The 114195-nt window shown below is 59.5% G+C and carries 95 protein-coding genes and 9 pseudogenes (2 of these 104 only partly in view); 55 read left to right on the top strand and 49 right to left on the bottom strand.

All coding sequences use genetic code 11. The features are described 5' to 3' along the window. The 3 genes from ACYZT7_RS23080 to ACYZT7_RS23070 all read left to right on the top strand — a co-directional run. A protein-coding gene (locus tag ACYZT7_RS23080; protein WP_462038361.1) for an amino acid adenylation domain-containing protein crosses the window boundary here: on the top strand, positions 1-9163 show its 3' portion. The gene continues 2600 nt to the left of window position 1, outside the view; the window shows 9163 of its 11763 coding nt (coding positions 2601-11763); its start codon lies beyond the left edge, outside the window; its stop codon occupies positions 9161-9163. 169 nt (positions 9164-9332) lie between these two features. Continuing rightward, the gene (locus ACYZT7_RS23075; RefSeq protein ID WP_462038360.1) at positions 9333-10289 is read left to right on the top strand and encodes an alpha/beta hydrolase; all 957 of its coding nucleotides are present in this window, start codon (positions 9333-9335) and stop codon (positions 10287-10289) included. Between the two features lie 602 nt (positions 10290-10891). Continuing rightward, positions 10892-11218: a DUF6124 family protein gene (locus ACYZT7_RS23070; protein WP_462038359.1), complete on the top strand. Its 327-nt coding sequence runs from the start codon at positions 10892-10894 to the stop codon at positions 11216-11218. 155 nt (positions 11219-11373) lie between these two features. Here ACYZT7_RS23070 and ACYZT7_RS23065 read toward each other — a convergent pair whose 3' ends face one another. From ACYZT7_RS23065 to pvdM, 5 genes are all read right to left on the bottom strand, one after another. After that, positions 11374-13851: a TonB-dependent siderophore receptor gene (locus ACYZT7_RS23065; protein ID WP_462038358.1), complete on the bottom strand. Its 2478-nt coding sequence runs from the start codon at positions 13849-13851 to the stop codon at positions 11374-11376. Between the two features lie 169 nt (positions 13852-14020). Continuing rightward, on the bottom strand, positions 14021-15670 hold the full coding sequence (locus ACYZT7_RS23060) for a cyclic peptide export ABC transporter (RefSeq protein WP_462038357.1): 1650 nt from the start codon (positions 15668-15670) through the stop codon (positions 14021-14023). Between the two features lie 218 nt (positions 15671-15888). Beyond that, positions 15889-16752 (bottom strand): dihydropyoverdine dehydrogenase, encoded by an 864-nt coding sequence (gene pvdO / locus ACYZT7_RS23055; RefSeq protein WP_462038356.1) that lies wholly within the window; start codon positions 16750-16752, stop codon positions 15889-15891. Positions 16753-16774: 22 nt separating this feature from the next. Continuing rightward, positions 16775-18055 (bottom strand): pyoverdine-tailoring periplasmic protein PvdN, encoded by a 1281-nt coding sequence (gene pvdN / locus ACYZT7_RS23050; protein WP_462038355.1) that lies wholly within the window; start codon positions 18053-18055, stop codon positions 16775-16777. Between the two features lie 30 nt (positions 18056-18085). Continuing rightward, entirely contained in the window at positions 18086-19435 is a 1350-nt protein-coding gene (pvdM, locus tag ACYZT7_RS23045; protein ID WP_462038354.1) for a pyoverdine-tailoring dipeptidase-like protein PvdM, read from the bottom strand. A 242-nt stretch (positions 19436-19677) separates the two neighbouring features. Here pvdM and pvdP point away from each other — a divergent pair, with 242 nt between their 5' ends. Continuing rightward, positions 19678-21297 (top strand): pyoverdine maturation tyrosinase PvdP, encoded by a 1620-nt coding sequence (gene pvdP, locus ACYZT7_RS23040; protein WP_462038353.1) that lies wholly within the window; start codon positions 19678-19680, stop codon positions 21295-21297. A gap of 133 nt (positions 21298-21430) precedes the next feature. On the opposite strand, the gene ACYZT7_RS23035 is transcribed toward pvdP, so the two are convergent. Genes ACYZT7_RS23035 through ACYZT7_RS23025 form a run of 3 tightly spaced genes read right to left on the bottom strand, consistent with a single transcriptional unit; the run spans position 21431 to position 25979 of the window. After that, positions 21431-22825 carry an efflux transporter outer membrane subunit gene (locus ACYZT7_RS23035; RefSeq protein ID WP_462038352.1) on the bottom strand — a complete coding sequence of 465 codons (1395 nt, stop codon included), beginning with the start codon at positions 22823-22825 and terminating at the stop codon, positions 21431-21433. Between the two features lie 7 nt (positions 22826-22832). Beyond that, the gene (locus tag ACYZT7_RS23030) at positions 22833-24806 is read right to left on the bottom strand and encodes a MacB family efflux pump subunit (RefSeq protein ID WP_462038351.1); all 1974 of its coding nucleotides are present in this window, start codon (positions 24804-24806) and stop codon (positions 22833-22835) included. Beyond that, on the bottom strand, positions 24807-25979 hold the full coding sequence (locus ACYZT7_RS23025; RefSeq protein ID WP_462038350.1) for an efflux RND transporter periplasmic adaptor subunit: 1173 nt from the start codon (positions 25977-25979) through the stop codon (positions 24807-24809). Positions 25980-26269: 290 nt separating this feature from the next. Between ACYZT7_RS23025 and ACYZT7_RS23020 the strand changes: the two genes are divergently transcribed. From ACYZT7_RS23020 to ACYZT7_RS22995, 6 genes are all read left to right on the top strand, one after another. Continuing rightward, positions 26270-26752, top strand: a complete 483-nt coding sequence (locus ACYZT7_RS23020; protein ID WP_056741950.1) for a sigma-70 family RNA polymerase sigma factor — start codon at positions 26270-26272, stop codon at positions 26750-26752. Positions 26753-26900: 148 nt separating this feature from the next. After that, positions 26901-28238 (top strand): lysine N(6)-hydroxylase/L-ornithine N(5)-oxygenase family protein, encoded by a 1338-nt coding sequence (locus ACYZT7_RS23015; RefSeq protein WP_462038349.1) that lies wholly within the window; start codon positions 26901-26903, stop codon positions 28236-28238. A gap of 501 nt (positions 28239-28739) precedes the next feature. Continuing rightward, positions 28740-31442, top strand: a complete 2703-nt coding sequence (gene mgtA / locus ACYZT7_RS23010) for a magnesium-translocating P-type ATPase (protein WP_462038348.1) — start codon at positions 28740-28742, stop codon at positions 31440-31442. A gap of 94 nt (positions 31443-31536) precedes the next feature. After that, positions 31537-31950: a response regulator gene (locus tag ACYZT7_RS23005; RefSeq protein ID WP_462038347.1), complete on the top strand. Its 414-nt coding sequence runs from the start codon at positions 31537-31539 to the stop codon at positions 31948-31950. Positions 31951-32070: 120 nt separating this feature from the next. Further along, positions 32071-32697: a response regulator gene (locus ACYZT7_RS23000; protein WP_462041851.1), complete on the top strand. Its 627-nt coding sequence runs from the start codon at positions 32071-32073 to the stop codon at positions 32695-32697. 12 nt (positions 32698-32709) lie between these two features. Continuing rightward, positions 32710-35928, top strand: a complete 3219-nt coding sequence (locus ACYZT7_RS22995; RefSeq protein WP_462038346.1) for an ATP-binding protein — start codon at positions 32710-32712, stop codon at positions 35926-35928. Positions 35929-35931: 3 nt separating this feature from the next. On the opposite strand, the pseudogene dkgB reads toward ACYZT7_RS22995, so the two are convergent. The 3 genes and pseudogenes from dkgB to ACYZT7_RS22980 form a co-directional block, all read right to left on the bottom strand. Beyond that, positions 35932-36090 (bottom strand): annotated as a pseudogene (dkgB, locus tag ACYZT7_RS22990) (2,5-didehydrogluconate reductase DkgB); the annotation flags it as partial. A 1-nt stretch (position 36091) separates the two neighbouring features. Beyond that, a pseudogene (locus ACYZT7_RS22985) lies at positions 36092-36325 on the bottom strand (PaaI family thioesterase); the annotation flags it as partial. Positions 36326-36429: 104 nt separating this feature from the next. Further along, positions 36430-37338: a LysR substrate-binding domain-containing protein gene (locus ACYZT7_RS22980; RefSeq protein ID WP_462038345.1), complete on the bottom strand. Its 909-nt coding sequence runs from the start codon at positions 37336-37338 to the stop codon at positions 36430-36432. Between the two features lie 104 nt (positions 37339-37442). Between ACYZT7_RS22980 and ACYZT7_RS22975 the strand changes: the two genes are divergently transcribed. Both ACYZT7_RS22975 and ycaC read left to right on the top strand, forming a co-directional pair. Further along, positions 37443-38309, top strand: coding sequence for a pirin family protein (locus tag ACYZT7_RS22975; RefSeq protein ID WP_462038344.1), 867 nt, complete (start codon positions 37443-37445; stop codon positions 38307-38309). Positions 38310-38437: 128 nt separating this feature from the next. Next, positions 38438-39064, top strand: a complete 627-nt coding sequence (gene ycaC, locus ACYZT7_RS22970) for an isochorismate family cysteine hydrolase YcaC (protein ID WP_462038343.1) — start codon at positions 38438-38440, stop codon at positions 39062-39064. Positions 39065-39358: 294 nt separating this feature from the next. On the opposite strand, the gene ACYZT7_RS22965 is transcribed toward ycaC, so the two are convergent. Continuing rightward, positions 39359-39634 carry a hypothetical protein gene (locus ACYZT7_RS22965; RefSeq protein ID WP_462038342.1) on the bottom strand — a complete coding sequence of 92 codons (276 nt, stop codon included), beginning with the start codon at positions 39632-39634 and terminating at the stop codon, positions 39359-39361. A gap of 206 nt (positions 39635-39840) precedes the next feature. Between ACYZT7_RS22965 and ACYZT7_RS22960 the strand changes: the two genes are divergently transcribed. Beyond that, a complete protein-coding gene (locus ACYZT7_RS22960) occupies positions 39841-40281 on the top strand; it encodes a carboxymuconolactone decarboxylase family protein (RefSeq protein WP_462038341.1) in 441 nt (146 codons plus the stop codon). An 11-nt stretch (positions 40282-40292) separates the two neighbouring features. Here ACYZT7_RS22960 and ACYZT7_RS22955 read toward each other — a convergent pair. Both ACYZT7_RS22955 and ACYZT7_RS22950 read right to left on the bottom strand, forming a co-directional pair. After that, positions 40293-40415: pseudogene (locus ACYZT7_RS22955) on the bottom strand (HlyD family secretion protein); the annotation flags it as partial. Positions 40416-40459: 44 nt separating this feature from the next. After that, positions 40460-41224 carry an AraC family transcriptional regulator gene (locus ACYZT7_RS22950; RefSeq protein WP_462038340.1) on the bottom strand — a complete coding sequence of 255 codons (765 nt, stop codon included), beginning with the start codon at positions 41222-41224 and terminating at the stop codon, positions 40460-40462. 100 nt (positions 41225-41324) lie between these two features. On the opposite strand from ACYZT7_RS22950, the gene ACYZT7_RS22945 reads away from it, so the two are divergent. After that, the gene (locus ACYZT7_RS22945; RefSeq protein ID WP_462038339.1) at positions 41325-42467 is read left to right on the top strand and encodes an MFS transporter; all 1143 of its coding nucleotides are present in this window, start codon (positions 41325-41327) and stop codon (positions 42465-42467) included. A gap of 143 nt (positions 42468-42610) precedes the next feature. Here ACYZT7_RS22945 and ACYZT7_RS22940 read toward each other — a convergent pair whose 3' ends face one another. Beyond that, positions 42611-44083, bottom strand: a complete 1473-nt coding sequence (locus ACYZT7_RS22940; RefSeq protein WP_462038338.1) for an aldehyde dehydrogenase family protein — start codon at positions 44081-44083, stop codon at positions 42611-42613. A gap of 204 nt (positions 44084-44287) precedes the next feature. On the opposite strand from ACYZT7_RS22940, the gene ACYZT7_RS22935 reads away from it, so the two are divergent. Further along, the gene (locus ACYZT7_RS22935; RefSeq protein WP_462038337.1) at positions 44288-45016 is read left to right on the top strand and encodes a class II aldolase and adducin N-terminal domain-containing protein; all 729 of its coding nucleotides are present in this window, start codon (positions 44288-44290) and stop codon (positions 45014-45016) included. Positions 45017-45018: 2 nt separating this feature from the next. On the opposite strand, the gene ACYZT7_RS22930 is transcribed toward ACYZT7_RS22935, so the two are convergent. From ACYZT7_RS22930 to ACYZT7_RS22920, 3 genes are all read right to left on the bottom strand, one after another. Continuing rightward, entirely contained in the window at positions 45019-46092 is a 1074-nt protein-coding gene (locus tag ACYZT7_RS22930; protein WP_462038336.1) for a GlxA family transcriptional regulator, read from the bottom strand. Positions 46093-46114: 22 nt separating this feature from the next. Then, positions 46115-47776 carry a choline dehydrogenase gene (locus ACYZT7_RS22925; protein WP_462038335.1) on the bottom strand — a complete coding sequence of 554 codons (1662 nt, stop codon included), beginning with the start codon at positions 47774-47776 and terminating at the stop codon, positions 46115-46117. A 181-nt stretch (positions 47777-47957) separates the two neighbouring features. Then, complete coding sequence (locus ACYZT7_RS22920; protein WP_462038334.1) at positions 47958-49133, bottom strand: aromatic ring-hydroxylating oxygenase subunit alpha; 1176 nt, start codon at positions 49131-49133, stop codon at positions 47958-47960. A 178-nt stretch (positions 49134-49311) separates the two neighbouring features. On the opposite strand from ACYZT7_RS22920, the gene ACYZT7_RS22915 reads away from it, so the two are divergent. Next, positions 49312-50037: a cysteine hydrolase family protein gene (locus ACYZT7_RS22915; protein WP_462038333.1), complete on the top strand. Its 726-nt coding sequence runs from the start codon at positions 49312-49314 to the stop codon at positions 50035-50037. Positions 50038-50045: 8 nt separating this feature from the next. After that, positions 50046-50180, top strand: a pseudogene (locus ACYZT7_RS22910) (helix-turn-helix transcriptional regulator); the annotation flags it as partial. Between the two features lie 109 nt (positions 50181-50289). Here the strand turns inward: ACYZT7_RS22910 and ACYZT7_RS22905 are convergent. Then, a complete protein-coding gene (locus ACYZT7_RS22905; RefSeq protein ID WP_462038332.1) occupies positions 50290-50625 on the bottom strand; it encodes a hypothetical protein in 336 nt (111 codons plus the stop codon). Positions 50626-50709: 84 nt separating this feature from the next. Next, on the bottom strand, positions 50710-51261 hold the full coding sequence (locus ACYZT7_RS22900; protein WP_462038331.1) for a hypothetical protein: 552 nt from the start codon (positions 51259-51261) through the stop codon (positions 50710-50712). A gap of 411 nt (positions 51262-51672) precedes the next feature. Here ACYZT7_RS22900 and srmL point away from each other — a divergent pair, with 411 nt between their 5' ends. Continuing rightward, complete coding sequence (srmL, locus tag ACYZT7_RS22895; RefSeq protein WP_462041850.1) at positions 51673-52821, top strand: PheS-related mystery ligase SrmL; 1149 nt, start codon at positions 51673-51675, stop codon at positions 52819-52821. Between the two features lie 274 nt (positions 52822-53095). Continuing rightward, entirely contained in the window at positions 53096-53785 is a 690-nt protein-coding gene (gene queC / locus ACYZT7_RS22890) for a 7-cyano-7-deazaguanine synthase QueC (RefSeq protein WP_462038330.1), read from the top strand. 52 nt (positions 53786-53837) lie between these two features. Here queC and ACYZT7_RS22885 read toward each other — a convergent pair whose 3' ends face one another. Together ACYZT7_RS22885 and ACYZT7_RS22880 are read right to left on the bottom strand one after the other, a co-directional pair. Further along, the gene (locus ACYZT7_RS22885) at positions 53838-54713 is read right to left on the bottom strand and encodes a queuosine precursor transporter (protein WP_462038329.1); all 876 of its coding nucleotides are present in this window, start codon (positions 54711-54713) and stop codon (positions 53838-53840) included. Next, a complete protein-coding gene (locus ACYZT7_RS22880; RefSeq protein WP_462038328.1) occupies positions 54703-55299 on the bottom strand; it encodes a helix-turn-helix transcriptional regulator in 597 nt (198 codons plus the stop codon). Before ACYZT7_RS22880 ends, ACYZT7_RS22885 begins: the two co-directional genes overlap by 11 nt. A 395-nt stretch (positions 55300-55694) precedes the next feature. Here ACYZT7_RS22880 and ACYZT7_RS22875 point away from each other — a divergent pair, with 395 nt between their 5' ends. From ACYZT7_RS22875 to ACYZT7_RS22855, 5 genes are all read left to right on the top strand, one after another. Further along, the gene (locus tag ACYZT7_RS22875; protein ID WP_462038327.1) at positions 55695-56081 is read left to right on the top strand and encodes a DUF6124 family protein; all 387 of its coding nucleotides are present in this window, start codon (positions 55695-55697) and stop codon (positions 56079-56081) included. Between the two features lie 33 nt (positions 56082-56114). Beyond that, positions 56115-56369: a hypothetical protein gene (locus ACYZT7_RS22870; RefSeq protein ID WP_462038326.1), complete on the top strand. Its 255-nt coding sequence runs from the start codon at positions 56115-56117 to the stop codon at positions 56367-56369. Positions 56370-56522: 153 nt separating this feature from the next. Beyond that, positions 56523-57023 (top strand): sigma-70 family RNA polymerase sigma factor, encoded by a 501-nt coding sequence (locus ACYZT7_RS22865; RefSeq protein ID WP_462038325.1) that lies wholly within the window; start codon positions 56523-56525, stop codon positions 57021-57023. A 40-nt stretch (positions 57024-57063) separates the two neighbouring features. Continuing rightward, positions 57064-58047: a FecR family protein gene (locus ACYZT7_RS22860; protein WP_462038324.1), complete on the top strand. Its 984-nt coding sequence runs from the start codon at positions 57064-57066 to the stop codon at positions 58045-58047. Positions 58048-58144: 97 nt separating this feature from the next. Further along, positions 58145-60568, top strand: a complete 2424-nt coding sequence (locus ACYZT7_RS22855; protein ID WP_462038323.1) for a TonB-dependent siderophore receptor — start codon at positions 58145-58147, stop codon at positions 60566-60568. A gap of 85 nt (positions 60569-60653) precedes the next feature. Here the strand turns inward: ACYZT7_RS22855 and ACYZT7_RS22850 are convergent, their stop codons facing one another. Beyond that, complete coding sequence (locus ACYZT7_RS22850) at positions 60654-61805, bottom strand: MFS transporter (RefSeq protein ID WP_462038322.1); 1152 nt, start codon at positions 61803-61805, stop codon at positions 60654-60656. Between the two features lie 518 nt (positions 61806-62323). On the opposite strand from ACYZT7_RS22850, the gene ACYZT7_RS22845 reads away from it, so the two are divergent. Beyond that, entirely contained in the window at positions 62324-63316 is a 993-nt protein-coding gene (locus ACYZT7_RS22845; protein ID WP_462038321.1) for a diaminopimelate epimerase, read from the top strand. Between the two features lie 114 nt (positions 63317-63430). Here the strand turns inward: ACYZT7_RS22845 and codA are convergent, their stop codons facing one another. The 4 genes from codA to ACYZT7_RS22825 form a co-directional block, all read right to left on the bottom strand. After that, positions 63431-64678 (bottom strand): cytosine deaminase, encoded by a 1248-nt coding sequence (gene codA / locus ACYZT7_RS22840; protein ID WP_462038320.1) that lies wholly within the window; start codon positions 64676-64678, stop codon positions 63431-63433. Between the two features lie 304 nt (positions 64679-64982). Next, positions 64983-65813, bottom strand: coding sequence for an alpha/beta fold hydrolase (locus tag ACYZT7_RS22835; protein WP_462038319.1), 831 nt, complete (start codon positions 65811-65813; stop codon positions 64983-64985). A gap of 84 nt (positions 65814-65897) precedes the next feature. Then, entirely contained in the window at positions 65898-66254 is a 357-nt protein-coding gene (queD, locus tag ACYZT7_RS22830) for a 6-carboxytetrahydropterin synthase QueD (protein ID WP_008152165.1), read from the bottom strand. Positions 66255-66348: 94 nt separating this feature from the next. Continuing rightward, positions 66349-67428 (bottom strand): patatin-like phospholipase family protein, encoded by a 1080-nt coding sequence (locus ACYZT7_RS22825; protein WP_462038318.1) that lies wholly within the window; start codon positions 67426-67428, stop codon positions 66349-66351. Positions 67429-67604: 176 nt separating this feature from the next. On the opposite strand from ACYZT7_RS22825, the gene ACYZT7_RS22820 reads away from it, so the two are divergent. From ACYZT7_RS22820 to ACYZT7_RS22805, 4 genes are read left to right on the top strand one after another with little or no spacing between them, the layout of a single operon-like run. After that, positions 67605-67913, top strand: coding sequence for a PepSY domain-containing protein (locus tag ACYZT7_RS22820; RefSeq protein WP_462038317.1), 309 nt, complete (start codon positions 67605-67607; stop codon positions 67911-67913). Further along, positions 67913-68236, top strand: coding sequence for a PepSY domain-containing protein (locus ACYZT7_RS22815; RefSeq protein ID WP_462038316.1), 324 nt, complete (start codon positions 67913-67915; stop codon positions 68234-68236). The genes ACYZT7_RS22820 and ACYZT7_RS22815 overlap by 1 nt, the downstream gene beginning before the upstream one ends. Before the next feature lie 3 nt (positions 68237-68239). Then, complete coding sequence (locus ACYZT7_RS22810) at positions 68240-68908, top strand: response regulator transcription factor (RefSeq protein ID WP_462038315.1); 669 nt, start codon at positions 68240-68242, stop codon at positions 68906-68908. Further along, on the top strand, positions 68905-70218 hold the full coding sequence (locus tag ACYZT7_RS22805; protein ID WP_462038314.1) for a sensor histidine kinase: 1314 nt from the start codon (positions 68905-68907) through the stop codon (positions 70216-70218). The genes ACYZT7_RS22810 and ACYZT7_RS22805 overlap by 4 nt, the downstream gene beginning before the upstream one ends. 172 nt (positions 70219-70390) lie before the next feature. Here ACYZT7_RS22805 and ACYZT7_RS22800 read toward each other — a convergent pair whose 3' ends face one another. Next, on the bottom strand, positions 70391-71146 hold the full coding sequence (locus ACYZT7_RS22800; RefSeq protein WP_371918049.1) for a methyl-accepting chemotaxis protein: 756 nt from the start codon (positions 71144-71146) through the stop codon (positions 70391-70393). Between the two features lie 102 nt (positions 71147-71248). Further along, positions 71249-71395 (bottom strand): annotated as a pseudogene (locus tag ACYZT7_RS22795) (HAMP domain-containing protein); the annotation flags it as partial. A gap of 1336 nt (positions 71396-72731) precedes the next feature. Between ACYZT7_RS22795 and ACYZT7_RS22790 the strand changes: the two are divergent. The 3 genes and pseudogenes from ACYZT7_RS22790 (at position 72732) to ACYZT7_RS22780 (ending at position 75805) form a co-directional block, all read left to right on the top strand. Beyond that, the gene (locus tag ACYZT7_RS22790) at positions 72732-74048 is read left to right on the top strand and encodes a Na+/H+ antiporter family protein (protein WP_462041849.1); all 1317 of its coding nucleotides are present in this window, start codon (positions 72732-72734) and stop codon (positions 74046-74048) included. A 74-nt stretch (positions 74049-74122) separates the two neighbouring features. Beyond that, positions 74123-74899 (top strand): annotated as a pseudogene (locus ACYZT7_RS22785) (cache domain-containing protein); the annotation flags it as partial. A gap of 84 nt (positions 74900-74983) precedes the next feature. Further along, positions 74984-75805 (top strand): methyl-accepting chemotaxis protein, encoded by an 822-nt coding sequence (locus ACYZT7_RS22780; RefSeq protein WP_462041848.1) that lies wholly within the window; start codon positions 74984-74986, stop codon positions 75803-75805. A 116-nt stretch (positions 75806-75921) separates the two neighbouring features. On the opposite strand, the gene ACYZT7_RS22775 is transcribed toward ACYZT7_RS22780, so the two are convergent. Then, positions 75922-76857 carry a LysR family transcriptional regulator gene (locus ACYZT7_RS22775; protein WP_462038313.1) on the bottom strand — a complete coding sequence of 312 codons (936 nt, stop codon included), beginning with the start codon at positions 76855-76857 and terminating at the stop codon, positions 75922-75924. A 174-nt stretch (positions 76858-77031) separates the two neighbouring features. Between ACYZT7_RS22775 and ACYZT7_RS22770 the strand changes: the two genes are divergently transcribed. The 3 genes from ACYZT7_RS22770 to ACYZT7_RS22760 all read left to right on the top strand — a co-directional run bounded on the left by ACYZT7_RS22770 (position 77032) and on the right by ACYZT7_RS22760 (position 78218). Continuing rightward, the gene (locus tag ACYZT7_RS22770; protein ID WP_462038312.1) at positions 77032-77526 is read left to right on the top strand and encodes a DMT family transporter; all 495 of its coding nucleotides are present in this window, start codon (positions 77032-77034) and stop codon (positions 77524-77526) included. After that, a complete protein-coding gene (locus ACYZT7_RS22765) occupies positions 77526-77981 on the top strand; it encodes a DMT family transporter (protein WP_462038311.1) in 456 nt (151 codons plus the stop codon). Before ACYZT7_RS22770 ends, ACYZT7_RS22765 begins: the two co-directional genes overlap by 1 nt. 72 nt (positions 77982-78053) lie before the next feature. Further along, positions 78054-78218, top strand: a complete 165-nt coding sequence (locus ACYZT7_RS22760; protein WP_449644034.1) for a metallothionein — start codon at positions 78054-78056, stop codon at positions 78216-78218. A gap of 183 nt (positions 78219-78401) precedes the next feature. Here ACYZT7_RS22760 and ACYZT7_RS22755 read toward each other — a convergent pair whose 3' ends face one another. Next, positions 78402-78629 carry a DUF6555 family protein gene (locus tag ACYZT7_RS22755; RefSeq protein WP_008152143.1) on the bottom strand — a complete coding sequence of 76 codons (228 nt, stop codon included), beginning with the start codon at positions 78627-78629 and terminating at the stop codon, positions 78402-78404. 341 nt (positions 78630-78970) lie between these two features. Between ACYZT7_RS22755 and selD the strand changes: the two genes are divergently transcribed. After that, positions 78971-80005 carry a selenide, water dikinase SelD gene (selD, locus tag ACYZT7_RS22750; RefSeq protein WP_462038310.1) on the top strand — a complete coding sequence of 345 codons (1035 nt, stop codon included), beginning with the start codon at positions 78971-78973 and terminating at the stop codon, positions 80003-80005. Further along, the gene (gene mnmH / locus ACYZT7_RS22745; protein WP_462038309.1) at positions 80005-81108 is read left to right on the top strand and encodes a tRNA 2-selenouridine(34) synthase MnmH; all 1104 of its coding nucleotides are present in this window, start codon (positions 80005-80007) and stop codon (positions 81106-81108) included. The genes selD and mnmH overlap by 1 nt, the downstream gene beginning before the upstream one ends. A 144-nt stretch (positions 81109-81252) precedes the next feature. Here the strand turns inward: mnmH and ACYZT7_RS22740 are convergent, their stop codons facing one another. Further along, complete coding sequence (locus tag ACYZT7_RS22740) at positions 81253-81927, bottom strand: histidine phosphatase family protein (protein ID WP_462038308.1); 675 nt, start codon at positions 81925-81927, stop codon at positions 81253-81255. A gap of 370 nt (positions 81928-82297) precedes the next feature. Between ACYZT7_RS22740 and ACYZT7_RS22735 the strand changes: the two genes are divergently transcribed. The 3 genes and pseudogenes from ACYZT7_RS22735 to ACYZT7_RS22725 form a co-directional block, all read left to right on the top strand. Then, entirely contained in the window at positions 82298-83011 is a 714-nt protein-coding gene (locus ACYZT7_RS22735) for a glutathione binding-like protein (RefSeq protein ID WP_462038307.1), read from the top strand. Positions 83012-83029: 18 nt separating this feature from the next. Further along, positions 83030-83872, top strand: coding sequence for a PhzF family phenazine biosynthesis protein (locus ACYZT7_RS22730; RefSeq protein WP_462038306.1), 843 nt, complete (start codon positions 83030-83032; stop codon positions 83870-83872). 28 nt (positions 83873-83900) lie between these two features. After that, positions 83901-84020 (top strand): annotated as a pseudogene (locus ACYZT7_RS22725) (porphobilinogen synthase); the annotation flags it as partial. Here ACYZT7_RS22725 and ACYZT7_RS22720 read toward each other — a convergent pair. Beyond that, the gene (locus ACYZT7_RS22720; RefSeq protein WP_462038305.1) at positions 83995-85533 is read right to left on the bottom strand and encodes an FAD-dependent oxidoreductase; all 1539 of its coding nucleotides are present in this window, start codon (positions 85531-85533) and stop codon (positions 83995-83997) included. The pseudogene ACYZT7_RS22725 and the gene ACYZT7_RS22720 overlap by 26 nt on opposite strands. 158 nt (positions 85534-85691) lie before the next feature. Here ACYZT7_RS22720 and ACYZT7_RS22715 point away from each other — a divergent pair, with 158 nt between their 5' ends. After that, positions 85692-86786, top strand: a complete 1095-nt coding sequence (locus ACYZT7_RS22715; protein WP_462038304.1) for a DUF1615 domain-containing protein — start codon at positions 85692-85694, stop codon at positions 86784-86786. 173 nt (positions 86787-86959) lie between these two features. Here ACYZT7_RS22715 and ACYZT7_RS22710 read toward each other — a convergent pair whose 3' ends face one another. The 3 genes from ACYZT7_RS22710 to ACYZT7_RS22700 form a co-directional block, all read right to left on the bottom strand. Continuing rightward, on the bottom strand, positions 86960-87679 hold the full coding sequence (locus tag ACYZT7_RS22710; RefSeq protein ID WP_462038303.1) for an anti-sigma factor: 720 nt from the start codon (positions 87677-87679) through the stop codon (positions 86960-86962). After that, positions 87676-88197: a sigma-70 family RNA polymerase sigma factor gene (locus ACYZT7_RS22705; protein ID WP_462038302.1), complete on the bottom strand. Its 522-nt coding sequence runs from the start codon at positions 88195-88197 to the stop codon at positions 87676-87678. Before ACYZT7_RS22705 ends, ACYZT7_RS22710 begins: the two co-directional genes overlap by 4 nt. A 97-nt stretch (positions 88198-88294) precedes the next feature. Further along, entirely contained in the window at positions 88295-88816 is a 522-nt protein-coding gene (locus tag ACYZT7_RS22700; RefSeq protein WP_462038301.1) for a DUF3455 domain-containing protein, read from the bottom strand. A gap of 154 nt (positions 88817-88970) precedes the next feature. Here ACYZT7_RS22700 and ACYZT7_RS22695 point away from each other — a divergent pair, with 154 nt between their 5' ends. Next, a complete protein-coding gene (locus tag ACYZT7_RS22695; protein WP_462038300.1) occupies positions 88971-89594 on the top strand; it encodes a glutathione S-transferase N-terminal domain-containing protein in 624 nt (207 codons plus the stop codon). A gap of 12 nt (positions 89595-89606) precedes the next feature. On the opposite strand, the gene ACYZT7_RS22690 is transcribed toward ACYZT7_RS22695, so the two are convergent. Next, a complete protein-coding gene (locus ACYZT7_RS22690; protein WP_462038299.1) occupies positions 89607-90047 on the bottom strand; it encodes a CBS domain-containing protein in 441 nt (146 codons plus the stop codon). 258 nt (positions 90048-90305) lie between these two features. Here ACYZT7_RS22690 and ACYZT7_RS22685 point away from each other — a divergent pair, with 258 nt between their 5' ends. Then, positions 90306-92666, top strand: coding sequence for a DNA polymerase II (locus tag ACYZT7_RS22685; RefSeq protein ID WP_462038298.1), 2361 nt, complete (start codon positions 90306-90308; stop codon positions 92664-92666). On the opposite strand, the gene ACYZT7_RS22680 is transcribed toward ACYZT7_RS22685, so the two are convergent. The 3 genes from ACYZT7_RS22680 to ACYZT7_RS22670 all read right to left on the bottom strand — a co-directional run bounded on the left by ACYZT7_RS22680 (position 92631) and on the right by ACYZT7_RS22670 (position 95213). Next, the gene (locus ACYZT7_RS22680) at positions 92631-93101 is read right to left on the bottom strand and encodes a DUF1810 domain-containing protein (protein ID WP_449644018.1); all 471 of its coding nucleotides are present in this window, start codon (positions 93099-93101) and stop codon (positions 92631-92633) included. The genes ACYZT7_RS22685 and ACYZT7_RS22680 overlap by 36 nt on opposite strands. Before the next feature lie 30 nt (positions 93102-93131). Continuing rightward, positions 93132-93953, bottom strand: a complete 822-nt coding sequence (locus ACYZT7_RS22675; RefSeq protein WP_462038297.1) for an aldo/keto reductase — start codon at positions 93951-93953, stop codon at positions 93132-93134. A gap of 111 nt (positions 93954-94064) precedes the next feature. Further along, complete coding sequence (locus tag ACYZT7_RS22670; RefSeq protein ID WP_462038296.1) at positions 94065-95213, bottom strand: aldose epimerase family protein; 1149 nt, start codon at positions 95211-95213, stop codon at positions 94065-94067. 143 nt (positions 95214-95356) lie between these two features. Between ACYZT7_RS22670 and ACYZT7_RS22665 the strand changes: the two genes are divergently transcribed. The 5 genes and pseudogenes from ACYZT7_RS22665 to ACYZT7_RS22645 all read left to right on the top strand — a co-directional run. Beyond that, a complete protein-coding gene (locus ACYZT7_RS22665; RefSeq protein ID WP_462038295.1) occupies positions 95357-96106 on the top strand; it encodes a hypothetical protein in 750 nt (249 codons plus the stop codon). 99 nt (positions 96107-96205) lie between these two features. After that, the gene (locus ACYZT7_RS22660; RefSeq protein ID WP_462038294.1) at positions 96206-96991 is read left to right on the top strand and encodes a sulfite exporter TauE/SafE family protein; all 786 of its coding nucleotides are present in this window, start codon (positions 96206-96208) and stop codon (positions 96989-96991) included. Positions 96992-97175: 184 nt separating this feature from the next. After that, on the top strand, positions 97176-97775 hold the full coding sequence (locus ACYZT7_RS22655) for a biliverdin-producing heme oxygenase (RefSeq protein WP_462038293.1): 600 nt from the start codon (positions 97176-97178) through the stop codon (positions 97773-97775). After that, positions 97772-98116 (top strand): annotated as a pseudogene (locus ACYZT7_RS22650) (ATP-binding protein); the annotation flags it as partial. The gene ACYZT7_RS22655 and the pseudogene ACYZT7_RS22650, both read left to right, overlap by 4 nt. A 66-nt stretch (positions 98117-98182) precedes the next feature. Then, a pseudogene (locus tag ACYZT7_RS22645) lies at positions 98183-99982 on the top strand (ATP-binding protein); the annotation flags it as partial. Between the two features lie 20 nt (positions 99983-100002). Here ACYZT7_RS22645 and ACYZT7_RS22640 read toward each other — a convergent pair. Continuing rightward, positions 100003-100371, bottom strand: a complete 369-nt coding sequence (locus ACYZT7_RS22640; RefSeq protein ID WP_462038292.1) for a VOC family protein — start codon at positions 100369-100371, stop codon at positions 100003-100005. 180 nt (positions 100372-100551) lie between these two features. Between ACYZT7_RS22640 and ACYZT7_RS22635 the strand changes: the two genes are divergently transcribed. Both ACYZT7_RS22635 and ACYZT7_RS22630 read left to right on the top strand, forming a co-directional pair. Next, positions 100552-101106 (top strand): DUF4174 domain-containing protein, encoded by a 555-nt coding sequence (locus ACYZT7_RS22635; RefSeq protein WP_462038291.1) that lies wholly within the window; start codon positions 100552-100554, stop codon positions 101104-101106. 313 nt (positions 101107-101419) lie between these two features. Then, positions 101420-101788 (top strand): DUF6124 family protein, encoded by a 369-nt coding sequence (locus tag ACYZT7_RS22630; protein WP_462038290.1) that lies wholly within the window; start codon positions 101420-101422, stop codon positions 101786-101788. Positions 101789-101890: 102 nt separating this feature from the next. Here ACYZT7_RS22630 and ampC read toward each other — a convergent pair whose 3' ends face one another. The 3 genes from ampC to ACYZT7_RS22615 all read right to left on the bottom strand — a co-directional run bounded on the left by ampC (position 101891) and on the right by ACYZT7_RS22615 (position 105888). Next, on the bottom strand, positions 101891-103030 hold the full coding sequence (gene ampC, locus ACYZT7_RS22625) for a class C beta-lactamase (protein WP_462038289.1): 1140 nt from the start codon (positions 103028-103030) through the stop codon (positions 101891-101893). Between the two features lie 133 nt (positions 103031-103163). After that, positions 103164-104507, bottom strand: coding sequence for a glucarate dehydratase (gene gudD / locus ACYZT7_RS22620; RefSeq protein ID WP_462038288.1), 1344 nt, complete (start codon positions 104505-104507; stop codon positions 103164-103166). 37 nt (positions 104508-104544) lie between these two features. Next, positions 104545-105888, bottom strand: coding sequence for an MFS transporter (locus tag ACYZT7_RS22615; RefSeq protein ID WP_462038287.1), 1344 nt, complete (start codon positions 105886-105888; stop codon positions 104545-104547). 281 nt (positions 105889-106169) lie between these two features. Here ACYZT7_RS22615 and ACYZT7_RS22610 point away from each other — a divergent pair, with 281 nt between their 5' ends. After that, entirely contained in the window at positions 106170-106883 is a 714-nt protein-coding gene (locus ACYZT7_RS22610) for a FadR/GntR family transcriptional regulator (RefSeq protein ID WP_462038286.1), read from the top strand. A 70-nt stretch (positions 106884-106953) separates the two neighbouring features. Here ACYZT7_RS22610 and ACYZT7_RS22605 read toward each other — a convergent pair whose 3' ends face one another. Further along, complete coding sequence (locus tag ACYZT7_RS22605) at positions 106954-107862, bottom strand: DMT family transporter (RefSeq protein ID WP_462038285.1); 909 nt, start codon at positions 107860-107862, stop codon at positions 106954-106956. Between the two features lie 96 nt (positions 107863-107958). Between ACYZT7_RS22605 and ACYZT7_RS22600 the strand changes: the two genes are divergently transcribed. Continuing rightward, entirely contained in the window at positions 107959-108825 is an 867-nt protein-coding gene (locus tag ACYZT7_RS22600) for a LysR family transcriptional regulator (RefSeq protein ID WP_462038284.1), read from the top strand. A gap of 228 nt (positions 108826-109053) precedes the next feature. Beyond that, positions 109054-110234 (top strand): IS3 family transposase gene (locus tag ACYZT7_RS22595; RefSeq protein ID WP_462037539.1). Its coding sequence is split into 2 segments (ribosomal slippage): positions 109054-109318 and positions 109318-110234, totalling 1182 coding nucleotides; the frame shifts between segments, so codons are not numbered across the junction. A 48-nt stretch (positions 110235-110282) separates the two neighbouring features. On the opposite strand, the gene trhP is transcribed toward ACYZT7_RS22595, so the two are convergent. Further along, positions 110283-111608, bottom strand: a complete 1326-nt coding sequence (gene trhP / locus ACYZT7_RS22590; protein ID WP_462038283.1) for a prephenate-dependent tRNA uridine(34) hydroxylase TrhP — start codon at positions 111606-111608, stop codon at positions 110283-110285. Between the two features lie 175 nt (positions 111609-111783). Here trhP and ACYZT7_RS22585 point away from each other — a divergent pair, with 175 nt between their 5' ends. Continuing rightward, on the top strand, positions 111784-112845 hold the full coding sequence (locus ACYZT7_RS22585; RefSeq protein ID WP_462038282.1) for an AI-2E family transporter: 1062 nt from the start codon (positions 111784-111786) through the stop codon (positions 112843-112845). Here ACYZT7_RS22585 and ACYZT7_RS22580 read toward each other — a convergent pair. The 3 genes from ACYZT7_RS22580 to ACYZT7_RS22570 all read right to left on the bottom strand — a co-directional run bounded on the left by ACYZT7_RS22580 (position 112842) and on the right by ACYZT7_RS22570 (position 113939). Beyond that, positions 112842-113024, bottom strand: a complete 183-nt coding sequence (locus ACYZT7_RS22580) for a hypothetical protein (RefSeq protein WP_449644004.1) — start codon at positions 113022-113024, stop codon at positions 112842-112844. The two genes, ACYZT7_RS22585 and ACYZT7_RS22580, sit on opposite strands and share 4 nt — an antisense overlap. A 100-nt stretch (positions 113025-113124) precedes the next feature. Beyond that, positions 113125-113319: a hypothetical protein gene (locus ACYZT7_RS22575; RefSeq protein ID WP_449644003.1), complete on the bottom strand. Its 195-nt coding sequence runs from the start codon at positions 113317-113319 to the stop codon at positions 113125-113127. A gap of 233 nt (positions 113320-113552) precedes the next feature. After that, positions 113553-113939, bottom strand: coding sequence for a hypothetical protein (locus tag ACYZT7_RS22570; protein ID WP_462038281.1), 387 nt, complete (start codon positions 113937-113939; stop codon positions 113553-113555). Between the two features lie 244 nt (positions 113940-114183). Between ACYZT7_RS22570 and ACYZT7_RS22565 the strand changes: the two genes are divergently transcribed. Further along, positions 114184-114195 carry the start of a shikimate 5-dehydrogenase gene (locus ACYZT7_RS22565; RefSeq protein WP_462038280.1) on the top strand. Its footprint extends 843 nt past the window's final position, so the window shows 12 of its 855 coding nt (coding positions 1-12); its start codon is at positions 114184-114186; its stop codon lies beyond the right edge, outside the window.

Raw genomic sequence — 114195 nt, 5'->3', positions numbered from 1 at the left:
TGGCGCGCTGACTGCGGAACGTTTTGTGGTCGATCCTTTCGGCAGTGGTGAGCGCCTGTACCGCACCGGTGACCTGGCGCGTTATCGCGCTGACGGCGCCATCGACTACTGCGGGCGCATCGACCATCAAGTGAAGATTCGTGGTTTGCGCATCGAACTGGGCGAAATCGAAGCGCGTCTGCAAGAAAATGCGGACGTGCAGGAAGCCGTGGTGCTGGCCCTCGACGGCCCGAGCGGCAAGCAATTGGTCGCTTACATCGTGCCGCAGGATCGCGCCTTGGTCAGCGCCGATGCCGAACAGCAAGGCGCATGGCGTGAAACCCTGAAAAGCCATTTGCTGGCGAGCCTGCCGGATTACATGGTGCCGGCGCAGACGGTGCTGATCAAACAAATGCCGCTGAGTCCGAACGGCAAACTCGACCGCAAACGCCTGCCGGCGCCGACTGCGCAAGTCAGCCAGCGCGCGTTCGAAGCGCCACGCAGCGAACACGAGCAGGTGCTGGCGCAGATCTGGCAGGACGTGTTGGGTGTGGAGCAGGTTGGGCGTCAGGACAACTTCTTCGAACTGGGCGGCGACTCGATCATTTCGATTCAGGTGGTCAGCCGTGCGCGTCGAGCCGGCCTGAGCCTGCAACCGCGCGATCTGTTCCAGCAGCAAACCTTGCAAGCGCTGGCCGCTGTGGTCAAAGAACAAGCGGCACCGAAGGCGCAACAAGGGCCGGTGGACGGTGTGCAAAAACTCACGCCGATCCAGCGCTGGTTCTTCGACGAACCGATTCCGCAACGCGCGCACTGGAACCAGGCGGTGCTGCTGGTGCCGCGTGAAACCCTCGAATTGCCACGCCTGCAAGCGGCGTTGCAACGCTTGCTCAAGCAGCACGATGCCCTGCGTTTGCGCTTCAGTCAGGTCGACGGCCAATGGTCGGCGCGCTATGTCGGGGCCGACAGCGCCGACGTGATCGACATGCTCTGGACCGCCCGCGTGGCCAGCGATGCCTCGCTGGAATCGGTGTGCGACGAAGCGCAGCGCAGCCTTAGCCTGCAAGACGGTCCGCTGCTGCGCGTGGCGTTGATCGCGCAGGCTGATGGCTCGCAGCGGTTGCTGTTGGTGATCCACCACTTGGCGGTGGACGGTGTGTCCTGGCGGGTGTTGCTGGAAGATTTGCAGGCGGCCTATCAAGGGCAGGATCTGCCCCCGAAGACCAGCGCCTTCCAGGCCTGGGCCGACAAACTCGACGCCTATGCCCGTTCCGAAACCGCTGCCGGTGAACTGAACTGGTGGCAGGCGCAACTGAGCGTCGCCAATGATTCGTTGCCAGCCGCCAACGCCCAGGCCAGTCAGGCCGGGCATTTGCGCCAGGGCGTCAGCATCGGTCTGGACCGCGAGCAGACTCGCCAGTTGCTGCAACAGGCGCCGGCGATCTACCGCACGCAAGTCAACGACCTGCTGCTGACCGCACTGGCCCGCACCCTCAGCCGCTGGACCGGCGACGCTTCGGCGCTGGTTCAGCTCGAAGGCCATGGCCGCGAAGAGCTGTTCGACGACATCGATCTGACCCGCACCGTCGGGTGGTTCTCCAGCCTGTTCCCGGTGCGCCTGACGCCCACCTCCGACCTCTCGGGTTCGATCAAGGCGATCAAGCAGCAACTGCGCGAAATCCCCGGGAAAGGCTTGGGCTACGGCCTGTTGCGTTACATGGGCGATGCCGCGACCCAAGCGGCGCTGGCCGAGTTGCCTCAAGCGCGCGTGACGTTCAACTACCTTGGGCAGTTCGACCAGAGCTTCGCCGAGGACGCATTGTTCACACCGGCCAAGGAATCCAGCGGTGCCGCGCAATCGGCTGACGCGCCGTTGCCGAACTGGCTGTCGGTGGATGGCCAGGTGTATGGCGGTGAACTGAAACTCGACTGGACCTTCAGCCGCGAATGCTTTGACTTGCGCGAGATCGAAACGCTGGCGGCGGATTTTCGCGGTGAATTGCTGGCGCTGATTGCCCATTGCCTGAGCGATGGCGCGGGCGGCGTGACCCCGGCGGACTTCCCGTTGGCGCGCCTGACCCAGGCGCAGCTCGACGGTCTGCCGGTGCCGCCGGCGCAGATCGAAGATGTGTATCCGTTGTCGCCGATGCAGGCGGGGCTGTTGTTCCACAGCTTGTACGAATCGGAGTCCGGCGCGTACGTGAACCAGCTCAGCGTCGAAGCCTGCGGGCTTGATGCCGAACGGCTGGGTCGCGCTTGGCAAGCGGTGCTCGACACCCATCCAATCCTGCGCAGCAGCTTCCACTTCCCCGACGGCTTCGAAGCGCCTGTGCAACTGGTGCATCGTCATCTGCAATTGCCGCTGACCTGCCTCGACTGGCGCGCCCGCATCGATCAGGCCGACGCGCTGGCACAACTGATCGATAGTGAACGCCTGCAACTCGATTCGACCCAGGCGCCGTTGATGCGTTTGACCCTGGTGCGTCTGGACAATGAGCGTCAGCAACTGATCTACACCCACCATCACCTGTTGCTCGATGGCTGGAGTAATTCGCTGCTGTTGAGCGAAGTTTTGCAGCGCTATGCCGGGCAGGAAGTGCAGGCACCGACCGGGCGTTTCGCCGATTACATCGGCTGGCTGCAACGTCAGGATGCGCACGCCGACGAGATCTTCTGGCGCGAGCAACTGGCGACCCTCGACAACCCGACCCTGCTGGCGCAGAGCCTGGCGTATGTCGATTTCAAACAGCAGGCGACGGCGGCGTTCGCCGATCATCGCCAGACCTTCGATGTCGCCACGAGCAAACGTTTCAGCGAGTTTGCCCGTCAGCAGAAAGTCACCCTCAACACCTTGGTCCAAGGTGCCTGGGCAGTGCTGCTGCAACGCTACAGCGGTCAACGCAGTGTCGCGTTCGGCGCCACGGTGGCGGGACGTCCGGTGGACTTGCCGGGTGCCGAAAGCCAGCTCGGGCTGTTCATCAATACCTTGCCGGTGATCAGCACGCCGGACGCGGTCGAAAGCGTCGGTCAATGGCTAACCCGCTTGCAGGCGCATAACCTGGAACTGCGTGAGCATGAATTCACCGCACTCGGTGATATTCAGCGTTGGGCCGGGCGTGCCGGTGAACCGCTGTTCGACAGCCTGCTGGTGTTCGAAAACTTCCCGGTAGCCGAAGCGCTGCAACAGGGCGCGCCGGCCGGATTGAGCTTCTCGATTGCGCAGAACCACGAACGCACCAACTTCCCGCTGACCCTGGCAGCCACCGCCGAGAGTCAGTTGAGCCTGAACTGGAGCTACCAGTGCGCGCATTTCAGCAGCGAGGCGATTGTTCGCATGAGCGAGCATCTGGCCGCGCTGCTGGCGGCGATGGTTGCTGCGCCACAGGCTGCATTGAGTGAACTGGACCTGCTGACCGCACCGGAACGCGCACAACAGTTGGTCGAGTGGAACCCGGCGTTTACCGCGGCGCAAAACCCGCTCTGCGTGCATCAGTTGATCGAGGCCCAAGCGGACATCCGCCCGGACGCTACCGCGCTGATCTTCAACGATCTGGAATTGAGCTTCGATCAACTCAACCGTCGCGCCAACCAATTGGCCCATCGTCTTCGCGCACTGGGCATCGGCCCGGAAGTGCGGGTTGGCCTGGCCATGCAACGCTCGCCGGAAATGATCGTCGGCCTGCTGGCGATCCTCAAGGCTGGCGGTGCTTACGTGCCGCTGGACCCGGCGTACCCGGCCGAACGCCTGCGGTATCTGATGGAAGACAGCGGCATTTCGCTGCTGATCAGCCAATCGTGGCTGCGAGAAAAACTGCCCTTGCCGCAAGGCCTGTCGGTGCTGGAAATCGACCGCGAATCCCTGGCGTCCATGGCTGACACCAACCCGGTCAACCTGACCTGCGGCGAAAACCTCGCCTACCTGATTTACACCTCGGGCTCAACCGGCCGCCCGAAAGGCGTCAGCGTGGCTCATGGTCCGTTGGCCATGCATTGCCTGTCGATCGGCGAGTTGTACGGCATGACCCCAGATGACCGCGAGCTGCAATTTGCTTCGATCAGCTTCGACGGCGCCCACGAGCGCTGGCTGACGCCGCTGGTGTTCGGTTCGGCGGTGATGCCCCGCGACGACGAGTTGTGGAGCGTGGAGCGCACCTGCGCCGAGATTGAAAAACACGGCATCACCATCGCCTGCTTCACCCCGACCTATCTGTCGCAGATCGCCGATTTCATGGGCGAAGCGGGGCGTGATCTGCCGATCCGTTCCTACACCCCGTGCGGTGAAGGCATGGCGAAGCACGCGTTCGATGAAGTCCAGCAGGTGCTGCAACCGAAGCGCCTGATCAACGGCTACGGCCCGACCGAGACGGTGATCACGCCGCTGATCTGGCTGGCGTATCCGGAGACTGAATTCGACTCGGCGTTCATGCCGATTGGCCGGCCGGTCGGCAACCGCAGCGCCTATATTCTGGACGGCGGCTTGCAGCCGTTGCCGGTTGGCGTGGCGGGCGAGTTGTACCTGGGCGGCGAGGGCGTCGCGCGTGGTTACCATCAACGTCCGGACCTGACCGCTGAACGTTTCGTGCCGGATCCGTTTGTGCCGGGCGCACGTTTGTATCGCAGTGGTGACCTCGCGCGGTTCCGCGCTGACGGTGTCGTCGAGTACCTCGGCCGCATTGACCAGCAAGTGAAAATTCGCGGGTTCCGTATCGAACTCGGCGAAATCGAAGCCTGCCTGCTTGAACACGAAGGCGTGCGTGAAGCGTTCGTGATCGATCGCGAAGGCCCGGTGAGCCGCCAGTTGGTTGGTTATGTGGTGCCGCGCGATCCGCTCGCTGATGAGCAGGACCTGCGTGAAACGCTGACGTTGCACCTGCGCAGCCGTCTGCCGGCGCACATGCTGCCGGCGCATTTGATGTGCCTGGCCGCGTTGCCGCTGACGCCGAACGGCAAGCTCGACCGTCAGGGCTTGCCGGCGCCCGAAGCGTCGCGTCAGAACCACGATCAAGTGGCCGCCGCGTCGCCGGCCGAAGCATTGCTGGTGGAGATCTGGCAAGCGCTGTTGGGGCTGGACTCGGTGGGTGTCACCGAGAATTTCTTCGAGCTCGGTGGTGACTCGATCATCTCGCTGCAAGCGGTGAGTCGATCCGGGCAGCGCGGGCTGGTGTTCAGTCCGAAGCAACTGTTCGAGCAGCAGACCATTCGTGCTCTGGCCGCAGTCGCCAGCAGCCGTGAAGCGGCGTTGATCGAAGCGCCGAAAGTCCCGGCGTTCGCGCTGGTGCCGCACATCGACATCGCTGGCCGCGAGGGTCTGCAAGATCTGTATCCGCTGTCGCCGATGCAGCAAGGCATGCTCTTCCATTGCCTCGATTCACCGGAGCTGAACCCCTACGTCAACCAGTTGAGCGTGGCGGTGGACGGCCTGCAGGTGCCGCGTTTCCGCGCGGCCTGGCAGACGCTGGTCGAACGTCATGAAGTGCTGCGCGCGGCGTTCCGCTGGCGCGATGGTCTGGCCGATCCGCTGCAAGCGGTGTTTGCCGACGTCACGTTGCCGATCGAAGAACTCGACTGGCGCGACCGCACCGACACCGAGCAAGCGTTGAGCGAACTGGCGGCGGCAGAGCAGGCCAAGGGCTTCGACCTGAGCTGCCCGCCGTTGATGCGCTTCACTCTGGTTCGCCTGGGTGATGACCGTTACCAGATGATCTGGATCTACCATCACCTGTTGCTGGATGGCTGGAGTGCTTCGCGCCTGTTGGGCGACATGTTGCGCCTGTACCACAACGACAGCCTGCCGACCCTGACTGGTCGATACGCTGACTACATTGCCTGGCTGCAACGCCAGGACGGTGCGCAGGCGGAAGGCTTTTGGCGCGAGCGTCTGGCGTTACTCGAAGAACCGACCATTCTGGCCACGGCTTCCGGTGCGACAGGCTCCGGCCACGGCGTGATGTACAGCAACCTCGACGCCGAGGCGACGCGCAAACTGCACACGTTCACCAAGCGTCAACGCGTGACCCTCAACACGCTGGTGCAAGGCGCGTGGTTATTGCTGTTGCAACGTCATAGCGGCCAACGCACTGTCGCGTTCGGCGCCACGGTGGCGGGGCGTCCGACCGGGCTGGCCGGCGCGCAAGACATGCTCGGCCTGTTCATCAACACCTTGCCGGTCATTCAGACGCTTGATCCGCAACAGCCGTTGGGCGTGTGGTTGCGAGCGTTGCAGGATTACAACCTGATGGTCCGCGACTACGAGCACACGCCGTTGTCCGATATTCAGCGCTGGGCCGGGCAGGGTGGCCAAGGTCTGTTCGACAGCATCATCGTGTTCGAAAACCATCCGGTGGACCGCGCCTTGAAAGGGGGCGAAGAAGGTGAGCTGCGCTTTGCCGAAGTCGGCAGCGGCGGGGTGACCAACTTCCCGATGGACTTGATGGTCAGTGCCAACGAGGAAGGCCTGGAGGTCGAATACCTGTTCCTGCGTGATCGCTTTAGTGAAGTGGAAGTGCAGCGGATTCGTGCGCAGCTCGAGGGATTGCTGCGTGCGTTGCCTGAGGATGCTGCTTGTCTGCTCGGCAACATTGGCTTGCCTGAAGCGCGTTTGAGTTTGCCGCAGGTGTCCGACGACAACGCCGATTTGCTGCACGCCTTCAATCTGCATGTGCGCATTCAGCCGCAGAAAATCGCCTTGATCTGCGAGGATCGGGAAGTCAGTTATGCACAGCTTGAGGCGCAGGCCAATGGGTTGGCGCAGCAACTGATCGGTCGTGGTATTGGCCCGGAAAGTCTGGTGGCGGTGGCGCTGCCGCGTTCCGAGCGCACCATCGTTGCGTTCCTCGCGGTGCTTAAAGCAGGGGCGGCGTATCTGCCTTTGGATCTCGCGTACCCGGCCGAGCGGCTGGTTTATATGTTGAGCGATTCGGCGGCCAGCCTGTTGCTTTGCGACAGCGATCTGGGTGAACGGTTGACGCTGGCGGATAGCCCGCCGTGCTTGTTACTCGATCAACTGTCCATTGCTGGTAGCACCGAGTGCCCGGTTTCCCAACCGCTGCCGGGGCACTTGGCGTACCTGATTTACACCTCCGGTTCCACCGGCCAACCGAAAGGCGTGGCTGTGGCGCGGGGGCCGATTGCCCGGCATTGCCGCGGCATCATTGAACTCTACGAACTGGCACCGCGCAGCCGCGAGTTGCACTTCATGTCGTTCGCTTTCGACGGTGCTCAGGAGCGCTGGTTGAGTGTGCTGTTGGCCGGCGGCAGTCTGGTGATCCGCGATGACAATTTGTGGACCCCGGAACAAACCCTGGAAGTGTTGCATTGTCATGGCGTCACCGTGGCCTGCTTCCCGCCGGCGTACCTGCAACAGATGGCCGAAGTGGCTGAACGTTTGGGCAATCCGCCGGCGGTCGAGGTGTATTGCTTTGGTGGTGATGCGGTGCCGGAGGCCAGTTTCGAGCAGGTCAAACGGGCTCTGCGTCCGCAGCGTCTGGTCAACGGTTACGGCCCGACCGAAACCGTGGTCACGCCTTTGTTGTGGCGTGCCGAAGTCAGCGAAACCTGCGACGCGGCGTATGCGCCGATTGGTCGTGGTGTGGCCGGGCGTGGTTTGTACGTGCTCGACGCCGACCTCAATCCGTTGCCGGTCGGTGTCAGCGGCGAGTTGTACTTGGGCGGCGAATGCCTGGCGCGCGGTTATCACCAGCGTCCCGGCATGAGCGCCGAGCGTTTCATCCCCGATCCGTTCGAGGCCGGTGGCCGCATGTACCGCACCGGCGACCTGGTGCGCCAGCGCGAGTGCGGGTTGATCGACTATTTGGGGCGTCTTGATCAGCAAGTGAAGATCCGTGGTTTCCGCATCGAACTCGGCGAAATCGAAGCCCGCCTGCGCGACTGCGCCGGGGTGCAGGATGCCGCCGTGGTGGTGCACGACACGCCGACCGGCAAGCAATTGGTCGGTTATGTGGTGGCGGCCGGTGCTGTCGGGCTGGATCGTCGCTTGAAGTCTGAACTGCAAGCGCAACTGCCGGACTACATGGTGCCGGCGCGAATCATGGTGCTGGAGCGTTTCCCGCTGTCGGCCAACGGCAAGCTTGATCGTCGCGCACTGCCTACGCCTGAATGGGCGCTCGGCGGTTATCGCGCGCCGCGCAACGCACTGGAAACGGCGCTGACCGCGATCTGGCAAGAGGTGCTCGGCGTGCCGCAAGTGGGCATCGACGACAACTTCTTCGAACTCGGCGGCGACTCGTTGCAGGTGCTCAAAGTCATTTCGCGGGTACGCAGTCAGCCGCAACTGGGCTTCGAATTGAAGCTGCGGGATTTGATGCAGAAACCCTGCATCGCCGAACTCAGTGGCTATCAGGCTGCCGAGGCGGCCAAGGCGCCGGACCCGTTGCTGGCGCTGAATGCGCGAATCCCCAACGTGCCGGCGCTGTTCTGCCTGCACGCCGGTTTCGGCACGGTGTTCGACTACGAACCGCTGGCTCGCCGACTGGAGGGGCGGCGCACGGTGTACGGCGTGCAATGCCGCATGCTGCTTGACCCGCAATGGCAGGACGAGTCACTGCTGGCCATGGCTCAAGCCTATGCGCAACGGATGCGCAGTCAGCAGGCCAAGGGGCCGTATTACCTGCTGGGTTGGTCCTTGGGCGGCGCGTTGACGCAACTGGTCGCTCACGAACTGGAAACCCAGGGTGAGACGGTGGCGTTTGCCGGGCTGGTCGACAGTTACGTGGCGGGCACTGCAGAAGCGGGGCACTGGCGCGAGGATTTGGGGGACTTCCTGATGTTTGTGCTGGGTCTGCCGGGCGATGAGGCTCAGGCGCTGATTGCGCTGAAAGCCGCTGACTTAAATGAGCGCGAGGGTTCCACGGTGGTGATCGAGGCGGCCATGCACGGCTCCAATGAGCAAGCCGCGTTGGGCGCGGGGGAACTCACGCAGATCTTCGCCACCGGTTCACGGCTCAAGCAACTGGCCCTGGCTCAACGGCAACTGCCGGCGATTCAGGTCACGGCACATCGCTGGTGGGTGGCCGAGCGCGACGACGAACGTCGAGTGTTCGAGGCTCAGGTTGGTAGCCACGGCATTGATCGTTTGTTGGTGGGCGGGCACTACGAGTTGCTGCGCGGTGATGAGTTGCTCGACGCGCTTGAAGACCTGTTGGAACGCCATCCAGCCATTGCGTAACTCCTGTGGGAGCGAGCTTGCTCGCGAATGCGGTGTGTCAGCAACATCAATGTCGACTGACACTCCCTCTTCGCGAGCAAGCTCGCTCCCACAGGGTTCGCGGATCGTTTCAGGATTGTGTGAAAAACCTTGCTGGATTATTGATTACTTTGTTTAAAGGATTCGTCCCATGGCTGTTTTGCCAGAACTTGAAGCATTTTTAGAACTCGCCGAGTTCGGCCGGATGACCGGCAAAAGTCGCGCGATGCATGAACAGTCGCCACAACAGGCGCGGATCGATTTCGAAGCGTCGTCGGGGTTTCTCGATGTGCCGCTGGACAGCGTTGCCTGCGAGGACTTCACCATCGCCGCGCGAGATGGCCACAGTCTGTCGGCAAGGGTGTATCGCGACGGGCAATCGGTCGACGGGTTGCAGCCGGTGGTATTGTATTTCCATGGCGGCGGGTATGTGGTCGGTAGTCTCGATTCCCATGATGCGCTGTGCCGGCGGCTGGCCTCCCAAGGCGGTTTTGCCTTGTTGACGGTGGATTATCGTCTGGCGCCGGAATGGCGGTTCCCGACGCCGGTGCAGGATGCTTGCGATGCGGGGAACTGGCTGGTTCGCGAGGGCGCAGCACATGGCCTGGACGCAACGCGAGTGGCCGTGGCCGGTGACAGCGTCGGCGCGACGCTGGCCACGGTGTTGTCGATCATGGCGGTGCGTGAACCTCAGGAACTGGCGTTGAAACCCAAGGCGCAATTGTTGGTGTACCCGGTGACGGATGCCACGACTAAACGGGCCTCGCATCGGGACTTTGCAGAAGGGTACTTGCTGGAGACGCCGACGCTGGATTGGTTCTATGCGCATTACGGGCGCACGCCGCAGGATCTGGCTGATTGGCGGTGCTCGCCGTTGCTGGCGGAGGATCTGTCGGGCGTGGCGCCGGCGTTGGTGTATTTGGCCGGGCATGATCCGTTGCATGACGAAGGGTTGGCGTATGCGGATCGGCTGCGAGCGGCGGGGAATGAGGTGACGTTGCTGGAACAGCCTGGGATGACCCATGACTTTTTGCGCATGGCGGGGTTGTTGGGGGAGGTTGAGGGGATTCATGCGGAAGTGGCGGGGTGGGTGCGATTGCGGGTTTGAGGTGAAATGAGGAAACCTGCCATCTCTGTTGAAGGGGATGGCGGGTTTTTTGTTGTTTGAGAAATGGTGGTTCATGCTGAAATCCACCCCCTCACCCTAACCCTCTCCCCAAAGGGGCGAGGGGACTGACCGAGGTGACTGTTCGAAATTCTGCGACCTGAGACATTGAGTCGACCTCAAGTTTTGAAAAGCATGAAGATCTGCTCCCTTTCCCCCTCTCCCCTCAGGGGAGAGGGCTGGGGTGAGGGGGCCTTTGATCGCGCTTGTTTAAAAGCACTCAAGGTTACTTCATGAAAGCTACAGCGCCTTGCGTCGTTGCCTACAGTTACGCCAGAATCCGCCGGCTTGTGCGCTTTGGACGCCCTCGGTAACTTGGTTCCCGTCACTGCCTATCAGTGATCGGGTTTAGTAGCCCGTCGCAGTTAAGTCGTACAAGTGCTTTTCAGTCAGGGTTCCAATCCTGCACTTGATGGTAGCTGTGCGTAGGGCGCCTTTGGGCGCGCCGATTTCTTAGCTCGTCGGTCTACTAACCTGCGTACAGCTGCCTCCCTTTCGTATTAGTAGCGAACTGGTCGCAGCCTCACTCCAGAGAGAGCCAAGACATGTTCAAGGTCACACCGAATCCGCCGGACACCGATCCGGCATCCCCGTACGAAAGCCTCGACTCAAAAAAACTCCACGAGGCCGCCCACATCAAGGCCACCCCGCGCACACCCAGCACGATGTTCATCGTCAATCCGGAACTCGATACCGAAACCCTGCTGGCCCATGCGTGCGAATCGCTGGCCTCGGCCAATGTCATGACCATGGATCTGGCGGATCATATGGACGGACCGAGTCGCAACTCTCTGCTGGGCATTGCGCAAGTCATCATGCTGGGGGAGCTGGCGGTGAACCGGGCGCTGGATAGACTCGATCCACCGGCTTAACCGGGCTAACTGATCGTTCCCAAGCGGAGTGGTCTGCACCCCATCAGTAGTGTCCAACTTTTGGGGTCAGTCCAGAGCGTGGGAACGATCATTGCGTAGCCATAAAAAATGCCCGTATCTCGCGATATGGGCATTTTTCATTTCAGTTGAGCCACTCAGAAATCATACTTCGCGGTGAGCTGCAGGTTGCGTGGCTCGCCGTAGAACGTGGTGCCGAAGTTGCCCAGGCCCGTCAGGTACTTCTTGTCGAAGACGTTGTTGGCATTGGCGGTGAAGCTCAGGTGTTCGTCGTACTGATAACGGGTCATCAGGTCCACGAGGGTGTAGCCACCTTGCTTGAGCATGGTGCTGCCGCCCTCGCCACCGCCCACGTTGGGGCTGTAGCTCTGGCCGTAAAAGGCGCTCTGCCAGCTGACACCGCCACCGACGGTGAACTGGTTCAGCGCGCCGGGCAGACGGTAGGTGGTGAACGTACGAATCACGTGTTCCGGTTTGCTGGTGGCCAGCGGGAAACCAAAGATGCGTTGTTCGTCCTTATCACGGGTGCGGGCGTAGGTGTAGCCGGCAGACACGTTCCAATCCTGAGCCAGTTCGCCGGCCAGTTCCAGTTCCACACCATTGGTGGTGGCGCCGTCGGTGGCTTTGAAAATTCCATCGCCGGTGACCTCATTGGTGCCGACCGATTGAGCGACGTTGTCCTGCTCAATGCGGAAGAAGGCCAGACTGGCGTTCAGCTTTCCTTCGAAGTAGGCCGCTTTCAGGCCGGTTTCGTAGCTGTCACCTTCGACCGGTGCCAGGGTCGCACCGTTGATGTCCTTGTTGATCTGAGGCTGGTAAATCTTGGTGTAGCTGCCGTAGACCGAGTAGGTATCGTTCAGGTCATAGACCACACCGGCGTAAGGCGTGACGACGCCATGTTCCTTATAGCTGGCGTGAGTGTCGCTCAGGGTGCCGCCCGGATAGTAGGAGTAATCCTCGTTGTACTTGAAGGTACTCAGACGGCTGCCGAGGATGAACGACAGGTCGTCGGTCGGACGCAAGCGCGTGGCCAGGTAAACACCGTTCTGGCTCTGGGTGCGTTCGTATTTGCCGTTTTTCGGGAACTCCTGTTTCGGCAGATTGCCTTCCCAGTCATAGATGCTGCCCGGCACCAGTTCAAAGGCGCTGGTGTCGTAGGTTGCACCGGTCTGGCGCGAGTGGGACGCCATGACGCCGGCCACCAGTTCATGCTCGCGACCGCCCAGGGAGAACGGACCGGTGACGTTTACGTCTGCCGTGTTCTGCACGCGATGACCTTCCCAGCGACCCCAGTAAAGGAAATTGCCTTCGCCAGTGGCGCGGTCCGCGGAACCACCGCTGGCCGAGGCCAGTTGGGTATCGTGATCGGTGGTTTTCTGGTCGAAACTGGCCTTGAATTTCCAGTCATTGGCCAGTGCTTGTTCCAGCGACGAGAAATAAGTGACGCTGTCGAAATCACGACGGCTCCAGTCGGCACCGGGGTTGAAGCTGCGAGAGAAGTCGGTGCGGCCACCGTCGGTGAAGTACGGCGCGTTACCGGTCCAGGAGCTGCCGCGCGGGGTAGCACTGGACTTGTCGACGCCCAGGGTCAGCAGTGTGTCATCGGTCAGGTCGGCTTCGAGGATGCCGTAGAACAGGTCTTTCTTCTGGCTGTAGTGGTCGATGTACGAATCTTTGTCCTGGTAGGCGCCCACAAAGCGGCCACGCACGCTGCCGGAATCGTTCAGCGAACCGGAGATATCGCCTTCGGTGCGGTAGTTGTCCCAGGAACCGGCGGTGGCACTGACCGACGCCTTGAATTCCTTGGTCGGCTTCTTGCGCACCAGGTTGACGGTGGCGGACGGGTCGCCCGAGCCAGTCATCAGGCCGGTAGCACCTTTGATGACTTCGACGCGATCGAGGCTGGCCGCGTCGTCGCTGTTGTTCGGGTTTTCACCGTACACTCCGTCGTAAGGCTGGTTGACGCCATCGTACTGAAAGTTGGTGATGGCAAAGCCACGGGCGGAAAACTCGGTTCGGTCACTGTCGTACTTCTGTGTCGTAACGCCGGGGGTGTTGCGCAATACGTCACCGACGCTCGTTGCGCCGCGATCGTCCATTTGCTGACGCGTCACCACGGTTACCGATTGCGGTGTTTCACGCAGGGTCAGCGGCAGCTTGGTCGCGGTGGTGGTCGCGCCGGTGGTGTAGGAACCGGTGTCTTCGGTGGTCAGGCCCAGGGCCTGGCCGGAAATGGTGGTCGCGCCCAGTTGCAGGCTCGAGGAACCGCCGGACACCAGGGTGACGCTGTTGCCGTTGATCTGGAACGAGATGCCGGTGCCTTGCAGCATAGCCTTCAGGGCGTCGGACGGTTCCAGCGAACCGGACACCGCGCGGGACTTGATGCCTGCAACCTGGTCCGGGCTGTAGAGGATCTGCAGATTGGTCTGCATGCCCAGCTCGGTCAGCGCGTTGGAAAGCGATTGACCTGCAATGTTCAATTTCACAGGTGCAGCATTGGCCATCGAGCTCCCCAGCAAGGTGGCGGTGAGCAGTACGCTAGTGAACAGGGTGCGATGCAAAGTCGGGCGCTGTACGGCCAGCGCGAAAGGTGTGCGGCGTGGTTGAGGTCGCATTACTTACCTGAGCTCCTGAAAAAGTGTTGTGCAGAGTTTTTGTTAATAGGAATGATTATTAGACGCAGCACGAACGTGAAACCGGAAAGAAACCGGAAAAATAAATGTCGAAAGGTGGGTCGTAGGAGCCAGGCTTGCCGCACCGCTGGCTCCTACGGGGGCCGGGTTGTCAGGCGGGGGAAAGGTCGGTGACGACCCGTCCGCTTTCCATGCGCACCAGTTGGTCCGCTACGTCGAAGTAACGGTCATCGTGGGAGATGACGATGATGGTCTTGCCCAGGCGTTTAAGGTCCGGCAGCAGCTCGGTATAGAAAATCCGGCGGAAGGTCGGGTCCTGGTCGGCCGCCCATTCATCGAACACCAGTACCGGACGTTCTTCCAGCCAGGCATTGACCAATGCCAGGCGTTTGCGTTGGCCGGTGGAGAGGTCAGTGGTGGTGAAGTTGCCGTCCTTGACGCTGACCTTGTGCGCGATCTCCAGCCGTTGCAGGTAGTTGTTGGCGTCTTCGGGGATGTGCGTATCGCCCTGGACCACATCATCGAACAGGTAATAGTCGGCAAAAATCGTTGTGAATAACTGGCGATAGTCATCGCGGTTCTGCGCGTCGATCGCCTCGCCGTTGACGCGGATTTCGCCCTGTTGCGGTGTGTACAGGCCCAGCAGCAGCTTGATCAGCGTGGTCTTGCCGCAACCGTTCTCGCCGACAATAAAGGTGATGTCGCCTTGCTTGATCGTCAGGTTCAACGGCCCGAGCTGGAAAGGGGCAGCACCTTCGGCCGCCGGGAAGCTGAAACGCACATCGGCCAGTTTCAGTTCGTGTACCGCTTGCTTGACGTTGCCTTTATCGCTGAGCAGCAGATGCGGTTCCGGGGCGGAAAACTGCTCCGACAGTTCGGCGATGCGGCGAAAAGCAATCTGCGCGCGGCTGACGATCGGCAGGGTGCTGATCAAATGCTCCAGCGGGCCTTTCATATAAAGCAGCACCAGCACAAAGCCGCTCATCACGGTTTTATCGGCACTCGGCCAATAGGATTGCAGGGCGAGGGCCAGGCCGATCACCACGAAGAACAGCATCGAGCCGAAGGTCTTGGCGATGACGAAGGTGTTGATCGAACGCACTTGTGTGTTGCAGATGAACTCGGCCGTTGCCTTGATGCCCGAGACGAACATGCGCTGGCGGCGTGGACGATGAATGCGCAGTTCCTTGGCACCCTCGGCAATTGCGTTGTAGTGCTTTTGCAGTTCATCTTCGGCCTCACGGGCGGCCATGAAACCCTGCACCCCTTTGCTCTGGGCGTAGGCCTGAATCGCCGTGCCGATCAGGATGGCGGCGACCATGATCAGGAACATCGGCCACGACAGAATGGCCAGGTAGCCCATGCAGCCCAGGGTCACGGTGGCGGAAATGGCCAGCGGCGCGAAGGCGAAAGCGAAGTCGCTGATGGTGTCGACGTCGTGGGTCAGCACCGGGATCAAACGGTGGCTGCGATAGCGCTCGATCTGTTCGATCGGTGCCGACAGGACTTTTTCACCGAGCTGTTTGCGCAGTTTGGCGATGATGTGCTGGCCCACATAGTTGGTGCCGATGTCCGAACAGATCGAACTGGCCAATGCCAGCAGGCACAGGCCGGCGAACAGGGCGACGACGCCCTGGGTCAGGCCGGTGTCCGAATGCAGGGCGTTGTTGATCGTCGTCAGCAATACCGTGACGCTCAGGCCGCCGACCATGCCCAGGAAAATGGACGCGGCGACGATGAGCCGAAAGGGTTTCAACAGGGCGAATAATTCACCGATGGCGCCACGGGTAGGCTGGGTCATGGAAGACAGTTCCTTGGGTCGTAAAGGCAGATACCCAGTAGAACGTCTGGTGGAAGGCTTAATTTACAAGGTCGCCGACTGACACCACACATAACCCTGTGGGAGCGAGCTTGCTCGCGATAGCGGACTATCAGCCGATATTTCCATTAACTGAAAGATAGCCATCGTCGGAACGCCGCCCGGAGCAAGCTCGCTCCCACAGGGGGTGGGCTTACGGCTTAGAGATCGCGCACGATACGGAAACCCATCCAGTCGCCACGTTCTTGCGGGTACTGGCTGTTGCGGTTGCCGGAGCGCGAGAACACCGGCGCTTCACCCCAGTCGTTGCCGCGAATCCGCACGGCTTCGCACTTGGGCTCAACCCAGGCGCTGCCATCGGTGGGGGCTGCGACGTAATCAGGGTGTTCGCAGTCTTCGACCCATTCGTAGACATTGCCGTGCATGTCGTACAGGCCGAAGGCGTTCGGCGGGTAGCTGCCCACTGGCGAGCTGAAGCTGTAACCGTCCGCCGGGCCATAGGTGTTGGCGTGTTTGCTGATGCTGTATTCCTTGCCCTCATCGAACGGGAAGGGGAACGGCCCTTTGCTGCCACCACGCGCGGCATATTCGCGTTGGGCCTCGCTGACCATGCGGTACGTCTGCCCGGTTTTTTTCGACAGCCAGGCGACGTAGTTTTTGACGTCGTCGAAGTTCATGCACACCGCGGGCTGACGCGGGCTCTGCGGATAACGCGGCTTGCTGGCGACGCACTCGCGACCCGGCCGGGTATCGCCATTGGCGATGGTCACGCCACTCTCGCGCACGTAGCTGTCCCATTCACCAGCGGTGACCTGAAAGCGGCTCATGGCGAACGGTTTGGTGAAGGTCACGTCATGCATCGGACCTTCATCAGGCTCGCGACCGACTTCATCGTCCGGTGTGCCCATGGTGAAGGTGCCGGCTGGCAGCACGACCATTTCCGGGCAGTCCCGGCAGTCCTTGAACACTTTGCCTGGTTGCGCCGGTGCGGCGGCTTGGGCGGCAGTCGGCAGCAGTCCTGTGAGGAGGGCAGTCAGCGTCAGAGTCAGCAGATCACGGTTCATGAGTCATCTCGATTAAAGGAAATCACAGGCTCTTGCTCAACACGGCCATGAAGCGGTCGATATCGTTTTCGGTGTTGAGCAGGCCGGGGGCGATGCGGATCACTGGGCCAACATCGCGGTCCACCGAGTCGCAGACCACGCGGTTTTCCATCAGTTGGACGGCGACTTTTTCGCAGTCCCGATCCTTGATCCGGAAGAAGGTAAAACCGGCCGACAGGTCCGGGCTCTTTGGCGTCACCCGTTCGATCTGCGGGTGCTCCAGCAGACGGTTTTTTGCGTAGGTATTGAGCGCGTGGATGCGCGCCTGGACCTCGGCCTTGCCCAGGTCCAAGTGCAGCTTGAAGGCTTCGTTCAGGGCCCAGCGATGCTCAAAGCTGTGATAGCCGCCGGGGGTCATGATGGTCGAGAAGGTGGTGGCTTCGGAGAACGTCGGGATGGTCGGCGTCACGTCCTTGAGCTCGGCCGAACGGGCGCAGATGATCCCGGTACCGCGCGGGCCGAACATCCATTTGTGGGTGCCGGCAATGAAGAAATCGCAGTGCATGTCGGGGAAGTCGAGGTTCTCGACGCCGAAGCCATGGACGCCGTCGACCACATACAGGATGCGGTCCTTGTCTTCGCGGTTGCGGTTCTGTTCGTCCACCAGTTTGCCGATCTCGCCGATCGGCAGTTTCACGCCGCTACCCGATTGCACCCACGTCATGCCGAGCACTCGAGTTTCGGGGCGAATGCCTTTGGCGATCGAACCGAGCACTTCATCCACTGAAACGTCGTGACTGTTCTCGAACAGCTTGAGCTTGCGAACCTTGACCCCGTCCTTTTGCTGGCGATACCCCAGCGCGTAGTTCGTGGCGTAGTGTTCGTGTTCGCTGGTGAGGATTTCCTGGTCGGGGCGCACGTGAATGCCGCCGTAGATCAGTGAAAGGCCTTCGGTGGTGCTGCCGGTGAGGGCGATCTGCTCGGGCTTGGCCTTGAGGTAACGGCCGGCCCAGACGCGTACTTCCTGCTCGCGTTTTTCGGTTTCCCCAAGGTCCCAGTCCATGACCAGGCCAGGATTGCGGTCGAGGTTGGCGCGGTGCATGTCTATCGCTTCACGCACCGGTCTTGGGTGTGAGGTCACCAGAAAGTTGGCGAAGTGCAGGTAATCCGGGTCCTGATTGAACATCTGGCGTAGTTGCGCCCACTTATCCTTCGGCAGCGGCGCCGGATTGGCGGCCAGCGTTGGCAGGTTCACGGCAGCGCCCAGGGGCAGGCCGGCCGCGAGAATACCGGCCAGCTTGAGGAATGAACGACGGTTGGTCATGAGCTCGGTTCGCTTTTGCAAAAGATGGGATCAGTTCTTGGCGACAGGCTTGGACGATTTTTGCACCTGGTCCCAGACCCGCAGGAAATTGCCGCCCCAGAGCTTGGCGATATCGGCTTCGCCGTAGCCGCGACTGATCAGCTCGGCCGATACGTTGCGGCCCTCGCTGACGTCTTTCCAGCCGTCCAGACCGCCGCCATCGTTGAAGTCGGAACTGATGCCGACGTGGTCGATGCCGATTTTCTTCACCGCATAGTCGATCGCGTCGCCGTAGTCCTTGAGGTTTGCCTTGGGCTCCTCGTCGACGATGGCATAGAGCTGACTGGCGTACTCGCCGAAACGTTGTTCGGACCAGACGGTGATCACCGGATCACCCGGCATCAGCGCCATCTCCAGGCCTTGCAGCGGTTGCAGGTCGAAGCGTGCGCGCAGGGCGTTGAGTTTGTCCTGGGTGGCCTGGCTGAGCGGGCGGATGTAGGTCGGGAAACCGACAATCTGCACCACGCCGCCACTGTTCTTGATCAGTTGCATTTCCTGGTCGCTGAGGTTGCGCGGGATGTCCACCAGCCCGCGTGGCGCGGAGTGGGAAGCGACCATCGGTGCACGGCTCAACTGGGCAACTTGCTCTAGCGCCTTGGTCGACATCTGCGAAACGTCGATGATCACGCCGAGGTCGTTGAGGCGGTGCACGGCCTGCTTGCCAATCTCCGAGAGGCCGCCGAGGGCGTCGCGGGAATCGTTGAAAAACGGCAACGGCCGGGACGAGTCAGCCCAGGCGTTGTTGCCCACGTAACTGAAGCCGAACATGCGCATGCCGCGTGCCGCCCACTTGTCCAGGGCGTTCAGGTCGTTGCCCAGCGGATAGGCGTTGAGCATGCTCATGAAGATCGCGAACTTGCCTTCGCCGTGCAGGCGGCGGAAATCGTCGGGGGTGTAGGCGATGGCGACCTGATTGGGGAAGTCGCGAACCAGGGTGCTGATGATTTTGTAGCGGGTTTCCTGCTCGAACCGTGCTTCGTCGACGAAGCCGGCGGTTGGGCGGTGCGGGGCGTTTTTGCCGTTCCAGATTTCCGGCCAGCCAAAGATCGTCAGGGCTGCGCCAGACAAGCGTCCGCGCCCGGTCTTGACCAGGTCGAATTGCCCGGTGCCGTCCTTGTCCGCTTCATTGCCGGCGGTGCCGAAGTCCAGCGGGACGGTGACGTGACTGTCGAAGGAGAGGATTCGCTCGTGCAGCTCATCGGCTTGTTTCATCACCTTGACCGGGTAACCGGGATTGTCCTTGAACCCGTAATCCCAGGCCGCAAAGCCTGCACCGGCGCTGATTGCCAGGGCCAGCGGCAGGCCGATGTAAAGAGCCTTTTTCGAACGTGGTTTTGTCATTGCCGTCTCAGTCAGGTTCGCCGTTGGGGGGCTGGCGCAGGGGCCTTTGCTATCTGGGAAGAACGAGTGGCTGGCCAGAAAATTTAGTGGGGCTGATGGCCTCTTCGCGGGCAAGCCTCGTTCCTACAGGTTTTGCGCTACCCCGTAGGAGCGAGGCTTGCCCGCGAAGCTCTTAAATTTCCGGAGAGAGCAAACGTTCTAGCTTGGATAAAGCCTGCTTCATGGCTGACACAGGTAGGGCAATGACGATTTCTCGACGATGGTTCATGGCAGGCCTGGCGCTGACCGGCGCCGCCGTGCCTGCGGCTTTTTATGGGCATCGTGAATGGACGAAACCGGACCCGACGATCACCCCCGGCGAAGCGTCATTCGATGTCGCGGATGTCGCTGGCCAGCATTTGGCGAACACCTTGCGCGGTGTCTGGCAGATTCGTTTCGAAGGTCATGACGCCGGCATCGAAGGCCTGCCTCGGGACGGGCTGGAGGTGTTCCTCGACATCGGCCACAAAGGTCGCGGCTTGAACGGGTTCCTCGACACCGCCGAGCGTTTGCGTTCGAGCGAGGTGCCGCGTTACCGGGTGCTCGGCGACCTGGCCGGCGCCAAATCGGCGCAATTGAGCTGGCGACTGCTCAGCGCCAGCGGCGCAGCGGATTATGAATTCAGCATGGCGCTGGACGAAGTCTGGGCCGGTTTCGGCAACGCTGGCAGCGGCACCCTCAGTGGTCGCGTGTTGAATCTGGATCGTCCGTTGATGTTGACGGCCCAGGACAATCGCTTCATTGCCATCAAGCGCGTGTTCCCCGAAGCCCGCGAGCGCAGCGGTCTCAATCCGACGCTGCTGGCCTGGCTGATTTCGCCCGAGCATCGACTGTTTCACCAGCTCTGGCATGCCTCCCGGGACAAATGGCACACCCTGTCCGAAGACAAGCGCGGTGCCCTGCGCGGCATTGGCTGGCAGCCTGGTCCGCGAGAAAAGGAGCGTGATGCGCGTGGCGCGCGCAAGGATCGTAACGGCTCGGGCGTGGATTTTTTCTTCATGCACCGGCACATGCTCGGCACGGCGCGCTCCCTGCAGGACTTGCCGTCCTGGTCGCACTTCCCCTTGCCCCAGCCGGAACTGGCGCGTGATCGCGTTGGGTTCGCCCGTTATTTCGACAACCACGACGGCACCGCGCTGCCGCCGACCTGGCTGGCCGACGACGATGCTGAGTACTCGCAATGGGTCAGCGACATCAAGACCGCCGAGACCTACCACAGCAATTTCCAGGTCTGGGAATCGCAGTACCGCGATCCGCGTTATCTGTCGAAATTGACCCTGGGTCAGTTCGGTTCAGAGGTGGAACTGGGGTTGCACGACTGGCTGCACATGCGTTGGGCCTCGGTGCCGCGTGATCCATCCAACGGTCAACCGGTGCCGTTTGCCCGGGATCCGGCGGACTTTTCCGCGCGCTGGTATGCACCGGAAAACGACTTCCTCGGCGATCCGTTTTCGTCCCACGTGAATCCGGTGTTCTGGCATTTTCATGGCTGGATCGATGATCGACTGGAAGACTGGTTCCGTGCGCACGAGCGCTTTCATCCGGGGGAGGTCAGTCGGCTTGAGGTGAAGGGTGTGCCTTGGTTTGCGCCGGGACGTTGGGTCGAGATCGACGACCCGTGGCTCGGCCCGAGCACTCATGGTTGCCGTACCACGCCGGGGTTGCAGACCGGCAAGTCGGTTGAGATGGACCCGGAAACCATGAAGCTGGCGTTGCGGATTACCTTTGGGGATGACGAGAAGAAGCTCGCGGATTTGTTCCGCAAGGTTCCGCAACGGCCTTGGTATGCGCGGCATTTGAAGGCTAAACAAAGTCCGGTTTGATTACCGAGTAATCGTTCAATCGCGAGCAAGCTCGCTCCCACACTGATCTTCGGCGGACACAGAATCTGTATTCGGCGCTGATCAAATGTGGGAGCGAGCTTGCTCGCGATAGCGGACTTACTGGCGACTCAAATCACAGAACCTGCCACCCTCCGCCGATAGCTTTGTACAACGCAATACTCGCCTGCAACCGCGACAACCGCAGTTGCACATTCAAATCCTGCGCCGCATACAGCGTGCGCTGTGTCTCCAGCACCGTCAGCAAATCCTCGGCACCGGCCTGATAGCGGCTTTGCGCAATGTTGAATGCCGTCTGCGCCTGGTTCAATTCTTCACCTTGCCACTGCCGCTGTTCGTCCAGTCCGCGAATGCTGTTGAGGGCTTTTTCCACATCGGCGAAGCCATTGATGATCGCCCCGCGGTACGTCTCCAGCAGTTCTTCCTGACGGGCCGTGGCCTTGTCGCGCTCGGCGCTCAGGCGACCATTGTTGAAGACCGGCGCAAGCAATCCGGCGGTGAGGTTGTAGAAAGGATTGCGCAGCATGTCCGCCGCACGATCCGCGCCCGATCCGAGTTCCGCGCTCAACGTGACCTTCGGTAGCATCGCCGCGCGGGCGACGGTGACGTTGGCTTGTGCGGCGGCCAATTGCGCTTCGGCGCGGGCGATGTCCGGGCGACGGCTGAGCAGTTCGCTGGGCAGGCCAGCGCCAATGGTCGGCCATGACAGTTGATCAAAGCGTTCCTGACCCAAAGACAACTCCTGCACCGGTCGGCCGAGCAGGGCGGCAAGGCTGATCTGTGCGTCCTGAGCCTGTTGCTGCACCAACGGCAATTGTCGTTGTTGCGCGGCGACCAGACTCTTCTGCTGCGCCAGTTCCAAAGCCGTCGCCGAGCCTGAGTCAAAACGCGTCTGCACCAGTTTCATAACATTCTGCGCGTTCGCCAGATTCAGCTCGGCAATGCGACTTTGCTCACGCAACGACAAGCTTTGCGCGTAACTGTTGGCGACGCCGCTGAGCAGCGTCAACTCCACTGTCGCCTGATCGAATTCGCTGGCCTGCAAGCCGAATTGCGCACTGTCGCGGGAGGCTCGTTGACCGCCCCAGAAGTCGACTTCGTAAGTGGCGCTGAGGCTGGCGTTGAAGTAATCGACGGCCTTGTTATCGCCGTCGGCATCGAGCTGGCTGTAGCCGTTGCCGCGCAATAGTTTTTGCCGATTGGCGTTCAGGGCACCCTTGACTTCGGGTAGCTGCGAACCTCCGGCAACGACCGTTTCGGCCTGTGCCTGGCGCACCCGAGCGATCGCAGCAGCCAGGTCGTAACTGCCGACCCTTGCCTGTTCGATCAGTTGATCCAGCTGCGGGCTGCCGAACTGCGTCCACCATTGCAGATTGCTGCGCGTGGCGCTTTGCGTGTGCGGCGATTGCCAGGAGGCGGGCGGCTGGAGGCCCCTGTCCGGGCGCTGGGCGGGACTGCCACAGGCGCCGAGCAACAGGCAGAGGGTCAGCAAACTCAGTTGCGGCTTCATGGAGAGATCATTCACTAGTAAGGGCCGTGACCGGGTCGAGTCGGGCAGCTTTGCGGGCCGGCATGAAGCCGAAGACAACACCGGTGACCAGGGCGCAGCCGAAGGCACCGAGCACCGCTATCAAGGAGAACGCGACGGCGACTTCGCTGAGGATCAGTACGCCGCCGACGATCAGCGCCAAGGCGATCCCGGCAAGCCCGCCGACCACCGAAAGCATCACCGCTTCGGTGAGGAACTGGCGCAGGATGTCCCGTTGACGAGCGCCAGTGGCCATGCGAATGCCGATCTCGCGGGTGCGTTCGCGCACGGTCATGAGCATGATGTTCATCACGCCGATGCCGCCCACCAGCAGAGAGATCGCGGCAATCGAGCCGAGCATCAGCGACAGCGTATTTTGCGTGCGTGCCTCGGCCTGAATCATCGCCGCGTTGTTGGTCAGTTCGAAATCCTTCTTGCCGTTGTGCAGTCGCAGCATCAATTGCTCGATGGCTTTTTCCGTCTCTTTGACCTTGCGCGCATCGGCGGCGGCGATGGCCACGTATTCGGGGTTGTGGGTGCCGAACAACCGCACACTCGCAGCGGAGTAGGGGATGGCGATGCGGTCGTCGCTGTCGGAGTCGCCGGAGCTGGCGCCTTTTTCGGCAAGCACGCCGACCACCTGGAACGGTACGTTCTCGATCAGGATGTACTGGCCGATCGGGTTGGCGACGTCCTTGAGCAACTTGGTGCGCACCTTGTGGCCAATCACCGCGACCGCCGCCGCGTTGCGTTCATCTTCCTGGGTGAAATAGCTGCCTTCGACCACCGGCCAGTTGAAAATCGCCGGGAAATGGGTGTCGTTGCCGCCGACGTAACTTAAGTGGTCGAGGTTGCCGAAACGCACTCCGGCCTCCTGGCCGTTGACCGGCATGATCCGTGTCACTTGCGGCAGGCTTCCCACCGCCGCAACGTCATCCAGGGTGACGATGCCCAGCGGCGTTCGCGGGTTCGGTGACGAGCCGCTGAGATAAATGATGTTGGAGCCGAACGCGCCCATTTGCGCCATCACCTGACGCTTGCTGCCTTCACCGACGGCCAGCATGACCACCACCGACGCCACGCCGATGATGATCCCGAGCAAGGTCAGTGCGGTGCGAAAGCGGTTGATCCACATCACCCGCCACGCGGCTTGCACCGCATCAACCACTTCACCTTTCCAGGCCCCGGTGGCTTCGGCGCCTTCGGTGAGACGCTTGCGCAAGTCCACCGCTTGCAGTGCGCCAGGATTGGCCGAGGTCTGCGCTTCGGGATTGTCCCTGGCGCTGTCGCTGATGATCAACCCGTCGCGAATTTCGATGATGCGTTTGGCCCGGGCCGCCACTTCGCGGTCGTGGGTGATGAGGATCACCACGTGGCCCTGGCTCGCCAGTTCGTCGAGCAGGGCCATGACCTCGGCGCCGCTGTGGCTGTCGAGGGCGCCGGTGGGTTCGTCGGCGAGGATGATGTGGCCGCCGTTCATCAAGGCTCGGGCGATGGATACCCGTTGTTGCTGGCCGCCGGAGAGCTGGTGCGGACGGTTGCCGGTGCGCGAGGCCAGGCCGAGGCGGTCGAGCAGGGCGGCGGCGCGGGCGTGGCGTTCGGCTGCCGGAGTGCCGGCATAGATGGCCGGCATCTCGACGTTTTCCTGGGCCGAGCCGGACGGGATCAGGTGATAACCCTGGAACACAAAACCGAATGCTTCGCGGCGTAGCCAGGCCAGTTCGTCGCTGTCGAGTGCGGCGACGTCTTCCCCGGCGAAGCGGTATTCGCCCGAGGTCGGACGGTCGAGGCAGCCGAGGATGTTCATCAGCGTCGACTTGCCGGAGCCGGAGGCACCGACGATCGCCACGAATTCCCCGGCATGGATCGACAGGTCGATGCCGCGCAGTACGTGAACTTCCGGTGAATCGCCGCCGCCGTAGGCTTTGCGGATGTCCTGCAGGTCGATCAGGGGCGTCAGCATTCAGCCGCCACTCCCGTCGGCTGGGCCGATCAACAGGTGATCGCCTTCCTGCAAGCCGTCTAGGATCTGTACCCGCAGGCGATCGCTGATCCCGGTGCGCACGTCACGCTGCTCGATTCGGCCGTTTTTGGCGACGACTTGGGCGGTCTGATTGTCCGTTCCAGTGCCGGCTTGCAGGGCTGCGATAGGTGCAGTGAGGACGTTTTTCGCCTGCTCGGCGACGAAGAATACTTGCGTGGTCATTTCCGCCATCAGCGCGTTGTCGGCGTTATCGACGTCGAGCAACACGGTGTACAGCACCACGCGAGCGCTGCCACTTTTGCTCGAGCTGGCCGGGTTGCCGCCGCCCTCGCTGGTCTGGTCCAACGGCTTGGGCGGCACCGGCAGAATCTGCCGCACGGTGCTGTTCCAGCGACGGTTACCGCCGCTGAGGGTGGTGAACCAGGCCGTCATGCCGGGTTTGACGTGACCGATATCGGCTTCCGACACCTCGGCCCAGACGGTCATCGGCGACAAATTGGCGATGCGCAGAATCAGTGGCGTTTGTTGCTGGGCGTTGAGCGTCTGGCCTTCACGGGCGTCGAGTGCAACGACGGTTCCGCTCATCGGCGCATAGATTCGCGTGTAGCCGAATTCCGCCTGATCACTGCGCAGGCTGGCCTGGGCCTGGCGGATCTGCGCCTGGAACATGTCGATACGGGCCTGGGTGGCGCGCAATTCGGCCTCGGCGGTCTGCACGTCTTCTTCACGGGTGGCGCCACCGGCCTTGAGGTTCTGCTGGCGCTGGAATTTCTGCCGGGCGAGGTCGTGCTGCGCCCGTTGCTCCTGCAGCTGTGCTTTGAGGTTTTCGATGGAGAAACGCCCGGCGTCGAGTTTGGCCTGTTGCGTGGACGGATCGATCTCCACCAGCAATTGGCCTTCCTTGACCACATCGCCGACTTCCACGTGGATCTTGTGGATCTGCCCGGACGCCTGGGCACCGACGTCGACATAGCGTCGAGGTTGCAGGGTACCCAGGGCCGTGACGCTGCTTTCGATGTCGGCACGGGTGACCTTAACGGTGGCGAACTGGTCTCGACCGGGCGGGATGATCTGCCAGGCGGCCACGGCGATAACGGGGATCAGACAAAGTGCTACAAGCAGGGCGCGTCGGGTCTGTCGGGGACGTTTCATGCAGGGTTCCGGCCAATAGGTGTCGGCCCGTCGTTCAAAGGGACGGGGAGCTGTCCTGTAAACGATGAAGGCAGCGTGGAATTTAGCCGCAGACATATGGCGTAACAGGTGAAGGGGTGTGCAGGTGCTCGAGCAAGACTATTTGTCAGGCAAGGCGAAGCAATACTTTAAATCTATATGAGAATTACTATAAATTACGCACCTCGTACTGCCACTATCGTGCCACTGCCTATTTCGGCGGTCGCCGGTCTGGCTCAAGGACAGAAACCGCACCCCTGCGGCCGGGAGTCATGTTGGAAAACTACTATCGCGAGCTGGTGTGTTTTTTGAACGCCAAGCTGGGCAACCGTCAGGTGGCCGAAGATGTGGTGCATGACGCTTATCTGCGGGTATTGGAGCGGTCCAGCGACACGCCGATCGAGCAGCCTCGGGCGTTCCTGTATCGCACCGCGCTCAATCTGGTGATCGACGACCATCGGCGCAATGCCCTGCGTCAGGTCGAATCCCTGGAAGTGCTCGACAACGAAGAACGCTACTTCACCCCATCTCCCCATCACAGCCTCGATCACGGCCAACGGCTGGAGATGCTCCAGCGTGCATTGGCGGAATTGCCACGGCTGTGCCGCGAGAGTTTCCTGCTGCGCAAGATCGAAGGTCTGTCGCACCCGGAGATCGCCGAACACCTGGGCATCTCCCGGGCCCTGGTGGAGAAACACATCGTCAATGCGATGAAGCATTGCCGGGTGCGGATGCTGCAATGGGACGCCCATTGATCCATCTGCCCCATCAAAAAACAGTCTTAAATTTATTTTCATTGTCCTCGTTCCATACCAACAGACGATCTGCTGTCCTGCTCAAGGCCGGCCAGGTCACTTAGGCTTACTCCCCGTTTCTCGGGGGTTCATCCAGAGGACACTGGAAATGACACAGGCAATTGCATCGCCCATCGTTCACGACCTGATCGGCGTCGGTTTCGGCCCTTCGAACCTGGCGCTGGCCATCGCTCTGCAAGAGCGCGGGCCGAGTCAGGGCGAGGTGGATGTTCTGTTTCTCGACAAGCAGGCCGACTACCGCTGGCACGGCAACACCCTGGTGACCCAGAGCGAGTTGCAGATTTCCTTCCTCAAGGACCTGGTGACCCTGCGCAATCCGACCAGCCCGTACTCCTTCGTCAATTACCTCAAGCACCACGGTCGTCTGGTGGACTTCATCAACCTGGGCACCTTCTATCCATGCCGCATGGAGTACAACGATTACCTGCGTTGGGTCGCCGGGCAATTCACCGAGCAAAGCCGTTACGGCGAAGAAGTGCTGACCATCGAGCCGGTGCTGCACAACCAGCAGGTCGAAGCACTGCGGGTGATCTCGCACGATTCCCAAGGTCATCAGCACGTTCGCACCACCCGTTCGGTGGTGGTCAGCGCTGGCGGCACACCGCGCATTCCCGAAGCGTTCAAGGCGTTCAAGGGTGACAGCCGCGTGTTCCACCACTCCCAGTACCTGGCGCAGATGGCCAAGCAGGCGTGCGTGAACAACCAGCCGATGAGTATCGCGATCATCGGTGGCGGGCAGAGCGCGGCGGAAGCGTTCATCGATTTGAACGACAGCTTCCCGTCGGTGCAGGTGGACATGATCCTGCGTGGCTCGGCCCTGAAGCCGGCGGACGACAGCCCGTTCGTCAACGAAGTGTTCTCGCCGGAGTTCACTGACCTGGTGTTCCAGCAGGCGAGCAGCGAGCGCGAGCGTCTGGTCAACGAGTACCACAACACCAACTATTCGGTGGTGGACATCGACCTGATCGAACGCATCTACGGCATCTTCTATCGTCAGAAAGTCTCGGGCATCGCGCGTCATGTGTTCCGCACACTGACCACCATCGAAAAAGCCACCGCCACCGAGCGCGGTATCGAGTTGGCCGTACGCAACAACGCCACGGGCGAAGTTTCGGTTCGTCATTACGATGCCGTGGTGCTGGCCACCGGTTACGAGCGTCAGATGCACCGCAAACTGCTGGCGCCGCTGGAGCAGTATCTGGGCGATTTCGAGGTAGACCGTAATTACAAACTGATCACTGACGAGCGCTGCAAGGCCGGCATTTATATGCAGGGCTTCTGCCAGGCCAGCCACGGTTTGAGCGACACCTTGCTGTCGATCCTGCCGATCCGCGCCGATGAGATTGCCGGTTCGTTGTATGACCATGGCAAGGCACGTGGGCAGGGTCGGTCGGTGATGGACCTGCTGTTGGCGACTGCCAGCTGAGATTTTTAGCGGCTGTAAGGCCGTCATCGCGAGCAAGCTCGCTCCCACAATGAACCTGTGTTTATAGGACAAATGTGGGAGCGAGCTTGCTCGCGATAGGGCCCTCAAGAGCACCAAAAATGCTCAATCCTGAACCCTTCCTGAAGAATCCTCCGATTCTCCCTGCACAAGCCCAAGCATCGTTTACTCTCCAGAAATCGGGGCGTAAGCTTCGTGCGTTTTCAATCAATAGCGGAGACCCACAGTGGGTACTTGTTCGAGTGACAGTAGTCGGCCGGTTTCGATAACCGGCACCTTCCCGGCAAGATAACGCGCCACTTTTTTGTGCCGTTGTCTCGCCGAAAAGCGAGCAGCGGCATCCCGATCGCGGCCAGTCCTGGCCCGATTCCCGACGTCCTCTCATCGACGCTGAACCGTGCGTGATGTTCGACTTTGTGTCGTCATCGCGGCGTATCGACACGCCTGCTCGACGGTTTCCCGGCTGACCCTGGGGGAACTGCCATGAACCTGACCCTGCTTAAAGAATTCTTCGCCGGATTCCTGCACACCCGCCACATCGCCCGACACTTCCGTCGTCTGGCGCTGCTGGAAAACTTCACCGACACCACGGTCAGCCGCGAGGTGCCGCCCACCCTGGCGCAAACCCTGGTGAGGGCTGCCAACAGCGACACCGGCCAACTGCTGAACAACCTCGGCAGCCACACCGATGGCCTGAGCGAACTCGAAGCCGATGCACTGCGCGTGCAATACGGCCTCAACGAAGTCGAGCACGAACAGCCTCTGCCGTGGTGGACACACGTGTGGCACTGTTACAAAAACCCGTTCAACCTGCTGCTGACCTTGCTCGCGGTGATCTCCTGGCTGACCGAAGACATGAAAGCCGCCATCGTGATTTTCTCCATGGTGGTGCTCTCGACCTTGCTGCGCTTCTGGCAGGAAACCAAATCCAACCAGGCCGCCGACGCCCTCAAGGCGATGGTCAGCAACACCGCTACGGTGTTGCGTCGGGATGCGCAACGTACCGAGCTGCCGATCAAGCAACTGGTGCCAGGCGACCTGATCGTGCTCTCGGCCGGCGATATGATCCCCGCCGATTGCCGGGTGCTCGGCGCCAAGGACTTGTTTGTCAGCCAGGCCGCGATGACCGGCGAATCGATGCCGGTGGAAAAATTTCCCCGTCAACAGGACAGCGACACCCGCAACCCGCTGGACCTCGATAACATTCTGTTCATGGGCACCAACGTGGTGTCCGGCACGGCCATGGCGGTGATTCTCACCACCGGCAACAACACCTATTTCGGTGCACTGGCGCAGCGGGTGGGTGCTACGGATCGCGCACCCACCTCATTCCAGACCGGCGTCAACAAAGTCAGCTGGCTGTTGATCCGCTTTATGTTCGTGATGGCGCCGCTGGTGTTGTTCATCAATGGCTTCACCAAGGGCGACTGGACCGAAGCGCTGCTGTTCGCGCTGTCGATTGCCGTGGGCCTGACCCCGGAAATGCTGCCGATGATCGTCACCTCGACCCTGGCCAAAGGCGCGGTGTTCCTGTCGCGCAAAAAAGTCATCGTCAAACGCCTCGACGCGATCCAGAACTTCGGCGCCATGGACGTGCTCTGCACCGACAAGACCGGCACGCTGACCCAGAACAAGATCTTCCTGGCGCGCAATGTCGATGTCTGGGGCAACGACTCCGATGATGTGCTGGAAATGGCCTACCTCAACAGCTACTACCAGACCGGCCTGAAAAACCTGCTGGACGTGGCGGTGCTGGAACACGTGGAAATCCACCGTGAACTGAAGGTCGGCACAGCGTTTCGCAAGGTCGACGAGATCCCGTTCGACTTCACTCGCCGGCGGATGTCGGTGGTGGTCGCCGAGCGCGATCATTCGCACCTGCTGATCTGCAAGGGTGCGGTGGAAGAAGTGCTGGCGGTCTGCACGCGGGTGCGTCACGGCGAGGTCGATGAAGTACTGAGTGATGAACTGTTGACGCGGATTCGTCAGGTCACTGCCACGTTCAATGCCGAGGGCTTGCGCGTGGTGGCGGTTGCCGCGCGGCCGATGCTTGAAGGGCGCGAGACGTACAGCCTGGCCGATGAACAGGCGCTGACGCTGATCGGCTACGTGGCCTTCCTCGATCCACCCAAAGAAAGCACCGCGCCGGCCCTCAAAGCGCTGGCCGCCCACGGCGTCGCGGTGAAAGTGCTGACCGGCGATAACGAACTGGTGACCGCGAAGATTTGCCGCGAAGTCGACCTGGAGCAGCAAGGCCTGCTGATGGGCAACGACATCGAGCGCATGAGCGACGCCGAACTGGCGGTGGCGGTGGAGACCACCAATGTCTTCGCCAAACTGACGCCGTCGCACAAGGAACGCATCGTGCGTCTGCTCAAGGGCAACGGTCATGTCGTCGGCTTCATGGGCGACGGCATCAACGACGCGCCAGCGCTGCGCACCGCCGATATCGGTATTTCGGTGGACAGCGCCGTGGACATCGCCAAGGAAGCGGCGGACATCATCCTGCTGGAGAAAAGCCTGATGGTGCTGGAGGAGGGCGTGCTGGAAGGGCGTCGGACCTTCGCCAACATGCTCAAGTACATCAAAATGACCGCCAGTTCGAACTTCGGCAACGTGTTTTCGGTGCTGGTGGCCAGCGCGTTCATTCCGTTCCTGCCGATGCTGCCAATGCACCTGCTGGTGCAGAACCTGCTCTATGACATTTCGCAGATCGCCATCCCGTTCGATAACGTCGACGAGGACATGCTGAAAAAACCACAGCGGTGGCAGCCGGCGGACGTCGGTCGCTTCATGCTGTTTTTCGGACCGATCAGCTCGATCTTCGACATCACCACGTTTGCCTTGATGTGGTACGTGTTCGACGCCAATACCCCGGACCATCAAACCCTGTTCCAGTCCGGCTGGTTCGTGGTCGGGCTGCTGACCCAGACCCTGATCGTGCACATGATCCGCACGCCAAGAATTCCGTTCCTGCAAAGCCGCGCGGCAATGCCTCTGATGGTGATGACCGGAGTCATCATGGCCGTGGGTGTCTTCCTGCCGATGGGACCGCTGGCGCACTACTTCAAATTGCAGGCGTTGCCGTCGCTGTACTTTGTGTTCCTGCCGGTGATTTTGCTGGCGTACATGGCACTGACCCAGGCAGTGAAAGGCTTCTACATTCGCCGGTTTGGCTGGCAGTAAAGCGTGCACATTTAGGAAAGGTCCTACAGAAAACGCGACAGGTCTTCCGTAGCCTTGCGCCCTCACGAATCCGACACCCTCCTGGGGGCCCCTGTTGTCGAACAAAGCCTTACGTATCCTGATCGCCGACGAACTGCATTTTCACCGCATGAAGGTTGAGCGACTGTTCAATCAACTCGATTACCACCGGATAGCACCGGTGCACAGCCTGGAAGAGCTATTGACCCTGGTCGAATACGGTTGCGAGCCATTTGATCTGGTGGTCATCAATGCATCGCTGGCGGGTGGAGCGTTGAACCTGTTTGATTTTTTTCTCGATAACCCACAGGTTCATCACGCCTTGATCTACGACGGCCAGCAGGCGCAGTTGCCGCCCATTCCTGCTTGCGTTCAACAGCCCGTTCAGGTGAGCCATGCAACGTTGCCTGATCTGGCGTCCATCCAGCGGCTGATGGCGGTCATCGATCCTGATCTACCGTTCGTCGTCACTGTCATTTCTGTCAGGTAGTTGCATCCGGATTTCCATGCAAAAGTCTTTGCGCAGCCGGTGCATTTAACCGGGCCGGGCTCATGGGCATTGATCTCTCAATCGTCGTGTTTTTTTGCACAGGAAGTTGCCATGAAGTCAGTGCCGTCAGTACTGGTTGGAGACGATCATCCGGTGGTCCGTGCCGCGGTCAAAATGGTATTGAAAGAAGAAGGCTTCAACCAAATATACGAAGCGTCCAGCGGTAACGAGGTTTTATCGATTGTCCGGGAGCATTCACCCGATCTGGTGGTGCTGGATCTGGTGATGCCCGGTGGCGACGGGCTGGATGTGCTGGCGCGGATCCAGGCCAGCAAGGTGCCGTGCCGAGTACTGGTCTTCACGTCGCAGGAACCGATGTTTTATCAGGATCGGTGCATGCGCGCCGGTGCCGCGGCCTATGTCGCCAAGACCAATACTTTGCAGCATTTGCACAAAGCGGTTCATGCCGTGATGGCCGGTTATACCTATTTTGCCCAGCTACCCTGCGCGTCGGCGTCGCTGAACACGTTGCAACTCAGCGAAAAACAGATGATCGATAAACTCTCCGACCGCGAACTGGCCATCTTTCAGCATCTGGCCCGAGGCACGAGCAACAAGGAGATCGCCGCCATCATGCACCTGAGCCACAAGACCGTCAGTACCTACAAGACCCGTTTGATTGAAAAACTCAAAGTGAAAGCGTCGGTGCACCTGAGGGATTTTGCCAAGCGTAATCATCTGATCTGAGTGAGCCTGATCATGCGCAATTGTTTGTGGGCTCTGTTGTTGTTCTGTGTACTGGGAGCACCGGTTGTGGAAGCTGACGAGCCACAGCTTTTGCATTTGCTGGGGCGTTCGTCGGTGGAGGGCTATCAGGTCCAACTGAATGAAAAGGACTGGCAGTGGCTGCGCGACAAGCGAGTCTTGCGCCTCGGGGTGTCGGGGCCGGACTATCCGCCGTTCGAGATCACGCGCAACGTTGATGAGCTGGAAGGCATCACCGCAGACTATGCCGCGCTGGTGGCGCAACTGCTGCACGTCAAGATCGAGGTGCTTCGTTACCGCACACGCGAAGCGGCCATGAATGCGCTCAAACACGATGATCTGGACCTGCTCGGCACGTCCAACAACTTCGAGGCGGCCGATCCCGAGCTGACCCGATCCGCTGCTTATGCTGAAGATCAGCCCATTCTGGTGAGCCGAGTGGACGAGCAAATGCCCGTCGATCTGGCGGGTAAACGTATCGCCATGGTCGATGACTATCTCCCGTCGCAAACCGTCGAAGCCTTCTATCCCGAGGCCAGCCTGCAACGTTATGCCTCGGTGGTCGATGCGCTTGGGGCGGTGGCGTACGGGCAGGATGACGTCTACCTCGGTGACCTCATCAGCGCCAATTACCTGGTCAACTACAACAATCTCAATAACGTTCACTTGGTGGGGCCGTCCGGCCTCGACGCTAACCCCTTCGGTTTCGCATTGGCTGGCGGCAAGGTGCGTTTGAAAAGCATTGTCGACAAGGCCCTGGCGGCGATCCCCATGGATCAACGCTCGGCTATCGAGCATCGCTGGAGCGCAGGCAAGGCCAAAATGATGGGTCAGCAGCGCGTGAGTCTGAGCGCGAGTGAAAAGCGCTGGCTGGATCAGCACCCGACGGTGAATGTCGGCGTGGTCGAGAATTTTGCGCCGTTGACGTTTTACGACGCCCAGGGGCGATTCAGCGGGTTGACGGCGCAATTGCTGACGCTGATCAGCCAGCGCAGCGGCTTGAACTTCAACGTGCTGCGGGGGCATTCCCTGGACCAGCAGATCCAGCGACTCAAGGCTGGCGAGATCGACGTGTTGCCCGCCATCATCCCCACAACCGAAGGCGTCGCCGAGCTGCGATTTACCAGCCCTTACGTGACGAATCCGTACACGTTGGTCAGTGCAATCAGCCCCGGTAGCCCAAGGACGCTGGACGATCTGGCCGGCAAACGCCTGGCGATTTACCACAGCCATCCGATGCGCTCGTTCATTCAGGCAAAGGCGCCGGGTGTGCGGATGGTGGATGTCGAAAACCCGGCCCAAGGTCTGGAGTTGGTCATGAAGGGGCAAGCCGATGCCGCGCTCAGTTCGTTGTTCATGACCCGTTACCTGATTGCCCGGTACTACCGCGAGCATCTGCGCATCAGCAGTACGGTGGGCGATGAACCGGCGCGCATCGCCCTGGCCATCGGCCGTGATGCGCCGCAGTTGCAGTCGATTCTAAACAAGGCGTTGCTGAGCATTCCGCCCCAGGAGATGGACGAACTGGTGGCCCGCTGGAGCAATGATGTGGTGGTGGATGACAGCTATTGGCTGCGCCATCGCGAAGGGATTTTCCAGGCATTTGCTGCGGCCGGCGCCTTGTTGTTGCTCGCACTGGTGTGGATTGCCTGGCAGCGTCGGCAGATCCGTCAGCGCCAACAACTGCTCGGGCAATTGCAGGACGCCAAGAACGCTGCCGACGATGCCAACCGCGCGAAAACCACGTTTTTGGCGACCATGAGCCATGAAATCCGCACGCCGATGAATGCCCTGATCGGCATGCTCGAATTGGCGCTGAAGCGAGCGGAGGAGGGCGTCACTGACCGTTCTGCCATTGAGGTGGCGTCCGAAGCCGCGCAGCAATTGCTGGCATTGATCGGCGACATCCTGGACATCGCCCGCATTGAATCCGGGCATTTGTCGCTGACCCCTGAGCGGACCAATCTACGGACACTGGTGGAGTCGGTGTGTCGGGTTTTTGAGGGGCTGGCACGGCAGAAGAATGTGCAGTGGCGGGTGGAACTGGATGAGCACAGCGACCGTGACGTGTTGGTCGACCCCACACGCCTCAAGCAGGTGCTGTCCAATCTGCTGAGCAATGCGATCAAGTTCACTCGTGAAGGTGAGGTGAGCCTGACGCTGCAAGTGGACCCGGGGTTGCCGGGGCATCTGGCAGTCAGTGTGCGCATTGAGGACAGCGGCATCGGTATCAGTCTGGTCGATCAACAGCGATTGTTCAGCCCGTTCGTGCAGGCCGGTAACAGCCAGCAGTCCGGCCGTAACGGGTCCGGCCTGGGGCTGGTCATCAGCCGTTCTCTGTGCGAAATGATGGGCGGCCGATTGCAGCTCGTCAGCGTCCTCGGACTGGGGACCCAGATTGAAGTCAGCCTTGATCTGATCGCGTTGCAACCGTTGTTGACCCGCGAGTGGGTGGATAGCGGTTTGCAGGTGCTGACCCGGCCGCTGACGATTCTGGTGGTCGACGATTACCCGGCCAATCGATTGTTGCTCTCACGCCAGCTGAGCTATCTGGGGCATCGTGTGCTGGAGGTGGAGAACGGCGAGCGCGGTCTTGCGCAGTGGCGCGAACATGAGCTCGATTTGGTCATCACCGACTGCAATATGCCAGTGGTCAGCGGTTATGAGCTGGCAGGTGCGATACGCGATGAAGAGCGTGCCCATGGATTACCGCCGACGCTGATTCTGGGGTTTACCGCCAATGCACAACCTGAGGAGAAGGTCCGCTGCCTGGAGGCGGGCATGGACGACTGCCTGTTCAAACCGATCCGGCTGGAGGATTTGCGTGCCTGGTTGGCGTCTCGATTTGTGAGTGAGCCGCCAGCGCCGGTTGAAGAACAATTAACGTCCGAGATCGACTTGAGCGGCCTGGAGCTATACGTCGGTGACGACCGGACGCTGATCAATCAATTGTTGCGCGAACTGGCCGTGACCAACCTCTACGATCGCGATGATTTGCTTGCAGCGCACGTCAGTGGCAATTGCCACCGGCTGCAGGACCTGGCGCACCGTATCAAAGGTGGTGCGCGCATGGTCCGTGCAAAACGTTTGATCGAATGCTGCGAACATCTTGAGCGTGCCTGCGCCGAGGGGCGCGCGACGTTGATCGACGAGGCCGTCGATCAATTGCAGCACGCCATGGCGCGCCTGGATCAGAGCCTCAAGCGAGACTGACGCTTAATCCCAGTGCGGCGCGATGCCTTTGGGGCTGGTCAGTCGATGGCCGCGATCAAGACCCGCGATCAGCGCCATGTCGGCGTTGCTCAACGTCAGAGTGCGAGCCTGCAGGTTGCTTTCAAGGTTGGCGCGTTTGGTCGACGATGGAATCACTGCGTAACGTGCCCTGAAAGATGAAGATTCCGGCGGACCATTCGATCGGGATGAAGTCCATCAGCGTGCTGATCGGTGGCGAGGGCAGTTCACCGTTACTGATGCCTTGGAAAAACTCGGCGGGTGACAGGGCGCTGACCTCGGCCATGGACAGACTGCCCGGGCCGGCGAGGCGGGCGCGTATGGCCTGTTCCTGGGCGATCCATTGGGCGAGCGTGGCTTCGCGGTTCGGGCTTTGCATGGGCATGTCCTCGGACGGGAATGGATATTATGGTTGTAATCCTGATCGATATTATGTCCGAAATAAAAACTCCGCTACCCCTCATGTCATAACGCGACCTGTTGCTAGGCGATATCGCTGTGGCTGAACTCCTCGTCCAGAAAGTCGATCAATGCGCGCACCGACGGCAGCAGCCCACGGCGTGAAGGGAAGATGGCATGCACGATCCCGCATTTGGGTGCCCAGCCCGGCACCAGTTCCACCAGACGTCCGGCGGCGATGTCATCGCGCACCACCACGCTGGGCAGGTGGGCGATGCCGATCCCCGCGAGCACCGCGTGACGCAACGCCAGCAGGTCATCGGTGACCATTCGCGGTGTGTGTCGAATCAATGCGCTAGCGCCCTGCGCACCGAACAATTCCCACTGATATTCACGCTGCGCCGCGCCCCAGTGCAGACTCGGCAGGCCGCTGAGGTCGGCCGGGGAAGCGGGTGACGAAAGGTCTTCGCGAAAGGTCGGAGCGCCCACCAGGCACTGTGTGCTGTTGCCCAGTACCTTCATCACCATGTCGGTGTTTTCCAGCGGCGGAAAACGTACCCGCAACGCAATGTCGAAACCCTCATGGATCAGGTCGACCCGCCGGTTGGTGCTCTCGATGAACAACTCTACCAATGGGTACCTGAGCATGTAGCGGGTCAGCATCGGCCCGACCCAGGAGTTGAGCAGGGCCGTGGGGCAACTGATACGCACCAGCCCTTGGGGTTCGGAGCGATTGCGCTCGATCAGTTCGGCGGCGCTTTGCGCTTCCACGCGCATCGCCAGGCAACGCTGGTAATAGGCCTGGCCGATTTCTGTCAGTGAGCAATGCCGGCTGGTGCGGTGCAGCAGGCGTACACCGAGGCGCTCTTCTAGTTCGGCAATGCGTCGGCTGAGCTTCGATTTTGGCATGTCCAGCGCCCGGCCTGCCGGGGCGAAACCGTGGTGTTCCACCACTTGGGTGAAGTAGTAGAGGGTGTTGAGGTCTTCCACCATCGTTCTCCCTGTAGAACGCTAAGGCTGATTTTTGCAGTCTAGTGCATCAAAGGGTTCAGTTTTAAGCTTTGTCCATCGCGTCACTCACCAGATTCGGAGGCGGAATGAAAAACATCATCGGTATCTACACCAGCCCACGGGCCCATTGGGTCGGCGACGGTTTTCCGGTTCGCACGCTGTTTTCCTACGACAACCTGGGCAAGCACATCAGCCCGTTTTTGCTGCTCGATCACGCCGGTCCCGCTGAATTCACCCCGACCACCGAGCGTCGTGGCGTTGGTCAGCATCCACACCGCGGTTTCGAAACCGTGACTATCGTTTATAAGGGCGAACTGGAACACCGCGACTCCACCGGCAGCGGCGGCAAGATCGGCCCAGGCGACGTGCAATGGATGACCGCAGCTTCCGGGATTCTCCACGAAGAGTTCCACTCAGAAGGTTTCGCCAAAACCGGCGGCACCCTGGAAATGGTTCAGTTGTGGGTCAACCTGCCGGCCAAGGACAAAATGGCCGACGCCGGTTACCAGACGATTCTCGATGGCGACATCCCGAGTATCGCGCTCAAGGACCAGGCCGGCAGCCTGCGCTTGATCGCCGGTGAGTTCGACGGCTACACCGGCCCGGCGCGCACGTTTACCCCGATTGACGTCTGGGACCTGCGCCTCAACGGCGGCAAGTTGCTGACCCTGGACCTGCACGAAGGTCGTAACACGGCACTTGTAGTGTTGCGTGGCACGGTTCAGGTCAACGGTGTGGAACTGGTGCGCGAAGGGCAGTTGGCGTTGTTCGAACGCATTGGCAATCAGCTCAGCCTGGAAGCCGATAACGATGCCGTCGTATTGCTGCTCAGCGGCGAACCGATCGACGAGCCGATCGTCGGTCACGGTCCGTTCGTGATGAACACCGAGCAGGAAATCCACCAGGCCTTTGCTGACTTCCAGTCAGGCCGATTCGGTCGGATGAGCAGTTGAACTCATTGTTGTAACGCTGTGGCGCTTCGGGCTTGTGTGACTACGCGTGCTTGGCCGCGGCTTAACGAACTATCAGGTTTCTCTCACGCCGGCCCATTCGGCATCGATAAAAAGCGAGGATTACTCCCATGACTACCTCTTACAAACGTCTCGATAAGGATAACGCCGCCGTTCTGTTGGTCGATCACCAGGCGGGTTTGCTTTCTTTGGTGCGCGACATCGAGCCGGACCGGTTCAAGAACAACGTGCTGGCCCTGGCTGACCTGGCCAAGTACTTCAAGCTGCCGACCATCCTCACCACCAGTTTCGAAACCGGCCCCAACGGTCCGCTGGTCCCTGAGCTCAAGGCGCTGTTCCCGGACGCGCCGTACATCGCCCGCCCTGGCCAGATTAATGCCTGGGACAACGAAGACTTCGTCAAGGCGATCAAGGCCACCGGCAAGAAACAACTGATCATCGCTGGCGTGGTAACCGAAGTGTGCGTGGCGTTCCCGGCGCTGTCGGCACTGGCTGAAGGCTTCGAGGTGTTTGTGGTGACTGACGCTTCCGGCACCTTCAACGAGCTGACCCGTCAATCGGCCTGGGACCGCATGTCCTCTTCCGGCGCTCAGTTGATGACCTGGTTTGGCCTGGCCTGTGAGCTGCATCGCGACTGGCGCAATGATGTGGAAGGCTTGGGTACTTTGTTCTCCAACCACATCCCGGACTACCGCAACCTGATGACCAGCTACAACACGCTGACCAACAGCAAGTAACCTCTGACAACATAGTTCCCCTGTGGGAGCGAGCTTGGTCCGGGCGGCGTTCCGACGATAGCGGTATGCCAGCCACCATCAATGGTGACTGGCATGGCCTCATCGTCGGAACGCCGCCCGGACCAAGCTCGCTCCCACATTGTTTTGCATTGTTCTGAAGGCATGCTTGAACAAGGCCCAGAGGTTGACTCAAGAAGTGCCTAAGGTTGTGCAGAAGAAGGGATTTTTGCAGTGGTTGCGCAATCGAGCGTAGGGGCTCGAAGGTCATGGGCGCGGGTGCAATCGAGTGAGCCGTCAGTAGTCGAACGGCGCATGTTGCCAAACCATGCCAACGGGGCCAGCTATCAACAGCAAGGCTAGGTAAGCCAGGGTTTGTCGGCGACTCAGCGGTTTTTTGTGCGCCGACTGTTGCGCTGCGAATCGGGCGCGGCCATGTCCCTGAATCTGGGACAGCAGAAAGGCTTCGCGCGCCTGTTCCGGCATTTCCCACAACAAGGACTCCAGGTGCCAACGCGCTTCGGAATTCGGTGAAGTGGCCGGTGGCAAAGGCATTTCGGATGAGGACGACATGGGCAGGAGTTACTCGTTTCCGGCATCCTGGCCGCGCTATCAAGAATGAGTCGCATTCTAGTGGTGTCGGTGGCGTGATGGCAATTACCCATATGGATTATTTTCAAGCCCACCCATTGGCATCCTCAACTTCCCAATAATTGGCTATTTGCTGCAGGTCAGTGCGCGATTAACGTAGCCCACACCCCTTGTGACTGGAGCCCACCATGCAACAGCGTATCGATTTCTACACTGCTTCCCCTGACGCACTCAAAGCCATGATCGCGTTGGAAACTGCTGTGTCGAAGCTGCCGCTGGAAAAGTCGTTGATTGAGCTGGTAAAGCTGCGCGCTTCCCAGATCAACGGCTGCGCCTTCTGCATCGATATGCACACCGCCGATACCCGCAAGGGTGGTGAAACCGAACGTCGGCTGTACGCGGTGTCGGTCTGGCGTGAAACGCCGTTCTTCACCCCGCGTGAACGTGCGGCGCTGGCCTGGACCGAATCCTTGACGCTGCTGAGCCAGACCCATGCTCCGGACGAAGATTACGAACTGGCTACTTCCGAGTTCAGTCCCAAGGAAATGGTCGATTTGACCGTGGCCATTACGACCATCAACGCCTGGAACCGCCTGGCGGTTGGCTTCCGCAAAATGCCTCAGGAGTAACACTAACGGGTCAGCCCGGCGAAACCCAGGGCAGCGATGACCGTAGCGAGCAAGATCAACCGTTTGAGCAGAGGAGGCTTAGATGTGCTCACCGGGACAGCAAGGTCGGTTTCAAGGCTGGGCATGCTGGCCATGGAGAAATAGTGGCAAATGATTTCTGCTGCCGGTCGTCAGGTGCTTACTTGAGCCAATGGCCAGGGGTAATGCCGGTCATGTCCTTGAAGAAGGCGATGAACGCGCTGTCACTGGCAAACCCCAGGTCGAAGGCGCTGTAGCCAATGTTCCGCCCGGTAGCGAGCAGTTCGATGGCGCGCATCAGCCGCCATTGCTGGCGCCATTGCTGATAGCCCATGCCGGTTTCACGCTGGAAGATTCGCCCGATGGTTCGGCCACTGGCTCCGATCTGTTGTTCCAGGGCGTGAAGTTCCGGCGGCAGCTGCTCGAGCGTGGCGAGCAGCGGCGCCAGGCGTTTGTCCCAGGGCAATGGCAGTAGCATCGGTTGCTGCACGGCGTCGCGGATTTCGCTCAGGCACAGACCCAACAGATGAATGAATTTGCCCTGATGCCAATCGGTGTCGAAGTCAGCGACGGCTATCGGTTCCAACACCGCCCGCAGCAACGGGCTGACTTCAATCACACAGACCTGTTGCGGCAGGTCGGCGCACAACGCCGGTGTCAGGTAAATCGAGCGATAGTCGACGCTCTGCTGCATCACCGCGCGGTGGGCAACCCCAGGTGGAATCCACGCGGCGCGAGAGGGGGGCAGCAGGCACAACTGCTGCGCAAGGGTAATGCGCGTGCAGCCCTGACGGGTGAACAGCAACTGTCCGCGTTCATGCTGATGCAGTCCGGAATCGTGATCGCCCAAGATTGCGGCGATGCCGATGACCGACGCGGGGTAGCTATCGGGATCGAATTGCGCGTGGGCATTGAGCCAGGCCATGGATTGTCCGATTTCAACGATTAATTGGCAAGGTTTGGATAATACGCCAGTCACGGTTTCTTAAGCTGCTGGCCAGTATTTCCGGACGAGTGAAGTTGAGATGAATTCCAAAAGCCTGTTGGTATTGGCGATTGCCTTGCTGATGTTTCCGCAGATCGCCCAAACCCTTTATAGCCCGGCGCTGGCAGACATTGGCCAGGCCTTTGCCGTCGGGCCGCAAGAGGCGGCGCAAACCCTGTCGGTGTTTTTTCTGGCTTTCGCATTCGGCGTAGTGGTGTGGGGCCGGCTGTGCGACCGGATCGGACGTCGGCCGTCGATGCTCGCCGGGCTGGCGTTATATGCCGGTGCCTCGGTGCTGGCGATGAGTGCCAGCTCTTTCAATGCGCTTTTGATGGCCCAAGCGCTGGCAGCTTTTGGCGCTGCGGTGGGTTCGGTCGTGACGCAAACCGTGCTGCGCGACCGTTTCAAGGGTGCGGAACTGGCGCAGGTGTTTTCGGTGATGGGCATCGCGCTGGCTGCCAGCCCGGCGATTGGCCTGTTCGCCGGGGCCAGCCTGGTGCAAGGCTTCGGCTATCGAGGCGTGTTGGGATGCCTGTTGCTGGTGTCCTCGGCGTTATGGCTGTGGTGCCTGCGGACCTTACCGGAAACCCGACCGCAGAAAGTAACGACACCCGCTCTGTTCGAGACGCTGTGGAGAATGCTGCACGACCGCGATATCTGGCGTTCCACGCTCTTGGTGGCGTTATTCAATATTGCCCTGTTCAGCTATTACAGCCTCGGTCCCTTCATGTTTCAGCGATTGGATTTGAGTGCGCAGTTGTTCGGTTACAGCGGGATAATCCTGGCCTTGGGCTCCGGCCTCGGCGCCTGTCTCAACAAACGCCTGTTGCATCGAGGGCTCAATGGTTTGCAGCTGATCCGGCTGGCGGCGGTGTTGGCATTGGCGGGCGGTGGCGGCGTTTGGCTGATGCAGGGCAGCGGTCTGTTTGTAATGCCGATGCTGCTGGTGGTGCTGGCGTTTGGCATGGCGATCCCGAATATCCTCGGTTCGGCATTGGCGAACTATGGTGATCGACTGGGCACGGCTGGCGCGTTGTTTGGATTGTTCTACTACTTGTCAACTGGCGGTGGGCTGATGCTGGCAGCGTGGGGGCAGGCATTGGGTGAGACGTTGGTGCTGTGCGGCGCATTGACGTTGCTGTTGGCGGGTTCAGGCAGCAAACGTTGGCCGCCGTCCAGCTAAGAGAAATGTCGCCTGACACACCGCTATCGCGAGCAGGCCCGCTTGTGTCTTGCGCAGGATTCCAGTTCCGCTGCCTGAGCCAGCAACGGCAGGCTGAGGGACGCAAGCAACAAAAGGGCTTTCATGGGATCAACTCCTCAACGTTAAGCATCAACACCAACCCAGTTCAGCGGCGCCGGTTCGGTGTTGAAGTAGATGTGCTTGAGTTCGGTGAACTCATCCAGCCCGGCCCGCGACAGTTCGCGGCCGATGCCGCTGGACTTGTAGCCACCCCACGGCGCTTGTGGAAACGCCGCGTTGTAGTCATTGATCCACACGGTGCCGACCCGCAGGCGTTTAGCCATGCGGTAAGCCTTGCCGATGTCTTGGGTCCAGACCCCGGCGGCCAGACCATAAGGTGTGTCATTGGCCAGTCGTAGCGCCTGGGCTTCGCCGCTGAAACGCTCAACGGTGATCACCGGACCGAAAATTTCTTCCTGGGCGATTCGCATCTCGGCCGTGACATTGCCCAACAAGGTTGGCCGCAGCCAGAAGCCGCGTTCAAACTGCTCGGGAATCGTCCCGCCGGCTAGCAAGGTCGCGCCTTGTTCGACGGCACCGGCAATCATCGTGAGGATCTGATCGCGCTGGCCTGCAGAAATCAGCGGACCCATTTGTGTGAGCGGGTCGAGGCCATCGCCCAGACGGATGTTCAGAATCCGTTGCTGCAAGGCTTCGACAAATCGATCGTGAATCCCGTCCTCCACCAGCAACCGGGAACCGGCGGAACAGATTTGCCCGGCATTGAAAAACACCGCGTTCAGCGCCTGGTCCAGCGCCACTTCAAAGTCGGCATCGGCGAACACGATGTTCGGGTTCTTGCCGCCCAGTTCCAGCGCCACGCGTTTGAAATTGCCGGTGGCCGCACGCATCACCTTGCCGCCGGCACCCGCGCCACCGGTCAGCGACACCAGGTCCACTTCATCGCTGGCTGCGAGCAATTCACCGACGTCACCCGGACCGCAGAGCAGGTTGAACACGCCGGCCGGAAGGTCTGCTTCGCCGAGTAATTCGGTCAAGCGATGGGCCGTCATCGGCGTCAGGCTGCTGGGTTTGAACACGACGGTGTTGCCAGCGGCCAGGGCCGGGGCGATCTTCCATACCGCTTGCAGCAGCGGGTAATTCCACGGCGCGATCAAGGCACACACGCCCACCGGTTCGCGCTGGTTGAAGCTGATGACATGGGCCGGAGCGTGACTGTTGACGCTGGCGCTTTCGGTTTCCAGCAGCGCCGCGTAATAGCGGAACGTAGCGACCACATTGCCAACGTCGCCGAGGCTTTCACCCAGGGTTTTGCCGGCGTTGAGGGTTTCCAGGCGGGCGAGGTGTTCAGCGTCCCCTTCGATTAAATCGGCGATCCGTTGCATGAGCTGCGCACGCTCGGTCACCGGCATCGTTGGCCATGGCCCCTCATCGAATGCCTGGCGTGCGGCACTGATCGCCAACTGCGCATCGACAGCCCCGGCCACGGCCACTTGCGTCAGCACTTCTTCGGTTGCGGGGTTGATGACGTCGCGGTAGCGCGCCGCCTGTGGCGCCTGCCCACTACCTGCGATAAACAAGGGAATCTGCGGCATTTGCGTCTCCAGCCAAGTGGGTCGTGGTGCTCACTATGGCGGCGTCGGCAACGCTGCGATTGATCAAACGCGGCATAACCACGCCGTTTTTCCACGGTGGCCACGCCGCGAGATAACGGCAGTCAATGTCGTTTCCCGTCAAGTGCGCGCAAGGCGTCTCTCTACACTGCCAAGCATCCGGTCAAACGAACTGTGGAGGACGCGATGAATCAACCTGTCGAGCAACTGAGAATCCGCCTGGCCTGCGCCTTTCGCTGGGCGGCGCGGCTGAACCTGCATGAGTCCATCGCCAATCACTTCAGCGTGGCGGTGTCGGGTGACGGTCGGGAATTTTTGATCAATCCGTACGGCAAGCATTTCTCTCGGATCAAGGCCAGCGACCTGCTGCTGGTGAATGCCGATGACCCCGCGAGCCTGGATCGCCCGGACGCGCCGGACATCACCGCATGGGCCTTGCACAGCGCCTTGCATCGCAACCAGCCGCATGCCCGTTGCATCCTCCACACGCATTCCGGATATGCGACGGCGCTGGCCTGCCTGACGGATTCGCGGCTGCCGCCGATCGAGCAGAACGCCATGCGGTTTTTTGAGCGGGTGGCCATCGACGACGGATTCGATGGCATGGGCTTGGGAGACGAAGCCGAGCGCGTCAGCCATGTGCTGGGAGACAAACCCATTCTGTTGATGGGCAACCATGGCCTGCTGGTCGCGGCGCCGACCATCGCCCAGGCGTTCGATGATCTGTACTACTTCGAACGGGCCTGCGAGACCTACATCACCGCGCTTTCAACCGGCAGCGAGTTGCGCATCGCCAGTGATGAAATCGCCCGCAAGACCTGTCGACAATGGCTCGATTACCCAGGCTTCGCCGACAAACATTTCAACGCGCTGATGGGCATCCTGGACGAGGAAGAAGCAGGTTATAGGCTATGAATTCAATCCGCCTCGGCCGGCCGGTGCTCCTTGCGCAGCGGCTGACGCATCACCGGGGCGGTCCAGACCTGGCTGCGGTCCTCGCTGGGCGGGCAACCGAAGCGGGCGCGGTAGGTGCGGGAAAAGTGTTCCAGCGAACCAAACCCTGAACACGCCGCCACTTGCGCCACGCTCAAGCGAGTTTGCTGCAGCAGGCTGTGGGCCTTGGCCAGCCGCAAAGTGATGTAGTACTTGAGCGGCAACAGGCCGGTCTGATACTTGAACTGCCGCTCCAGTTGCCGCCGCGAGAGGCCGACCTGGCTGGCAATCGCCTCGCAATCGAGCGGTTCTTCCAGCGCCTTTTCCATCAACTGCACCGCACGGCGAATCTTGCTGCCGTACAGGCCGGTGTTGGTCAGGCCGCCATCGAGTTGATTGTCCGCTGGCGCACGCACATGGCCCATCAGCAGGTGCATGCCGATCTCCCGCGCCAGATCGCTGTCGATGCTTTGGCCGATCCAGCCGAGCAGCATGTCCAGTGTTGTCGTTGCGCCGGCGCAGGTCATGCGCTGACGCTCAAGCGTATAGAGCTGCGGCGTGGCGTGAACGCGGGGATAGCTCTCCTGAAAGCCTTGAAGATTGTCCCAGTGCACCGCGGCTTCATAGCCGTCGAGCACGCCGGCGGCCGCGAGTAATTCAGTGCCGGTTTCCACGCCCATCAGCACCGCGCCGAACAACGCCTGTTTGCGCAGCCAGCTTTTGAGCGCCAGGTTGCGGCTGTGTTTGTGCACGTCGAAACTGGCGATCACCAGGCACACATCGAAACCCTGATCGGCGCGCAGACCCTCGTTGGCCACGGTCGTCAGGCCATTGCTGGCCTGCACCGGTTCACCGTCCAGCGATAACAACGTCCACTCAAACAGTTGGCGCTGGGTCAGCCAGTTGGCGATGGCCAGCGGCTCCAGCACCGCGGCTAACCCGAAGTTGGAAAACGACGGCAACAGCAGCACCGCCACCCGCAACGGCGTGACTTCGCCGCGCCGCCAGGTGAAGCGGGTATCGGGGGGCACTGCGCTGTCGCACGGTTGATTGCTCATGAGTCATCTCTGCGTTCAAACATCATCGTTGCCGCGTCTGCCACTGCGGATGTATCCACACCGGCGCATCAGAGGGCGGCAGGGGCATCAATCCGCGAATCATGTCGCTGGCCTTTTCCGCGATCATCACCGTCGGCGCATTGGTGTTGCCGCTGACGATCACTGGCATGATCGAGGCGTCCACCACCCGCAAGCCGTCGAGGCCATGCACTCGCAGCTGCGGATCGACCACCGCTTGCGGATCAACGGCCGGTCCCATCTTGCAGGTGCCGCTGGCATGGTAGCCGGTTTCCGTGACCTGTCTGGCCCAGGCATCCAGCGCTTCATCGCTCTGTGCGCCGGGACCTGGGACCAACTCTTCACCTTTGAATGCGGCCATGGCCGGTTGCTCGATAATCTCGCGCACCAGCCGCGCACCGGCGCGCATGTCAGCTCGATCCTGCTCGGTTTTCAGGTAATTGAACAGGATGCGCGGCGGCTGTCGAGGGTCGGCGCTGTTCAGCGTGACGCCGCCCAGGCTGGTGGGGCGCATCAGGTCGATATGGATCTGGAAGGCGTGGCCGGGCACCAGATCGACGGTGCCCGGTTGTACGGCCAGCGGCATGAAGGTCAGTTGCAAATCCGGGTGTTCTACGCCGGCACGGGAACGGATGAACGCGCCGGCCTCGAAATGATTACTCGCCGCCAATCCGTCGTGGGTGGCGAACCAGCGTGCGCCGATCCACCACTTGCCCGGCGCGGTGGTCCACGGATACAGCGACACCGGTTTTTTGCACAGGTACTGCACGACGGTGTCTGGATGGTCGTTTAGCCGCCGGCCAACACCGGGCAGGTCATGTTTCACCGTGATCCCCAAATCCCGCAATTCGGCCGCCGGACCGACGCCCGACAGCAACAACAACTGCGGCGAATTGATCGCTCCGGCGGTCAGTAATACTTCGCATCGGGCGTGAGCGTTATGAGTCTCACCGTTCTGCTCGTATTCGATTCCGACAGCGCGATTGCCGTCGAACAGGATGCGCAACGCCAACGCGTCGGTGGCCACCCGAACATTGCCCCGAGCCAGCGCCTCGCTCAGATAACCCCGCGAAGTGCTCCAGCGCCGCCCGGCGCGAGTGGTGCGATCCACTGGCCCGAAAGCTTCCTGACGATAGCCGTTCAAGTCGCTGCTCAAGCCATACCCTGCCTCGGCGCCAGCAGCCAAAAATGCTGCGCACAAAGGGGTCGCTGTATCGCCCGGTGTGACGTGCAAATGTCCCGTCGCCCCTCGGTAATCATCCGCGCCGTCGGCGTGGGTTTGCGCTCGCTTGAAGTACGGCAGCACTTGCTGATAACGCCAGCCCTCGCAGCCTTGCTCGGCCCAACCGTCGTAATCCCGGGCATGGCCACGGATGTAGACCATGCCGTTGATCGACGACGAACCGCCCAGCGTCCGACCTCGCGGCGTGCCGATCCGGCGTCCATGCAGATACGGTTCCGGCTCGGAGCTGTAGCTCCAGTTGAAGCGCGTACCGCCGACCACGATCCCTACGGCGGACGGCATGTCGATAGTCCAGCTCTTGTCCGCCGGGCCGGCTTCCAGCACTAAAATCTGCACCGACGGGTCTTCACCCAAACGGTTGGCCAACACGCAGCCCGCAGACCCGGCGCCCACAATCAGGTAATCAAACGCATGATCGGCCATGGTTCGTTGTGCTCCATCAATGAAAAAGCGGATCAGTCAGTTACGACACGTAACCTGTGGGAGCGAGCTTGCTCGCGATAGCGGCAGGTCAGTCAGCATCAATGTTGAGTGATCAATTGCTTTCGTCGGATCGCCGCCCGGAGCAAGCTCGCTCCCACAGGGACCGCGTAACTGCCGGGCACTACGGTCTGACTGAAGACGGCCCGTGAACACCGTTGAACACCAGGCGGTGAAAGTGATGCACCAGGTGCTCGCTTTCATTGCTGCGCTGGGCGTCGATCATGTAGCGGCCCTGGTCGTAGCCCAGAGAATGCAGGCCTTTCTGCACCGAGATGTTCAACGCGATGTCTTCCGGTCCCAAATCCTCATTCATCCACTTCATGCAGGACTCGGTCACCGCAGCGGTCTCGGTGTGGGTGGAGTAGTAACCAAAGCGCAGCAGAGAGCGTTCGGCATCCAGCGGAATCATGATGAACGAGCCGAGAAACTCCGAGAACGGGAAGGTATAGAAAGTGTTGTTCGGCCACAGGCCGATGTTGAAAAAGCATTCGTTGGGGTTCACCTGGCTTTTCAGGGGGACGCCGTAGGCTTCGGTCACCGAGAGATTGGCCGGGGCGACGTAGGTCCACCAGTTGTCGCGTTTGGTCAACTGATAGCCCTTGAAGTCGATCAGCTTGGCGAGGTCGATATGGCACGGCCCGGACAACTTGAAGTGATAGCCCTCGATGGAGTTGTCCATGATCACCTTCCAGTTGGCCGGCACGATCACGTCCTGTTCCTCGATCAGGCGCATGTTCGCAAGGTCCGGAAACACTCGGCGCATTTCCTCATCGGCGCCGGGGAACAGGTCCCGCAACGACGGCGCCGCCGGGTCGAGGTTGAAGTAAATGAACCCGCCCAGTTCTTCGGTGCGGATCTGCGGAATGTTGAACTGCTGCAGCTCGAAGTTCTTCATCTTCTCGCAACGCGGCGCGCTGCGCAGGCTGCCGTCCATCTCGTAGCACCACGAGTGATAGGCGCAACGGACCACGCCGCCGGTGGTGCCGCGACGCGCTTCAAGCAAGCGGTTGCCACGATGCTGGCAAACGTTGTGGAACGCATGGATCTGGCCCTGACGATTCTTCGCCACCACCACGCTCTGGTCGAACAGATCCGTCACCACGTACTGACCCGGCTCGGCGAACTCGCTGACGTGCCCGGCCACGTGCCAGGCGTGCATGAAAATGTTATCGCGTTCGACCTTGAACAGGGTCTCGTCGAAGAAGTAACGCGAGGGCAGGGTGAAGGCTTCTTCCGGGTCCTGCTGGTCCCAACCGTCGACGGGGCTTTGCTGTTTACGGGTTTGGAAACTTTGCATGGGGTGATCTCCACAGTGACTGGCCGCACGGCACGGCTGCTTGTTCTGGGAGTTAATCTAGGGCGCGGGGAAGGGGTGGGAATGATCGATTGCGACCAGTTGGTGGGGGAATACATCAAGCACGGGGCGGAAAAGCATTGGATCATCAACGCACTTCAACGCAGAAACGGAGATCGTCATGAAGCAACCGCAAAATGATTTTGAAGCCTTGTCCGCAACCATTCCCGGTGTCGATTTTTCTGATCGTTCCGCCACGGCGCTGGTCGTGGTCGATGTGCAGCACAGCGATGCAACGGAGGGGCGGGGCTGGGTAAAAGCCTGTGAGGCGGTGGACCCCGGCTCCATGCGTTATTACCTGGATCGTCTGGAGCAGACGACGATTCCAGCTATCCGCCGCTTGCTGAAGGCGTTTCGTGACTCCGGTCGTCCGGTCATTCATCTGTGTACCGGTTCGTTGTATCAGGACATGCGCGATTGTCCGGCGCGTTTCAGGGACTGGACGCGGGAGCTGGAGATTGCCGGGGGTGTCAAGGACATGTGGTGGGTCGGCAATCCAGACTTCGCCTTCCTGGAAGAGGTGGCGCCGCTGGCGCAGGAGACGATCATTCGCAAGACCACCCAAGGTGCTTTCAACGGCAGCGAAATTGACACCACCCTGCAACGCATGGGCATCAAAAACCTGGTGTTCTCCGGTGTGGTCACCAGCTGCTGTGTCGAAACCACCGCCCGCGACGCCGCCGACCGCGGCTACGGTTGTGTCCTGGTCTCTGACGCCTGCGCAGATTGTGACGAAGCCATGCACGATGCGGCGATGTTGAACTTCGGGCTGTACTTCGGAAAAGTAGTGGATACAGCTGAGGAGTTGCTGGTGCCCTTGACGATAGAGGGGCGCAACGCCCGCTAGTGTCGGCGTCCGTGACGTCAACGGCCAGCCAGATGAGCATTTCGCCTGAGACGGTACGCATGCACCGCAAGAATCTCTATTTGAAGCTGAATGTCGGTTCACAGTCGGAGTTGTTTGCCCTGTTTATCGAGTGGTTGCGCTAGCACTGGCATCAAAAGATCGCAGCCTGCGACAGGTGCTGTGGAACAGGTGTATTAACCAACCGCGGTCCGATTGCTCTGTGCTATCAGTAAGTAGTTACCAATGGAACTGCTAGTGTATTGGGCTTGCGCTCACGGCTGGGCTAAGGAAGTCGATGTGATAGCCGGAAGATCCATCACCAATAGCTAAATGAACCCCACAGATACCTTCATTCATCTGTGAGTTGATTTTGTAATCAATACTTGGCGCGATAGCCTCGTTTACCCCGATAGCGAACTCGGTCAGCTTAAGTCCGCGAGAACTAGCCGCAAGATCCAGAAGTTTTATATGTTCCTCGTTTTTTACTTTCAGTGAGGTGATGATGTTGTCTTCAACTGATAAGAATGCGCCTTCTTCCGATATGCGATCACTCAGCCATTTTAGTGAGGTTTTCAATCCTTCTGGCAATCGGGTTAGGTTTTCTCAGTACTGTCAGTATTCCTGCGATTTTCAAAGTTCCGCTAAAAGAAAACGGGCAAGGTTCTTGTGGGTTCATATGTGCATAATGAACTTCAAAAAATTCTGCCACGGACTGAACAAAGTGTGTTCTATGTCTTCGGCAAGTAGTGCGTATGGCTGTGCGTGAGGGAAAATAGTGACCCGCGCATCAGCGTCGTTACCAGACAGGAAAAAGGATTCATTTGAATTGAGCATGTTCAACACGGATCGCTGTGTGCATAAGGCATGTTCAAAATTGCTGCTCAGCAAGAGCTCCAGGCTGTAGAGTGCACTAACTAAGGAAGGCTTGAACACTTGCGTTGCGCAAAAAACGCTTTTTTTATTTTTTGTGTTTTTTGTGATATCAAACGTCAATTTTGCAGCATCATTGCTAAAGGAAAAAATAATACTATTCTTTGGTAGTTTCTCAATCTCGGAAATATTTGCCGTATTGAAACCTAGGTGCGCACATTCTCTGAGGAAGTCTTCTGAATCCGAAATTATTGATAACTCCCCCTGACCAATGAGCGTCGATATCATTTTTGATGTTGGCATAAAATCCTCCTCTTCTTTCCAATGAGCGGCAAGAGAGTTCTTGTCGCTCATTGGTATTATTTACTCTCCAGTGTGAGCCCAAGCCAGAGGTGCCCAACCAAAATTATCCGGGCCAGAAGTGATTCGGTTGAGTTTTTCTTTGACGATATTTTTCTTTTTCATCTGATCTTCCTTTTTCATTTTGTTGGTTTGTACTCCCTGAAATGCTTGGGAGTGGATTAATTAATACAGGATTTTTGATGTGTTAAATGATTTGTTAGGGTTTTTTTAGAATTAATTTGACTGTTTTAGTCGTCGTAAAGTTCTATAGGTTATTTGTGTAGGGCGTATCTGTAATCTTGTTCTGAAAATTTATTATTTTCATTTTTTTTTGGTTGTGGCTGATGACCTGATGTCGTTAGGTTTATTTATGGGTTTTGTTTTTTGAAAGCAAATGTTCAACTGTTAATAGAGGGTTATATAGTGCATGCATCAAAGAAATACCTGACAGATACGTCTGTCCATCAAGCCCTACTACTGGTTGATCTTACCGAGGCAAGCGCACCCGATCACGCCGTCCGACTATTGCTAAATGAAGTTCTTCAGGAGCTTGCTGAAAAAGGCTGGCCCCAAGCGCAACTTCAGACCGGACCACGAATTGTGTCCGCTGAAGAAAATTACGGTTTGCTGGGTTATGACCCAGCAGAAGTCACTCTTGGGAGTGAACACACCCGTTGGGTCGATGAGTGTTCCCTTTTGCGTACACAAACCACCAGTCAAATTCCGGCGGCACTTCAGCGTGCGGCTCATGTGCGGCAACCGGGGGAGACGATATTGCTGGCCGCGCCAGGTATCACTTTTCGTCGAGATAGTCGGGACCGTTGGCATTGTGCAGAACCACATCAAATGGATATCTGGGTGCTGGGTGACCCGGAACTGTCGACGCATGACCACTTGTTGCGTCTGGTCAGCGATATCCTCAAAACAGCCGTTCCTGAAAAGCGTTGGGTCTACAGTGATAGCCCGCATCACTACACGGAGGGCGGAATAGAAGTGAATGTGTTGAATGACGGCGCTGCGGTCGAGGTGCTGGAGTGCGGTCGTATTGCTACGTCTTTGTTAGAGCGCTTGAAGATTGATCCGCAGTGTCATGGAGGGCTGGCGCTCGGGATGGGGTTGGATCGACTGACCATGCTGCGCAAGGGGATTCCGGATATTCGCTTGCTGCGTGATCAGAACGTACGAGTACAGGCGCAGATGCATGATTTGAATCCCTGGAGCGCTGTATCACGTTTGCCTTCGATTGCTCGTGATATTTCGTTGGCGGTAACGCCAGGGTTAAGCGAGGAAGTGTTGACCGAGAGGATGTTACAAGCTGCTGGCGACAACTCTGACTGGATCGAGGAGATGCAGGTCAAGGGACGTTGGGGATTCTTGGATTTACCTGTGCAGGCAATTGAACGCCTCGGACTGCTGCCGGGCCAGGAAAATGTGCTTCTGCGCGTTGTACTGCGTGATTGTTCGCGATCAATCACTACCCACGAGGCGAACGCCTTGTATGCGAACATTCAGTCGGCGTTGCATGAAGGTGCGCCGGGGGCGGGTTACAGAATGGATCTTCCAACGGCTTGAAAGCGCCATTGTCGAATTGCCCAAGTAATCACTGAGACACCGTGTAATCGTTCATCGCGAGCAAGCTCGCTCCCACAGGGACCGCGTAACTGCCGTTTGAAGTGGGTCATCAGTGATGACTGTTTGGAAAACCCCTCGGGAATCCAGCATAGAACTGACACAAACGGAAATCGGAGACGGTCATTTCGGAAACCTCCCACACCCAGAGTTTGAGCTTCCCGGTAGGGTCAACGGCCCCGGCACCCTGTCGGGACACCCCAAGGAAGAACGAACCATGACCAGAAAGGCCGTTATCGTTTTCAGCGGCGGACAAGACTCAACCACCTGCTTGATCCATGCATTGCCGATGTACGATGAAATTCACTGCATTACCTTTGATTATGGCCAGCGCCATCGTGCGGAAATCGAAGTGGCGCAACAGTTATCAAAACAGCTTGGCGTGAAGGTGCACAAAGTATTGGACACTTCATTGTTAAGCGAACTGGCCATTAGCAGTTTGACGCGCGACCACATTCCAATTGCAAGGAGTACGGGGAGCGGCGTGCCTGATACGTTCGTGCCTGGCAGGAATATTCTGTTTTTAACGTTGGCTTCTATTTATGCCTATCAAGTGGGTGCTGAAGCTGTCATCACAGGTGTTTGTGAAACTGAGAGCTCTGGCTACCCTGATTGTGGCGATGAGTTTGTTAAGGCGTTGAACAGCGCCATTCACTTGGGCATGGACTATAAGATACAAATTGAGACGCCGCTTATGTGGCTGAATAAAGCAGAGACTTGGGCCTTGGCCGATTACCATAACCAGCTGGATTTGATTCGTTACCATACATTGACTTGCTACAACGGGATAATGGGGAGTGGATGCGGCGACTGTGATGCTTGTAGTCTTCGTGCAAAAGGATTGAGTGAATTTCTGGGAAACAGAACGGAAGTCTGGAACAGTCTAAAAATTAAACTAGCACTATAAAAGTTAATTTGCTGCTGGGGGCGTTGGCTTGTTGGTGCTGACTCCCCAGGCTTTATACGGGATCTACAGCTATGTACCTTTTAAATAGTGATCTTGCCCCATAGGCAGGTAGGATATTGAAAACGGAGAAGCACATTTTTATAGCTATCTGTACATAAATTATCTTAAGGATATCGCTGTTTTGCATGGTTCCATAAAATGCAATAAAGCAAAAAATGAAACTGTCTATTATTACCGCAAAAAAGGTGCTGAAGAAAACCCTCAAAAATAGAAACCTTGAGTTCGTAAGTTTTTTTATTCTGCACAGAAGATAAGAGTTGACGTATTCAGAAAAAAGGAAAGAAATGCAGGATGCTACTAACGCAGATGACACATGTGTAATTACCTCACTGTAAGGTCCGTCGAGCTTCCAACCAGTTAAGCCTGGAAGGTAGCTGGTGGTACTCAGTAAAATGATAATAAATGCATTACTTGCAAAGGCGAACAGTATGGCTCGCCTCGCGAGTCTAAGTCCGTAAGATTCATTCAATATGTCAACTACTAAAAAGGTTAGTGGGTATAGAAAAACACCCGGCGTAACAACGATGTCAAAAAGGGCTATATATACCAGTTTCGTCGCGGCAACATTTGTGAATATGTACAGTGCGAAAAGAAGCAGATTGAGGGCGACGTAAGTCATCCACGACCTTTCATTGCGATCATTCATTTCGTATGCGGTTAACGCAGTGCCGCCAGAATAATATTTCCGGTATATGTCCTTGATTTCCGGTTTGCTTAGGTCGTCTATTATGTCACTTTTTAATATCTCGCCTAGCTTAACTTTTATAATTTTGCCTGTGGAGATCACCATGATAACGACGAGGTTTTTATTTTTTTCAAACCCCAGTAATTTGTATTTGCTGTTTTCGGCTTCGTTGTTAATTGCCATTAAATCTTTCCTCGATCACTGCTCCAATAATGTAGCTAGTGTCAGTGTCAAAGCCCTCAGTGGTAATACGTAATTTTTTTGTTGTTTTGTCGTATGCCAATTTGTCTCCGTCGCCACTCAAAAAACCCTTCTTAACTATCAAAATATCTCCTGGTTCGTTCATTCCACTAATTTCATTCTCCAGAAGCACGCCTATTAAATTGCAGGCAGTGCCGAAGTAATATGTCAGCGGATACGTGATGGCTAATTCGCCAATTCTTTTGTCCAGACTTTCAATAAGCAAACTCTCTTTAATAACCGGGACTGCTGCGGGATTCATATTTCCTTGTGGTGAGACACTGCTCTCTATTATTTCTTTCTCTTCAAAATCTACTGTCTCTATCTCCTTATAAGACACGCCAAAAAAATCCGATATTTTTCGAATGGTAGATTGTTGTACATGGACAACCCGTCCTTCCAAAATGTTATAGATTGTCGTTCTGGTCAATCCGCTGGCATTGCACAGGGAAAGCCGAGTCTCCCCACGGCTCTTTATCAGGTACTTGATGTTGTTTTTTAATTTTTCCGTTCTGTCTTTCTTGTGCATTAAATATTTACCATTTGCTTGTCGTTGCAATAGATCGCACGTATGGAGGTGATTTGCTTTGAGTGCAGCATCCTACACGCCTGGCCCTTGGACAAAAAAGATAATTTTCCACGCGGATTAAACAATCGTGGAATATTTTCTATTGCTGCGATTGGGCTCTGACAGTGTATGTAAGACGCTGCCTACTCGATCAATAGAAGTTTCTTACAGTAACTAGGAGGATCCGAAAAACATTAATCAGGTGAGAATCATTTAATTACACAGATGTTCATTTATTTGATTAATTAAATAGAATTTTCTGGTAATAAATATACCGGTCCGCCCTGCATAGCCGTCACCCAATCCTGGTTGAAGGCAAGAGACGGGCGCTTTCTACCCTTGCAAGGAGCTCTGTTATGAAAAAAACCACCATCCAATCCGCGGAATCACCAAACGATTCCCCCAACGACACCGTCGATTCATCCAGTCCCGCCAAAGTCACCGAACAACTCGTCAGCGTGCCCCTGCGCAATCACACACGTCCCGAATCTGCCAAGTATTTCTTCGCCGTCGTTCCGGATGTCGACATGGAATCCCTGCTCTGTCACGCCTCTGAAACCCTCGCCTCCCTCAGTGTCATGGCCACCGATCTCGCCCGTGAACTGGAAGGCCCTCGTCGCCATGTCATTGTGGGTATTCAGCAACTGTCCGCTCTGGGCGAATTGCTGGTCAATCGAGCACTGGACAACCTGGAACCGCCCCGAGGATTGTCTGAAGGTCGTCCAACTGCCAACGCTGAATAATCGTGTGCCTTTACCCAATGGAGGTTTTTCATCATGGATCGATACATGCCTATCACTGGCATCGACTGCAACGTCCCATCATTGCTGATCGACACTGAAGCACCACTGGACGTGTTGCATGAAACCGCGGCCTACCGCATTCGTACCGCAACGCAACTGCTGGAGAGCATTGCGTTTGGCGAGGGTGTCCACAGTGAGCTGGCGCGGGTGTTGGTGACTTCACTGTGCGATGGCTGTGATTTGATGGATGTCGTCGGACGACGATTGCAGGTGCACGTTTCAACGTAGAAAAAGGGCGTCGTTTGGCGTATTGCCGATCAGTTAAGCCGTAACACGATCTGTGATCGGCACCGACGGCCGGCTACTACGGGTCGTTAATCCCATTGCTTCCAGTTAATAGGAAGCATTACTATTCACGACCCGTCTTCACAGCACACCGCAATGACTCCCAAGCTGCCCCGCAGACACGGCTTTTTCGAGCACTACGAAGAGTTGGTCGGGACCTGGACCCGTCGCCTGAGAAATCGTCAGCAGGCCGAGGACCTGGCCCACGACACCTTCGTGAGGGTGCTTGAGTCCGATTCGGCGACGGTGCAACAGCCTCGGGCGTATTTGCACCAGACCGCGCGCAACATCGCGGTGGATGGTTATCGGCGTGAGGATCGGCGGGGCGCCATGGAGTCGGAGGCGATCGATCACAGTGTGTCGTCGTCCGGCGACCCGGAGCATTTCATGCATGCGATCCAGTTGGCGGACTCCATCGAACGGGCGCTCACGGAGCTGCCGATCAATTGCCGCAAAGTGTTTGTCTGGCAGAAGATCGAAGGCCTGACCCAGGCCGAAATCGCCGAACGCCTGGGACTGTCCAAGAACATGGTGGAAAAGTATATGATCCGCACGCTGCGGCATCTGCGCGACCGCCTTGACGGATTGCAGCCATGATCGGCGGTGCCTTCTCATCCCCAGCCAAACAGGAACTTCCATGATGGATACTCGTGATTGTGCGTGCGGGCAAACAACGGTTCGCGACGAGGCGGCGCGGTGGTTTGTGCGTTTGCAGGAGCCTGCGATGAATGTCGAAGAGTATCGGCATTTCGAAGCCTGGCTGGATGAACACCCTCAGCATCGCGACGAATTCCAGTTGCTCCAGGGTTTGTGGACGGCGGCTGATTTGCTGCCGGCGGCGCGTCTGCAAGCCTTGTGTGAAACCCCGGCAGCGCGCAGCAAACGTCGCCCGCTGGTGCGTTATGCGGTGGCTGCCAGTGTGTTGGCCGTCGCACTCGGGTTGGGGTTGTTCAGCGGTTTGAATCACCCGGCAATCTACACCGCCGAATTTTCTACTGCCCTGGGCGAGCGACGTCATGTGGCGTTGCCGGACGGTTCGGTAATCGACCTGAACAGCCGCAGCCGCGTTCAGGTGCGCTATGAAAACGACCGTCGCAGCATCGAGCTGACGCAGGGCGAAGCGATGTTCAGCGTCGAGCATGACAGCCGTCGACCCTTCGTGGTCGAGGCGGGCAGCGGCAAGGTCACGGTCACCGGAACCCGTTTTGATGTACGCCGCGACACCGCCCAAACCCGGGTCGCGGTGGAGCAGGGCACCGTCAAGGTTCAGGGCCGCACAGCGCTGGACAGCGATTTCATCAGCCTGACTGTCGGCCTCGGCACGCACATTGATGCACAAGGCAAAGTCGCTGCCGCCTACGCGGTCAATCCTGCCGAGCTGACCGCCTGGCGCAGCGGCAAACTGGTGTTCAACAACGCCCGACTTAGCGACGTCGCCGAGGAAGTCTCGCGCTATCGGGAGAAAACGCTCACCGTCGGCAACGACAACGTGGGCAATCTGCGCCTGACCAGCGTGTTCAATTCCGACAACACCGACGCCTTGCTCAAGGCCTTGCCGACCATTCTGCCGGTGGCCGTGCGCACCCTCGATGACGGCAGTCAGGAAATAATTTCAAAATAAATTCAGGTTTTTTTCGAATTGATCGTCTTCCTGTCCAACTGCAACTGGTTTGCATTAACAAGCGCACACTCTTGCGATCCACAGGACTCCGTTCGACGTGAAAAAATCCACCGCTAAAAACAACAAATCCCCTTGGTTGCGCCTCGCCCTCGCCCTGGCCGTCTGCACGGCGCTGCCCCAGGCCTTTGCCGCCGACGCGATTCACATCCCGGCGCAACCCCTGGGTCAGGCCCTGAGTCAACTGGGCCAGCAAACCTCGCTGCAGGTGTTCTTCAGCCCTGAGCTGGTCGCCGGCAAACAGGCCCCGGCGGTGGACGGTAACCTCTCGCCAGAAGACGCGCTGCGCCAGCTGCTGCAAGGCAGCGGTCTGCAATACCAGATTGACGAAGGTTCGGTCACGTTGATGCCAGCACCGACTTCTGCTGCGAACGGCCCGCTGGAGCTGGGCGTGACCGACATCAAAGTGGTCGGCGACTGGCTGGGTGACGCCGATGCCGCCGTGGTGCAGAACCACCCCGGCGCGCGTACGGTGATTCGCCGCGAGGCGATGGTCGAGCAGGGCGCGATGAACGTCGGCGACGTGTTGAAGCGCGTGCCCGGTGTGCAAGTGCAAGAGGCCAACGGCACCGGCGGCAGCGACATTTCCCTGAACGTCGGCGTGCGTGGCCTGACTTCACGCCTGTCGCCACGCTCCACTGTGTTGATTGACGGCGTACCGGCAGCGTTCGCCCCGTACGGCCAGCCGCAGTTGTCCATGGCACCGATTTCCTCCGGCAACCTCGACAGCATCGACGTGGTTCGCGGCGCCGGCTCCGTGCGTTACGGGCCGCAGAACGTCGGTGGCGTGATCAACTTCGTCACTCGCGCGATTCCGGAAAAAGCCACCGGTGAAATCGGCAGCACCCTGGAAACCTCTCAGCACGGTGGCTGGAAGCACATCGATACGGCGTTTCTCGGCGGCACCGCAGACAACGGCATCGGCATGGCGCTGTTGTACTCGGGCGTGAACGGCAACGGTTACCGTGAGCGCAACAACGGCAACGACATCGACGACGTGATCCTCAAGACTCACTGGGCACCCACCGATGTGGACGATTTCAGCCTCAACTTTCACTACTACGACGCCAGCGCCGACATGCCCGGCGGCCTGACCCAGGCGCAGTACGACGCCGATCCGTTCCAGTCCGACCGCAACAACGACAACTTCAGCGGACGCCGCAAGGACGTCTCGTTCAAGTGGGCACGGCAGATCGACGACCGCACCCAGGCCGAAGTGCTGACCTACTATTCCGACAGCTTCCGTGGCAGCAACATCGCCGCTCGCGATCAGAAAACCCTCGGCTCGTTCCCGCGTACTTACTACACCTTCGGGATTGAACCGCGGGTGTCCCGTGTGTTCGACGTCGGCCCGACCACCCAGGAAGTCAGTGTCGGTTATCGCTACCTCAAGGAAGGCATGCACGAAGAGGCGAGCCGCCTGGCGCTGGTCAACAACGAGCCGGTCGTGACCAAAAGCTCGGACGGCCATGTCTATCAGGACCGCACCGGTGGCACTGAAGCCAACTCGGTGTACGTCGATAACAAAATCGACGTCGGCAACTGGACCATCACCCCCGGCATCCGCTTTGAACACATCAGCACCGACTGGCACGACCGCCCGGTGCTCGACACCGCCGGCAAACCGGTGCTGGAAAAGAACCGCAGCATCGAAAGCAACGAGCCGCTGCCGGCCCTTAGCGTGATGTATCACGTGTCGGAAGAGTGGAAGCTGTTCGCCAACTACGAAACCTCGTTCGGCAGCCTGCAGTATTTCCAGCTCGGCCAGGGGGGCGCGGGTGACGAACCCGCCAATGGCCTGGAACCGGAAAAGGCCAAGACCTACGAGGTCGGCACGCGCTACAACAATGATGTGTGGGGCGGGGAAGTGACGCTGTTCTACATCGACTTCGATAAAGAATTGCAGTACATCAGCAACGATGCGGGCTGGACCAACCTCGGCGCGACCACGCACCAGGGCCTTGAAGTCTCGGTGCACTACGACATGGCGGTACTGGATCCACGGCTCGACGGCCTGACCGCCAACGCCGGCTTCACCTACACCCGCGCCGTTTATGAAGGCGAGATCCCGGGCTTCAAGGGCCGTGACCTGCCGTTCTATTCGCGTCAGGTGGCGACTGCCGGTTTGCGTTACGACATCAACCGCTGGACCTACAACCTCGATGCCTTTGCCCAGTCCAAGCAGCGTTCGCCGGGTGTGGCTGTGAACGCTGATGGCAGTTTCAGCGGCAACTACATCACCGAAGGCTCCGCGGACGGCCAATACGGAGACATCCCGGGCTACGTCACCTGGAATGTGCGCGGCGGTTATGACTTCGGCGCGACGCTTTCGAACCTGAAAGTCGGCGCCGGGGTGAAGAACATTTTCGACAAGCAGTACTTCACCCGCTCCAGCGACAACAACTCGGGGATGTACGTGGGTGCGCCGCGCACGTTCTTTGTGCAGGCCAGCGTCGGGTTCTGATAGACCGAGGTGACTTCATTCGCGGGCAAGCCTCGCTCCTACAAGACCGTCATATCCGTAGGAGCGAGGCTTGCCCGCGAAGCTTTTAGACTTTCAACACCTTCCCGCCAATGGCCACCGCCACCAGCAACACCGCCATCAACCCGAAGGCAAAACTCAAACTGCTGCCATGGGCGATAAACCCGATCAACGCAGGCCCCGCAAGAATCCCGGCATAACCCAGCGTGGTAATGGCCGGCACAGCGACGCTTTCGGGCATCACCGTCTGTTTGCCCACCGCGGTGTACAGCACCGGCACAATGTTCGAGCAGCCAACCCCCAACAATGCATAACCCACCAGCGCCGCTTCCCAACTCGGTGCGAAGGTCGCCACAAACAGGCCCGTCGCGGCCGTCAACCCACCGAACACAATCACCCGCGTAGCGCCGAGGCGACGCACGACCACATCACCGGTCAAGCGTCCGACGGTCATGGTCAACGCAAACGCTGCATAACCCAGCCCCGCATACGCTGTGTCGATTCCCCGTTCCTGCGCCAGAAACACCGCGCTCCAGTCGAGCGCCGCGCCTTCGGCGAGGAACACGATGAAACACATCCCGCCGATGAACAGCACGATGCCATGGGGAACGGCAAACGCCGGCCCCGAACTTTCGCTGCCGTAAGGCAATAGGTGTGGCGCGGCCTTGAACAGGGCGATCAGCAGCATCACGATCACCACCAGCGTCGCCCCCAGCGGTGAAACCCCGAAGCCGAGCAGGGCGCTGACACCCGCCGCACCGACAATACCGCCGAGGCTGAACAGCCCATGGAAACCCGACATCATGGTCTTGCCGCTGGCCCGTTCGACGATCACCGCTTGCAGGTTCACCGTCGAATCCACGGTGCCAAGGCCCGCGCCGAACATGAACAACGCGACAATCAACGCCGGAATCGTCGACACCGTCGCCAGCAGCGGCAGGGCCGCACAGATCAGCAACACCCCGGCGCTCACCACCCGGCGACAGCCGAAACGCGTGGCCAGAAGCCCCGCCATCGGCATCGCCAGAATCGACCCCACCCCCAGGCACAACAGCAGCAAACCAAGCGTCCCTTCATCCAGCCCGGCCCGCGCCTTGGCGTAGGGCACCAGCGGCGCCCACGCAGCGATGCCGAAACCGGCAATGAAAAAGGCGATGCGCGTGGACATTTGTTCCAGGCGTCCAGGAACAAATGCGGTTTGAGTGTTGAGGTTGGTCATATCAATCCTTGGCAAAAAACGTCGCGTACCCAAGGGACAGTGACTTACCGGTGAGGGTTCGATCAGCGTCCGCCCAGGTTTGCGGTGAGGCAGGGTGTCATCCTTGCACAGCCTGACCCTCCATCGCGAGCGTGGGTGTCAGTGCCGTTCGCACAATCCGCGCAGGCGTTCGTCACGCACTTGCAGAATCTCGAACAAACCCAATGCCCGTAACGCCGGCAAAGCCTCGACGATGTCGTGCTCGATCAGCCGCCGCTGTTCTTCGCTGGCACCCGGATCGGCAAGCTTGCGCGCATTGATTCATGGCTAAACTGCGTCATCCAGGTCATTCGATAACGTCCATTGCGCTGTAATTGGGTATGAAAATGCCAGCGCGTTTATTGCGATGTCGACGAACGTTCGGGGTGACGCCGGGGCGGTATTTTGTAGAAAATGGGACGGCGGGTTCAACCGGTCAAGGCGTCTGGTCCCCATGGCCTTCTGGGCACCGCACCCAACAGATAAAAAAGGACCGGTACATGGCGCAGTTCTACGATGCTCGCGGCAATATTTATGGCGTGGTGTCTCCCGCAGCGGTGCGTCGCGCCGGTGTCGACTTGCCGACAACGGCCGGGTACGCAGCGTCATCCCGGGCGGCCTGGAGTCGGCAAGCGGTGGATGCATTCTGCGAATGGCCGTCGCATTCGCGTCCCGCCAATGCCAAGTCGCATCGCTGCGATGGCTTGCTGATCGGGCCGTTTCAAGACTCGCCACCGTTTGACCTGTTGATCGTCAACACCGACGGCACCCTGGCCGAGCGCAGTGGCAACGGGCTGACGATTTTCTCTCAGGCCCTGATTGAGCAAGGGCTGCTGCCAAGGGACGAGGTTTGTTTGCTCCGGGTTCATCACGACAAGGCTGATGCGGTTTCGCCGGTGGACACTTCGGTGAAACCGGCCGAGATCGAGGGTGTGAAAGGCTTCTGGCTGGATTTGGGCAAACCCTCGTTTGGGCCGGACGCGGTGGGGGCAAAAGGGGTTGAAAGCGTGCTGTTGAACGGTCGCGATGTCAGTCATGTACAGCCGTTGTCGGCGCTCGATCACGTCTGGTCTCGAAGCCAGTTCGTGCGCATCGGCAATCCACATTGTGTGACGCTTTTAGAGAGCGCCGATGCATTGCCGGGCAATGAGCAGATGCGCGAACCGGGGATGTCCGAAGGGCTGACGCGTATCGCTTACGCCATCCCGACCGGGGCAGGGGAGCCGTGTGCTGCTGGCGTGAATCTGCAATGGGCGATGCTTGAGTCAAAAGGGCGAGTCGTCGCGCGGGTATTCGAGCGCGGAGAGGGGCCGACGGCGTCGTCGGGCACCAGCGCCAGTGCGGTGGCTTGCGCGGCTTGGCGGGTGGGTTGGGTGAGTGCCGGGGAGGTGGAAGTGGTTATGCCTGGCGGTACTGCACCAATTTTGTTGGAGGAATTAGAGGGGGAATTGAGTCAGGTCAGGCTATTCGGTACGGCGCGGTTGATGAGCTGATTGTTAGATCGCCATCGCGAGCAAGCTCGCTCCCACAGGAGATCTGTGGACGACACAGATCAAATGTGGGAGCGAGCTTGCTCGCGATGAGGCAAGCCCAATCAACGCAAAATCTCAGCTCTGATCGCCGAAGAACTCCACCACCGGCATCTGCCGCTTCATCAACACCTTGCCATCACGCACCGAATACAGCGGCAGGCCCTGGCTGCGGATCACCTCGTAATCGCTGTCCGCCGACAGAATCAGCAAATTCGCCGGCCGCCCGCGTTCCAGACCATACCGATCACCGAGGTTCATGGCCTTGGCGCTGTTGTCGGTGACCAGGTCCAGCGCGCTTTGCAAGTTGCGGTAACCGAGCATGTGGCAGATGTGCAGGCCAGCTTCGAGCACTCGCAAGATGTTGCCGTTGCCCAGCGGATACCACGGGTCGACGATCGAATCCTGGCCGAAACACACGTTCATCCCCGCTTCCAGCAACTCATTCACTCGGGTCACGCCACGGCGTTTCGGGAAGTTGTCGAAGCGCCCTTGCAGATGAATGCTTTCGGTGGGGCAGGAGACAAAACTGATCCCCGAATGCCCGAGCAGGCGAAACAGTTTGGCGCAGTAAGCGTTGTCGTAAGAACCCATGGCCGTGGTGTGGCTGGCGGTGACCCGCGAGCCCATGTCGCGGCTGCGGGCTTCTTCGGCCAGCACCTCCAGAAAGCGTGAGTGCGGATCGTCGGTTTCATCGCAATGCACGTCCACCAGGCAACCGGTGCGCTCGGCCAGGTCCATCAGGAACTTCACGGAGCTCACGCCTTGATCGCGGGTGTACTCGAAATGCGGAATGCCGCCGACCACATCGGCGCCCATGCGGATCGCTTCTTCCATTAACGCCCGACCGTTGCGGTACGACTCGATGCCTTCCTGCGGGAACGCAACGATCTGCATGTCGATCAGGTGACGGCTTTCCTCGCGCACTTCGAGCATCGCCTTCAGCGCAGTGAGCTGCGGGTCGGTGACGTCGACGTGGGTGCGTACGTGCTGGATACCATGGGCGGCGAGGGTCTGGATGGTTTTCTTGGCACGGGATTTGGTGTCCTCCTCGGTGATGGTCACCTTGCGCTCGCCCCAGCACTCGATGCCTTCGAACAGTGTGCCGCTCATGTTCCAGCGCGGCTCGCCGGCAGTGAGCGTAGCGTCGAGATGGATGTGCGGCTCGACGAAGGGCGGCACCACCAGGTTGCCGCCGGCGTCCAGATCATCGGGGCCCAGGGTCGGTGCTTCGGTCTGTCGGGCGATGCTGCTGATCAGACCGTTTTCCAGGTGCAGCTCATGCAGGCCATCTTGGTTGCGCAGGCGGGCGTTGATGATGTGCATCAGGCGAATCCTTTTATAGATCTGATAATGGAGCGTTGGCAGTACGGGCACCCAGCACGCCGGTCAATAGCACATACGTTAGCGCGGCAGCGGCAATCCCTACCAGCGGCGCGACCCATGGAGAGTTATTTTAGTCGAGCAGGAAGACTTGGCCCGGGGAGGGCTCGAAAGCGGTGCACCTGAAGGAACACAGAACCCATGTGGGAGCGAGCCTGCTCCGGGCGGCGTTCCGACGAAAGCGGTTGAACATTCAACATTGAGGTCGACTGACCCGGCGCTTTCGCGAGCAGGGGATGGTGTTTCTTCAGGAGGATTCGTGTTGCGGTAGAAATCGCAGGAGTGCCGCGACGATCGCTTCCGGTGCATCTTCCTGAACCAAATGCCCGGCATTGGGAATGAGGTGAAATTGCGACCCCGGAATCATCTGATGCAACGCCCGCCCACGTTCGATGGGGATCCACTGATCGTCTTCCCCCCAAAGAATCTGCACCGGGCAGCGAATCGTCGGGTACAGCCCTTCGGCCTCACGGGTATAGCGCTCATCCATCTGCGCGATCTGCCGATAGAACGCCGCTTGCCCCGGATCACCCAGCCACGGCCGCACGTAAGGCGCGAGTTCGTCGTCCGGGATTTCGCGCTTGATCGCCCCGCGAATATAGGTTGGTACGATTGCCTGCTGAATGTAATCAGGCAGGCCACTGAACGCCGCCTCATGCTGACGCACATGCTGCACAAACGGCGAACCCCAGGGCGTCAGGGCCACAGGATCAATCAGCGTCAGGCTGCGGTAGTCCTTGCCGTTCAGCAGGTGAGCACGCAGGGCAGTGGCGCCGCCGAAGTCGTGAGCGACGACGTCTGGTCGCCCGAGCCCCCAGTGATCCAGCAAGTGAGCCAACAGGTCGTTCTGCACACCCAGCGACACATCGCCTTCGATTTTCTCCGATTGCCCATAGCCCAGCAGGTCGAAGTAATGCACTCGGTGCGTGGTGATGAAGTGTGGTGCAATCCGGTGCCACACGTAAGAAGAGAAAGGCGTGCCATGCACGAACACCAACGGCGGGCCGTCACCCCGTACGGCGTAGCGAACGGAGTGCCCGTTGAAGCGATAGGTCTGAGCCAGCGGCCAGTCAGCCATGCGCGTGTCCTCTTGGCGTGTTCGAGCCAAAAAGCATAAGCATAAAAAAACCACCGGTCTCGGTGGTTTTTTTGATCTATTAGCTTACTCACCGTGATAGATGCAACCGCTGGTGCACGTCTCGTGGATGCGGATCGCGCTGAGTTCCGGCAGCAGAGGCTTCAATTCTTTCCAGATGAATTTGGCCAGGACTTCACTGGTCGGGTTTTCCAGGCCGGGAATGTCGTTCAGGTAGTTATGGTCCAGGCGCTCATAGAGCGGCTTGAAGATCGCCTTGATTTCCGAGAAGTCGCGGATCCAGCCCGTGTGCGGATCGAGGTCGCCGCTGAGGTGGATCGCCACTTTGAACGAGTGACCGTGCAGGCGGCCGCACTTGTGGCCTTCCGGCACGTGGGGCAGGCGGTGGGCGGATTCGAAGGTAAATTCTTTGAAGATTTCCACAGTGGTTTGAGCTCTGTCAGGTGGCGATCGCCGCAGCGATTTGGGCAGGCGGCGAGTTTAACAGTTTGCGTTTGGCATTGCGGGAAAACACTGACTAAAGGGTCAGCAAGCGCTCCCCGAGGCGACCGCTGGCGGCCAATTCGAGGAATTCGTCACCGAGCCTGTGGCTTTCATCCATCGTTGCACGCCAGTATTTCTGCCGGCTCGGAGCATCGCCCATGAAGCGTTTGAAGTCGTTACGGTCCGGGAGTTTGCCGTAGGGCAGGCGCGCCAGGTAATCCTTCGACGGCGCCAGCAACAGGACATCCTGCAAGCGCGCAGGGCAAGCGCGGCGCCACGGCAGGGTCTTGTCGAACCAGCCGGGAATCACCCGGTCGGTGAAATGCGGATAGAGCACGATGTCGTTGCCGCTGTAGGGCAGGTCGAGGTGATAGTCCAGCAGACCGCCATCGCGAAAGGTGCCAGTACCGGCGCCCGGCAGATCACGTACGCCCTCCATCACCATCGGGATCGAGCCCGAGGCGAGCAAGGCCTGGCGCAGGTTGCCGGCATTCAGCGCAACGAAGCGCGAGGGAAAGTCGTTCAGTGCATTGACTGGCGGTGCCCGGCGCGGATCGTGGATGATCAGCCGTTCGAAATGCCGCGACAACCGCGCGCGCCCCCGCAGGTTGTCGGCGATTACCGATGACAGGCCCAGCCCCAGTCGGCCGCGATGATCGTCCGCCAACAGGCCGTGGCTTTTGACCACCATGATGTTCAGTCGGTAATGAGCGTTGTCCAGAATCGAGGCGTCGCGGCCGTCGAGCAGGTCATGGAGCATGCGCCGGGAGCTCTGGCTGATCTGCGCCATGGTCACGCCCTTGGCGAAGTTTTGCTCGGTGTAGAGGTGACCGAGGCGGCGGATGCCTTCGGCGGCATCTGGCAGACAAGCGCTGGCGAAGCGCCAGGAACCCACCGACGCACCGATCAGCGAACGTTCCCGGGGTGCCGCCGGCAGCCATTCACCGAACAACGCCAGGTCCAGACCTTGAATCCCCAACGCCTTGGGACCACCGGCGGCACCTGGCAGTGTGCCGACATCGGCGGCGCTCAAACCGTTTTCACGGATGCGCGCGAAGGCGCGAGGGCCGGCCTTGAGGGTCAGGGAGGGGAACTTGATATGGATGGCGGTCATGCCGGTCTCAATAGTTGGCGAACGTGCGGATTATAAACGCGTCGCACCCGATCAATGTAGCTGCCTGATATTGATGTCAGGTTGTCATGACCAATGATGGCAATTCAGTTTCAGTTAAGTTCAGATCGCTAAGGTGGCTTGCGTCTGCAACACACAAAAAAATATGGAGACACCCCATGAAAACCCTGACTGCCCTGTTCACCGCGTCGATCATCGGCATGACCGCCAGCATCGCCCACGCTCGCGACCTCGGCCCCGACGAAGCCCTGAGACTGCGTGACGCTGGTACCATTGTGTCTTTCGAGAAGCTCAACGCCACCGCTCTGGCCAAACATCCCGGCGCCAAGGTCACCGCAACCGAGCTGGAAGAAGAGTACGGCAAGTACATCTATCAGGTGGAATTGCGCGACCCGCAGGGCCTTGAGTGGGACCTGGAATTGGACGCTGTCAGCGGGCAGGTTCTCAAGGATCATCAGGATACGTAATGAAGGTGTCTTCTTTTTCACATCGGTGCGCGAGCGGTCGAATGGCTCTGGCACTTCTGGCTTTTTGCTCGGTGGTCATGGCCCGCGACCTGGATCAGGACGAGGCCCTGCGCCTGCGTCAACAGGGCGTGATCCTGCCGCTGGAGCAGCTGTTGCAGCAAGCGCTGGACCGCTATCCCGGGGCCAAATTGCTGGAAGCCGAGCTTGAAGAGAAATACGACGTCTACGTTTATGAAGTCGAGCTGCTGACCACCGAAGGGGTGGTCCGCGAACTGGACCTCGACGCCATCACTGGCCAGTTATTGAAAGACAAGGAAGATTGATCGATGCGTTTGCTTCTGGTGGAAGACCATGTGCCGCTGGCCGACGAATTGATGGCCGGCCTCAATCGGCAGGGGTACGCCGTGGACTGGCTGGCCGACGGTCGCGATGCGGTGTATCAGGGCAGCAGCGAGCCTTATGACCTGATCATCCTCGACCTCGGCCTGCCGGGTTTGCCAGGGCTCGACGTGCTGAGCCAATGGCGGGCCAGTGGCTTGGCCACCCCCGTGCTGATCCTCACCGCCCGTGATTCCTGGGCCGAACGGATCGAAGGCCTCAAGGCTGGCGCTGACGACTATCTGACCAAACCCTTCCACCCCGAAGAGCTGCATTTGCGGGTCCAGGCGCTGTTGCGCCGCTCCCATGGCCATGCCAACCAGCCGACACTCAAGGCTGCCGGACTGCATCTGGACGAAGGCCGTCAATGCGTGACTCGCGACGGCGCCGACATTCAGCTCACCGCTGCTGAATTCCGTCTGCTGCGTTATTTCATGCTGCACCCCGAGCAGATACTTTCCAAAAGCCACCTCGCCGAACACCTCTACGACGGTGAAACCGAGCGTGACTCCAACGTACTCGAAGTCCACGTCAACCACCTGCGGCGCAAACTCGGGCGCAGCGTTATCGAAACCCGTCGTGGCCAGGGTTACCTGTTCGGCGGGCAAGCCCAGTGAGATCGATCCAGCGCCGCTTGAGTCTGGGGCTGATCAGCGTGATGGTGATCGTCGGCCTGGTGCTGGCGCAGACCAGCCTGTGGCTGTTTGAAATGGGTTTGCAGCGCTACCTCGAAGCCGGGCTGCGCAACGACAGCGAAAACCTGCTGGTGGCGCTGGTGCGTGGGCCGCAGGGGTTGCAGCTGGACGAGCGGCACCTGTCACCGGCCTATCAGCGACCGTTTTCCGGGCATTACTTCCGCATCGACTTTGCCGACAGCCATTGGCGCTCCCGTTCGCTATGGGATCAGGACATGCCGCGCCTCGACCATGCCGGTCTGCACAGCAACCTGCAATTGGGGCCAGAAGGGCAGCAATTGCTGGTGCTGCGTTCGGACTATCGACGGCTCGGCCAATCAATTTCGATCAGCGTGGCCCAGGATTACACGCCGGTACGCGAGAGCTTCCTGCGTATGCAACAGGTTGGTCTCGGCCTGGGATTGGCGGGGTTGCTGCTGATTCTGCTGTTGCAACGGATCACCGTGCGCCGCGCCTTGCGCCCGCTGGAAAAGGCTCGTGAGCAGATCTCCCAGTTGCAGCAGGGCCAGCGCTCGCAACTCGATGATCAGGTGCCGGTAGAGCTTGAACCGCTGGTGGCGCAGATCAACCATTTGCTCGCTCACACCGAAGACAGCCTCAAGCGCTCGCGCAATGCGCTGGGCAACCTCGGCCACGCCTTGAAAACCCCGCTGGCGGTGTTGTTGAGCCTGGCCTCAAGCGAGAAGCTCGATGCGCAGCCGGAACTGCGCAAGGTCATTAAGGCGCAACTGGAACAGGTCCAGAATCGACTCAATCGTGAACTCAACCGCGCACGATTATCCGGCGATGCGCTGCCGGGGGCGTTGTTTGATTGCGATGCGGAGTTGCCGGGGTTATTGGCGACGTTGAACATGATCCATGGTGAACATCTTGAGCTCAGCTACCGTGCACCGGCCGGTTTGCAACTGCCGTGGGACCGTGAGGATTTGCTCGAACTGCTCGGTAACCTGCTGGACAACGCCTGCAAGTGGGCGGACGCCGAGGTTCGGTTGAGCGTGGTCGAGAAGGCCGAAGGGTTTGAGTTAAGCGTGGAAGATGATGGGCCGGGGATTCCCGAACACCAGCGCGATCAGGTGTTCAGCCGGGGGACTCGGCTTGATGAACAGACGGATGGGCATGGGTTGGGGTTGGGGATTGTGCGGGATATCGTTGATACGTGGGGCGGGGTGTTGCGGCTGGAGGAGAGTGAGTGGGGCGGGTTGAAGGTGGTTGTTGAGCTACCTCGGCGTTGAGGCCGAAAACCACCCCTCACCCCAGCCCTCTCCCCAACGGGGAGAGGGGGAAAGGGAGCATCTCCAGCGCTTTCAGATCCTGAGTTCGACTCGATATTTCAGGTCGATGTAGCTCCAAGAACAACTCGATCAGTCCCCTCTACCTTTGGGAGAGGGTTAGGGTGAGGGCTTCTCAGACCCTGAATTGATCCATCAAACTCTGCTGCTGATTCGCCAGGCTATTGAGCGACTGACTCACCCGCGCCGACTCATTGGCCTGCCCCGACAGCGACTCCGTCACATCCCGAATGGTTGCCACGTTGTTGTTGATCTCCTCAGCCACGGCGCTTTGCTCTTCCGCAGCAGAAGCAATCTGCAAGTTCATGTCGCTGATCACCGTCACCGCCTCACCAATCTGCCGCAGCGCCGTCACCGCCTGACCGACCTGTTCGACACTGCCCTGAGCCTGACGATGGCTGTTGTTCATCGAACCAACCACGTCCTGAGTGCCACTCTGCAACTGCTCGATCACCAGACGGGTTTCTTCGACAGACTCCTGGGTCCGGCGTGCCAGGTTGCGCACTTCATCGGCCACTACGGCAAAACCGCGTCCGGCTTCACCGGCACGAGCGGCCTCGATGGCGGCGTTGAGCGCCAGCAGGTTGGTCTGTTCGGCGATGGCCCGAATCACTTCCAGCACCGAACCGATCTTCTCGCTGTTGGCCGCCAGCCCTTCGACTTGAACCATTGCCGCGCTCATGTCGGCCGCGAGGTTGTCGATGCTGGTGGTGGTGCGGTCGATCACGGTCAAACCGCGACGGGTGGCCTGATCCGCATCCCGCGCCGCCTGTGCCGCTTGCGCTGCACTGCGAGCAACGTCTTGAGCGGTGGCGCTCATTTCGTGGGACGCGGTAGCGACCTGATCCACCTGACGGTATTGCTGCTCCATGCCGGCGCTGGTCTGCGTGGCGATGGCAGACGACTGATCCGCCGTGCTGCGGGCGTCCTGCACCGAGCGTTTGACCTCGGCGATGATCGGTTGCAGCTTGTCGAGGAAGCGGTTGAACCAGCCGGCCAATTGACCGAGTTCGTCCTGCTTGTCGTAGGCCAGACGGCGGGTCAGATCGCCTTCGCCGCTGGCAATGTCTTCGAGCATGTGTGCCACACCGAGGATCGGTTTTGTCACGCTGCGGGCCATCAGCCACACCAGCAACAGGCCTATCAACGCGGCCAGCACACCCAGGCCGAGTTCGATCAGGGTGCCGGCGGTGTTGCTGTCATCGAGTTGTTTTTTCAGCGCTTCGGCCGGGCCGACCAGGACTTTCTCCGGCACGTCGAGCAACACGCCCCAGGACTTGCCACCGGGAATTGGCTGGAACGGCGACAGCACTTTGAGCTGTTGATTATTGTGCAGGCTTTCGGTCTTGCTGCTGACGGCGAGCAGGCGGACCAGCTCGGCACCGTTGGTTTTGTCCACGGTATCCAGGCGCTGGCTGAGCTTGCTGGCGTCCGGGCTGTAGCCGGCCAGCAAACCGACCGGGCTGATTATGCTGACGTTGGTCTGGCCGTCATAGAGTTTCTTGCTCGCGCCCTGGCTGATGGCTTGCAGGCTGTTGAGGTTGATGTCCACCGACAGCGAAGCGATGACTTTGCCGTTGACCATCAGCGGGAAAACGATGCTGGTCATCAGCACATTCTGGCCATCGATCACATAGAAGTAGGGTTCGATCACGCAGGGCTTGAGGGTCGTGCGCGGGCAGGTAAACCAAGCGTTGGCCGGCTCGCCGCTGGGGCCAGTGCGGGTGTCGGCCATGTCGCTTTCGGGCAGCGCCATGGACGTCACCTTGCCCGGTGTCGGTTGCGACCAATAAAGGGCGAAGCGGCCCTGGTCGTTGCTGCCCAGCTCCGCTTGACCGGCGAACAGATCGTCCTTGCCATCCAGCGCATTGGCTTCGAACACCAGCGACAGACCGAGCAGTTCCGGGTTGGCTTGCAGGGCCGATTTGACTTGGCGAGTCAGGTCTTCACGCAGGTCAAAGGCATCGAGGAAGCGCTTCTCGGCCTGGTCGCGCAGGAACAGCACCTGACGCGAAAAGCCGTGGCCATATTGATAGGCATCCATGAACTGCTGGCGAATCCCCAGCGCCTGGTTTTCACCCTGGGACTCGATCCGGGCCTGGGCGGCTTCGGTGAGCATCGCCATGCTCGAGGCTTTCACCAGCGCGGAGCTGCTCTCCATGCGATACAGCGAAAGACCCACCAGCAGGGTCACGATACCCGCCAGGCAAAGCCCGGCCAGCAGGGTGATTTTCCATTGAATGGAAAGTTGTCTGAGCGACATGGAGACGTCCTTTATTCGATAAATATCTGAGACTTTGCACTGTAGCGGCGGCAAATCTGCTTTCTTGAGGCTTGCAGCTTGCGGCTGCTTCCTTCAAAGTGCGCGCCCTCTAATAAAACCCTCTCTTTAATCCGCTGGCGGCTCTTTGCAGACTGCCGGCCGGGCTCATTCCGTTTGCCTTGAGGTAACGATGATTAATGCAGTAATTGCCGCGGTTGGCGTCATGCTGATCCTCAGCCTGTCCCGCGTGCACGTAGTAATCGCGCTGATCGTAGGCGCGCTGGTGGGTGGTTTGACCGGTGGCCTGGGCATCAATGCGACACTCAAAGCCTTTAACAGCGGCCTTGGTGGCGGTGCGACGGTCGCGTTGTCCTATGCATTGCTTGGCGCTTTCGCCGTGGCCATTGCCAAGTCCGGCCTGGCCCATGCCCTGGCAGACAAAGCCTTGCTGATGGTCGACCGCCAGCACGCCAGCGGTGGACGCCAGGTCAAATGGCTGTTGATCGGTTTGCTGTGGGTGGTGGCCATCGCGTCCCAGAATATCTTGCCGATACATATCGCCTTTATTCCGTTGCTGGTACCGCCACTGTTGTATGTCCTGACCAAGCTGCAACTGGATCGCCGACTGATTGCCTGCGTCATTACGTTCGGGTTGATTACGCCGTACATGTTCCTGCCCGTGGGCTTCGGCAACATCTTCCTTAATGAAATCCTGCTGGCCAACGTCGCCCGTAGCGGCGTGGACATCAGCGGCATCAACGTCACCCATGCCATGGGTATTCCGGCATTGGGCATGGTCGTCGGGCTCGCGGCAGCGTTTGTCAGCTATCGCAAGAAGCGCGTCTACGATCTGGAAAAGATCGAGCAAGTCGAACAGGTCGCGGTGCAGTACAACCCGCTGAGCCTGATGGTGGCCGGTCTGGCTATCGCAGCAGCGTTCATCATTCAACTGCTGCTGGACTCGATGATCATCGGCGCGCTGACGGGTTTCCTGATCTTCTCGGTCTCGGGCATTGTGAAGTGGCGCGACACCGATGACCTGTTCACCGAAGGCATGAAAATGATGGCGATGATCGGCTTCATCATGATCGCCGCGTCCGGGTTTGGCGAAGTGATTAAAGCCACCGGGCAAGTGCAAACGCTGGTCGAAACCTCGGCTTCATGGATCGGCCACAGCAAAGCCATTGGCGCGTTGCTGATGTTGTTGGTGGGCCTGTTAGTGACCATGGGCATCGGCTCGTCGTTTTCCACCGTACCGATTCTGGCGGTGATTTTCGTGCCGTTGTGCGTGCAACTGGGCTTCAGCCCATTGGCGATCGTTTGCATCGTCGGCACTGCCGGCGCCTTGGGTGACGCCGGTTCGCCAGCCTCGGACTCGACCCTCGGCCCGACCTCCGGCCTGAACATCGACGGCCAGCATCACCACATCTGGGACACTGTGGTCCCGACCTTCCTGCATTACAACCTGCCGCTGCTCGCGTTCGGCTGGGTGGCTGCGATGGTCCTGTAACCGCATTCAACTTTTGACCTGGCGTGCCGTTAAAGCCTTTAACCACGCCAATAAAATCAAAAGAGTGAACCGTCATGCGCATGAGCCTGAAGGCTAAAGTCCTGTCCCTTGCCGTCCTCCCGGTGTTGCTCTTTGCGCTGGTCATCAGCCTGACCACGCTGTTCATTCTGCAGGAGCAGGCTCGCAAGGAAGTCGAGGAAACACGCCAACGTCTGCTCAGTGATGCCAAGGCGACGCTGCAAAGCTACGTCGCCGTGGCCATGACCACGATCAAACCGCTCTACGATGCGGCCGCCCCCGGTGATGACGCAGCGCGGGCCCAGGTGGTCAAGCTGCTGTCGAGCATCACCTACGGCAAGGACGGCTACTTCTTCGGCTACGACTCCAACACCGTGCGCCTGTTCAAGGCCAACAGCCCGGAAGGCGTGGGCCAGAGCTTCAAGGACAACCGCGATCCGAACGGCGTCTACGTCAACCGCGACCTGGTGAAAGTTGCCAAGGACGGCACCCACTATCTGCAATACAGCTCGACGCTGCCCGGCAACACCCAAGTGCTGGTGCCCAAACTCGGCTACACCGAATACCTGCCGAAGTGGGACATGGCGGTCGGTACTTCGGTGAACCTTGACGGTATCGAAGCGCAAGTCGCGCTGGTTGAGGCCAAGGTTCAGGAGCGCATGCAAGGCGTGGTGCTGAGCATCGTCGGGATTGCTGTGGTGGTGCTGTTGGTGATCGCCGCCGCCGGGATGCTGCTGGCCAACACCATCCTGCGTCCGCTGAACCTGATGAAAGCCAACCTTGATGACATCGCGGCGGGCGAGGGCGACCTGACGCGTCGCCTGACCATCACCAGCCAGGATGAACTCGGCGAACTGGCCGGCTCGTTCAACCGCTTCGTCGACAAGATCCACGGCCTGGTGCGCCAGATCACCGAAATGACCTCGCAACTGACCGGGCTGGTGAATCAGGTCTCCGACCAGGCCCAGCGTTCGGATCAGGCGATGGAACGTCAGCGTCACGAGACCGATCAGGTCGCCACGGCGATCAACCAAATGTCGGCGGCGGCCCAGGAAGTGGCGAAGAGTGCGCAAAACGCGGCGGTGGCTGCCCAGCAGACCGACGAAGAAGGCCAGGCGGCCAAGCGCGTGGTAGCCGGCAGCATCGTGAAGATTCATGCGTTGGTGGACGACATTCGCAGCAGCGGCGTGTCCCTCGACAGCCTGCAAAAAGACGTGTCGTCGATTGTCAGCGTGCTCGGCGTGATCGGTTCGATTGCCGAACAGACCAACCTGCTGGCACTCAACGCCGCCATTGAAGCCGCCCGCGCCGGTGAGGCCGGTCGTGGTTTTGCCGTGGTGGCTGACGAGGTCCGAGCGCTGGCCAGTCGCACGCAAATCAGCACTCAGGAAATCCAGGGCATGATCGATCGCCTGCAGGCGGGTACCCAATCGGCCGTGGAAGCGATGCGCCGCTCCAGTGAGGCTGGCGACGGCACGTCGGCTCAGGCCAACGAAGCGGGTGCGTCGTTGGATACCATGGCCCAGCTGATCGGCACCATCAATTCGATGAACGCGCAGATCGCCAGCGCTGCCGAAGAGCAGACCGCCGTGGCCGAAGAGATCAACCGCAGCGTGCATCAGATCGCTGTGGCCGTGGACAGCGTCGCCGATGAAACCCAACTCGGCGCCCAGACTTCCCGCAGCCTTGCTGACCTCGGTCAGCGCCTGGGCAAACTGGTCGGGCAGTTCCGCATCTGACACGCCCCCAATCCCTGTAGGAGCCAGGCTTGCCGGCGAAGGCGTACTTGAAGACGCCTTCGCCGGCAAGCCTGGCTCCTACAGAAAGCAATTCGCATCGTCCCTCAGGTAGGCCGCTACGGTCTGTCCCAGTACGGCACCGCTCCAAAACACTCGACAAAGAAATCGATCACCGTCCGCACCTTCACCGACAACCGCCGGCTCCCAGGCCAGAGCACGGCAATCTGCTGCGGCTCAAGGCTGTTGGACACCTGATACGCCCCGAGCACCGGCACCAGCGTGCCGTTGCGCACCGCTTCACCAATCAGCCACGACGGAAACATCACCAACCCCAAGCCTTGTTCGGCGGCTTGAGTCAAGGTGTCGGCGTGGTTGCCGGTGATCGGCCCCTTCACCGGGTAGGGCGTCCAGTCCTGCTGATCCTTGCGGAAAAACCAGCGTTGCTGGCCGGCCACGCCTTTGTAGGCCAGGCATTGATGCGCGGCCAGTTCTTCGGGATGTTGCGGTGTGCCGTGACGTTCTAAATAGGCCGGGCTCGCGGCGACTTGAAAGCGATGGGGCGCCAAAATGCGCGCCTGCATGCTCGAATCGTGCAGCGGCCCGATGCGAAATAGCAGGTCGGCGCCTTCCTGCAGCGGGTCGACGTAGCTGTCGGTCTGCTGGATATCCAGTTGCAGTTTCGGGTAACGCTCGCAGAGCTGCCCCAGCCAGGGCGTCAGGTGCCGTTGGCCAAACACCACTGGCGCATTGATCCGCACCAGTCCGCTCGGTTCGCTTTGCTGTTCCTGCAGGGCCTGTTCGGCCTCTTCGAGTTGCACCAGCACCAGCCGCGCATGATGACCGAGCATTCGCCCGGCTTCGGTGGGCGAAACGGCGCGGGTGTGGCGATACAGCAATTGCTGGTTAAGGGCGTGTTCCATCAATTGGATCTGCCGCGAAATCGAAGACGGTGCCAGGCCCTCACGGCGGGCGACTTCGGAAAAACTGCCGTGGTCGAGCACGGCGACAAACAGTCGAAGTGCCTTGAATCCCAGTTCGTTGAGGCCGTGCATGGCGAGTCCTGCTGTGCGAATTTCGCAAAAGTGTTGTTTGGATGCTCCCATTTATCGCAAAGGACCGCCAGCCGATAATGCCCACCTATTCCACTGAGAACACAAAACCCTGTGGGAGCAAGCTCGCTCCCACAAGGGGTTGTGTTCTATCTGATAACTGGTAGGTGTCCCCTCATGCACACTTCTTCAATCGACGACGTTGGCGTTGTCGCCGCGCCGACCACTAAACCTGGGCTACGACTGTTGCTGCTGCCGCTGGTGATTCTGGCCGGCATGGGCCTTTCCGTGGAAGCCGGTTTGCTCGGGCCGCTCGGGGTTCAGGTTGGGCACTTGTGGGCGACCTTGAGCATCTTCGGTGTGGGCTCGGCGATTCTGTTTTTGCTGTTGCTGTTCAGCGGTCCGCAACAGGGGCCCGTCTTGAATGAGCTGCCGCGCTGGCAATTGATCGGCGGTTTACTGGGGCCGATGTACGTGATCGTGCTGACCTTGGCCACGCCGCACATCGGCATTGCCATGACGATGATCGCAATCCTTTCCGGGCAGGTCGGCAAAAGTGTGTTGATCGACCACTTCGGCTGGTTCGGCGCCACCCGCAAAAGGGTCAACGGTGAACGTTGGCTGGCCTTGCTGCTGATTGTCGCGGCACTTGTTTTGATCGCTCGGGGTTGATGATGAACCTGATTATTTTGTTGGCGGTGGTCGTGGCCGCCGGTGCGGTGTTGAGTGTCCAGGCGGCTATCAATGGGCGGCTGGGCGAAACGGTCGGCGTGTTGCGCAGCAGTTTGTTGACCTTCGTGGTCGGTGCCGTGACCACCGGGCTGCTGATCCTGTTTTTCGAACCGGCCCATGCCGTGAGTTTGCTGGACGTGCCGAAATGGCAGCTCAGCGGTGCGCTATTCGGGGTGGTGTACATGATGGTGATGGTCGGCGCGGTGCCACGGGTCGGCACGGCGGTGGCGACGGTGGCGGTGATCGTCGGGCAACTGGGGATGGGGATGTTGATCGATAACTTTGGTTGGCTGGGGAACCCGGCGATCGAGTTGTCGAGTAGCCGGATGCTGGCGATGGTGTGTCTCGCGTTGGCGTTGGTGTTCATGTATCGCAGCAGTACGCGGCAGGGCTGACGCAAGCTCCTACACTGGTTATACGGGCCGCGTTCGCGGCAACCGGACGACCACAACCATGGAGTCAGACTCATGATCAGCAGTGACAGTAAATGCGACTGCCCCAAATGTTCCTGCAAACTGGGCGAACATCCGATCGCGCGCCACGGCAAGCACTATTGCTGTGAGGCGTGTGCCAAGCACCACGAACATGGCGAAGTATGTGCAAGCAAGGGCTGTAAGTGCGCCAAAGGCTGACATCAGCCACGCACAGAATGTGGGGCCTATTCGGGCTCCACTTCCAGTTTCAGGCTTTGATCCTCCAGCTGTTCGGTATGGCGGATGATGCCATTGAGTCGTCGTCGTCCGTCCGTGCCGTGCTGGTGATTTGCGTTGATTTCATGCGCCGATCCCTCCAAATGTCCAAAGCCGCGCCATCTGTTAATTCGCCGGCCGCCACTTGACGTTTTCCACGCCGAACTTCTCAGCCATCGGCTTGCTGGTTTTTTGCACCTTCTCTCGACCGAAGCGAGGGATTCTTCCGACCCCCGCGTCGCAACTCGCCCAATGCCAAGCCTCCGCGTTATCCATCTTGTCCAGGCGGATGATGAAAGACTTGGGCGCGCCATGAAGGGTGTATTCAATGACGAAAAGTTTTGCGTTGTTCATAGAACCCGTATTTCTCCCTGTGGTAATACAAGGATCGTTTGGGTTACGGAAAATTCACTCGGATTGTCAGATGGATGCCGCCAGTAGCGACAAGGCCGGTGGCTCGCTACCATGCAATCGCTGAAATCCCCAATGATTGCTGCCCATGCAGCTATCCCACGAAAATGAAGACCACGCGATGAAGATCAGCTTCACGCTCGGATTCTGATCATGATCGCAGTGCTCCAGCCTCCCGAAAGGGCGGTTTTTTTGCACATCAAAAGATCGCAGCCTGCGGCAGCTCCTACGAAATGGGGGTTGATGTAGACTCCTCGGCAATGACTTCACGAGATGTGCCCCCCATGAGCGAACCGATTCGACTGACCCAATACAGCCACGGCGCAGGTTGCGGCTGCAAGATTTCTCCCCAGGTGCTGGAGGTGATTCTGGCCGGCAGCGGGGCGCAGAACCTTGACCCGAAACTCTGGGTCGGCAACGCCTCGCGCGATGATGCGGCGGTGTACGCCATCGATGAAGAGCGCGGCGTGGTGTCGACCACCGATTTTTTCATGCCGATCGTCGACGACCCGTTCGATTTCGGCCGCATCGCCGCCACCAATGCCATCAGCGACATCTACGCCATGGGCGGCGATCCGTTGATGGCGATTGCGATCCTTGGTTGGCCGGTCAACGTACTGGCCCCGGAAATTGCCCGGGAAGTGATTCGCGGCGGGCGTTCGGTCTGCGATGAAGCGGGGATACCATTGGCCGGTGGGCACTCCATCGACGCGCCGGAACCGATATTCGGCCTCGCCGTGACCGGTTTGGTGGAAAAGCGCCACATGAAGCGCAACGACACCGCCACCGCCGGTAGCCTGCTCTACCTCACCAAACCGCTGGGCATCGGCATCCTCACCACCGCCGAAAAGAAGGGCAAGTTGCGCCATGCCGACATCGGCCTGGCCCGCGACTGGATGTGCACCCTGAACAAACCCGGCAGCCGCTTTGGCAAACTCGAGTGCGTCACCGCGATGACCGACATCACCGGTTTTGGTCTGCTGGGGCATTTGGTGGAAATGGCCGACGGCAGCAACGTGACCGCTCGCATCGAGTACGACCGTGTGCCGCGTCTACCGGGTGTCGAGTACTACCTCGACCAAGGCTGCGTGCCGGGCGGGACGCTGCGTAATTTCGACAGCTACGCCAGCAAGCTGGGGCGTCTTCAGGAAATGCACAAACGCGTGCTCTGCGATCCGCAGACCAGCGGTGGCCTGCTGGTTGCGGTCACCCCCGAAGGCAACGAACACTTCCTCAACGTGGCTGCCGAACTGGGCCTGACTCTTGAGCCGATCGGTGAGCTGATCGAGCGACAGACCAACGCGGTTGAGGTGTTTTAATGTCTATGGACTCCACCGATTACCGCGACATCTTCCTCAACGACCGGCCGATGATGGACGCCCGCGCGCCGGTCGAATTTCTCAAAGGTTCGTTCCCAGGTGTGGTCAACCTGCCGCTGATGAATGACCTCGAGCGGCAACGGGTCGGCACTTGCTACAAGCAGCACGGTCAGCAAGCCGCCATCACGCTGGGGCACCAGTTGGTGTCCGGCGAGATAAAAACCGCTCGCATCCAGGCCTGGGCCGATTTTGCCCGGGCGCATCCTGATGGATATTTGTATTGTTTTCGCGGTGGTTTGCGTTCGCAGATCGTTCAGCAATGGCTCAAGGACGAGGCGGGCATCGACTATCCGCGAGTCGCTGGCGGTTACAAGGCTATGCGCACCTTCTTGCTCGACACGGTCGATCAGGCGCTTGCCCAGTGTGATTTTGTCTTGCTGGGCGGCATGACCGGCACTGGCAAAACCGAAGTGCTCACGCAGTTGAGCAACGGGCTGGACCTTGAAGGTCACGCCAATCATCGCGGCTCGAGTTTCGGTAAGCGCGCCACCGGCCAACCCTCCAACATCGATTTTGAAAACCGCTTGGCAGTGGACGTGCTGAAAAAGCGCGCCCACGGTATCGAGCAGTTTGTGCTGGAAGACGAGAGCCGCATGGTCGGCAGTTGCGCCTTGCCGCTGCCGCTCTTTCAGGGCATGCAACAGTTTCCGATGGTCTGGCTTGAAGACAGCCTGGAAGGGCGGGTCGAACGGATCCTGCGCGATTACGTGGTGGACTTGTGTGCCGAGTTCATCGGCGTGCATGGCGATGAAGGATTTGCATTGTTTTCCGAGCGCCTGCTGGAGAGCCTGAACAATGTGCAGAAACGTCTGGGCGGTGAGCGCCATCGGCGGATGTTGATTTTGATGGAAGACGCGCTGGCGGCGCAGGCGAGCAGTGGGGCAGTGGACCTGCATCGGGATTGGATCGAAGGGTTGCTTCGCGAGTATTACGACCCGATGTATGCGTTTCAGCGGGAGAAGAAGGGGGGGCGGATTGAGTTTGCGGGGGAGCGGACAGCCGTCCTTGAGTATCTGCGAGAGCGCGTTTCCCAGCGAGGATAATGTTGCTTTTGCCGGCCTCATCGCGAGCAAGCTCGCTCCCACATTGGATCTCGGTGATACACAAATTCTGTGTTTACTGAAAATCTAATGTGGGAGCGAGCTTGCTCGCGATGGGGGCCTGACAGGCGCCAAACCTCTTAAAGCTTACGTCGGACATGTCTCGCGCCCGTTATCCAGGCCTTGCTTGTAGGCGTGGCTCTGCACGCTGGCCTTGCCGTTGTGCCAGGTCAGGGTGAGCACGTACAGCGAGTCGTAGTCGCTGGATGCCCAGTCATCGGTGATGTTCTGCTTCTTGCCAACGGCTTCTCCAGCGACCTTGTTGATCAGCTCGGGCAGGTAGCCGGAGGACCAGGCGGTGTAGATGACCGAGTTGTGATACTTGTCGTGGAGCAATTCATCGGCCAGGTCGCTGGTGTCGTTGGCCGAGAAGTTGATGTTCACCGGCAAACCAAGCTTGATCGCGCTGGGGCTGATGGTCATCAGGGGACGGATGTAACTGTAGGAATTGTCCAGTTCGCCTTCCTCGACATTGCGCGTCGGGTTGGCGGCAAACACGTAGTTGGCCTTGCCGAATTTTTCCGGCAGCAAGGTGGCCAGGTCGATGGCACGGTTCAGGCCTTGGCAGTTGAGCTGGCCGAGGCCGCCTTCGGGTTTTTCCGCGTGGCGCAGGAATACCAGCGTCTGGGTGCCGTCCGCCGGTTGGGCGCGGCTTTCGCTGGACTCAAGGGACAGGAACAGCGCGCTGACCGCCAACAGGGAGGGCAGGACGACATACGCGCGATGTTTGAAGCGTTTGGCGAATTTAAATAGGTTCATCATTTGAATAGGTGATCTTCAGCGCATTCGGTTAAGGCTGACAAACCTTTACACCGCGAGCTCCCTGCATCGGGTGTTTTCCATGTCGTTGGGCCGGTCCGTTTCCGAAAGGGCAATGCTCAGAGTCCTCTGAAGCCCATTTGGTTCGATCCGAGCGAGTGCGCAGCACTGTAGCGGCAACCTGAGATGGGTTAGAGCAGAGGTTATCGACAGGATGTTGCGGATTTATGGACACAGTACACGTGTCGGCGCCACTGACAGGCTGCGATCTTTTGATCTTGCTCATCAGCAACATTGATACGCCAAAAAATCGCAGCCTTTGCCAGCCCCTACATTATGATCAGCGTCTACTTTTTCCGTGTGGATGCTTCCCATGACCGATCTGTCCGCGTTCCCGATTACCCAAAAATGGCCGGCTCAATACCCCGAGTGGATCCAGCTTTACTCCTTGCCCACACCCAACGGCGTCAAGGTTTCGATCATGCTCGAAGAGATCGGACTGCCCTACGAGCCGCATCGGGTGGGCTTCGACACCCATGATCAGATGTCCCCCGAATTTCTTTCGCTGAACCCCAACAACAAGATCCCGGCGATCCTCGACCCCCATGGTCCGGGGGATCAACCCCTGGCGCTGTTCGAGTCCGGGGCGATTCTGATTTACCTGGCCGACAAGAGCGGGCAACTGCTGGCCCAGGAATCGGCGGCGCGATACGAGACTATCCAGTGGCTGATGTTTCAGGTGGGCGGCATCGGGCCGATGTTCGGCCAGGTCGGTTTTTTCAACAGATTTGCCGGCAAGGACTACGAGGACAAACGTCCCCGCGACCGCTACGTCGATGAAAGCAAACGCCTGCTGAATGTGCTCAATAACCGCCTGGAAGGGCGCGACTGGATCATGGGCGAGCGCTACACCATCGCGGACATCGCGACCTTCCCCTGGGTGCGCAACCTGATCGGCTTCTATGAGGCTGGTGAGCTGGTGGGCATAAAGGACTTCACGAACGTTACGCGGGTGCTGGAGCGCTTTCTGGCGCGGCCGGCGGTGATGCGCGGGCTGGAAATTCCCAAGCAAAACACTTCGATTTGATCAAGACCAAGGCAGGCCATGCACTCATTCGATTTCAAGCAAGTAGATGTCTTCAGCCGTGTTGCGCTCAAGGGCAATCCGTTGGCGGTGGTGTTCGGCGCCGATGAGCTCAGCGATGAGCGCATGGCGGCGTTCGCCAGCTGGACCAACCTCAGCGAAACCACATTCATACTCGAACCGCGCGATCCTCGCGCCGATTATCGCGTGCGGATCTTCACCACCCTGAACGAATTGCCGTTCGCCGGTCATCCGACACTGGGCACCTGCCATGCGTGGCTGGAGGCCGGTGGCGTGCCCAAGGGCGAAGAGATCATTCAGGAGTGCGGTGTGGGGCTGGTGCGGGTTCGTCGACAAGGGACAGAGCTGGCCTTTCTCGCACCTCCATTGCTCAAAGCCGGGCCGGTGGAGGCGGATGTGGTGGAACGGGTACGGCGGGGGCTCGGGCTGGAATCGGGGGCGATTGTGCGCACTCAGTGGGTCGACAACGGTGCCGGATGGCTGGCCGTGATGGTCGAGGATCGCCAGCAGGTGCTGGGCCTGCAACCGGATCATTCGCAAATGCTCGGCCTGGCCGTCGGTGTCATCGCGCCATGGCATCCCGAGCGCGATGGCGATGACGCACAGTTCGAAGTGCGGGCGTTCATCTCCGGCGACGGTATGCCGGAAGACCCCGCCACCGGAAGCCTGAACGCCGGGATTGCCCAGTGGTTGCTCAGCGAAGGACTGGCGCCGTCTTCCTATGTGGTCAGCCAGGGCCTGACCATGGGCCGCGCCGGACGCATTCAGGTCGAGCAAGTGGGCGACGAGATCTGGATCGGCGGCGCGGTGGTGACCTGCATCAGCGGAACCTTGACGCTGTAGGAGGCAAGCAGCTGCCTCGCGGGCTCGGCTGAGCCGCCGAGAAGCCGTGCGCGAATCACTGATGGATGAGCAGGAAGGCGCCGACGCGCTGATGGTCAAACCGGCCGGCGCGTACCTGGACATCATCCGCGGGCGCCGAAAAACGGCCGAATCCCGTGATCCCGAAAGTAGCGCTCGATCACCTTGGGATCGGCAGAGTTGTCGGCAATCGCCACGTACGTATCCGGCCGCAACAGATAAAACCCGTTACGCCCCAGGCCCGCCGCTTCAAACGCCGGCCGCCAGTCAAACACATGCAACGGTAAATGATGTTCGTGGCACCAGGCGATCATTTCGTCGCTGGTGTCGCCATACACGTGCACCTGCCAGGTTGGACACTTCAGTGATTCGAAATTGTCCCCCTCACCGTCGTGAGCCCAGGGCAGGCGGTCGCCACCGTGAACATGACCGGCAGCGCCCGTGCTCAAAGGCATCCCGCGATAGTTCAGGGTGATCTGCGACACCGTGCGAAACAGGAACTCGCGGGATGCCTCAAACGATGCCATTTTCGGAATCACGAACGGCGCCAGGCGCGTGCGCAGCAAATCGGCCATGCGCCCTACGGCCGTGACGAAATTGAACACCCGATCGGTGGTGGCGACCAGTTTGCGGGCAAACGCGATGCGCTCGGTTTCATAGCTGTCGAGCAGTTTTACCTCAGCACCGCCGTTCAACACCGCCGCGAGTTTCCAAGCGAGGTTGATGGCATCGCCAATTCCGGTGTTCATGCCCTGGCCACCGGCGGGGCTGTGGACGTGGGCGGCGTCACCCAATAAAAACGCGCGCCCGGTGCGAAAGTGGTCCGCCACCCGATGATGCACGCGGTACGTCGAGAACCAGTTCACCTGTTCAATCTGCACCTTCAAATGTTCGATGGCCCGGCTGCTGACGTCTTCAAACCGGAGGGTTTCGGCATGATCGGCGCGCTCGCCGCGTACGGTGCCGATCAGGCGGGCGCGGCCTGTATCGGCGAAGGGAAACACCGCGAGAAAATCCGCTTCATCGAGATCCACGTGCAGTTCGCCGTTGAACGTCGGCCCGCTGGCCTGCACGTCGGCGACGTAGAAAATCTGCTGGTAGGTGCCACCCGGGAAACCGGTGTCCAGGGTCTTGCGCACAATCGATCGGGCACCGTCGCAACCAGCCAGATAGCAGGCCTGGCAGGTTTCCTGCTGACCATCGGGCAGGCGCAGATGGGCGGTGATGCCGTCGCCGGTTTCCTCGAAACTTTCCAGTTCGGTGTTGCGCTCCACCTTGATGCCAAAGGCTTCGAGGCGGTCTATCAGCAGCCGTTCGTGCTCATCCTGAGGAAAGATTTCGAGGAACGCATAGGGCGTCAGGCCTTCGCCGATGCGGCTCAGCGGCAAGCGCGCCACGGGTTCGCCCTTGACCCAGAAGTTCGCCGCACTCACGCGATGACCGTTCTGCACAATGGCAGTGCTGAGGTCGAGCTGGCGATACAGCTCCAGCGTCCGCGCCTGGACGGCCAGCGCCCGCGAAGTGGTGCCGGGTGCAGACGTCTTGTCGAGGATCCGCACTTGCACGCCAAGCTTGCTCAGCCACAACGCCAGCACCAACCCGGTCGGGCCGGCGCCGATGATCAGTACGTCGCTTCGGTTCATAAGCCTGTCCTCCTCGGGTTGTGGCTCAAGTATGGTTCAGCCCTGGCGTGAGGTCAGGCAGGCTGCCCAACGGAACAGGGGGCGGCAGCCACAGTCATAGCCTGCGCCATGCCATTGGTCGTATGGTTAACCCGGCTCAACGGATTTGATGGAGCAACATGCAAGCCAATCGATTGATGATGAGTGTCGCCGCGCTGCTGGTTCTGGCCGGTTGCGGCTCTCAGCGAACGCAGGAACTACCGGCGCGCAAGCCCGCGGAGGTCAAGGCCGAGATCGTGCGCCTGCTGCCGGCCAAAGCCACTGATCGCCAAGGCTGGGCCACCGATATTTACGCAGCATTTGCTGCTCAGAACATTTATCCATCCACCCAAAACCTGTGCTCGGTACTGGCGGTCACCGAGCAGGAGTCGACCTTTCAGGTTGACCCACCGGTACCGGGCCTGGGCAAAATCGCCCGCGAGGAGATCGACCGCCGTGCCGACAAAGTCCACATTCCCGGCCTGCTGGTGAGCGGTGCGCTGCAGGTGAGTTCATCCAACGGCAAAAGTTACAGCGACCGCCTCAATGCGGCGCGCAGCGAAAAAGAGCTCAGCGCGATCTTCGATGATTTCATCGGCATGGTGCCGATGGGCCGAACGCTGTTCGGTGGCTTCAACCCGGTGCACACCGGTGGGCCGATGCAGGTCAGCATCGATTTTGCCGAGCAACAGGCAAAGGAATATCCGTACCCGGTGAACGGTTCGATCCGGCATGAAGTGTTCAGTCGTCGCGGTGGCATGTACTTCGGTATCGCCCACTTGCTCGGTTATCCGGTGACCTACAAACAACCGTTGTATCGCTTCGCCGATTTCAATGCCGGTTGGTACGCCAGTCGCAATGCCGGTTTTCAGAACGCGGTGAGTCGCGCGTCGGGCATACCACTGGCGCTGGATGGAGACCTGGTCCGCTACGATTCGATCATGCCTGGCGCCACGGAATTGGCGGTGCGCACCCTCAGCAAGCAACTGGGCATGCGCAATCCGACCATTCGGGACCAATTGGAGGAGGGCAAAAACGTCGAGTTCGAGGACACCCAGCTCTATGCGCGGGTTTTCGCCCTGGCCGAGCAGGCAGAAGGTCGGCCATTACCGCGTGCGGTGTTGCCAGGGATCGTGCTGCAAAGCCCGAAAATCACCCGCAAACTCACCACGGCGTGGTTCGCCAAACGGGTCGATGAACGCTATCAGCGCTGCATGGCGCGTGCGGGCAAGTGACCGACCGCAACAAGCAAGCGTAAAAAGACCCGGCTGATGAGGCCGGGTTTTTCATTGAGTACCGCGGTGAAACCATTCATTTATGCAGCGCCTATCAACAAGGCGCCAGTCGTGCTCAGGTGTTTGCCGCCGGAACCTGGGGCGGGGGGATCGCGGCACTTGGGTGATCGCCGTCAGATCACTTTCACCGCTCGGCCGATGAACTGAATCGGCCCCGTAGGTTTGCCGGTCGGCGAGCCATTGGGGTTTTCCAGGGTCAGCTCGAACAGCTGGTCGGGTTGCAGTGGCGGCAACTTGTCCAGCGGCACCGAGAGCATCTGCCCCGGTTTGACCAAGCCCAGGGATACCGGACCTTGCCAGCCTTCAGCCTTGGTCCAGAACTCCAGTGCCTTGTCGGCCGGAACTTCCGCCACGCCCAGCGGAATCAACTGGATTTCCCTTGGATTGTTGGCCTGAATCACCCAACCCGGCGCTTTGTCCTGAGGGGCGACCAGTACCACCAGATAGGTCGGTTTGACCGTGGTTTGCGTCAACATCAAGGCGCCGAGCAGCAAGGTCGCCGCCAGCCCCGCCCCCGCGAGCCCGCGCCACAGCGGCAGCAGGTTCCACCAGGATGACGACGCAACCGCCGTCCCTGCTGGTTGCCGGTTCAAGGCATGCACACTGCGCTCGATGCGCTGCCACAGGTGTGGCGAGGGTGCCAGGGGTTCGGCGAAGTCAGTCAGGTCGAGCAAGCGGCGTTCCCAGGTGTCGACCGCCGTGCGCAGTTCGACATCGTCGCGCAGGCGCTGTTGCACCTCGGTACGTCGCTGTGCCGGGAGCGTGCCCAGCACATATTCGCTGGCCAGCTCGTTGAGCTCTTCCGGGGTTTCATTCGCAGGTCTGGTGATCATCCCATGCACTCCCGCAATGCCGTCAGGCTCCGTTTGATCCAGGCTTTGACGGTGCCCAGCGGGGTGCCGAGTTTGTGTGATATTTCAGCGTGGGAATAACCGTCGACGTAGGCGTGCAGAATGCAGCTGCGCCGCGCAGGTTCCAGGAGTTCCAGACACAGATGAATGCGTGACGAGTGGACCTGAGCATCGAAGGTTTCAGCGTTATCCTGCATGTCGATCTCACCCTGAACCTCGCGGCTGTTGTCACGGATGAAATTGAGCGCCAGATGCCGGGTCACGCTAAACATCCAGCCTCGCGCCGAACCCCGCGCCGGGTCGAACCGCGCGGCGCCGACCCAGATCTTGAGGAACGCATCGTGGACAATATCCTCGGCCAGCGCAGTGTCGCGCACCAGGCGTTTGGCAACCCCCAGCAGGCGCGGACTCTCCTGCACATACAAATCCCGCAGGGCCTGACGCTCGCCGCGAGCGCAGGCAGCCAGATGGGCTTCGTAATCGAAAAGCGGTTGGGGCAAGGACACAGTGCTCAGCCGTCAAAGTGGGCAATAGCCCCGGACCAGAGGACCGGGGCATGTGCAGAGCAGCGTAGACCAATTTCCCGCAGGACTGGTTTCAGTTGGCCGCCCAGAAAATATAGTCCGCCTGATACTTCACCGCTTCCTGCTTGCCCTTGTTGGCGGCCGTGCACTCGGCGCTTGGGGCCACGCCACCCTTGAGGGCTACGCGCTGGATGTAACTCACGTCGCTCATCGCGCCTTTGCCCTCGGCCGGGTTGGCCTTGACCAATTGGTAGGGGAGATTGCCCGGGCTCGACGGTGCGACGGCCAGTTGGGTGCCGGTGACTTTCGAGCCATCTTTCGCCTGCCAGGTAGCGGGGGGGCCGAAGTAGGTGCCGACCTGTTTGCCATTGCGATCATTGAGCACCGCTTTGGGCCCGACAAAAAACCATTCGGTCTGGCCGGCTGCATTGGGCTTGTCACGGCATTCGTAAGTGATCTCGCCGACCCCGGTGGTTTCCATGGCGACCTTGTGCCCCTCCGGCACCTTGATGTTGTCGGGCAGACCCGTCTGGGCATAGGCTGCAGGTATGGCAGCGAGTAAACCGGCAAGGCAAATCAGGTGTTTGGCGTTCATGAATTTCTCTCCGAAAATGAGTAACCCGCTCGGCAGCATCAGGGCTGCTACAGGTACTACCCATCGGAAAGCGATTTGGATGCAGTGGGTAAAAGAAATTTTCTAACATTGCCAGAGTCAGCTGCTACAAAGAGACAATCGCAAGGAGGTGTTTATGTATCAGCTCTACGGACACAAGAACTCTGGAGCTGCGGCGATAGAAGCGGCCCTTGAGCTCTGCGAGATTGCTTACCGTTTCATCGACGTTGAATCTTCTCCTGAAGCGACCCACGCGCTGGAGAAACTCAATCCGCTCAAGCAGATTCCGACACTGCAACTGCCCGACGGCAGCGTTCTCACCGAGAGCGCGGCGATTCTGATTCATCTGGGGCTCACGTTTACCGAGTCGAACCTGCTGCCAAAAAACGCCGCCGCGCGGGATCAGGCGATTCGCGGCCTGGTGTACATCGTCAGTAATTGCTATTCGGCGATTGGCATCATCGATTATCCGGAGCGCTGGTTGGCCGAGGCGGATGGACCGTCCAGACAAAATCTCATGGCCGGCACCCGCGCGCGACTGCATTGGAGTTGGGAGGTGTTTGCCGATCAGTTTTCGGGCGATTTGTACCTGGGCGATGAAACGCCGGGGGCGCTGGATGTTCTGGCGGCGGTGGTTTCCAGATGGGCGGGCAGTCGGGAGCATTTACGCAGTGCCCGCCCCGGGTTTTTCGCCTGGCTGGAACGCATCGACCGGCACCCGACACTGGCACCGGTCTTCGCGCGGCATTGGCCGGCCTGAAAAGAGCTGCTCTTATTCGCCGCGGATGTACTGTTCCAACTGGCGAATCAGTTCAGCCTGTTCGGCGATGGCCTCCTTGACCAGGTCGCCGATCGAAAGCAAGCCGATCAATGTGCCGTTTTCCACCACTGGCAAGTGGCGCAGGCGTTTGTCGGACATGATGCCCATGCAGGTTTCGACGGTTTGATGGGTGTCCACGGTGATGACCGGCGAGACCATGATGTCTTCGACCGGCGTACCGACAGAGGAGCGGCCCTTGAGCACAAGTTTGCGCGCATAGTCGCGCTCGCTGATGATGCCGACGACCTCGCCATTCTTCACGACCGGCAATGCGCCGACGTTTTTCGCGGCCATGACCATCAGCGCTTCCAGCACCATTTGATGCGGCGCAATGATGTGGACTTCATGATTCTGTTCAGCCTTTAACTTCAGCAGTTGGGCGACGGTTTTCATGGCGGTTTCTCAGGTGTTGTCGTTGTCCCTGAAGAATCGTAGACCCAGGCGCTGAGGGCAAGGGAGAAAGCGGCAGATAACACGCAAAAAACGCCATTCAGTGGTTTTTCTTGCGAAAACCTCACGTACCCGGTCGATAAACGCCTGCAATTCGGCAGCGACTTCAAGAGCCACAGGCTGCCAAATCCTTAAGCCCCCACGCTATCCATCCCGATCCCGCGTAGAATCCCCCTCTGAATCAGATGCGAGGTTGCAGCGGTGGATTTACAGCAGGGCTTCGTCCTGACCCGGCATTGGCGCGATACCCCGGCCGGTACGGAAGTCGAGTTCTGGCTGGCGACCGATACCGGTCCCCAGCGGATCCGCCTGCCTCATCAACCGTCGGTGGCGTTCATCCCCGCAGTGCAACGAGAGCAGGCCGAAGTGCTACTGCGCGGCGAAAAGAACGTCGAGCTGCGGCCGTTGGCGTTGCTGGATTTCGAGCACCGCCCGGTACTCGGTCTGTATTGCCAGCAGCACGGTCAGTTGATACGCCTGGAAACCGCGCTGCGCAAGGCCGGCGTCGACATGTTCGAAGCTGATGTGCGCCCGCCGGAACGCTACATGATGGAGCGCTTTATCACCGCGCCAGTCCAATTCAGTGGCACTCCGAATACCGAGGGCCTGCTGCTCGATGCGCAGATGAAACCCGACCCCGACTATCGCCCGAGCCTCAGGCTGGTCTCATTGGACATCGAAACCACCGCTCACGGCGAGTTGTACTCCATCGCCCTGGAAGGCTGCGGCGAGCGCCAGGTCTACATGCTCGGCCCGCCCAACGGTGATGACAGCGAGGTGGATTTTCAGCTCGAGTACTGCGACTCCCGAACGCTGTTGCTGAAAAAACTCAACGAGTGGTTCGCCCACCATGACCCCGACGCGATCATCGGCTGGAACGTCGTGCAGTTCGACCTGCGCGTACTCCATGAACACGCCCGGCGCCTGGCGGTGCCGCTGAAACTGGGGCGTGGCGGCGAAGAAATGCAGTGGCGCGAACACGGTAGCCGCAACCATTACTTCGCCTCGGCCGCCGGCCGGCTGATCATCGACGGCATCGAGTCCCTGCGCTCGGCGACCTGGAGTTTCCCCTCGTTCAGCCTGGAAAACGTCGCGCAAACCCTGCTTGGCGAGGGTAAGTCGATCAGCACGCCGTACCAGCGCATGGACGAAATCAACCGCATGTTCGCCGAGGACAAACCGGCCCTCGCCAAGTACAACCTCAAGGACTGCGAGCTGGTGACGCGGATTTTCGCCAAGACCGAGTTGCTGATCTTCTTGCTGGAACGGGCTAGCGTCACCGGATTGCCGGCAGACCGCAGCGGCGGCTCGGTGGCGGCGTTTACGCACCTTTACATGCCGCTGATGCACCGCCAGGGTTTCGTTGCGCCGAACCTTGGGAACAAGCCTGCGCAGGCCAGCCCCGGCGGTTTTGTCATGGACTCGCAACCGGGCCTGTACGAGTCAGTGCTGGTGCTCGACTACAAAAGCCTCTATCCCTCGATCATCCGTACCTTCCTCATCGACCCGGTGGGCTTAATCGAGGGGCTTAAACATCCCGATGACAGCGAGTCGGTGCCGGGCTTTCGTGGCGCACGCTTTTCAAGAACCCGACACTGCCTGCCCGCTATCGTTGCCCGGGTTGCCGAAGGCCGTGAAACCGCCAAGCGTGAACACAATGCGCCGCTGTCCCAGGCCTTGAAGATCATCATGAACGCGTTCTACGGCGTGCTCGGTTCCAGCGGTTGCCGCTTCTTCGATACACGCCTGGCGTCGTCCATTACCTTGCGCGGCCACGAGATCATGCTGCGTACTCGACAGCTGATCGAAGCCCAGGGCCACACGGTGATTTACGGCGACACTGACTCGACCTTCGTCTGGCTGCGCCGCGCGCACGGTCAGCAGGAAGCCGCACAGATTGGCCGCGCGCTGGTGGATCACGTCAACCAGTGGTGGCGCGAGCATGTGCAGCAGGAATACGGTCTGGAAAGTGCGTTGGAGTTGCAGTTCGAAACCCACTACAAGCGCTTTCTGATGCCAACCATTCGCGGTGCCGAGGAGGGCAGCAAGAAGCGCTATGCGGGGCTTGTGACCCGCGCCGATGGCACCGATGAAATGATCTACAAAGGCCTGGAAACCGTGCGCACCGACTGGTCGCCGCTGGCCCGGCAATTTCAGCAGGAGTTGTACCTGCGCATCTTCAATCGCAAGCCCTATCAGGATTATGTCCGCGACTACGTGCGCAAGACGTTGGCGGGAGAATTCGACGACCGCCTGATCTACCGCAAGCGCCTGCGCCGCACCCTCGACGACTATCAGCGCAACGTGCCGCCCCACGTGCGGGCCGCGCGAATTGCCGATGATTACAACGATCAGCAGGGTCGCCCGCGGCAATATCAGAACGGTGGCTGGATCAGCTACGTGATCACCATCGCCGGGCCCGAACCGCTGGAAATTCGCAGCGCGCCCATCGACTACGACCACTACGTCACCCGGCAACTGCAACCGGTAGCGGACGCGATTCTGCCGTTCGTGGACGACGACTTTTCAACCTTGATTGGTGGGCAGTTGGGCCTGTTTTGAATCCAGCAGCAACAACGTCCAGTCATCCAGGATGCCGTGGAAATACCGGTCCAGTGCTTGATGAAAGTCGCTGTTAGCGCCGGCAACCTGGGCAAACAGCGTCATGGAAGAGTGAAACTTGAGATCGTCGGGGTGGCCGAAGATGGCGGCAATTGAGCTCTTTTCGATGTTCAGCACCAACTGAGTGCAGGTGCGCAATCGTGAACCCAGCAGCGGATGATTCAGGTACGCCGCCGCTTCCTCTTTGGAACGAATGGCAAAGTGGCGGGACATCTCGCTGCCGCCTAACCCTGCGAATTGCGGAAAGATGAACCACATCCAGTGGCTGCGCTTGTGACCCTCCTTCAGCTCGGTCTGGACCCGTTTAAACACCGGGTCCTGGGCCAGGATAAAGCGTTGTAGCTTAAAGGAATCGAGCTGATCGGTGCTTCTCATGCAGAAGCCCTCTGACAAAACCGCGATGGCTCAGACCATGGCCAACCGCTGTTTGTGTTGTGGCGCGCGAAACGCGTGGTCCAGCGCCTCCAGATCCCCAGCTTCGAGCCGTAATTGCGCCGCTTGCGCATTCAGTTGCACATGTTCAGGTTTGACCGCTTTGGGGATGGCGATCACACCTTCCTGTCGCAGAATCCATGCCAGCGATACCTGGGCAGGCGTCACCCCGTGACGGGCGGCAACCTGCTTAAGGGTTGAATTGACCAGCATATGCCCACCCTGGCCAATCGGACAGTAGGCCATGACTGGCAGGTTTTGCTTCTGGCACCAGGGCAGCAAGTCGAAATCGATGCCGCGTTCCTCCAGGTTGTAGAGCACCTGATTGGTGGCACAGGCCGGGGAGGCCAGTTCTTCCAGGTCGTCGACGTCGAAATTGGAGACGCCCCAGCGACCAATCTTGCCTTCTTCGCGCAAGCGTTCGAAGGCCTCGACCGTTTCTTCGAGGGGATACTGGCCGCGCCAGTGCAGCAGGTAGAGATCGATGTAATCGGTATCCAGTCGCCGCAGACTGCGCTCGCACGCTTGGGGGATGCCTTTGCGGCTGGCGTTGTGCGGGTAGACCTTGCTGAGGAGAAAGACGGTATCGCGCAGACCTGCAATGGCTTCACTCACCACTTCCTCAGCACCGCCTTCGGCGTACATTTCCGCGGTGTCGATCAGGGTCATGCCCAGTTCGATTCCCTGGCGCAGCGCCGCGACTTCTTGAGTGTGTCGGGAGCGGTCTTCGCCCATGCGCCAAGTGCCTTGGCCGATGACCGGTACATAGACGCCAGCCAACTCTAGGGTCCGCATCAAAACCTCCTTTCTGAATTTCGATCGATACTTTAGTGGGCAGCAGAATAGCCCGGTGGTTCCGTCGAGCACCAGAAAGGCGGTAACAGCAAATGCGTCGGCGTCGCAGGTTTACTGGGCAGAAAACTTCAGGACAGTGCTCTGGGTGTAGGTCTTGCCGGGGTCCAGCCGCGTGGACGGGAAGGTCGGCTGATTCGGTGAGTCCGGATAATGCTGGGTCTCCAGCGTGAACGCCCCCCAGTGCGGATAGACCTTGCCAGCCTTGCCCTTGACCGAGCCATCGAGGAAGTTGCTGGTGTAGAACTGCACGCCGGGTTCGGTGGTGTAGAGCTGCAATCGGCGGCCGGATTGTGGATCGCTGACTTCGGCGGCGAGTTTGCTCACATCGCCGTTGGCGTCCAGTGCCCAGTTAAAATCGAAGCCGCCCTGTTTCGGCTCGGCGAACTTCAATTGCGGATGATCAGCCTTTATGTTTTTCCCGATAGCAGTCGGTTGAGTGAAGTCCATCGGCGTGCCGGCCACCGGGGCCAATTCACCCGTCGGGATCAGCTTGCCGTTGACCGGTGTGTAGTGAGTGGCGTGCAAGGTCACCATCTGTTTCAGCACATCACCGTTGCCCGCGCCGGCCAGATTGAAATAGCTGTGATTGGTCAGATTCAGGACCGTGGGTTTGTCGGTGGAAGCCTTGTACTCGATGCGAAGTTCGTTGTCCTCGTTGAGGCTGTAGGTGACCTCGGTTTTCAGGTTGCCGGGGAAGCCCATTTCACCGTCTACCGACAGATACGTCAGGGTCACGCCCACCGAATCCTTGCCTGTGCTCGGTTGAGCTTTCCAGACGTGTTTGTCAAAACCCTGAGGGCCGCCGTGCAGCGAATTGGAACCCTCGTTAAGCGGCACCTGATAGCGCTTGCCGTCCAATTCGAAAGCACCGTTGGCCAGACGATTGCCGAAGCGCCCGATGGTCGCACCGAAATACGCGGTGCCGCTCTGATAACCCTGTACGTCATCAAAACCGAGCACCACATCCTCGAACTTGCCGTTTCTGTCCGGCACTTTCAGCGACTGCAGGATGCCGCCGTAGGTAATGACCGTGGCAGTCAGGCCATGGCTGTTGCGCAAGATGTATTGCTCGACGGGTGTGCCGTCATTGGTTTTGCCGAAGGCCTTGTGTTCGCTGGACAGGCCCGCAGCCTGGGCGGAGAGGGTGGCGATCATCAGGGACAGTCCGAGGGCGCAGAGTGAGTGTCGGGATTGAAGCATGGTTATGACTAATGTGATGATCCTCTTAACGACGGCCAACGCTTACGGACCGTCGGCACTGCACTTTTTCAGAATTCACGGCTCTATCCTTGGCCAGCCTGCGGCGATCCCCACCGCCGGCCCATGCCCAAGTTCAAGAACCCATGGCTCGAGTTTTACCCCTCACCACCACGCCAATCCGCCGCCATTGCCTGCTGTTTGCCTGCTTGTCGATGCTCGCAGCCACCGGGTGCAGTCAGCAGCAGGGCAGCGACATCGTCAGCCAGTTCCGCGAAGGCAAACCCCAGGAATTCCTCCAGACCAGCGTCGACCGCATGGCGACCCTGGCGATGCGTGACAACCTCGACAGCCTCTATCTGCTGATGAGCAAGCTCTACCTGCGCAACCCGGACGAGCTGAAAAAATCCGGTTTCCTCGATGCCCGCACCGCTGGCAAGCAAGTGCGCATGGCCATCGAACAGCAACAGCCGCTGCCTACCCTGGGCGGCAAAAAAGACCTGGCAGCGCTGAGTTATGCCATGAGCCCGGAATTTCTCGGCGACCGGGTCGGTGCTTTCATCTATGCCATCGGCAGCATGCTCGTCACCGCCCACGGTAATCGGCTCGAGTTCTACATGACGGATGCGATTAACCCGACGTTCGTCAGCAACGCTGCCCGCAACATCGAGAAAGCCACCTGGATACTCAGCCAGCGGCAAAACAAGCACGGCGAGCCGTTGCTGTTCTCCAACGAAATTTCAGAGGAGGGCAGCAACCTGAGTTTTGCCGTGGAGTTCGGCAAGATCGTCGCGCGAATGGACCTGCTCACGCAGTTGCTCGACGAACGCTACCGCCGGATCGGTTTGAATTACGCGCAGAGTTTGTTGTTTTTGAATTTCTTGCCGGTGCAGTAGCAAGGAAGTGCATAAAGATAGATCGCATCGATATAAGTGGTTATAAGAAAAATCGCTATGCTGCGGGCCAGATTTTTCATGCGTTTTGTGGGCGTGTTAATGGAATTCGGTAATTTCGGTTTAGTCGTTGCAGGTCTGGTAGTTGGCTTTATTGTCGGGATGACTGGGGTGGGTGGTGGTTCGTTGATGACCCCCATTCTGTTGTGGTTCGGTGTCAATCCGGCCACCGCGGTGGGGACGGATTTGCTGTACGCGGCGATTACCAAGTCCAGTGGCGTGCTGGTTCATAGAAAGAACAAGAACATCGACTGGGCAATTACCGGTTGGTTGACCCTCGGCAGTGTGCCGGCGGTGGCACTGACGCTGTGGTTCCTGAGCACCTTGCAGACATCACCCGAGGCGATGAACGCTGTTATCAAACAGGCGTTGGGCTTTGTATTGTTTGCCACGGCGCTGGCGATTTTCTTCAAAAAACGCCTGCTCGATTTCGCCCATAAGCGTGCGGGAGGCAATTACAACCCCAGCGGCAACCGCTTGAATGCACTGACCGTGATCACCGGCCTGGTCCTCGGCACCATGGTTGCCCTGACCTCCATCGGCGCTGGCGCCCTGGGCACTGTCGCGTTGTTCATTCTTTATCCGCTGCTGCCGACCCGCCGTCTGGTGGGCACGGAAATCGCGCACGCCGTACCGCTGACCCTGGTTGCAGGCCTTGGCCATGCGAGCATGGGCAACATGGATTGGCATGTGCTGGGTTACTTGCTGGTCGGTTCGCTGCCGGGGATTTACCTGGGCAGCCACCTGACGGGCCGCATCTCCGATGAAGTGTTGCGTCCTTGCCTGGCCACGATGCTGGTGCTGATCGGTTACAAACTGGCCTTTTAGGCCGCACAGGTTCCAGAAACAAACCACCTCCTGCGCCGTATAGGTGCTACGGTGAAAAGCCCGCCTTCATTTACCCGTGAATGACCTGTCGGCATTTCCCCGTGATCGACAAGAGGTGGCACGTGTACACGCTAATCGCTGAATATCAAAGCCACGAAGCCGGGTATAGCCTCGACAGGCTGTCGTGACCGCCCTGCCCAAAAGCCTGCCGCTGATTCTCAGTGAGCTGCGCACCGCGACGACCCGGCAGCATCAAGTGCTGGAAAAACGCATTCCGTTTTTCACCACCGATTTATTGCTCTACACCCGCCTGATCAAGGCTTACTACGGTTTTTATCGGCCGCTGGAAAACCTGCTGTGCCAGATGGCGATGACCATTCCCGATCTGGACTGGCTGATCCGTAGCAAAACCCCGTCGCTTGAAGCCGATCTGTATGCCTTGGGTCTGGACGCTGGCGCCATTGATGCCATCCCCCTCTGCCAGTTTTCCCTTCAGCCCCGCTCCGTTGCCGATGTGCTGGGCGTGCTGTACGTCCTTGAAGGCGCGACGCTGGGCGGTCAATCGCTGCGCAACGGCCTGTACTCGCGCCTCGGTGTCGACGAACACACGGGCGGCCGCTTTTTTGCGGTGTACGGCACGTCGACTTTGCTGATGTGGCGCGGTTTCCTGGCGTGCCTGTATGAGGTGTGTGGTCCCGCTGAACGGGCGGCGTCGGTGACCGCGGCCCAGGCGACGTTCGAGGCCTTCGAAGGTTGGCTTGAGCGCTGCGAGGTATTGGTATGAATCGCCTCACTGATGAGCAACTTGACGCCGCGCTCGCCGAGTGCGCCCGCGAAGCGATCCGGATTCCGGGGTCGATCCAGCCCCATGGCGTTCTGCTGGCCCTGAGTGAGCCTGAGTTGATCATCCAGCAGATCAGCCGCAATTGTGCGTCGTTGCTCGGTCAGACGGCGGCGGCTTTATTGCAGCACCCTTTGACGATGCTGTTGGGTGCCGCGGCGGCAGAGCAGGTTCGTCAGGCGCTGTTGTTGAATGATCTGGAGGATGCCAATCCGTTGGTGCTGGAGATGGGGGCGCAGCGGTTCAACGGATCGCTCAACCGACATGACGGCGTGATTATTCTTGAACTGGAGCCGTTGCACGACGCTGCACCGGACAACACCGGCATACTGCTTCGGGCCTTGCGGCGGATGCAGGCAGCCAGCACGCTGGACGACTTGTACACCGTCAGTGTCGATGAGATCCGCCGCCTGACCGGCTTCGACCGGGTGATGATTTATCGCTTCCAACCGGCGGGGCATGGGCAAGTCATCAGCGAGGCGCTGGGCGGGGTTCTGCCCGGTTACCTGGGGCAATGTTTCCCCGCCTCGGACATTCCCCTGCAGGCGCGTGAGTTGTATCGCCTGAACTGGATCCGGGTGATCCCGGATGCGCGCTATGTGCCGGTGCCGATTCTTCCGGTGTTGCGCCCTGACACCGGACAGCCGCTGGACCTGGGGTTTTCGGTCCTGCGCAGCGTGTCGCCGGTGCACTGCCAATACCTGGAAAACATGGGCGTGCGGGCCTCCATGAGCCTGTCGCTGCTTGCGAGCGATCAGCTTTGGGGACTGATCACGTGCGCCCATCCTGAACCGCTGCTGGTGAGCCATTCGGTGCGCACGATGTGCGCCGCGATCGCCCAGTTGCTCAGCGTGCAGATCACGGCACTGCACGCCCGGGACGAACAGCGCCAGCGTGAACAGAAATCCCGGCTGATCAATGAACTGACCGCAGCGATGCGCCTGGCTGACAGCGATGTGCTGGAGGGGCTGCTCAACCACCCGAAGCCATTGCAAGCCCTGACCGGGGCCAGTGGCGTCGCCGTATTGATCGAAGACCGCTTGCAGCTGTTCGGTGAGTGCCCGACGGTTGAGCAGGTACGTGCGCTTTACCTGTGGGTGCGCGAGCAATGCCTGGCAAGCGGCGAGCCGCTGTTGACCGACCACCTGCAAGGCCTGCACGGTGCCAGCGCCCTCTACAGTGACGTGGCCAGCGGTCTGTTGGCGTTCGTGCTGCCCAAACCGGTGGACAACGGCGTCCTGTGGTTCCGCCCGCAGCTGCGCTCCAGCATGAAGTGGAGCGGTAATCCTGATGAGCATTTCAGTGCCGCAGGCGACAACCGTCTGCAACCGCGTACATCCTTTGCGCTGTGGGAACAGCAAGTGGAGGGCAGGGCGCGCGAATGGAGCGCGGCGGATGCTTATGCGGTCAGTGAGCTACGCCGCAATGCCATCGAAAACGACCTCGCCCGTCAGGTGCTCCGCGAGCATGAAGCAGTCCGCAAGCGTGATGAGTTGGTGGCGGTGGTGTCCCATGACCTGCGCAATCCGATGACCATTATCATCATGCAATGCGGAATGATGCAGCGCCTGGTCGCCAAGGACGAAGGCAAGCATACCGTGCGCCTGAGCGCGGCCCTGGGCACCATGGAGGAAGCCACCGCAAGGATGAACACCCTGATTGCCGATTTGCTGGACAAGTCGAAACTCGATGCAGGCAAGTACCCACTCGAGTGCAAACCGCTGGATGTGGTCAACCTGCTTGAAGAGGCCTGTGGGTTGCTGGTGACCCTCACGTCTCACAAAAACATCGAACTCAACTGCAGCAGTTCTGAAGGATTGAGCATCGACGCCGATCCCCAGCGGTTGTTCCAGGTGCTGTCGAACCTGTTGGGCAACGCGATTAAATTCACCCCCTCGGGCGGACGTATTGACCTCAGCGCCCGCCAGGTAGACGGCAAGGTGCTGATCTCGGTGCGCGACAACGGCGGCGGTATCCACGCCGTGCATTTGCCGCACATCTTCGAGCGCTACTGGTCGGTTCGTGACGGTAATCCCAACGGCAGTGGCCTGGGTTTGTACATCTGCCGCAGCATCGTGCAGGCGCATGGCGGAGAGCTTTGGGCCGAGAGCGAACCAGGGATTGGCAGCGTGTTTACCTTTTCCATTCCGGCGTTGGCGGCTGACGCGGCCTAAGGCCGGGTCATGATCTCCAGCAGATGCCCGTCCGGGTCATCGAAATAAACCCGCCGGCCACCGCCGTAATCGTTGATCTGGTTCGGTCGCTGCTTGCCAGGGTCGGCCCACCAGGGTTGCTTTCGTGCTTGCAGGCGGGCGAAGGCGGCATCGAAATCGTCGTCACCGATCAAAAACGCGTAGTGCTGGGAGGCAATCGGCGGGTCATTGTCGTAGAAGTCCAGCGACACACCGTTGTCGAACGTGACGATCAGCATCGGGCCGAAGGGTTCTGGGCTGGGCAGGCCGAGGATTTCTGCCAGGTAGTTTGCGGATATCTGCTTGTCGCGGCACCAGACAATGGTGTGGTTCAGCTGAGCGCTCATACAGAGATCCTCACGGCGGATCAGGGCTTTGTTGTTGAGCTATGAGATTAGCTCAGCCTGTTGCGCAATGACCGCCCTGACCTAAGCTTTGGGCAAGGCTAGACACAATTGCGGTGCGTCACCCGGAACGAACGCCGCGATGCGCAATCATTAGAGCGTGGATATCAAAAGGAGATGCGCATGCTCATCAGGTCATTGACCCTGACTACCCTGCTGGCTTTCACCGGCCCCTTGTTCGCCGCCAATGGCGACTCACCTCTGGATATGGACAAGGGCAGGGCGCGGCCACTGATTGTTATTGCTTCCAGCACGGTTGATCCGGTGTGGGTTGGCCTGAAAAAGTCGCTGGCCGATCCGGCCTACAAGGAGGGTGTCGCCCAACGCAATATCAGGGTGTACACCGTGCTGAACATGTTCGGTCAGCTCGACGGCAAGGATCTCGGCCAACAGGACACCATGGCACTGATCCGCTCGCTTAAACTCGGTGCGGGGGCGTTGCCCAAGGTTATCCTGGTGGGCAAGGACGGCGAAAAGAAATTCGAGAGTTCGGGGGATGAATCAAAATCGGTCGATTTGAAGAAAATTTTCGAGACCATCGACGCGTTGCCAGTGACCGAGAAAGAAGCTGCAGCGCCGACGGTCGCGACGCCCGTTGTAGCCGAACCGGCCGCCAAGGGTTCCAAAAGCGCAAAACCGGCCAAACCCGCCAAGCCCCCTGAAATGCCGGATGATTAAACGCAGACTTTTGTAGCCGCTGGCGCAGCCTGCGCCAGCTGCTACAACAATGAAAAATGGGCGACCTCTGGAGGTCGCCCATTTTTTTGCTCGGCTGTTGCTAAAAAACCGGGTGTTCCAGGGTGAGATGTATTGGCTTCTATTGGTCTCGGAAATTTCCTGCAAGTCCTGTCGGACTTCATGAACTGGTTTCTGTCAGAGCGCACCGCTAGCCTTCGTCAGCCACCGCAAAATCGCGGTCGGACGTGGGAGTCCGCGACACTGAGGGATCCAGGGACGAAAAACACCACTGGCACAATAAGGAGCCTCGTCTGTGAAAAAATTCAGCAAGAATCAACCGCAAACCCTAACCGACGCCGATCATCTCGGTCCCGCGAAGCTGTGTGAAACCTCAAAAGACGCAGTCATTCGAAATCCCAGGCGTACCGCCACGACCAAGCAGATCTTCACTGTTGCCCCCGGTGTCGACACACTAGCCCTGCTAAATCAGGCCTGTGAAACCCTTGCCTCCCTGAATGTCCTGATTGCGAATTTTACCGGCAAACTGGAAGGCTCGAACCGCAATGTGCTGCTGTCGATTCAGCAATTGGCGTCGGTCGCCGAGTTGTTGGTGAATCAGGCACGGGAAAATCTTGATCCGAGAAGCGATGCGCCTGACGCTCAGCCGCCGACTCGGCATTGAGCTGACGCAGTAACGGCAATGGGCGACCTCAAGGGGGCGCCCATTTTTATTACTGACATTGACACCCGCGCGACAGGCAAGTGATTGTCTCCAGAGAACGATCTATTTGAGTAGTGCGCTCAATATTTTGTGAGCGATCTTGATCCGCTCAGGGTTCGGGTAGTTTTTGTTGGCCAGGATTACGATGCCGATGTCTTTCGACGGAATGTACGCCACGTAAGTCCCGAAGCCGCTCGTTGAACCGGTTTTGTTGATCAGTACGTTTTTCGGTTGAGGTTGCGGCGGGTTCAGCCACTGGACTTCGTGCGCCTCCATCGCCATCTGCGTCGAGTTGCCAGCCAGCAATGTATCGAGGGTGACCGGGTAGTTGTAGAACTCCCAACCCAACCCCTGAGTCATCTCGCCCACTTTGTAGTAACCGGAATGCGTCGTGGCGACTGCCCGCTGCAGCGGATCTTCAAGGCTGGTCGGTTTCATGTTCGCTTCAACATAACGAATCAGGTCCGCGGCGCTGGTTTTCACGCCATAAGCCTCGGAATCCAGTGCCCCCGGCCCAACCCGCACAGGCTTGTCATCCTTGTTGTAACCCTGAGCGTAAAGCCCCATTTGAGTCTGCGGCACCTTGAGATAGGTGTGCTTTAGCCCGAGTTTCGGCAGCAGAGACTTCTCCATCAGCTCATCAAACGGCTGGCCCATGCTTTTGGCCGCCAGATAACCGAACAACCCCAGGCTCGGGTTCGAATACTGCCGATGGGTGCCGGCGGCATAGGTCGGTTTCCACTGTTTGAAATAGCCGAGCATCTTGTCCGGTGCATCGGCATCTCCGGGGAATTGCAGCGGCAGGCCGCCAGCACTGTAGGTGCCCAGTTGCAGCACGCTGATGTTATCGAACGCGCTACCATGCAGTTCCGGCAGAACGCTGCTGGCCTTGTCGGACAGGGACAGTTTGCCGGTGGCCTGAGCGTAGGCGGCGAGGGTAGCGGTGAAGGTTTTGCTCACCGAACCGATCTCGAACAGGGTGTCTTTGGTGACGGCTTTGCCGTTTTCCTTCGAGGCCACGCCGTAGTTAAAGTAATGCGATTGGCCGTTGACGGTGATGGCCACGGCTATTCCGGGAACGGCCTGGGCTTGCATGACCGGTCGTATGGCGGCATTCACAACCGTCTCGATTTGATCCTGTGCGACACATTGGCCGGTGGCGAGTACCGCCACGCAAACGGCGAGAGTCTTCAGCCTATCCATGTTGTTTTGTCCGTCATTGATTCGATTGAGCGCCATTTTAGGGTGTTAAACGCTACGCTCCGAGCGGTTTTCAAACCCAGCCGCCCATAGACGAGCCGGGCTGATTGTTAATAGGCCAGGCGCGACCGCTGAATTAGCGCACCAGGCACGGCCGCTTGTTATCGAATTTCCATCCCGGAATCAGAAACTGCATCGCCACGCTGTCATCCCGCGCGCCCAATCCCATGCCTTCGTACAGCTCATGGGCCTTGGCCAACTGATCCATGTCCAGTTCGACGCCCAACCCGGCCTTCTTCGGCACCTGCACGCAGCCGCCAACGATTTGCAGCGGCGCTTTGGTCAGGCGCTGACCGTCCTGCCAGATCCAATGCGTGTCGATGGCGGTGATTTCACCCGGTGCGGCGGCCGCGACGTGGGTGAACATGGCCAGGGAAATATCGAAGTGGTTGTTGGAATGCGAGCCCCAGGTCAGGCCCCACTCATGGCACATCTGCGCCACGCGGACCGAACCCTGCATCGTCCAGAAATGCGGGTCGGCCAGCGGAATGTCCACTGATTGCAACTGGATCGCGTGGCCCATTTCCCGCCAGTCGGTAGCGATCATGTTGGTGGCGGTTTTCAAACCCGTGGCGCGACGGAATTCAGCCATGACTTCACGGCCCGAATAACCGTTTTCCGCGCCGCACGGGTCTTCGGCGTAAGCCAGGACGTGATGCTGATCCCGACACAGTCGAATGGCTTCCTTGAGTGACCACGCGCCATTCGGATCAAGGGTGATGCGCGCATCGGGGAAGCGTTCGGCCAGGGCGGTGACGGCTTCGATTTCTTCATCGCCACTGAGCACGCCACCCTTGAGTTTGAAGTCCTTGAAACCGTAGCGGGCGTGGGCGGCTTCGGCCAGGCGCACCACGGCGTCGGCGGTCATGGCCTTTTCGTGACGCACGCGGAACCAATCGTTGTCGGCGTCCGGTTCGCTGCGGTAGGCAAGATCGGTTTCGTTGCGATCACCGACATAAAACAGATAACCCAGCATCTTCACTTCATCGCGCTGCTGACCTTCACCGAGCAGGGCGGCCACCGGCACGTCCAGGTGCTGACCCAGGAGATCAAGCAGCGCAGCTTCAAGGCCGGTGACGGCGTGGATGGTGATGCGCAAATCGAATGTCTGTAACCCGCGACCGCCGGCATCGCGATCGGCGAAAGTCTGGCGCACTTGATTGAGGATCTTCTGGTAGGTGCCAATCGGGTTGCCGACCACCAGGCTGCGCGCATCTTCGAGGGTCTGGCGAATGCGCTCGCCGCCCGGTACTTCACCGACGCCGGTGTGGCCGGCGTTGTCCTTTAGGATCACGATATTGCGGGTGAAAAACGGCCCGTGAGCGCCGCTCAGATTGAGCAACATGCCGTCGTGGCCGGCCACCGGAACAACCTGCAGGCTGGTGATGATCGGGGCTTTGGCGGTTTCTTGTGTGTTCATTGTTATGTCCTTCAAAACAGTGCTCTTACATGAGTGTTCAGGCGTGATTGGGCGCTGGTTTGGCCAGTGCAGCAGGTGCGGGTTTCGGTTTATTGCGTGCGGCGAAGACGATGATCGCGGCAATGATCGAGGTCGCGGCCAGGCCGTACAGCCCGCCCTGAATCGAGCCGGTGCGTTCTTCGAGCAGACCGAACGTGGTCGGTGCGACGAAGCCGCCGAGGTTGCCCACCGAGTTGATCAGCGCGATCACACCTGCAGCGATCCGTGCATCCAGATAGGCCTGGGGAATCGGCCAGAACAGCGACGACGCCGATTTGAAACCCAGCGCAGCAAAGCAGATCGCAACGAAAGCGAAGATCGGCCCGCCGGTGGTGGACATGAACATTCCGGCTGCCGCGATCAGCAGGGCGGTGGCGACCCAGGCTTGTTGATACTTCCATTTGGCCGACAGCGAAGCGAAGGCGTACATGCCGACGATCGACAGCAACCATGGAATCGAGTTGAACAACCCGACCTGAATGTCGCTGAGGTCGCCCATCTTTTTGATGATGCTCGGCAGCCAGAAGGTCGCGGCATAGATGGTCAATTGGATGAAGAAATAGATCAGGCAGAACAGGATGATCTGGCGATCCTTGAGCAGTGTGCTTAAGGAAGGTTTGATCGGCGTCGCGGCTTCGCGGGCCAGTTGTTCGTCGTCGATGGCTTTGACCAGAGCGTCCTGTTCTTCACGGCTCAGCCATTTCGCGTCGTGGGGTTTGGAGTCCAGCCAGAACCAGACGAACACGCACAGCCCGACAGAGAACATCCCTTCGATGAAGTACATCCATTGCCAGCCGTGCATGCCGAATCCGCTGATTTGAAGCAGCAGCCCGGACAGCGGACCCGAGATCAGCGACGCAATGGCCGAGCCGCTGAGGAAGATGGCAATCGCCTTGCCGCGCTCCACGCCGGGCAACCAGCGGGTGAAGTAGTAAATCACTCCGGGGAAGAAACCGGCTTCGGCCACACCCAGCAAGAATCGCAGAATGTAGAAGTGGGTTTCGTTCTGGATGAACGCCATGCAAGCGGCGACCAGGCCCCAGGTCAACATGATGCGGGTCAGCCAGATTCGCGCACCGACTTTTTGCAGGAGGATGTTGGAGGGAACTTCAAACAGCGCGTAACCGATGAAGAACAGACCGGCGCCAAGGCCGTAGGCGGCAGCGCCGATGCCCAGGTCATGTTCCATGTGGGCGCGGACGAAGCCAATGTTCACGCGGTCGATGTAGTTGACGATGAACATGATCACGAACAGCGGCAGAACATGGCGTTTCACTTTCGAGATGGCGGACTTCAGGACCGAATCGGCGCCATCGTTCATCCCGGATATGGATGTATTCACTGCGTTATCTCCCACTGATTATTTTTATGCGGGGTGTGGCTGGGTGTTGCGATGTTGATAGACATCATACAACTACGTTTTTTCATCCCGCAAGAGTTGTAGCCCAACAAAACGGCGATTTACAGAGCATTTATTATTCTTCTGCGGTAATGAGCGGCCTTTCCTATGGTCTCGAATACCCTGTTTGTTGAGTGTTGTCATACAAGTTGGTGGGTGTTTACTTGAGATTCCCATCGAGCGCAGTGCTACGATTCCGGTAGCCCTGCTTCCGGATGATCGCCATGCAAGAAGACCTTGACGCGCCTGCCCGCAAGCGCACCCACAATCTGGCCCATGACCTGGTCGCCAAACTGACCCAGAGCATCCTGCTCGGCCAAATGCTGCCCGGGGACAAGCTGCCGTCCGAGAACACGATTGTTCAGGAGCATGGGGTCAGTCGCACGGTGGTGCGCGAGGCGATCTCGAAGTTGCAGGCGTCCGGGTTGGTGGAGACCCGGCACGGTATTGGCACCTTTGTTATTCAACGAGCACCGGAGCAGGGACTGCGGTTGAACGTCGATACCGCGCTGGGGGTGCGCAGCATTCTGGAGTTGCGCATGGGCCTGGAAACCCAGGCCGCCGCACTGGCTGCAAGCCGTCGCACGGATCATCAATTGGCGCAGATGCGCGAAGCGCTGGACGACTATCAAAGCCTGCTGGCCAACAACGACAGCTGCGTCGAAGCCGACAAGCGCTTCCACTTGCTGATCGCCGAAGCCACCGGCAACGTGTGCTTCACCGAAATCATGCAGCACCTGGGCAGCGCCATGATCCCGCGCACCCGCGTCAATTTCGCCGAGCGCGGTGCAGTGGACTTGAGCAAACTCGGGCAACTGGCCAACCTTGAGCACGAGGCCATTCTCAATGCGATCAAACGTCAGGATCCAGATGCGGCGCGGGCGGCGATGTGGCTGCACCTGACCAACAGCCGCGACCGGTTTTCGACAGAGCGCTGACCACCGCCGAGATCCCTGTGGGAGCGAGCTTGCTCGCGATAGCGCCAGACGCCTCAACGCAGATCAACGATCAGATGCTAGCCACCTGAGCCACCACCCGCCGCTCCAGATTCAACGCCAACACGCTGACCAGCACCACCAGCGCGCCAACAATGATCATCAACGTCGGCCGTTCGCCCAGCGCAAAAGACGCAATCGCCATGGCTGTCGGTGGAATCACATACAGCGTCATCGTTGCCCGGCTCAGATCTACGTGGGCCAACACATACGCCCAGGCGAGATACGCGAGGGCGCTGGGGAACACGCCCAACGCAACCACCGCCAGTTGCACATGAGCCGGTGCACTGACCACCTGATGCGCAAGGCCGGGTAGATAAATCAACAGCAGCGCCGTCCCGGCCCAGACGGTGTAACACACCAGCGTCAGCCCGTCGTAACGCCCGGCGTGATGCTTGTGCAACGCGAAATAAATACTCCAGGACACTGCCGCCAGCAGAATCAACAAGCCGTGGGCGCCGATGCTGCCCAGTCCGTGATCGCCGGCCACCACAATCACCACGCCGATCAATCCCAGCAAAACACAGCCCCAACGCCACACGCTCACCCGGTCCTTGAACACAAAGCGCGCCAGCAGTGTGCTGAACAACGGCGTCGATTGTGCCAATACACTGGACGCTCCGGCGCTGACACCTTGTTGGCCGAAATTGATCGCCACGTGATGCAGGCTCACCGCAAAGAAACCGAGAGCCAACAGCAGCGGCAGGTCGCGAAGGTTCGGCAGGCTGATGCCTCGGAACACTGCGACCACCGCCATGAATGCCGATGCCACCAGAAACCGCAGCAGCGCCAGATGTCCGGGGTCGTAGGTTTGCAGGCCGATGTGAATGCCGGTCGGTGAGTAACCCCAGCAGCCGACAACAAATGCCATGGCCAGGATGATTTTGATGGGAGAGTCGGGGGAGGGCGTGAGTGGCTTCATGGTCGGGCACCTGTGAGCGGATACACCGAGTATCAGAAGCCTGACCGCTCTCCACAACTGACTTATACTGCGTTAACTATTCACTTTGGGTGATGTATGGAGCTGGCACAGATTCGCATGTTCAAGACCGTCGCCGAAGTCGGCAGCATCGTCCGGGCGGCTGAACTATTGCATTGCGTACCGTCGAACATCACGGCACGGATCAAGTCCCTGGAAGCGGAGCTGGGTGTCGCGCTGTTTCTACGCGAGGGCCGAGGGCTGCGAATCAGCCCGGCGGGGCAAACCTTCCTGGCTTATGCCTCGAAAATTCTCGCCCTGACGGTTGAAGCCAAGCGCGCGGTGGACCCTGCGGCCGAGCCGTCCGGACCGTTGCGCATTGGCGCCATCGAGTCGTCGGCGACCGGTCGTTTGCCGCGGCTGCTGGCCAAATTCCACAAGCATTACCCAGCGGTTGCGCTGGAACTGACCACCGGCAGCTGGAGCCAATTGCTCGACGACACACTCAATCACCGACTCGACGGCGCGATCGTCGCGGTGGATGTCGAGCGCTCACACCTCAAGCGCACGCCGATGTACCGCGAGGAGCTGCTGCTGATTGCCTCGACGTCTATGGGGCCGGTACGTGACATCGCGGATTTGCAGGACAAGACCGTGTTTATGTGGCCTCAGGGCTGTCCCTACCGGGCGGCGCTGGAGCAATGGTTGCTGCGGCAGGGGCAGGCGTTGCCGATCGTCAGCCTTGCCAGTTACGGGGCGATTGTCGGCTGCGTCAGTGCTGGGGCTGGTGTCGCGCTGGTGCCAAAAGGCGTGTTTGATCAGTACGCCAAAGGGGCGGGTTGCGCAGGATTTGTGTTCCCCGAGCTGACGGCAATCGACAACCTTTTTTACTGGCATGAAAACGCCGGGGTTCACCCGGCGCGGGAGGCGTTTGTGGGGATGTTGCGGGAGGAGTTTGCGGCGTAATAGGCGTCGGGTCTGAAAGCCACCCCTCATCGGAACGCGGCCCGCCCATCCCTCTCCCCACGGGGGAGAGGGGGAAAGGGGGCCGATCTCTGTTGATGTCAGAGCCTGAGTTCGACTCGGTTTTTCAGGTCGATGTAGCTTGAAAGAACACATCGGTCAGTCCCTGCAGTGGTCTAATTTCCCCAGACACCCCGATAGGTGGAAAATACATCTACCGAGGAGTTTTTCATGACCGACAAACGCAGAACATTCGACGAGAGCTTCAAGCTACAAGTCGTGAAGATGATCAAGGACCAAGGCGTGACCGTTCCGCAGGTCTGCCTGGATCTCAATCTTGGTGAGACGGCTGTGCGCCGATGGGTGCGTCAGTACGATGCGGAGATACTGGGAGAGACCGGCATCGGTAAGCCATTGACCGCCGAGCAACAACGTATTCGCCAGCTGGAGCAGGAAAACCGCCAGCTCAAGATGGACAATGACATCTTAAAAAAGGCTACAGCCTTCTTTGCCCGCGAGCTGAAGTGACTTATCGGCTGGTCAAACAGTTGCAACAGAAGGCTTACTCCGTAGCGCATGTCTGTCGTGTACTCAACGTCAGTCGATCCGGTTTCTATGAGGCTCGCAAGCGTGTTGCTGCGCCGGCATCTATTTGTCCGGTTACGGTTCAGCTCAGGGCTTCGTTTGAGGAAAGTGGAGGCTGCTTCGGCAGCCGCCCGTTACGCAATGCGTTGCGTGGCAAGGGCATGGTGGTGGGTCTTTATAAAATCCGCCGATTGATGCGTGCCAACGGTCTGCGCTCGGCCTGGAAGCGCAAGTTTGTCCATACCACCGACAGCAACCATGACCTGCCCATTGCCGAAAATGTGCTCAACCGTCAGTTTGACCCCGTGGCGCCGAACAAGGCTTGGGTGGCTGACATTACCTACATCCGGACCCGCAGCGGCTGGTTATACCTGGCGGTGGTGTTGGACTTGTACTCCCGTAAAATCGTCGGCTGGTCCATGGCCCCGAACATGCCGGCGGAGTTGGTGTGTAGCGCAATGCAGTTGGCCATCGCGCAACGTCAACCGCCACCGGGCCTGATCGCTCACTCAGACCGTGGCAGCCAATACGCCAGCGCGAGCTATCGAGCGTTGCTGGCGCGAAATGACATGCAGCAAAGCATGAGCCGCAAAGGTAACTGTTGGGATAACGCGGTAATGGAACGCTTCTTCCTCAGCTTGAAAATGGAGCGAGTGTGGCGACGTGACTACGCAAACCACGGCGAAGCAATCCGCGACATTACTGAGTACATCGTTGGGTTTTACAACAACAAACGGCTGCACTCGAAACTAGGCTATTTGCCACCAACCGTTTACGAACGGGTGATGGCATCAAAACCACCTATCGAGGTGTCCGGAATTAGTTGACCACTACACCCCTCTACCTCTGGGAGAGGGTTAGGGTGAGGGGGGGATTTAAGCGACACCCACATCCCGCATCAACAACCCAAACCTCAAATCCACCGCATCCGGAATCGGCAGATACACCGTGTGCCCATCCCCAGGCGCCACCTCGATCGGCTCGCCTTTAACGTTTTGCAGCTGCTGCAAGTCGAATTGGAAGTTGCCCTTGGGCGTCATCAGTTCCATGTGATCGCCCAAGCCAAATCGATTCTTCACCTTGACTTCCGCCATCCGGTCACGTCGCTCACCGGTCAGCTCGCCAACAAACTGCTGCCGTTCCGACACCGAACTGCCGTGCTGGTAGTTCTGGTATTCGTCATGCACATGCCGACGCAGAAAACCTTCGGTGTAGCCGCGCTGGGCGAGGGATTCCAGATCCGTCATCAGGCTGCGGTCGAACTCGCGACCGGCCACCGCGTCGTCGATCGCCCGGCGATAAACCTGAGTGGTCCGCGCGCAATAAAAGTGGGATTTGGTCCGGCCCTCGATTTTCAACGAGTGCACACCCATCTGTGTCAGGCGCTTGACGTGCTGCACCGCACGCAGATCCTTGGCATTCATGATGTAGGTGCCGTGTTCATCTTCAAAGGCCGGCATCAGTTGGTCGGGCCGGTTGGCTTCCTGCAGCAGGAAGACCTGATCGGTCGGGGCGCCGATGCCCAGGGTCGGTTCAGGCTGGAAGGTCTGCACGATCTCGCCCAGCTGATTTTCCGTGGCCGGCTGCGCCGAATATTTCCAGCGACAGGCATTGGTGCAGCTGCCCTGATTGGCGTCGCGCTTGTTCATATAGCCCGACAACAGGCAGCGACCGGAATAGGCCATGCACAAGGCGCCGTGGACAAACACCTCCAGCTCCATCGCCGGGACCTGCTCGCGGATCTCGGCGATTTCTTCCAGGGACAGTTCCCGCGACAGGATGATCCGGCTCAAGCCTTGTTGCTGCCAGAACTCGACACTGGCCCAGTTCACCGTGTTGGCCTGCACCGACAAGTGGATCGGCATCTGCGGGAAATGCCGACGGACCAGCATGATCAGACCCGGGTCGGACATGATCAGCGCGTCCGGCGCCATGGCAATCACCGGCGCCAGGTCTTTGAGGAAGGTTTTCAGTTTGGCGTTGTGCGGGGCGATGTTCACTACCACATAAAAGCGCTTGCCCTGAGCCTGGGCCTCGTGAATGCCGAGGGCGAGATTGGCGTGATCGAATTCGTTATTGCGCACCCGCAGGCTGTAACGCGGCTGGCCGGCGTACACCGCATCGGCGCCATAGGCGAAGGCATAACGCATGTTTTTCAGGGTGCCCGCGGGGGCGAGCAGTTCCGGGGGGAGCAGGGTCATGGCAGTGTCGGTCACAAAAGCCGCCGAGAATAAGCGGCTTGCCCCAAAGATTCATTGATCTGGATCTATGCTTGATGAACAAACGGATGGCACTCGCGCGAACCGTGGCGGACTAAGCATCAGGACGGCTCTTCAGTACAAGAGCCTGCGCCCCGCGGACTGACACGGATCGGACATGAACGAAAAGACACTGCAAAACAAATCACTGGCGATTTTACTGGGACTGGTCACCGCCGCTTTCATCTGGATTTTGCTGCCGTTTTACGGTGCGGTGTTCTGGGCGGTCATCCTCGGCATCCTCTTCGCGCCCCTGCAACGTCGACTGCAACTGAAGTTCGGCTGGGAGCGCAACTTGACGGCGCTGCTCACCCTGAGCATCTGCCTGGTGAGCGCGATCCTGCCGGTGATCATCCTCAGTATCTTGCTGGTTCAAGAAGGGGCCGCGCTGTACAAGAGCATCGAAAGCGGTGAACTGGACATCGCCGGGTATGTGACGCATTTCAAACACAGCCTGCCGCCGTACTTTCAGCATGTGCTCGATCGGGCCGGGGTTGGTGAGCTGGACGGGTTGCGGGAGAAAATCATCAAGAGTGCAGTGACAGGCAATGAGTTCATCGCCAACAAAGCCTTCAGTTTTGGTCAGGGTACGTTCGAATTCGTGGTGGGTTTTTTCATCATGCTCTACCTGCTGTTCTTCTTTCTGCGGGACGGCGCCGAACTGGCGCGAAAAGTTCGCGCCGCTGTGCCGCTGCAGGAGCACCAGAAACGTCGCTTGCAACTCAAGTTCAATCGCGTGGTGCGGGCGACAGTGAAGGGCAACCTCCTGGTGGCAATCACGCAAGGCGCGTTGGGCGGTTTGATTTTCTGGTTTCTGGACGTCCCGAGCGCGTTGCTCTGGGCGGTATTGATGGCGTTTCTATCCCTGTTGCCAGCGGTGGGGGCGGGGATCGTCTGGGCACCGGTGGCGGCGATTTTCCTGTTCTCCGGGGCGATCTGGCAGGGCGTGGTGCTGGGGCTGTTCGGGGTATTTGTGATCGGCCTGGTGGATAACGTGCTGCGACCGATCCTGGTGGGCAAGGATACAAAGATGCCGGACTATCTGATCCTTATCTCGACCCTTGGCGGTCTGGCGGTCTTCGGCCTCAATGGTTTTGTGATCGGGCCGCTGATCGCCGCGCTGTTTATGTCGAGCTGGTCAATCTTCATTGAAACCAAGCCGCGGGTGCAGCTGCCTTAAACGCTGAGTTGGCCTTGGCCGATACGTTGCGACAATGCCTGGGCGGCTGGCAGCGAGGTGAGCGGGCCGCTGATCGGTTCGCCGTCCTGCACCAGATACCAACAGGCGAGCAATCCCAGCTCTCTGAGCGGTGCGGGAACGGCGCTGCCGATAACGGACATGATCTGAACCTGGGACATAAGTACCTCCATCAATCTATGGAGCTACCTTACGGACCGGACACTTGAACGGACAATCAACGCTTTCGATAGTCTTCATTGACGCCAATGAGTTATCGGTTCAGTCGACCACCAGATCCAGCATATGAACCACTTCCTGCTCGTTGAGCAGGCCTTTTCGCACCAGGTTTTCTGCCAGCAGCGAAAGAAACTTGGCGCTGCGATGGCCTTCCAGGTGCTTGAGTTCGGTCAGTGTGTTGTACACCTTGCTGGAAGTGCACAAGCCGACAATGCGGTGCGGATTTTGCGTGGGCATGAGGTCGTCCTTGTTTTTATCAACCTGTTGTTAGCGGACAGATCCAAGAGTGCGGACCTGACATGACATAAATATGACCGTTTTCCCCAAAGCGGGGGAAGGCTGGCGACTCAATCTTGCCAACTTGAACCGCAAAGACTGTCCCGACAGCGACCTTGGCGAGATTTATCCAGACCTCTACCGACAGACGGTCACAAAAAGGCCCCGCTGATGAGGCGGGGCCTATGATTCTGTTACCAGCGGTCATAACCGTGGGGGTGGCCGTAGTAACCACGCGGTGGACCGTAGTAACCACGTGGTGGCCCGTAGTAACCACGTGGCGGACCATAGTAAACCGGTGGCGGGCCGTAATAGACCGGTTGTTGCACGTAGACCGGGGCCGGCTGGTAATAAACCGGTGGAGGTTGTTGTACGTAAACCGGCTGAGGCTGAGCGTAAACCGGTTGCTGCACATAGACCGGGCGGTTGCTGTTGATGATGGCCGAACCGACGATGGCCGAGCCGACGATCGCACCAAACACCGCCGGACCTTGCCAACCGTGACCGCCGCCAGCTTCTGCCTGCCCTGCGATAGCAAAAGCACCGATCAGCAAGGCCACTGTGGGGATTTTACGGATCATGATAATTCCTCGGTTCTTCGACCCGGCGCTTGCGTCTGCAATAGACCCAAGGATTGTCGCGGGGATACTTCTAAGACAGCGTTTTTTTTAAAATCAGCACAGCCGTTGGGTAAATTTTGTGTAAGGTCTGTACTAGCATCTTTACGGTCCAGTGATGCCGCGTGCAGACACGCCGTTATGATCGATCAGACCCGATGGATGGCTAATCCCGTCCATCTGAAAGTGCTATTCAAGGAGATTTTTCATGCAGATGAAC

This window comes from Pseudomonas sp. RT4P38 (assembly GCF_054897765.1).
Note: the sequence above shows the minus strand (reverse complement) of the source record. Positions and strands in the feature narration are given on the sequence as shown.

Excerpts from the sequence above, each read along its gene's own strand:
- ACYZT7_RS23070 (WP_462038359.1), top strand. The coding sequence starts at position 10,892 with ATGTTCAAGGTCACACCGAATCCGCCGGACACCGATCCGGCATCCCCG.
- ACYZT7_RS22585 (WP_462038282.1), top strand. The coding sequence starts at position 111,784 with ATGAACGAAAAGACACTGCAAAACAAATCACTGGCGATTTTACTGGGA.
- ACYZT7_RS22825 (WP_462038318.1), bottom strand. The coding sequence starts at position 67,428 with ATGACCGCCATCCATATCAAGTTCCCCTCCCTGACCCTCAAGGCCGGC.
- ACYZT7_RS22780 (WP_462041848.1), top strand. The coding sequence starts at position 74,984 with ATGACCTCGCAACTGACCGGGCTGGTGAATCAGGTCTCCGACCAGGCC.
- ACYZT7_RS22575 (WP_449644003.1), bottom strand. The coding sequence starts at position 113,319 with ATGCCCACGCAAAATCCGCACCGCATTGTCGGCTTGTGCACTTCCAGC.
- ACYZT7_RS22975 (WP_462038344.1), top strand. The coding sequence starts at position 37,443 with ATGAAAAACATCATCGGTATCTACACCAGCCCACGGGCCCATTGGGTC.
- ACYZT7_RS22635 (WP_462038291.1), top strand. The coding sequence starts at position 100,552 with ATGCTCATCAGGTCATTGACCCTGACTACCCTGCTGGCTTTCACCGGC.
- ACYZT7_RS22925 (WP_462038335.1), bottom strand. The coding sequence starts at position 47,776 with ATGGCCGATCATGCGTTTGATTACCTGATTGTGGGCGCCGGGTCTGCG.
- ACYZT7_RS22660 (WP_462038294.1), top strand. The coding sequence starts at position 96,206 with ATGGAATTCGGTAATTTCGGTTTAGTCGTTGCAGGTCTGGTAGTTGGC.
- codA (WP_462038320.1), bottom strand. The coding sequence starts at position 64,678 with ATGCACATCATCAACGCCCGCCTGCGCAACCAAGATGGCCTGCATGAG.
- ACYZT7_RS22665 (WP_462038295.1), top strand. The coding sequence starts at position 95,357 with ATGGCTCGAGTTTTACCCCTCACCACCACGCCAATCCGCCGCCATTGC.
- ACYZT7_RS22850 (WP_462038322.1), bottom strand. The coding sequence starts at position 61,805 with ATGACCAACCTCAACACTCAAACCGCATTTGTTCCTGGACGCCTGGAA.
- pvdN (WP_462038355.1), bottom strand. The coding sequence starts at position 18,055 with ATGACCAACCGTCGTTCATTCCTCAAGCTGGCCGGTATTCTCGCGGCC.
- ACYZT7_RS22580 (WP_449644004.1), bottom strand. The coding sequence starts at position 113,024 with ATGTCCCAGGTTCAGATCATGTCCGTTATCGGCAGCGCCGTTCCCGCA.
- ACYZT7_RS22800 (WP_371918049.1), bottom strand. The coding sequence starts at position 71,146 with ATGGAGCAGCAATACCGTCAGGTGGATCAGGTCGCTACCGCGTCCCAC.
- ACYZT7_RS22720 (WP_462038305.1), bottom strand. The coding sequence starts at position 85,533 with ATGAACCGAAGCGACGTACTGATCATCGGCGCCGGCCCGACCGGGTTG.
- ACYZT7_RS22740 (WP_462038308.1), bottom strand. The coding sequence starts at position 81,927 with ATGATGAACCTATTTAAATTCGCCAAACGCTTCAAACATCGCGCGTAT.
- ACYZT7_RS23025 (WP_462038350.1), bottom strand. The coding sequence starts at position 25,979 with ATGAAACGTCCCCGACAGACCCGACGCGCCCTGCTTGTAGCACTTTGT.
- ACYZT7_RS22775 (WP_462038313.1), bottom strand. The coding sequence starts at position 76,857 with ATGCACGGCCTCAACGAACTGGGATTCAAGGCACTTCGACTGTTTGTC.
- ACYZT7_RS22920 (WP_462038334.1), bottom strand. The coding sequence starts at position 49,133 with ATGCAAAGTTTCCAAACCCGTAAACAGCAAAGCCCCGTCGACGGTTGG.
- ycaC (WP_462038343.1), top strand. The coding sequence starts at position 38,438 with ATGACTACCTCTTACAAACGTCTCGATAAGGATAACGCCGCCGTTCTG.
- pvdO (WP_462038356.1), bottom strand. The coding sequence starts at position 16,752 with ATGAACCGTGATCTGCTGACTCTGACGCTGACTGCCCTCCTCACAGGA.
- ACYZT7_RS22715 (WP_462038304.1), top strand. The coding sequence starts at position 85,692 with ATGCAAGCCAATCGATTGATGATGAGTGTCGCCGCGCTGCTGGTTCTG.
- ACYZT7_RS22940 (WP_462038338.1), bottom strand. The coding sequence starts at position 44,083 with ATGCCGCAGATTCCCTTGTTTATCGCAGGTAGTGGGCAGGCGCCACAG.
- ACYZT7_RS23035 (WP_462038352.1), bottom strand. The coding sequence starts at position 22,825 with ATGAAGCCGCAACTGAGTTTGCTGACCCTCTGCCTGTTGCTCGGCGCC.
- ACYZT7_RS22835 (WP_462038319.1), bottom strand. The coding sequence starts at position 65,813 with ATGGCTGACTGGCCGCTGGCTCAGACCTATCGCTTCAACGGGCACTCC.
- pvdM (WP_462038354.1), bottom strand. The coding sequence starts at position 19,435 with ATGACAAAACCACGTTCGAAAAAGGCTCTTTACATCGGCCTGCCGCTG.
- ACYZT7_RS23065 (WP_462038358.1), bottom strand. The coding sequence starts at position 13,851 with ATGCGACCTCAACCACGCCGCACACCTTTCGCGCTGGCCGTACAGCGC.
- ACYZT7_RS22605 (WP_462038285.1), bottom strand. The coding sequence starts at position 107,862 with ATGAAGCCACTCACGCCCTCCCCCGACTCTCCCATCAAAATCATCCTG.
- ACYZT7_RS22860 (WP_462038324.1), top strand. The coding sequence starts at position 57,064 with ATGATGGATACTCGTGATTGTGCGTGCGGGCAAACAACGGTTCGCGAC.
- ACYZT7_RS22945 (WP_462038339.1), top strand. The coding sequence starts at position 41,325 with ATGAATTCCAAAAGCCTGTTGGTATTGGCGATTGCCTTGCTGATGTTT.
- ACYZT7_RS22695 (WP_462038300.1), top strand. The coding sequence starts at position 88,971 with ATGTATCAGCTCTACGGACACAAGAACTCTGGAGCTGCGGCGATAGAA.
- mgtA (WP_462038348.1), top strand. The coding sequence starts at position 28,740 with ATGAACCTGACCCTGCTTAAAGAATTCTTCGCCGGATTCCTGCACACC.
- selD (WP_462038310.1), top strand. The coding sequence starts at position 78,971 with ATGAGCGAACCGATTCGACTGACCCAATACAGCCACGGCGCAGGTTGC.
- ACYZT7_RS22680 (WP_449644018.1), bottom strand. The coding sequence starts at position 93,101 with ATGAGAAGCACCGATCAGCTCGATTCCTTTAAGCTACAACGCTTTATC.
- ACYZT7_RS22815 (WP_462038316.1), top strand. The coding sequence starts at position 67,913 with ATGAAGGTGTCTTCTTTTTCACATCGGTGCGCGAGCGGTCGAATGGCT.
- ACYZT7_RS22735 (WP_462038307.1), top strand. The coding sequence starts at position 82,298 with ATGACCGATCTGTCCGCGTTCCCGATTACCCAAAAATGGCCGGCTCAA.
- mnmH (WP_462038309.1), top strand. The coding sequence starts at position 80,005 with ATGTCTATGGACTCCACCGATTACCGCGACATCTTCCTCAACGACCGG.
- ACYZT7_RS22950 (WP_462038340.1), bottom strand. The coding sequence starts at position 41,224 with ATGGCCTGGCTCAATGCCCACGCGCAATTCGATCCCGATAGCTACCCC.
- ACYZT7_RS22670 (WP_462038296.1), bottom strand. The coding sequence starts at position 95,213 with ATGCTTCAATCCCGACACTCACTCTGCGCCCTCGGACTGTCCCTGATG.
- ACYZT7_RS22600 (WP_462038284.1), top strand. The coding sequence starts at position 107,959 with ATGGAGCTGGCACAGATTCGCATGTTCAAGACCGTCGCCGAAGTCGGC.
- ACYZT7_RS22870 (WP_462038326.1), top strand. The coding sequence starts at position 56,115 with ATGGATCGATACATGCCTATCACTGGCATCGACTGCAACGTCCCATCA.
- ACYZT7_RS22700 (WP_462038301.1), bottom strand. The coding sequence starts at position 88,816 with ATGAACGCCAAACACCTGATTTGCCTTGCCGGTTTACTCGCTGCCATA.
- ACYZT7_RS22690 (WP_462038299.1), bottom strand. The coding sequence starts at position 90,047 with ATGAAAACCGTCGCCCAACTGCTGAAGTTAAAGGCTGAACAGAATCAT.
- ACYZT7_RS22865 (WP_462038325.1), top strand. The coding sequence starts at position 56,523 with ATGACTCCCAAGCTGCCCCGCAGACACGGCTTTTTCGAGCACTACGAA.
- ACYZT7_RS22765 (WP_462038311.1), top strand. The coding sequence starts at position 77,526 with ATGATGAACCTGATTATTTTGTTGGCGGTGGTCGTGGCCGCCGGTGCG.
- ACYZT7_RS23030 (WP_462038351.1), bottom strand. The coding sequence starts at position 24,806 with ATGCTGACGCCCCTGATCGACCTGCAGGACATCCGCAAAGCCTACGGC.
- ACYZT7_RS22875 (WP_462038327.1), top strand. The coding sequence starts at position 55,695 with ATGAAAAAAACCACCATCCAATCCGCGGAATCACCAAACGATTCCCCC.
- ACYZT7_RS22980 (WP_462038345.1), bottom strand. The coding sequence starts at position 37,338 with ATGGTGGAAGACCTCAACACCCTCTACTACTTCACCCAAGTGGTGGAA.
- ACYZT7_RS23020 (WP_056741950.1), top strand. The coding sequence starts at position 26,270 with ATGTTGGAAAACTACTATCGCGAGCTGGTGTGTTTTTTGAACGCCAAG.
- ACYZT7_RS22880 (WP_462038328.1), bottom strand. The coding sequence starts at position 55,299 with ATGCACAAGAAAGACAGAACGGAAAAATTAAAAAACAACATCAAGTAC.
- trhP (WP_462038283.1), bottom strand. The coding sequence starts at position 111,608 with ATGACCCTGCTCCCCCCGGAACTGCTCGCCCCCGCGGGCACCCTGAAA.
- ACYZT7_RS22730 (WP_462038306.1), top strand. The coding sequence starts at position 83,030 with ATGCACTCATTCGATTTCAAGCAAGTAGATGTCTTCAGCCGTGTTGCG.
- pvdP (WP_462038353.1), top strand. The coding sequence starts at position 19,678 with ATGACGATTTCTCGACGATGGTTCATGGCAGGCCTGGCGCTGACCGGC.
- ACYZT7_RS22845 (WP_462038321.1), top strand. The coding sequence starts at position 62,324 with ATGGCGCAGTTCTACGATGCTCGCGGCAATATTTATGGCGTGGTGTCT.
- ACYZT7_RS22820 (WP_462038317.1), top strand. The coding sequence starts at position 67,605 with ATGAAAACCCTGACTGCCCTGTTCACCGCGTCGATCATCGGCATGACC.
- ACYZT7_RS22570 (WP_462038281.1), bottom strand. The coding sequence starts at position 113,939 with ATGATCCGTAAAATCCCCACAGTGGCCTTGCTGATCGGTGCTTTTGCT.
- ACYZT7_RS22675 (WP_462038297.1), bottom strand. The coding sequence starts at position 93,953 with ATGCGGACCCTAGAGTTGGCTGGCGTCTATGTACCGGTCATCGGCCAA.
- ACYZT7_RS23015 (WP_462038349.1), top strand. The coding sequence starts at position 26,901 with ATGACACAGGCAATTGCATCGCCCATCGTTCACGACCTGATCGGCGTC.
- ACYZT7_RS22900 (WP_462038331.1), bottom strand. The coding sequence starts at position 51,261 with ATGAGCGACAAGAACTCTCTTGCCGCTCATTGGAAAGAAGAGGAGGAT.
- ACYZT7_RS22810 (WP_462038315.1), top strand. The coding sequence starts at position 68,240 with ATGCGTTTGCTTCTGGTGGAAGACCATGTGCCGCTGGCCGACGAATTG.
- ACYZT7_RS22960 (WP_462038341.1), top strand. The coding sequence starts at position 39,841 with ATGCAACAGCGTATCGATTTCTACACTGCTTCCCCTGACGCACTCAAA.
- ACYZT7_RS22885 (WP_462038329.1), bottom strand. The coding sequence starts at position 54,713 with ATGGCAATTAACAACGAAGCCGAAAACAGCAAATACAAATTACTGGGG.
- ACYZT7_RS22965 (WP_462038342.1), bottom strand. The coding sequence starts at position 39,634 with ATGTCGTCCTCATCCGAAATGCCTTTGCCACCGGCCACTTCACCGAAT.
- ACYZT7_RS22995 (WP_462038346.1), top strand. The coding sequence starts at position 32,710 with ATGCGCAATTGTTTGTGGGCTCTGTTGTTGTTCTGTGTACTGGGAGCA.
- ACYZT7_RS22755 (WP_008152143.1), bottom strand. The coding sequence starts at position 78,629 with ATGAACAACGCAAAACTTTTCGTCATTGAATACACCCTTCATGGCGCG.
- ACYZT7_RS23075 (WP_462038360.1), top strand. The coding sequence starts at position 9,333 with ATGGCTGTTTTGCCAGAACTTGAAGCATTTTTAGAACTCGCCGAGTTC.
- gudD (WP_462038288.1), bottom strand. The coding sequence starts at position 104,507 with ATGAACACACAAGAAACCGCCAAAGCCCCGATCATCACCAGCCTGCAG.
- ACYZT7_RS22710 (WP_462038303.1), bottom strand. The coding sequence starts at position 87,679 with ATGATCACCAGACCTGCGAATGAAACCCCGGAAGAGCTCAACGAGCTG.
- ACYZT7_RS22770 (WP_462038312.1), top strand. The coding sequence starts at position 77,032 with ATGCACACTTCTTCAATCGACGACGTTGGCGTTGTCGCCGCGCCGACC.
- ampC (WP_462038289.1), bottom strand. The coding sequence starts at position 103,030 with ATGGATAGGCTGAAGACTCTCGCCGTTTGCGTGGCGGTACTCGCCACC.
- ACYZT7_RS22935 (WP_462038337.1), top strand. The coding sequence starts at position 44,288 with ATGAATCAACCTGTCGAGCAACTGAGAATCCGCCTGGCCTGCGCCTTT.
- ACYZT7_RS22640 (WP_462038292.1), bottom strand. The coding sequence starts at position 100,371 with ATGAGCGCTCAGCTGAACCACACCATTGTCTGGTGCCGCGACAAGCAG.
- queC (WP_462038330.1), top strand. The coding sequence starts at position 53,096 with ATGACCAGAAAGGCCGTTATCGTTTTCAGCGGCGGACAAGACTCAACC.
- ACYZT7_RS22915 (WP_462038333.1), top strand. The coding sequence starts at position 49,312 with ATGAAGCAACCGCAAAATGATTTTGAAGCCTTGTCCGCAACCATTCCC.
- ACYZT7_RS22610 (WP_462038286.1), top strand. The coding sequence starts at position 106,170 with ATGCAAGAAGACCTTGACGCGCCTGCCCGCAAGCGCACCCACAATCTG.
- ACYZT7_RS22760 (WP_449644034.1), top strand. The coding sequence starts at position 78,054 with ATGATCAGCAGTGACAGTAAATGCGACTGCCCCAAATGTTCCTGCAAA.
- ACYZT7_RS22930 (WP_462038336.1), bottom strand. The coding sequence starts at position 46,092 with ATGAGCAATCAACCGTGCGACAGCGCAGTGCCCCCCGATACCCGCTTC.
- ACYZT7_RS23060 (WP_462038357.1), bottom strand. The coding sequence starts at position 15,670 with ATGACCCAGCCTACCCGTGGCGCCATCGGTGAATTATTCGCCCTGTTG.